The sequence below is a fragment of the Streptomyces sp. NPDC025273 genome (assembly GCF_040638585.1).
In the GTDB taxonomy this organism is placed as follows: domain Bacteria; phylum Actinomycetota; class Actinomycetes; order Streptomycetales; family Streptomycetaceae; genus Streptomyces; species Streptomyces cinereorectus.
The window spans coordinates 1-115,343 of record NZ_JBEZYP010000001.1 but is presented as its reverse complement, the minus strand read 5'-3'; the positions used below and the strand labels follow the sequence as shown (position 1 = coordinate 115,343).

The window sequence follows — 115,343 nt, the reverse complement described above, 5'->3', positions numbered from 1 at the left end:
CTCCAACACGGTGGCCGGCCTCAAGGCGATCGAACCGACGCTGGTCGAGGCGTCCCGGGGCATCGGCATGTCGGCCGTGGGAACACTCACCCGGGTCGAACTGCCCCTCGCCGTCCCGCTGATCCTGGCGGGTGTACGGACGGCCCTGGTGCTCAACGTGGGCACGGCGACTCTCGCCACCTTCGGCGGCGGCGGCGGCCTCGGCGACCTGATCACCTCGGGGATCCAGACGCAGCGCATGCCCGTGCTGGTGCTCGGATCCGTACTGACCGTGGTGCTGGCGCTGCTGGTGGACTGGCTGGCCTCGCTGGTCGAACTGTGGCTGACGCCGCGCGGACTGGAGGAAGCGTGAGGGTACGTACGGGCCTGGCACCGGCGGCCGCGCTCGCCCTCCTGCTCACCGGGTGCGGGCTGAAGAGCGGTTCGCCGCTGGTGGACGACGTGGTCCCGGGGTCGGTGGGGCAGGGGCAGCCGCTCCAGGGCGCCTCGCTGACCGTGACCTCGAAGAACTTCAGCGAGAACATCGTCCTCGGACACGTCATGGGCCTGATCTTCAAGGCGGCCGGCGCCGAGGTACTGGACCGGACGAACCTTCCCGGGTCCATCAGCGCACGTGAGGCGGTCGCCCAGGGGGAGGCCGACGCGCTGTACGACTACACGGGCACGGGGTGGATCACCTATCTGGGCCACGCCGAGCCGATCACCGACCCGCAGAAGCAGTGGAAGGCGGTCCGCGACGAGGACCTGGGCAACGGGGTGACCTGGCTGCCGCCGGCCACCCTCGACAACACGTACGCCCTGGCCGTCAGCAAGAAGAACAACGCCAAGTACCACCTGAAGACCCTCTCGGACGTGGCCGCGCTCGCGAAGAAGGACCCCGGGGCCGTGACGGTCTGCGTGGAGAACGAGTTCGCGTCGCGCGACGACGGGCTGCCGGGCATGCAGAAGAAGTACGGGCTGAAGCTTCCGTCCGCGAACATCAAGAAGATGGACGCCGGGATCATCTACACCCAGGTGTCGAAGTCCGACTCCTGCCTGTTGGGCGAGGTGTACACCACGGACGGCCGTATCAAGGCGATGGACCTGGACGTGATGGAGGACGACAAGCAGTTCTTCCCCAACTACAACGCGGCCCCCGTCCTCCACACGGCGACCCTGAGGAAGTACCCGGAGATCGCCGGACTGCTGGCCCCGGTCACCGAGAAGCTGACGACGCCGCTCGCGCAGGAGCTCAACTCGAAGGTGGACGTGGACGGGCAGGACCCGCACGAGGTGGCGAAGGACTGGCTGCTGGAGGAGGGGTTCATCAAGGAGGGCTGAGCGGGAGCGGGCGGGCTGAGCAGGCCGGGCGGGGGTGCGTTCGGGCGGGAGCGGGCGGCGGGACCGGGACTTCCAAAGAAGTCGTTGCAAAAAACATGTTGCAAAGCAGTCTTTGCAACTTTATGGTCGTGTCATGCCACCGAACGAGCCCGAAGACCGGCCCGCCCCGTCGTACGCCGACGACCCGAAGATCCACCACGTCGACACCCGCACCCTGCGCGGCCTCGCGCACCCGCTGCGCATCCGCCTGCTGAACGCCCTCCGGGAGTTCGGTCCCGCCACCGCCTCCGGTCTGGCCGACCGGCTCGGCGAGTCCAGCGGTGCCACCAGCTACCACCTGCGCCAGCTCGCCGCGTACGGCTTCGTCGAGGACGACCCGGAGCGTGGCAAGGGGCGCGAGCGGTGGTGGAAGGCCGTCCACACCGGCACGATCTTCGGGCGCACGGAGAACTTCCTGCAGCACCCGGACCCCGAGGTGCGCGGCGCCATCGGAGTCGTGCTCCATGAGGTGGCGACCACACACGCCCAGGAGCTGAACACCTGGCTCGGGACGATGCGCGAATGGCCCGAGGAGTGGCGACAGGCGTTCGACATGAGCGACTTCAAGCTGCGCCTCACCCCTGAACTCTCCATGGAGCTCGCGGAGAAGATGCAGGAGCTGGTGAACAGCTACCGGGGCCGCGTCCCCGAGGGCACCGAGGGGTCGGCCGTGGTCCGCACCCACCTGCACGTGTTCCCGCGTCCCACCGACTGAGGGGATCACCGTCATGCACAGCGATGTCCACCTTCTGCTCCACAACTGCCGCGCCGCCGAACTCCACCGCGAAGCGGCCGAGTCCACCCGCGTAAGCCCCGGACTGCGTCACCGGATGGGCTGGACGATGATCGAGCTGGGCCTCCGGCTGGCCCAGAGCACGCCACCACCGGCACGTGCCGCGCGAACGGCCTGACGTGGACGGGGGGAAGCCGGGTCGGGACCGTATCCCGCTCGCCGCCGTACTGGCGGCCAACTCGATATCCACTGCGGGTACTTCGCTCACGCTCATCGGCGTGCCCTGGTTCGTCCTCGACACCACGGGGAGCGCGGGCCGGGCCGGTGTCGTCGCCTTCTGCGCGACCCTGCCGATCGTCGTCGCCGCCCTGGTCGGCGGCCCCGTCATCGACCGGATCGGGCGGCGCAGGGTCGCGGTCGCCTCCGACGCGGTCTGCGGCGCGGCGATCGCCACCATCCCCCTGCTGCACCACGCGGGGGCGCTCGAATTCTGGATGCTGTGCGCCCTGATGGCGCTGAACGGCCTGGCGCACACGCCCGGCAACACGGCCCGCTACGTCCTCGTACCCGATCTCGCCGAACACGCGGGCACCACCCTCGCCCGCGCCGCCAGTCTCTTCGACGCGGTGTCACGCGGGGCCCGCATGGTGGGCGCCGCGCTGGCCGGAGTGCTGATCGCCGTCGTCGGGGCCGAGACCGTGCTCCTGCTGGACTCCGCCACGTTCGCGCTGTCCGCGCTGCTGGTCGCGACCGGTGTGCGAGGAGTCAGGGCGGCGGAGCCCCGCAAGGCCGCAGCCCCGGTCTCACCGCGCACGTACCGCGCCGAGCTCCGTGAGGGTTACGCCTACGTGCTGGGCGACCGGCTGCTGCTCGCCGTGGTCGTCATGGTGATGTTCATGAACGGCACGGACCAGGGGTGGAACGCCGTCCTGCTGCCCGTGCACGCCGAGGGACAGCTGGGCGGTCCCACCGACCTCGGCGTGCTCACGGCCCTGTTCGGCGCGGGCGGGCTGACCGGCGCACTGCTGTACGGGGCGGTGGGACACCGCTTCTCGCGGCGGACGGTGTTCACGGTGTGCGTGGTGCTGTGCGGGGCGCCACGGTTCGTGGTCGCCGCGCTGACCGGGACGACACTGCCGCTGGCGGTCACGATGGCGCTGGGCGGGGTCGCGGGCGGGATGCTCAACCCGATCCTGACGACGGTGACGTACGAGCGGGTCCCGGAGGAGTTGCGCAGCCGGGTGTCAGGGGCGCTCACCGCGGGCTGCGAGCTCGCCATGCCGGTGGGCGGCCTGGCCGCCGGCCTGCTGGTCGAGGGCATGGGCGTCTCGGGAGCATTGCTGGCGATGGGTGGGGTCTACTTCCTGGCGACGCTGAGCCCGCTGGTGTTCCCGGCGTGGCGCGGCATGGAGGGTCCGGAGCCTGAGGTCAGCAGCTCGGAACCTTGCCCCCCTGGTCCAGGGCCCGCAGCGAGGACACCGCGCTCCGCAGTGTCGTGACGGGGATCAGCCGCAGGCCTTCGGGCCGCTCCGCCTCCGCCTGCTTGCACTCTGCCTTCGGCACCAGGAAGACGGTCGCGCCGTCGCGCCGGGCGGCCTGCGTCTTCAGGGAGACCCCGCCGACGGCACCGACCGCGCCGCCGGCCTCGATCGTTCCCGTACCGGCGACGGTACGGCCACCGGTCAGACCGCCGCCGGAGCCGTCACCGGCCAGTTTGTCGATGATGCCCAGCGAGAAGAACAGCCCGGCGCTGGGGCCGCCGACATCGGCGAGATGCAGGGTGACGTCCACCGAACCGGGGTCCTTGTCCAGGTAGTTCAGGGCCGCGTCCACGGCGACGTTCTGCGACTTCTTCATGTCCTGGAGATTGCGCTGCTCGATCTCCTCCTCGGAGCCCCCGGTGGGGTAGACGGAGTCGCGCGGCATGACCGCGCGGTCCGTCCTGAACCAGCTGTCGACCACGTCCGCGACCCGGACGTCGGCCGCCGGTCCGGTCGCGATGATCGTCGTCATCAGCAGCTTGCCGTCCGTCGGGAGCGTCGGCGCCCCTTTGATCGTGATGACCGGCTTCCCCTGGTCGTCCCCGAGCACGTTCGCGGTCGTGCCGGGCTGCGCCAGGGTGAACGGCAGCGGCGCGAAGGCCGCCGTACCGAACAGTGCGAGGACGGGCAGCGCGCAGAGGGCGAGGACGCGGGGGCGCGTAGGACGAGTGAGCACCCGCCCAATCTATCCGCCGCCGTACGCCCCCGACGACTCCCCCGAGCTACGGGCCCAGGGCTCAGCGCAGCGCGTCCGCGACCTCCCGGGCCGCGTCGAGCACCCGGGGGCCGACCCGTTCCGGTACGGCGTCCGCGAGCATCACCACGCCCACGCTGCCCTCCACCCCGGACACCCCGACCAGCGGCGCCGCGGCCCCGCAGGCGCCGGCTTCGAGCTCGCCGTGGGTGAGGGTGTAACCAGGATGGTCGGCGACCGCCTTCTGCCGGGCGGTGAGGATCGCCCGGCCGGCGGCGCCCCTGTCCAGCGCGTGCCGGAAGCCCGCCCGGTAGGCCACGTGGTAGTCGGTCCAGGTCGGTTCGACGACGGCGACGGCGAGCGCGTCAGCGCCGTCGACCAGGGTGAGGTGGGCGGTGGCCCCTATGTCCTCGGCCAGCGCACGCAGTGCGGGCAGCGCCGCCTCCCTGACGAGCGGATGCACCTGGCGGCCCAGGCGCAGTACACCCAGGCCGACTCTGGCCCGGCCGCCGAGGTCGCGCCGGACGAGAGCGTGCTGTTCCAGAGTGGCGAGGAGCCGGTAGACCACGGTGCGGTTGACGCCGAGCTTGTTCGACAGCTCGGTGACGGTCAGGCCGTGATCGGTATCGGCGAGAAGCTTGAGGACACGCAGTCCCCTGTCGAGCGTCTGGGAAGTCTCTGCGGTCACGACGCCCTCTCCCTCTTTGGTGAGCGGGGCGGATCCCTCTCCGGAGTGCCGACGCCGGTCTGGACGGCGACGTACCGAGAGGCCGCCGACTGGCCATGGCACCGGCTGTGCACCGCGGCCACGCTGCCACGGTGCGTTCATGTTTCGGGGACATTAGCGAGCGAGTCCGCTCAGCGGAAGACCTCGTCCAGAATCCGGTCTCCCTCCGGAACGCGATGACATAACCGCCGGTCAGCGCAGAACCGTCCGGAACGCGAACATCTACGCGCGTTCTAGTCGCGTGACTCCGCCGCGACGCTGCGTACACCAGATGTGAACGGGTGTTAACTCACCGTAAATTAATTTGGCGCAAACTCCTGCCCGCGGGGCTCCCGCGCGCCCTCATGAGCGCTGCGCGCTCCGGGGCGGGACGACGACGACGGTGACGACGGGGACGACGGGGACGACGGAGCCCACGGGCTCGGGACGGCGAGGCCGCGGGAACGGCGGCGGGCCCGGTGCGGGAGTCGTGCTCCGCGGCACCAGGCCCGTGTCCGTGTCCGTGTCCGTGGTCACCTCACCGCATCCGGGTGGCCCACTCCTGCACCTTCTTGATCCGGTCCTGGATCTGCCCGGCTGTCGCCTCCGCGCTCGGCGGGCCGCCGCACACCCGCCGCAGCTCCGTGTGGATCACCCCGTGCGGCTTGCCGCTCTGGTGCGTGTACGCGGACACCATCGTGTTGAGCTGCTTGCGCAGCTCCAGCAGCTTCTTGTGTGTGACGACCGGCCGGTCCTCGGCCGCCTTCTCCAGGAGGTCGGCCTCCGCGGCCGGCTTCTGGCGGCTGTGCGCGATCTGCCGGGTCTGCCGCTTCTGGAGGAGCAGCTGCACCTGGTCGGGTTCGAGCAGCCCCGGAATGCCCAGGTAGTCCTGTTCCTCCGCGCTCCCCGGGTGCGCCTGCATGCCGAATTCGGCGCCGTCGTACAGCACCCGGTCGAAGACCGCGTCGGACTCCAGCGCCTCGAAGGGCAGCTGCTCCTCGGTCTCCTCGTCCTCCAGCTTCTCCGCGTCCGCGAGGAGCTGGTCCTCCTCGGCGAACGGGTTCTCCTCGTCGCTGCCCTTCTTCGGCTTGTCGAGCACGTGGTCGCGCTCGACCTCCATCTCGTTCGCGAAGTCGAGCAGCATCGGGATGGTCGGCAGGAACACGGACGCGGTCTCGCCGCGCCGCCTCGACCGCACGAAACGGCCGACGGCCTGGGCGAAGAAGAGCGGCGTCGAGATGGTCGTGGCGTACACCCCGACCGCGAGGCGCGGCACGTCGACGCCCTCCGACACCATCCGGACCGCGACCATCCACCGCGAGTCGTCCTGGCTGAACTGGTCGATCTTCTTCGACGCGGCCTTCTCGTCGGAGAGCACGACGGCGGGGCGGTCACCGGTGATCTTCTTCAGGATCTTGGCGTACTCGCGCGCCGACTCCTGGTCCGTCGCGATGACCAGACCGCCCGCGTCCGGAATGCCCTTGCGCACCTCGGTCAGCCGCTTGTCGGCGGCGGCCAGCACATTGGGGATCCAGTCGCCGGTGGGCGAGAGCGCGGTGCGCCAGGCCTGCCCGATGGCGTCCTTGGTCATCGGCTCGCCGAGCCGGGCGGCGATCTCGTCTCCGGCCTTGGTGCGCCAGCGCATGTTGCCGCTGTAGCTGAGGAAGATCACGGGGCGGACGACGCCGTCGGAGAGCGCGTTGCCGTAGCCGTACGTGTAGTCGGCCGAGGACCGCCGGATGCCGTCGTTGCCCTCCTCGTACGCCACGAACGGGATCGGGTTGGTATCGGACCGGAACGGCGTACCGGTGAGCGCGAGCCGCCGGGTCGCCGGGTCGAACGCCTCCTGGCAGGCCTCGCCCCACGACTTCGAGTCACCGGCGTGGTGGATCTCGTCGAGGATCACGAGGGTCTTGCGCTGCTCGCAGCGGTTGCGGTGCAGCATCGGACGCACACCGACACCGGCGTACGTGATCGCCACCCCGTGGTAGTCCTTGCTCACGGGACCGGCGCTGTACTCGGGGTCGAGCCTGATGCCTATGCGGGCCGCGGCCTCCGCCCACTGCTTCTTGAGGTGCTCGGTGGGCGCGACCACGGTGATCTGCTGCACGACATGGTGGTGCAGCAGCCATGAGGCGAGGGTCAGCGCGAAGGTGGTCTTCCCCGCGCCGGGCGTCGCGACCGCGAGGAAGTCGCGCGGCTGCTCCTGGATGTACTTCTCCATGGCGCCGTGCTGCCAGGCTCGCAGCTTCCCGGCCGTACCCCAGGGGGCGCGGCCGGGAAAGGCGGGTGAGAGGTGGTGGGAGGCGGTAGTAGTCACGGTCTCCGGTTCGGGGCACTCGGGTACGTGGGGCGCTGTCCGTACGGGCCGGGACGGACTCGTACGCGATACGACAACCGGGCCACCCTACCGGCGGGCGGGCCTCGAACACCCTGAACCGCTTCGCGGCCCCCACGATTGCGACAGCCGTCACACGGGGGCGGCCACCAGTCCACGCAGCCCCCGCGCAATGACTCCCACCTCGTACGCAGGTCACTTCAGCCGTTTCATGTTCGCGAGACGCAGGTTCATGGCCATACCGAAACGGCACCATCACATGGGGTCGGATTGGTGCCACTGAGCAGGCCGCACACGCGTCGCCACCCACGCCCCCACCAGGGCCACCAGCGCCATCGGCAGGAACACCGCCGTGAACGCCCCCGGGTGGGCCCCGGCGGCCCCGCTGCCCGCCGCCCCGTGCGCGGCCGCTCCCACCGTACCCCCGCCGAGCGCGGCGAACGCCGCACCGCCGCCGGTGAGCAGCAGCACGTTGGACAGCCCGTCCGAGATCTGGAGCGCGGCGGAATTGCCGCCCGCCTCCTCCGGGGCCGACAGCTTCAGCAGCAGCACGCTCGTCGAGGCGATCACCATGCCCATGCCGAAACAGCCGACGCCCCAGGCGGCGGCCAGCGTCCACACCGGCACCGACTCGATCAGCACGGCAGGCGCGACCGCTATCGCCAGGGCCACCAGCACCATGCCGGCCACCATCAGCGACTCCCGGTGCGCCTCCAGTCGGGGCCGGGCCAGGACGTACGAGCCGAGCGCCCAGGTGAGGCCCCCCACGGCGAGCGACAGACCGGCCATCGTCGGGGACAGTCCGCGCTGGGTCACCAGCATGAGCGGTACGAAGGACTCGGCGGCGATGAACGAGCCGGCGGAGATCCCGCGCAACAGGATCACCGCGGGCAGCCCCCGGGCCGCCCGCAGCGTCCCCCGGGGCAGCAGCCCGCGCACGGCGGGCACGAGCAGTGCGGCACCGGCGGCGGCCGGCAGCAGGGAGAGCCACCGCAGCTCCTGTCCGGCGAACTGCAGCAGCCCCGCGCCCAGCGAGATGCCCAGGGCCAGCCGGATACGCCGCTGGTCGAAGGGCTTCACGGCCGACTCCGCGTCCGTGGGCCCGGCCGCCATACGCCGGATCGCGGGCAGGGCGAGAGCGAGCGGCAGGAGGATGAGCACCGGGATGCCGACGAAGACCCAGCGCCACCCGAGGTGTTCGGTCACGGTCCCTGAGGCGAGCGGCCCAACGACGGACGGGACGACCCAGGCGGCGGAGAAGGCGGCCATGATCGCGGGCCTGATCCGCTCCGGATAGGCGCGCCCGATGACGACGTACAGCGCCACGATCACCAGCCCGCCGCCGATGCCCTGGACGGCCCGGCCCAGGATGAACATCCACATGCTGCCCGCCGTTCCGGACAGCAGCAGCCCGGCCCCGAAGGCCCCGATCCCGGTGGCGAGCGGCGCGAGCGGTCCGTGCCGGTCCGCCCACTGCCCGGAGAGCACCATGGCGAAGAGGCTGGTGGTGAAGTACGCGGAGAACGCGAACGCGTACAGCGGGATGCCGTGCAGCTCACGGGCGGCGACCGGCATCGCGGTACCGACGGCGGTCGCCTCGAAGGCGATCAGCAGCACGACGGAGACGATGCCGATGCTGAGTGCCCTGTGGGTGCGGCCCAGCACACCCTCGGGAGGGGTGGCGGCGATGTCTACGCGGGGGGCCGTGACCTCGGCGTCACGCGGTTCCAGGGCACTCATGGGCTCAAGAGTAAGGGCCGTAATGCCGGATGAGCCCTGTCGATGGGGGGACCCGGTATCGGTCCTTGGTCGTAGGCCCGGAGCCCGGACGTGAACGCCGTGTGGCAGTCGCGTTGCAGGCCGCCCGGCACCCTTGAGGGCCGTCGCACCGGGCCCGTACGGTCGACCGGAGAAGGAGGAACACCTGACCGTGTGCCCGAGAGGCTCAGGGGCTCGACTGCAACTCGAGTTACACCGGTTCGATTCCGGTCACGGTCTCCAGCAGAAGACAACGGCCACCCTCATGTCGCTAAGGGCTGTCCCGCAACTCCTGGCGGGCGCACGACGACAGCTACGGCACCTCGCCGCGTTGTCGGAACGCCCGAATACGTCCAGTATTCGGGCGTCCCCCCGCCTTGCGACGCACCGCATCTGACGCCGCGCGCTGATCCACCAGGAATTGCGGGACAGCCCTTAGGACCCCGAGTCTCGGGACCCGGGCGCCGGGGTCACCATCCGACCCCGCGGGGCACACTCCCGCCGAGCATCTGCTTCGGCGTGGGGGCGGCCGTTCCCGCGTGCGCCAGCGGCTACACGGGGTCCAACGAGGGCTGCGCTTCCAGTCCTCCGTCGTCCTCGCAGCCCAGTTCCTTCGCCATGGCCAGGGAGAATGAGTGGGCCACGGTCGCGTAGGCATCCTTCAGGGCCTCGGGGTCGCCCTCGGGTTCCGTGGGCATCCCTCCGCGCTCCACGCCGATCTCGATGTGGGCCGGTTCGGTGCCGGTAAGCTCACCGCTCCGGCAGCCGAACCGGAGGAACGAGCCGTCCGTCGCGGTCAGGGCCCGCTCCCCCATCTTCAGCACGGTGAACTTCGTGGCCGGGCCGCCGTCCACCGGGGCACTGCCCGACAGGTGCCAGTTGATCCTGAGCTCCTCGTCCAGCGCGTAGACGCGGCAGACCTCCCCATCTCCGGTGGACGAAGAGACGAACGCTTCACCGATTTTCTTTGCGGCATTCGAGACGGTGCCTTCCTCGCCCGACCCCTCGAACCGCGACGCCCCCGTGATCACCTCCAGCGATTTCGCCGCGTCGGCGGAGACCGCATCGCCGCCGCAGAGCTCTGCCCCTGCGACGGCCACAACGGGCTTCTTCGCGGGTTCGTCGTCCCCTCCCCCGCAGCCGGTGGTTCCGAGAACCAGGGAGCTCACCATGGTCGCGCCGAGGAATCCCCCGCGCACCCTGCGACTGACCACCATCTTCATCCTTCTGTGTCCTCGGCCGACCACCGGCCTCAGCCGGTCTCCGGGTCGTTGCCCTGCTGGTTCTCACGGTCGTTGCCCGTCGAGTAACCGACTCTCATGGATTCCTTGAGGTCCTGCCCGAACTCGCTGTCGGAGGCAATGCCGTTCTGTCGCATGAACTCCTCCATCGGGGACTCGGCCAGGCTCTCGCCCGAGGAGTAGACCTTGGTCTTCTCCTCCCGGGTGAGTTCCTCCACCTTCTCCTTGTGCTCGTCCACCGAGTTGTCGGAGATGTCACCGACCATCTGTCCGATGCCCTGCTCCAGAGCACCACTGGCGGTGTCGGTGGCCAGCGGGATGAGGACCGCGGCCGTCCCCACGGCCGCGGTCGCGGGCAGGAAGGCGACGCCCGCCGCCACACCAGCGGCAGCCCCGAACTCGATCCAGCCCGCCCGCTTGGCGACTGCCTTCTCGTAGTCCTCGTGGGTCTTGAGGTTCGTCGCCTCCACCTGGTCAGCCCTGGACTGGTCGAGCATGCCCTGAACCTCGGCGCCCACGTGCACGGTCGCCCTGGCAGCACCCTGGTCGATCTTCCCGTCGGATCCCACCTGCCCCTCCAGCACGCTTCGGCTGTACACCTGCTCCGCGGCCGACACGGTCGCGTAGGCGTCCGGGTGCTGGCCGAGTGTGCTGAGAAAGCCTCGGGCGATGCTGCGGCCGTTCCTGTCCTCCGTATCCGCGAAGTCGAGGTGCCCTTCCTGGCCCTTGCCGGGAGCGAACGGGCTGTTCGGGTCGTTCTTGTCCAGGGCCCAGTTGATGTCGTCGATGTAGCCGGCGCCCATGGTGCCCAGGCTGTCGGACATCGCCTCCTGCTCCTTGAGCAGGCCGGCGTCCGCCCCGTACTTCTCCATGACCTGCTGCATGACCGCCGCGTTGTCGGCGTCCCGCACGACGCTCGCGTCCGGGTGACCGGCCGGATAGCCCAGAGTCGCAGACTCCAGGGCGTGCCCCAAGGCGTCCGGCATCTGGTTGAGGGAGTTCTTGAGCTCGTCCTCGTCGAGGGAGTTGACGTCGGGGAAGGATTCCCACTTCTCGTTGCCGAAGAAGTCCAGGTAGTTGCCGATCGGCGTGTCGCCGTTCTTGCCCAGATCGGCCGTGGCGCCCTTGTTGACCGTTCCGTCCTCGTTGTACGCGGTCGGCGGGTCGTTGAAGAAGTGCTTCGCCGCGTCCGGGCTGTTGCCGAGCGCCTCCAGCATGGCGGTGGCCGGGTCGTATCCCGCGCCGTTGACGCCGGACGGGTTGAACGGGTTCTTGAACGGACTGTTCACCACCTTGTTCTCGGCGAACATGTACGGGTCCTTCTGGTGCAGCTGCGCCACGTGCTCGGCGATCGGGTTGAGGAACTTCGCGTCGTAGTTCCCGTACCGCATGATGCCGCCGAGCAGCTGGTAGCCGAACGGCCCGCCGTAGTCGTGCTTCGCCAGCGGGATGCGCTCCGTACCGAGTTTGCGCAGCTCCGGGCCCCACTCGGCGGTGAACGCCTTGTCCTGGGAGGCGGTGGCCAGGTTGAGGCCCAGGTTCTTCTGGAGCTCCTGGACGTCCTTGAGGCGCTCCTTGTCGGCCTTTCCGTACTGGTACGTGTCGGTCGAGAGCTGGCCGAAGAACGCGAGCGACTTCTCCGGGCCGAGCTTCTCGTAGAAGTTCTTGGAGAACTCGGGCGACTTGCTGTTGTCGTGGAGCAGTTCGTTGAGCGCCTGCAGTTCGGTGTGCGTGATGTCGCGGCCCTTGGCGGCCAGGGCGGCGGCCCGCGCGGCCTCCTCCTGGTCCATCTTCGTGTACTTCGGGGCGCTGAAGTCCTTGCCCTCGGTGACGTTGGCCTCGAGGGAGTTCTTGAAGGACACGTCGGTGTCGTTGCAGTTGTCGACGATGAGGTCGATCTTCTTCTGCCAGGCCTGGATGTTCTCTTTCTGCTGACGCACGAGATCGGGGTAGTCGGGGTCGTTGCGGCGCTGCTGCGGAGGAATGTCCTCCACGGGGTGCCTCGCCGTGACCTTGCCCTTGGCGTCCACGTGGATCCCGGCCGCGGGTCCTTCGTCGTCCCGGATGCCGATGAGGTCGTCCTTGGCCTTCTTGATGGCCGTGTGGGCTTCCTCGAGGATCTGCTTGACCCCCTTGGCCTCGGCGGAGGCGTCCTTGAACTCCTTGGCCGTCTTGCCTATGAACGCCTTGGTGACGACCGCGTTGACGCCCTCCCACTCGGCCTTGTCCGCCTTGACCTTCATGCCGTCGTTGGCGTCGTCGGCCAGCCGGTCCAGCTTCGTGACCATGTCCGCCCAGTCGTCGGCCGCGGTCTTCAGCTTCGCCACCGGGGCGTCGACGATGTCCTCGTACTCCAGCATTTCCGAATCCCCGCGATTACTTCAGATAGTCGTTGAGCTTGGAAACGGAGATCAGATCGCCACCGATCTGCACATCGTCCTTCGCGTGGGCCGACTTGGTGTAGTCGAGGTGGTTCGAAATCTGCGCGCAGGCGTCGAGAAGCGTCTTCATGTGCGTGTTCCAGCGGTCATGAACCTTGAGCAGCGCGGAGCCGCTGGAGAAGTTGCCGTTGGTCAGCGCGATCGCCGCGTCGAAGGTCGTGGGCCGGGCGTGGTCGCCGTCCTTGGACAGGCGGGTGCGCAGACCGTACGCGTCGTGCCCGATGGCTCCCAGGTTGTCCTGGTTGACCGCCAGATCGGGACTGCTGGGCGCACCATGACCGCCGTTGCCGTCGTCGACACCGTTGAGCCGCATATCGACCCGTTGCGTCGACTCCGCCCGAAGCGCCGCCCACTCTGCGTCGAACGTCACGAATTCCCCCGTACTCGATCCCGGATACCCGCCGAAGCCATCGACTTCGCCCTCAGTGACGCTCACGCTAGCGCTTCGGTTTCCGCCGATACAGGCCGGGAGGAAACGCGCTGCGGCCCCATCCGGATATAGCAGGATCAAGAGGTGGCCGCGCTGTCCCGGACGCATACACGGGGGCCCGCTCTTCACAGGACGGGCATCCGGGATGCCCTCGCAGCGCGCCGCACCCGGCTTAAGTAGGCTTCCCTGGCTGTGACATCGCTCGGGGGGCTCTTCATCCATGCAAAGACCGCGCCACACCTCCGTCCGGCAGATCGGCCCGTACCTCGTCGTCACCCGGCTCGACCCGAGCGGCCCCGGCACCCTGCCCGTCCCCGAGCGGCGCTACGTCGCCCGGAGCGCGGACGGTGAGCGCACGGTCCTGCTGAGCGTGCCGCTCGCCGACGCCGATCCGGTACGTTTCCTCGTCGAGGCGCGGGCCGCTCAGACACCGCTCGGCCCGTGGGCCGCCGCCGTCACCGAATGTTCCCCTCCCGGCTCGGCGGCCTGGTGCGCTCGCCCCTACGAGCCCGCCGTCCCGCTCCCCACCGCCCTGGCCGTCAACGGCGGGCCGCTGACCGAGGACGCACTCCGGGCGCTCGGTGCCTGCCTCGCGGAGACACTCGTCGCCGCACACACCGCGGGTGTGACCCACGCCGGGCTCTCCCCCGCAGCCGTGCTGCTCGCCGGGGACGGCCCCCGGCTCACCTGCTTCGGAGCGGCGCGGGCCGCCGCTCAGGACGGCACCTCGCGCTCGGGTCTCCCCGGCCTCGAACCCGGCAGCCTGGCCCCGGAGCAGGCCACCGGCGGGCGTCCGCGCCCTCCCGGTGACGTCTACGCGCTGGGTGCGGTCCTCGCGTACGCGGCCACCGGGCACACCGTTCCCGACCGTGACGAGCTTCCGCCCGTGCTCAGGTCGCTCGTGCCGGCCTGCCTGGCCCGCGACCCTGCCGCCCGTCCGCAGGCCGTCGATGTCCTGCACGCCCTGGCTCCTCCCTCCGCCGGCCTCTCCCGTACGCCGACGGTCATGGAGCCCGGGACCGCGCGGATTCCCCTCCCCGGACGCGTCATCGCGGCCATCGCCCGCCAGTCCGCGGCGATCCTCGCCGCCGACCTTCCTCTGCCCTCCGGGGGCTGAACGGTGCTCAAGCCCCTTCTCCACGACGACCCCCAGCACATCGCCGGCTACCGGCTGGTCGCCCGGCTCGGCAGCGGTGGCATGGGCACCGTCTATCTGGCCCGCTCGCCGGGCGGCCGTACGGTCGCCCTCAAGACGGTGCACGCGCGCATCGCCGCGGACACCACCTTCCGCACCCGCTTCCGCCTCGAGGTCGACGCGGCCCGGGTCATCGGTGGCGTACACGGCGCCCAGGTCTTCGACGCCGACCCGCTCGCCGAGATGCCGTGGCTGGCGACGGAGTACATCCTCGGCCCGCCCCTCGACGAAGCGGTCGCCGGCCACGGGCCGCTCCCCGAGACAGCGGTACGCGCCATGGGGGCGGCCCTGTGCGGGGCTCTCGGGCAGCTGCACCGCTCGGACGTGGTGCACCGCGACCTGAAGCCGTCCAACGTCATGCTCAGCGCGTACGGTCCGAAGATCATCGACTTCGGCATCGCCCGCGCCCTCGGTGACGCCCGCCTCACCCGTACGGGAACTGCGGCCGGCACCCCGGCGTACATGTCACCGGAGCAGGCGAGCGGACAGGACCAGACCCCGGCCGGTGACGTGTTCGCCCTCGCCGGCGTCCTCGTCTTCGCCGCCACCGGCCACGGCCCGTTCGGCGGCGGCCAGGCCGCCGACCTGCTCTACCGGGTGCGGTACGCGGACCCGGACCTCACCGGCGTACCGCCGGCCCTGGCCCCGGTCCTGGCCCGGTGCCTCGCCAAGGACCCGTCCTTGCGCCCGCGGACCACAGATCTGCTCGCCGAACTGCACGACGGCCACGGCGAGTTCGCCGACCACCTGCCGGCCGGCCTGCTCTCAGGAGACGCCCATTGGCATCGGCTCGTGGTTCGCCAAGGCCATCCGGAATGTGCTGGTCATCGGCGACTTCGGGGACCGTGTCACACTCCAAGCGCGCGACAGACGTTCGGGTAAGCACCTGTGGACACGGGAAATTCGGAACTGGATGGCGGAGACCACCGCCCCCGTCGCCAGCGGGGCCGAACTCGCAGACGACGGCACACACCTGTACATCGGGGCAAGTCTGATCCACGCGATACGCATCTCCGACGGAGCGGTCATATGGGAGTTCGGCAGTTTCCGCGATTTCGGCGACGAGGACCTGCAGAGCACCACGCACTACGGAGCGCCAGTGGTGCGCGGCGGGGTCGTCTATGCGGCTGAGGCCACCGGTTCCGTCGTCGCCGTCGACACCCGGCGGGGCGAACTGCTGTGGGAGGTGCCTGCGCCCAAGGACAACCTTCCCCGCCTGGCCTCGCCTCCCGTCCTGGGCCCGACCCACCTTTACTACGAAGGTGAAAGCGGGCTGGGAGCGATCGACCTACACACCCACGCATACGTACGAACGTTGAAGGCGTCGCTCCACCGCTTCACGGTCGACGCCGACAAGCGCCTGCTCATCGGCGTCGGCGAGGAAAGGATGGAGGCTCTGCGCATGGAATAGGGGAGCCGCCACCCCACTGTCCGATACACACCACTCAACCTTCGAGGGACCCCCATGAAACCGCTCGGCTCCGGAGACCCGCTCCGGCTCGGCCCCTACCGCCTCCTCGGTGTCCTCGGCGAGGGAGGAATGGGCAAGGTGTACCTCGGCCAGGACAACCTCGGCCGTTGCGCGGCGGTGAAATCTCTCCGCCCCGAGATGGCACACGACCAGAACCTCGCGCAGCGTTTCGTCCGCGAGGCCTGGACCGCGCGATCCGTCACCAGTGGCGGCATCGCCCGGGTGCTGGACGCGCAGACCGAGGGCGGGCGCCCCTGGATCGCCAGCGAGTTCCTGGTGGGGCCCACGCTGGAGGAGGCTGTCACCTCCCTCGGTCCGTTCGACGACACGATGGTGTGTGCCCTGGCCGCCGCCCTGGCCACCGCGTTGCAGGACATTCACGCCGCCGGTCTCGTACACCGCGACATCAAGCCCGCGAACATCGTGATGACCATGGACGGCCCCCGGGTCATCGACTTCGGCATCGCCCGGCCGGAGCACGGACTCACCCTGACCACCATGGGTGAGATCCCGGTGACTCCCGGGTACGGAGCACCCGAACAGGTCCTGGGCCACCGGGTGGGACCGGCTGCCGACGTCTTCTCCCTGGGAGCGGTGCTGGTCTACGCCGCGACCGGGCAGCGTGCGTTCAACGGGGAGCACGTCGCCGCGGTGCAGTACGAAGTGGTCCATGGGCAGGCACAGTTGCATCAGCTGGCCGAGCCTCTTCGCGCGCTGGTCGCTCCCTGTCTCGCCAAGGAGGCCGGACTGCGCCCGAGCCCCAGCCAGGTCGCAGGGGCCTTCGTACCACCGCATGCGATGACGGGCATCTGGCGACAGGGCCCACTGGCAGCCATGATCGGCCGGCACGGTGCCGACGTACGGCGCGTGGTTCCCGCAGCGGCCCCGACGACGCCTCCCGGTCAGGCCCGGCGCCGCTTCCTGACGGCACTCGCCGCGACAGGAGCCGCGCTCACCGTGGGAGGCGGCACCGCGGCATGGCAGTTCAAGGACGACTGAGCCGGACACGCCGCCGGTCGACCAGGAGCAGCGGAACCGCGACGGCGAGAGAGAGCAGACCTGCCGCGCACACGCTTACGGAGACAAGGAAGGCGGTGCTGCGGCCGTTGCCCGCGGCAGACGCGGCGGATACGCCCTCGTCATCCTGCGGAGCCGACGGCACGGTGTAGCCGGGCAGTGGGTAGGTGTCGGCCGGTCCGGGGTCGCCCGGGGTCTTCAACGCGATCCGGGGTCGGACGATCCCGTAGCCGATGTAGTCACTACGGACAGCCCCGCTGGTGGGGCCGCCGATGGTATTCAGCATGACTCGCAAGACCTGGTGAGAGGTCCAGTCCGGGTGGGCGGCCCAGATCAGAGCAGCCGACGCGGCGGCGACTGCGGTGGCAACCGTCGAACCGCTGCTCCTGCACAGCCCTGCCGCTTCCGCACAGGCACTGAGCACATCTTCGCCGGCAGCACTGAAATCGACCTGGTGCCCCACAGCCGCCTTCGGAAGGGCCGCAAGATCTTTGCCGACGGGTGAGACACCGACGACGCCCGGAGCCGTCGCGGGATGCCGCACCGGCCTTTCCAACTGGCTTTCGGAGTCACCGACAGAGGCGAACACCAACTTACCTTTGGCCAAGGCATAATCCACAGCCTCGTGGATCGATTTACTCTCCGTAATGACATTGACCGAGATGCTGATGATCTTCGCTTCGGAGTCTGCGGCGTACCGGATGGCCGGAGCGAGGTCCCTGTTCATCGCCACTGGCCGAAGGAGGGAGTCCGGCGCCTCGCTCCCGTTCGATACCTTCAGCGGAAGGATCTTCGCGCCGGGCGCCAGCCCGAACGCACTTTCTCTACCGTTGAGCCCTTTTCCCGTCCCGGCAATCACGGACGCGGCTACGGTACCTGATTCGTTTCGCTTACCCGGTGCCCCGTCGGTGAAATCCTTGCCACCACGCAGTCGCCCCGCCAGCTCGGGGACTTCGCGCACTCCGGTATCGATGAGGGCGACGGTCACACCTTCACCGGTACTGGTCCGCCACATCTCTTCGGCCCCCATCGCATCGAGATGCCACTGTTGCGACAGGACCGTATCCGCAGTCGCCGTGGTGGCCGAGGCCCCGACCAACAGCAGCGCCAGCCCGGCCGCGAAAGCCGCCCGCCGCCGGCCTATGGCGGACACACCTCTCCCAGGCATCGGAAGGAACGCGTTCACGTAGTGGGGCCATCCTGGTGCGGGGGGCCGCCGTACGGGGCATCGGGTCCGGGAGCGCCCGACGGGGGCGAATAGGGCGGGTACGGAGGCTGGGACTGCTGGTACGCATAGGGCGGCTGGTAGGACAGCGGTGCGGGAACGGCCGCGTTGCGGCGGCGGGAACGGATCACCACGAGAGCTACCGAGATACCGACGAGCGCAGCCACGCCGACGCCGACGCCGACCCAGAGAGCGGTGTTGCTGCTGTCGTCCGAGGCCGCTGCCGCGACCTCCGGCTCGTCGCTCTTCTCGGCAGCGCCGGTCGCCTTGGACGGCTCCGGGGACGCAGCGGCCGCGAGGTCGGGGAGCGGATATTCGGCAGCGGGTCCGGGGTCACCCGGAGTCTTCAGGGCGATGCGAGGGCGGACGATCCCGTAGCCGATGTAATCCGTACGCTCATCACCACTGATGGGGCCGCCGGCCGTGTTGAGCATGACGCGCAGGACCTGGTTGTTCGTCCAGTCAGGATGCTTGGACCAAATGAGGGCTGCGGACGCGGAGGCGATGGCGGTGGCATCACTGGTGCCGCTGCTCTTGCACAACTGGGTCCCACCGCTACATGCGTGAACCATGTCCACACCGGGGGCGGAAAGATCGACCTGTGGCCCGTATTGAGAGGACTTAGCTCGCTTCAGGTCCTTTCCTACCGACCCCACACCGACTACTCCAGGAGTTCCGGCCGGGTATTCGACCGCATTTTCCTCCTCGGCACTGTTTCCTGCGGCCGCAAATACGAGAGCCCCCTCATCCAGGGCGTATTTCACCGAATCCGTAAGCTGTTGCGATCCAGCATTATTACCGAGGGAAATATTAATAACCTTGGCGCCATTATCGACCGCGAAGCGAATGCCTACAGAGACATCTTCGTTGAAGTTCTTATCTCCCGTAGCTCCATTGACTTTGCCAAAATTGTCCCGTACGCGGACAGGTAGAATTTTAGCTGAGGGTGCGAGACCGAAAGCTCCATCACCACTCGCATCTCCCGTTCCCGCAATAAGTCCAGCAATCCCCGTTCCGTGATTCCTGTAATCCACGTGCTCATCCCCCGGGGAACCTTCCGCCAGGTCTTTCCCTTTGAGCACACGCCCCTGAAGATCAGGGTTGGTCGAATCGACACCTGAGTCGATAACAGCAATCGTTACTTCTTCGCCGGTGCTCGATTCCCACATCTGGTCAGCCCGCATTACATCCAAGTGCCACTGGCTCGACCGCACCGAATCCGCGTACACGGGACTGGCACCTACCAGCAGCAGGGCCGCTGCAATGGAAGTGACGGTTCCATGACGGGTGACCGCTGCACTGCTGGTACGCATCCGATTCCCTTTACTTATGTCTTGCAGCTCAGTCGATCACTGGCGGGACGACGCGCCGGCCGCCCTGTTGCCACGTTTCCTCGTCCTCGACGAGGTAGTCCGGCCGCTCCCCCTCATCACGGCGCGGGTCACGGGCTCGCTGGGGAGAGCCCGCTCCTCCTCGCCCGGCCTGGCCGGTCACACGACTGCCGTCGCCCGCTGCCGCACCCCGCACCAGTCCTGTGCCCCCAGGCGTGAACGGGCGGCCGGTCGTGCGCCCTGGCTGCTGTGGACGGCCACCCACCATGCCGCCAGTCTCACCCGCGAGTCGGCGACCACCGGTGATTCCGCTCTGGCCGCCTCCCCCGGCTCCGCCCATGCCACCGCCGTGCCCCATCGCTCCGCGACCTGCTTGGGTGCCGTCACCACCGATCACGGTGCCGCGAGGGAGACCGCCCACAGGGCGTCCCGGACTCTGGGTAACAGGGCGGCCACCGACGATTCCGCCGTCGCGGGTCGGTCGGCCGATCGGATTCGTTCCCAGGTTTCCAGCACCAGTGGACATCGGTGGCCGAGTAGTACCCGTTCGACCACCAGTGTTTGTCGACGGCTGCACCGGTCCGCCGCCGATACCGGGCTGCAGGACCATAGGCGTCGTCGGAAGTCCGGCGTCGGGCCTACCTGGTCCTGGCGCTACGGGAGGAACGACTGAAGGAATCGTCGAGGTCGCCGGCAACGTGTCAACTCCGGCGATCTCCATGTCCACCGGGCGCTGCACCACGCTACCGACCGGCGATGTCACGCTTGGAGGTCCAGAGATCGCTGCCACGGTGTCAGGCGACTCGAAACGGCTTCCAGACGCCGAAACGGCGCTTGATACGCCGCTGTCGACTCCCGTTGGCGAGCCCGTGCGTGAGAAGGAGCCGCTGGTGCCGCCCCGCTCGACCAGCGAATCGTCCGGCGCGATCACCTTCGGCGGCGGCGGAAACTCAGGCCTGTCCAGCCGACCGAAACCCGCCACCGATTGCTGGTACGTCTGGGAGAGCTTCGTCATCTCCGCAGCCGCAGCAAGCGCCTCCCTGTCCAGAGACGCACTCAGCTTCTGTGCCAACATCGACGCGTCCGGGTCGTTCGGGGCCGAAAGAGCAGCTTCAAGGTTGGCCTGATCACCCGCGTCAGGACGAGGCACTGCCGCTTTGGCCAGAGCGATCGCGTCCGCGGCATGGCTCAACTCCTCCGCGGCCCCCTTGCTGTAATCACTCAGCCGCTGGGTCTCGTTGGCCAGGTCCGCACTCCAGACACGGAACGAAAACGCGCCCTCGCCCTCCCAGGTCACCCACTGTGGACGGATCTTCAGTTCAGCGGCGATCTTCCCGATCTCCGCCCCAGCGTGCGCCAAGCGGTCTGCCACAGTCTGCACAGCCGTGCTGTTCGCCTGGTCGAGCCACGCGATCATCTGCTTGTGTGACATTCCTTCAAAAGCAGTCGAGGATGCCCCGGATGTCTCGGGTGCCTCAGCCATGTCGCTCCCCCGTCAGTACCAACGATCCCCACGTGAACCCCGTCACCTCACGCGCCCCCGATCTCCTCCGTCGACGAAGGCTCCGGAGTCTCGACCGGCTTCTCACTGCTCCCGTTGCCGCCCTCCGGCTGCGGGTCGTACTCGCCCTCGTAGTGCTCCTGCGCGCCCTCTCGGATCGCGAGCATGCGCTGACGGATGTCGTCGTCCAGGTTCTCGTAACCCTTGTGCGACGCGAGGACCGCGATGCTCATGCCCTCCATCGAGTCCGACAGCAGCTTCGAGAAGGTTTCGAGCTCCGTGACGACCTTCTTGTACGAGGAGAACAGCCCCGTGGCCTCAGCCCACCCAGGGTCGCCGAACTGGGTCTCTCCGATGAAGACTTCGTTCAGCTTCTTCGCGTCGGCCGGGGACGCCTTGAGGTCGTCCAGCAGTTCGTCGATACGGTTGCGGAACTTCGTGAACGACTCGAGCTCCGTGACCAGATCGCCCACGGCGTCCTGCGCCATGGCGACAATTCCGCCGAACGGCCATCCCAGAGCGGGCCCCGCTCCTGACCCTGCGTCGCTCGCCACAGCAACCTCCCCGTATGCAGCTGGCTATAGCTCTGGGCATCACTGTAGTCAGCACCGGTGACACCCCGCACCTCCGGGTTGCACGTGCAACGTGGATCACACCCGCCCGTGGACGCTCAGGACTTGGGCGTGGCCACCGCCGCCTGGGGCCGGATCGGGAGGCGGTTGACCGGGCGGCCCGTGGCCGCGCGGACCGCCGCGGCCACCGCCGCGGGGGATGTCACCACCGGGACCGCGGAGGCGGGTTTGGCGCCGAACGGGGCCACCACGTCGCGTTCCTCTATCAGTTTGACGATGCGAATGTCCGGGGCGTCGAGAGACGTAGGAAGTGCGTAGCCGGTGAGGTCCGGATGCCGGATCAGGCCCCGGGCCGTGCGGAGGTTCTCCGTGAGGGCCGCGCCGATGCCCAGGGTGACGCCCGCCTCGATGCGGGTCGCCAGCTGGGAGGGGTTGAGGACGCGGCCGACGTCCTGGGCGACCGCCATTTCGACCACCCGGATCGAGCCGAGCTCGACATCGACGTCGACCACCGCGCGGACCGCACAGAAGGCCAGGCCGACGAAAGCGTCTCCCTGGCCGGACTCGTCCAGGGGCTCGGTCGGGTGGGGGCGGCACTGGGCCGTGGCCCAGAGCTCCTTGCCGTCCATGGCCTCCGTGACCGTCGTGGACAGCACACCGTCGTACGAGGTGATCTTGCCGTCGGCGATCTGGAGGAGCTCCGTGGACATGCCGAACTGGTGGGCCAGCGGCTGGAGGAGCTGGGTGCGGACCATCTTGGCCGCGCGTTCCACCGCGCCGCCGGAGACCCAGGTGTGACGGCCGTGCGTCGCCGGGCCCGCGGGAGGCTGGTCGGTGTCCACCGCCGCCACGTGGACCTCTTCGATGCCCAGGATCTCCTGGACGATCTGACGGGCGAGGGTCGTGAAGCCCTGGCCGGTCTCCACGGCCGCGCAGATGACCGTGGCGACGCCGTCGTGGACCCGGACCGTGGCCGTGGAGACCTCGTCCGTGCCCTCGGCTCCGAGCATGTGGACCATGCCGAGCGCGTAGCCGACACCCCGGCGTACGGCTCCCGGCTCACCGGCGCCCTCCGGGCCTCCCGGCAGCAGCCAGTCGTCCTCGGGGGCGTCCTTGGGAAGCGTGGGGAGCGGGTGGTCACGGACCTCGCGGAGCAGCTCCGCGACCGGGGCGGGGCAGGTCACCGTCTGGCTCGTGGGGAGTATGTCGCCGGTGGAGAGGGCGTTGCGCAGGCGGATCTCGGCCGGGTCGATGCCCAGCTTCGCCGCCAGCTTGTCCATCTGGCCCTCGTAGGCAGCGCACACCTGCATCGCGCCCTCACCACGCACATGGCCGGAGGGCGGGTTGTTCGTACGGACCGCCCAGCCCTCGATGAAGGCGTGCGGGACGACGTACGGGCCGCAGGCGAAGGCCACCGCGGCGGCCAGGGACTCGGACGAGGAGTCGGCGTACGCGCCCGCGTCGAGGAGGATCTGGGCCTCGACCTTGACCAGCCTTCCCCCGGCGTCCGCGTGGTGGCGGTAGCGCAGCAGGGTCGGGTGGCGGTGGGCGTGGCCGAGGAAGGACTCCTCACGCGTGGCGACCAGTTTGACCGGGCAGCCGGTGCGCAGGGCGAGGAGGCCGAGCGGGATCTGGAAGCCGGGGTCCTCACGGTCGCCGGTCGCTCCCGGGACGCCCGTCACGACGACCTTGACCCGGTCGGGGTCCAGGCCGAAGCAGGCGGCGGCGAGGTCGCGGTCGGTGTGCGGGTCGGTGGACGCGGTGTAGAGCTCGACTCCGCCGTCGGGGCGGGGCACGGCGAGGCCGGCCTCGGCTCCGATCGGGGCGGGGTCCTGGCGGCCGATGCGGTACAGGCCCTCGACGATGACCTCGCCGACCGTGTCCGGGTCGCCGTAGCGCAGCGGGATGTGGCGGATGAGGTTGCCGTCGGGGTGGAGCGGTTCGGCCGCGAACGCCTTCTCCGGGTCGGTGACCGGTTCGAGGACCTCGTACTCGACGGCGATCGCGGCGGCTGCCAGCCGTGCGGTGTCGGGGTGGTCCGCGGCCACGGCCGCGAGGGCCTCGCCGTGGTGGCGCACCAGGTCGGAGGCGAAGACGGGCCGGTCGACGACGCTCCGGCCGTACGCGCCGTCCCCGGGGACGTCCTCGTGCGTGACGACCGCGCGCACGCCGGGCATCTCCAGGGCGGCCGACGTGTCGATCGACAGGACGCGCGCGTGCGGGTGCGGGGAACGCAGCATCGCGGCCCACAGCAGGCCTTCGGCCCAGAGGTCGGCCGCGTACGGGAACGTGCCCTCGGTCTTGGCGCGGGCGTCGGCCGGCGGGAGCGAGGCACCCAGGCCGAGCGAGGGCTGCTCCTGGTCCCGGCCCGCGCCCTCGGACTGCGGTGTGGTGCGGGTGGTGCTGGTCGCGGTGGCTGCGTCGCTGGTCACGCCGCCTCCTTGTCGTTCGCCCCGCTGCGGAAGCAGCTGTCGGTGGTGGTGTGGGTGACCGGTGATGCGGGAGGCGCGGTGTTCACCGGGGGTCTCCCTCATGCGCGTATGGCTGGACGCCACCCTCGCCGGGTGCCGCCTGGTGCGGGATGCGCGGTTCCTCGTCGTCCGCGTCGGCCGCTTCCCGGCCCTCGACGACCTCGCGCACGGCGTCGAGCACGCCCCGGTAGCCGGAGCAACGGCAGAGGTTGCCGCACAGGGCCTGGCGCGTCTCCAGCTCGCTGGGGGCGTGGTTGCCCTCCAGGAGGTCGTGGACGGTCATGGCCATACCGGGGATGCAGAAGCCGCACTGCACGGCTCCGCACCGGGCCAGGGCCCGCTGGACGTCGGACGGTTCGCCGTCCACCGCGAGGCCCTCGACCGTACGGACCTCGCTGCCCGCCGTGGTGGCCGCGGGAACCAGGCAGGAGGCCACGAGGCGGCCGTCGACCTGGACGTTGCAGGCTCCGCACTCGCCCTGCGAGCAGCCGTCCTTGGCCCCGGCCAGGCCCAGGCGCTCCCGGAGCACGTACAGGAGCGACTCGCCGATCCAGGAGTCGCTGACGGGGCGGTCCACACCGTTCACATGCAGGACGTACGAAGCGGCGGGGTGCTCGCTGGGCGCGGCCGGCACACCGACGGGGGCGGGATCCGGTCCGGGGGGCGCGGCCTGCTCCGGGGCGTCGGCGGGGGCCTCGGGCGCCGCAGCGGCCTCGGGCACGCCTTCGCCTTCGAGGTCGGCCGCCGGGGCGTCCGGCACGTCCTGAGCGCCCTCCAGCGGCTCGGGCGTACCCGGGGGCTCGGCGGACGCCTCCTCCCCGGGTGCCTCCACCACCGCGTCGGGCCCGGACGCCGGCCCGGGCACGAACTCCGACGAAGACTCGGGCTCGGGCACCGGCTCGGGCACGAACTCCGACGAAGACTCGGGCTCGGCCACCGGCCCGGCAACGAACTCCGACGAAGACTCGGGCGCCGGCTCGGAAACGAACTCCGACGAAGGCTCAGCCGAGAGCACCGGTCCGGCCGCCGCTTCGGGCAGCGGTTCCGGCGACGGCTCCGGGGCGGGCTCCTCCGGGAGTGCCTGGTCCTGGGCGGCCCACGGTGCCGGTGCGCCTCCCGGGAGCGTGGCCGGGGGCGTGTCCGCGTACCACTGGGACGCCAGGGCCGAGGCGGCGAACTCGCCGGACTCTTCCGGGAGTTCGCCGTTCGCCACCGGGATCGTCCACCGGCCGGTGTGCCCCACGGGCTCGGTGGAAGCGGGTGCGGGCGCGTGTGCCGTGCCGTCGGGGTCGGCGGTGGGCACGGACTCGGTGAAGTTCCACTGGGCCGTCGTCGACGACGTCTGCTCGTACTGGGACGTCGAGGGGTACGCCTCCGGGTACTGCTGCCGGTACGGCTCCTGCTGGTTCGGGTCGGGCCAGTGCACCGCGTCGGGCGCGGTCTCCGGGCCGGCCTGGGCGTCCCGCTCCTGCCGGTCCTGCGTCTGCACGACCCAGCTGCCCGTCGCCGCGGGGTCGAGCCCCGCCGCCGGGGTCAGCGGCAGGATCATCGGCGGCACGTAGCCGTGGCCGGGAGCGGCCAGCGGGTCGTTCATGAGGTTGGCGAGGTCCTCCGGGGGCAGGTGGACGAAGGCGGTCGCCTCGGCGTCGTACTCACCGCCCTGCGGAGTGGGCTGCCAGCCGCCGTACGGGTCGGGCTGCTCGGGGTTCTCTTCATTGCTCACGACAGTGCCCTCCCCAGCGCGCGTCGGGCGAGCGCGGCGACCGTGCGCCGCAGGTGGAGTACGGCGGGGGGCAGCGGTGGCGCCTCTCCCCCGTCGTCGGGTTCCTGGTCCGGGATGCAGGCCGCGGCGACGTACTCGCCGAAAGCGGCCAGCGCGTCGGGGGCCAGGCCCCGTTCGCCGTCCCAGTCGATCAGGGAGGCGATCCAGCGTTCCGCCTCCAGGGGCCGCAGCGGCATCGGGGCGATCGCGCCGACCGCGCAGCGCACACCGCGCCGGGCCGGGTCCAGGACGATCGCGACGGAGGCGGTGGCACGGCCGGGGCCGGTGCGGCCGGTCGCCTTGAGGAACACCTGGGGGGCGTGCAGCAGGGGGACGCGCACGAAGCCGATCAGCTCGGCGGGCTCCAGCATCTCGCGGCCCGCCAGGAGGTGCGAGACGGGGATCTCGCGGCGCGAGCCGCCGGGGCCCGCGATGACCAGCTCGGCCTCCAGGGCCGCCAGGACCGGCAGGGCGTCGCCGGTCGGGGCCGCGGTGGCGATGTTCCCGCCGAGCGTTCCGGCGTTACGAATCTGGGGCGGGCCCGCGGCGCGCGCGGAGGCGGCGAGTGCGGGGATGAGGGCGGCGAAGTCCGGCCGTCCCATGCGTGCGTGGGTGAGGCCGGCCCCGAGCAGGGCGTGGCCGTCCTGGTAGTGCCAGCCGCGCAGCTCGCTGATCCGGCTCAGCCCGACCAGTCCCGAGGGGCGCAGCAGGCCCTTGTTGACGGCTGCCATGAGGTCCGTGCCCCCGGCCACAGGAACGGCTGCGGGCATGGCGCCGAGAGCCGCCACGGCCTCGTCGAGCGAGGCCGGCAGCGTTACCGACTGCGTCGCCTGCGGTGCGTGCGTGGTCAACCCAGCTGCCCCTTCCCGGTGTCCCGGCAGTCCCGCCTGTCCGCCGTACGGTACGTGCTCACGGCCGGGACGTGGCAACTCTGGCACATCTTCCGGGCGGACCGGCGCGAGGGTCCACGAAGGACACATCTGCCCTTGACCAGGGGAAAAGTAACGTTTCGCACAGCTTCCGCCTGATGCGCGAATTGCCGCTCTTCAGCGCGTTGGTGCGACTTGTTCGGTTCTCGGGCGCCACGGTCCGGGACGTACGGACGCGGGCCGGGGGACGCTCACGAGCCGCTCAGGACTCACACGTGCGGGGGCGGTCCCTCGATCGGGCGACCCAGGACTCCTGGCCGCCGTTGCCACGGCAGCGGGCCGCCCGGCGGCCGGTAGGCGACCCCCAGGGCGTCGAGCCGGGCGTAGTGCGCGCCCATGCGGCGTTCGAAGTCGGTGAAGTCCCGCTCCCCGGGGGCCGGGAGCGCGGACCAGGCGACCTCGGCGAAGGCCGCGAGCCGGGGAAAGACCTGGTAGTCGACGCGGGCCCTGTTCTGCATGACCTCGGTCCAGACGTTGGCCTGGGTGCCGATGATGTGGCCGGCCGCCTCCTCGGAGAGCCCCGGGGGGACGGGTTCGAAGCGGTAGACGTCCTCCAGGGTGCGGACGAACCCGATGGGCATCGGCTCGTCGTGGCCGCCGTCCTGACGGTGGTCCAGGTACACCTGCTGTTCGGGGCACATCACGACGTCGTGCCCTGCCTCGGCGGCGGCGACGCCGCCCGCGTAACCCCGCCACGAGGACACCGCGGCGCCGTCGGGGAGGCCGCCCTCGAGGATCTCGTCCCAGCCGATGAGGCGGCGCCCCCGGGCGGTGAGCCAGTTGTCGAAGTGCCGGATGAACCAGGACTGGAGCGCGTCCTCGTCGGCCAGGCCGAGTTCGGCCATCCGGGCCTGCGCCGCCGGTGACTGCCTCCACTGGTCCTTGAGGCATTCGTCGCCACCGACATGGATGAACGGCGACGTGTCGGCGGGAAAGAGGTCGAGCACCTCCTCGAAGACCCCCTCGAAGAAGCGCAGGGTGGTGTCGGTGGGTGCGAGTACATTCGGGTTGATGCCCCAGGTGTCCCACACGGAGAGGGCGGAGGTGTCGACGACGTCGGTGTTGCCCAGCTCGGGATAGGCGCTGATCGCGGCCTGCGAGTGCCCCGGGATGTCGATTTCGGGGACGACCCGGATATGCCGCTCGGCCGCGTACGCGACGATTTCGCGGATGTCGTCCTGTGTGTAGAAACCGCCGTGCGGGGTCTCGTCCCACAGTTCGGAGGCGCGGTGGCCGTATTTGGTCCGTGCCCGCCAGGATCCGGTCTCCGTGAGCCGCGGGTGGCGCTTGATCTCGATGCGCCAGCCCTGGTCGTCGGTGACGTGGAAGTGGAAGACGTTCAGTTTGTGTGCGGCGAGGAGATCGAGGTAGCGCAGGACGTCGTCCTTGGGCATGAAGTGCCTCGCCACGTCGAGCATCAGGCCGCGCCAGGGGAAGCGGGGCCGGTCCTCGATCTCCGTGGAAGGAATGCCCTTCCACGTACCGGCGCCGACGGGTGCACGGCGGAACGCCTCGGGCCCCAGGAGCTGACGCAGCGTCTGCGCCCCCCAGAACACGCCGGCGGAGCTCCCGCCGGTGATCCGTACGCCGGATCCGGGCGCCACGGACAGCCGGTACCCCTCGGGCCGCAGGGTGGCGTCGATGCGCAGCTCGACGGTGTTCCCGGCCTCGCCCGACGGGGTGCCGGGGGCGAGCGGCAGGCCGAACGCGGCGCCGAGGGTGGTGCGCAGCCAGCGCTCCGTGCTTTCGGTGCCGGCGTGTGCCGTGAGGGTGGTGGACGGGCCCAGGAGGAATCCGTGCCCCCCATCCCCTTCGGCGCGTACGGGTGCCGGAATCAGGTCGTCCACGTCAGTCCTTCACCGCTCCGCCCAGTCCGGAGACCAGACGGCGCTGCACGAGTACGAAGAAGACCAGTACGGGCACGGTCATCACCGTCGAGGCCGCCATGATCCCTCCCCAGTCGTTCTCGTCCGGTTTGAAGAAGACCAGCAGCGCCATGGGCAGCGTCGACTGGGAGGTGTCACTGATGATGAACGACTTGGCGAAAAGGAAGTCGTTCCACGTCGAGATGAAGGAGAAGACGCTGGTCGCCACGAGCCCGGGAAAGACGAGCGGGAAGAGTATCTGCCACAGGAAGCGGGTGCGGCTCGCCCCGTCGATGTAGGCGGCCTCCTCCAGCGCTTCCGGGACGGCCTTGACGAATCCGCGCAGCATCCAGATCGCGAAAGGCAGCGAGAAGGCGAGGTGCGGCAGGATCAGCGAGCCCAGCGTGTTCAGCTGGCCGAAGTCACGCATGAGGAAGAACAGCGGAATGGTCAGCGCTTCGACCGGGACCATCTGTGCGACCAGGAACATGATCAGGAGAGTCGTACGGAACCTGAAGCGGAACCGGGTCACGGCGGTCGCCGCGAGGAAGGCGATCAGCGCGGACGCGATGACGACGGTGCCCGCGACGAGCAGGCTGTTGAGGAAGTAGCGGCCGAATTCCTGCTGTTCGAAAACCCGGCGGAACGAGTCGAGGGACGGATCCAGCGTCCAGGGCCGGGCCTCGGTGGACTGGATCTCACCCGCCGGCTTGAGCGCGGAGAGCACCATCCAGTACAGCGGGAAGGCGACCGCGGCGGCGATCACCAGGGCCGCCGCCTCCGCCGCCAGCCTCCCGGGCCGACGGATGCGCAGACGGGTCGTCGGCGTGCTCACAGTTCCTCCCCCTGGCGCCGCACCAGGCGCAGATAGACCAGCGTCACGGCCAGCAGGATCACCAGCATCACGACGCCGATGGCTGATCCGAGGCTGTACTGCGAGGATGCGAACGCCTTCTGGTATGCGTACACGTTGAGCACCAGGTTCTGGCCGGCGATGCCGCCGCCGTTGGTCATGACGTAGATCTGGGTGAAGACCTTGAAGTCCCAGATGATCGACTGGATGGTGACGACGATCAGGATCGGCCGCAGCATCGGCGCCATGACCGAGCGCCAGATACGCCACTGCGAGGCACCGTCCAGCGAGGCCGCCTCCAGCACCTCGGTGGGGATCGCCCGGATGCCCGCGTACACGGTCACCATCACGAACGGGAACGAGCACCAGAGCACTTCGAGGAGCACCAGGGCGAAGGCGCTGTAGCGCCCGTACGTCCAGGAGAAGTCGCCGAGGCCCAGCACCCTGTTGACCGGGCCGAAGTCCGGGTCGAAGAGGAACACCCAGACGGTCGAGCCGGTGACCGCCGGGGTCGCCCAGGCGCCCAGCGCGGCCATCATGAGCGCGAGCCGGGGCAGGGCCCGGACGCGGGTCAGCAGGACCGCCAGGACGCAGCCGGCGAACAGGGTGGCGAGCACGCAGGCCGTGGCGAAGAGCACGGTCGCGAGCAGCACCTGCCAGAACTGGCTGTCGCCGAAGAGGGTCGCGTAGTTGCCGAAGCCCTGGAAGGTGGTCGGTTCGCCGCCACTGACCTGGGCCTGGGTGTACTCCAGGAAGGAGATCAGGCCCAGTTGGTAGATCGGGTAGACGAGGAGCCCGCCGAGCAGGACCAGCGCGGGCAGCAGATACAGCCAGGGGGTCCAGCCGGAACGCCGCGCGGGGGATGCCGGGCGGCGCCGGGGCCGGCGGGCCGGCGAACCGCCCGCCCCGGCCGTGCCGGGGGCCTTGTGAGCCGTTGTGATCGCGGTCATCGTCAGCTCGCGTCGGCGAACGCCGCGTCCATCTTCTTCGCCGCGTCGTCCGAGGCGGCCGCCACGTCCTTACGGCCGCTGACGATCTCCTGGAACATCGTCGGCAGGACCAGCGAGGCGTCGATCTGGCCCCAGGCCGGGGAGGCGGGGACGAACTTGGCACCCGCGCCGAGCGTGTCGACGAACGGCCCGACGAACGGCTGCCGCTTCGCGACCGTGGCCCGTACGTCCGTGTAGGTCGGCAGGAAGCCCATCGCGTCGAACATCTTCGCCTGCGTCTTCTTGCCGGTCAGCGACTTCATCAGGTCGACCGCGAGGGTGCGGTGCGAACTGCTCTTGAGCACGCCGATGTTGTTGCCGCCCGCGAACGCCGGGGCGATCGAGCCCTCCTCGACGCCGGGCAGCGGCACGACCGCGTACTTGCCCTTCACGCTGCCGGCCTCCACGGCCGCGTGGCTGAAGTCGCCGCCGATCGCCATGGCCGCCTTGCCGGACGCGAAGGCGGTGACGGTCGCGTTGCCTCCCATGGCCGCGCACTTGGCGGCCGGGCAGTTGTCGTCGCCGAAGAGCGAGGTGTAGGCCTCGATGCCCTTGCGCGCCTTCCCGCTGTTGATGGCCGACTCGTAGCTCACGCCGGTCTCCTCGGCCAGCTCGCCGCCGTGCGCCCAGATGAAGGGCATCGCGCCGTAGGTGTACGCGCCCCCGACCGCGAGGCCGTACAGCTCCGGCTTCTCCCGGTGGACCTTCTTGGCGGTGGAGATCAGCTCGGCCTGCGACTTGGGGGGCTTGATGCCGAGGTCCTCGAAGACGTCGGTGCGGTAGTACAGCGCCCGTACGCCGACGAAGAGCGGCGCCCCGTACACCTGGCCGCCCACGGTCACGGACTGCTTGGCGGCCGGGTCGGTGTCCTCGGCCTCGTCCCAGGCCGCGAACTCCTCGCTCACGTCCGCGAGTCCGCCGTCCTTCACGTAACCGGCCGTGTCGGTGTTGCCGTACTCGATGAGGTCGGGGGCGCTCCCGGGGTCGTTGAAGGCCGCCTTGATGCGCTGGGCACGGGTGTCGACCGGTATGTACTCGACCTCGACCTTCGCCCCCTCGTGGGACTTCTCGAAGTCGGCGACGGCCGCGGCGACGACCTTCTCCTTGGGCTTGTTGCCGACTTCCTGGAAGAGCCATACGCGGAGCGTGCCGCTCTTCTCGTCCCCCTGGGCACTGGTGTCGGAGGTCTGCGGTGCACAGGCGGTGACCGTGAGGCCCGCCAGCACCAGCGCGGCGGCCGGGGCGGCAATTCGGGCTGAGAGCTTCATCCGGAACCCTTACCAATCAGTCGTTGCATTCTGTGCAACGCGCGTTTCGTTCTGCACAACTGGCAGGAGAGTAAGGGCGCACCAGCACCGGGACAAGTGGTCTCAACCACTCTGTGACCACCGGATGCAGCCCGTGCAACGCGTCGCACGTGCAGCACCTCACCGGCTCCGGGGAGCGCGCCGGGCGTCCGGGCACGCGAAAGGCCCCCGGGGCGCGCATCTCTGCGCGCCCCGGGGGCCGGAGCCCGAAGGCCTGGGGAGGGTGGGCGGGGACTACTTCTTGCCGCTGTCCTTGCCGCCCTTGCCCTTGTCCTTGTCGCCACCGGCGCCCATGGACTCGTAGATCTCCTTGCACATCGGACAGACCGGGTACTTCTTCGGGTCGCGCCCCGGGACCCAGACCTTGCCGCACAGGGCCACCACGGGAGTGCCCTCCAGGGCGCTCGCCATGATCTTGTCCTTCTGGACGTAATGGGCGTAGCGCTCGTGGTCGCCGTCGCCGTTCGACACCTGCGGCGTCGGCTCTACGAGGGTCCCCGTACCTGCCCCGCGCTCGGGCTCAAGAGTGCTCATAACTGCCAAGCGTACTGAAAACTCCGAGCATCAGTTCAGCGAAGGGTCGTCCGGATACGTCGCGATCATCGCCAGTTCGCTGCGCTGGCGCCGCAGAACGGCCCGCCAGAGGTTCTCCGGGCGCGGCGACGACACGTCGCCGGGCTCCGACTCCACCACGTACCAGGCACCGTCGGTCAGCTCGGTCTCCAGCTGGCCGGGCCCCCAGCCCGCGTATCCCGCGAAGATCCGCAGCGACCCGAGCGCCGCCGCCAGCAGCTCCGGCGGAGCCTCCAGGTCCACCAGACCGATCGCCCCGTGCACCCGGCGCCAGCCCAGCGGGCCCTCGTCCCCGGGGATCACGGCGACGCCCAGCGCGGAGTCGAGCGAGACCGGCCCGCCCTGGAAGACCACGTCCGGCTCACCGGTCAGGCTGGCCCAGGACGCGAGGATGTCACCGACGCCGACGGGGGTCGGGCGGTTCAGGACAACACCGAGCGAGCCCTCCTCGTCGTGGTCGAGGAGCAGCACCACCGCGCGGTCGAAGTTGGGGTCCGCCAGGGCGGGTGCGGCCACGAGCAGTCGCCCTGTGAGCGAGGACACCTCGGTCATGGCAGAAATGATCCCGCATCTTCGCCCTCCGCGGGGGTCAACCGGCCCGCCCGGTCCCGGCGGATGCCCGCACGCAGCTCAGGGCGCACGGGAGCCGCACAGGCGCACGGGGAGCGCATGCGTGCCGGCGCGTCGCACGGCCTTTCCGGCCGGTGACCCTCCGCAAGGAATGCCGAGCAGAACGTGTCGGTGCCGATCCAGGACGCTCGTCCACCCCCCTGTGCCTTACGGAACGGGGGTGGGTGGCCATTACCCTTTTCGATGGCCCCCTGCCCGACCACTCCGGAACGCGAGATACATGACCGGCACAGACGATGTCCTGCTTGTCCACGGCGGCACCCCGCTGGAGGGCGAGATCCGCGTCCGAGGCGCCAAGAACCTGGTGCCGAAGGCGATGGTCGCCGCGCTGCTCGGCAGCGGGCCCAGCCGGCTCCGCAACGTGCCCGACATCCGCGATGTGCGGGTGGTCCGGGGACTGCTGCAGCTGCACGGTGTAACCGTCCGCCCCGGTGACGAGCCGGGCGAACTCATCCTCGACCCGTCGCACGTCGAGAGCGCGAACGTCGCCGACATCGACGCCCACGCGGGCTCGTCGCGCATCCCGATCCTCTTCTGCGGCCCGCTGCTGCACCGTCTGGGCCACGCGTTCATCCCGGGGCTCGGCGGCTGCGACATCGGCGGACGGCCGATCGACTTCCACTTCGAGGTGCTGCGCCAGTTCGGCGCGACCATCGAGAAGCGGGCGGACGGCCAGTACCTGGAGGCCCCGCAGCGGCTGCGCGGCACCAAGATCCGGCTGCCCTACCCGTCGGTGGGCTCCACCGAGCAGGTGCTGCTGACCGCCGTCCTCGCCGAGGGCGTCACCGAGCTGTCCAACGCGGCGGTCGAGCCGGAGATCGAGGACCTCATCTGCGTACTGCAGAAGATGGGCGCGATCATCTCCATGGACACCGACCGGACGATCCGGATCACGGGTGTCGACCGGCTCGACGGTTACACCCACCGGGCGATCCCGGACCGCCTGGAGGCGGCTTCCTGGGCCTCGGCCGCGCTGGCGACCGAGGGCAACATCTATGTGCGCGGCGCCCAGCAGCGTTCGATGATGACGTTCCTCAACACCTTCCGCAGGGTCGGCGGCGCCTTCGAGATCGACGACGAGGGCATCCGCTTCTGGCACCCGGGCGGCGCGCTGAACGCCATCGCGCTGGAGACGGACGTCCACCCCGGCTTCCAGACCGACTGGCAGCAACCGCTCGTGGTGGCACTGACGCAGGCCGCCGGCCTGTCCATCGTCCACGAGACGGTGTACGAGTCCCGGCTCGGCTTCACGTCGGCGCTCAACCAGATGGGTGCACACATCCAGCTCTACCGCGAGTGCCTCGGGGGCTCCGACTGCCGTTTCGGGCAGCGGAACTTCCTGCACTCGGCGGTCGTCTCCGGGCCCACCAGGCTCCAGGGCGCGGACCTGGTGATCCCGGACCTGCGCGGCGGGTTCTCGTACCTGATCGCCGCGTTGGCGGCCCAGGGCACGTCCCGGGTGCACGGCATCGACCTGATCAACCGCGGCTACGAGAACTTCATGGACAAGCTCGAGAAGCTCGGCGCGAAGGTCGAACTGCCGGGCGGCTCACTCGTCTGACGCCGCGCCGGATGCGCGCTCCGGCGCACGCACAGTGCTGCCGCACACAGCATTGCGCACCACAGCCCGCCGCCCCGGTCCCCCGCAAGGGGACCGGGGCGGCGGGCTTCTTCATGGGCCCGCACGGGGCCTGGCCACCCGGAGGCCGTTCCACGGTCCCGGTCCGCCCCGATCGGCCCCGGTCGGCCCCACAAGCCCCGCAGATGGCCCGTACAGCCCCGTACGGGCCATAAGTGGACTCCAGGGGCTCCCCCGGGCGTCGCGGCGCCTCACAGCGCCTGCGCGGTGGGGGTGCGCGTGACCCCGGGTACGCCGAAGGGCGGCCGCCCCGGTCGGGACGGCCGCCCTTCTTGATGCCTTGGGGGCCTTACTTGCCCTTGGCGGCTTCCTTGAGCTTCGAGCCCGCGGAGACCTTCACGCTGTAGCCGGCCGGGATGTTGATCGGGTCGCCGGTCTGCGGGTTACGAGCGGTGCGAGCGGCACGGTGGGTGCGCTCGAAGGTCAGGAAGCCGGGGATGGTGACCTTCTCGTCGCCCTTGGCGACGATCTCGCCGACGGTCTCGGCGAGGGCGGCCAGAACGGCGTCGGCGTCCTTGCGGGTCACCTCGGCACGGTCGGCCAGGGCGGCCACCAGCTCACTGCGGTTCATGTTGTTACTCCCGTGTTCTTCTTGCCTGTGAGGCGTGAGATCGAAGCCGATGCTGCCAGGGCCCTCTGACAGCCCCCGGACCCGGGTCTGATGTCAGACCCTCGCGCCCGAATACGCATCCTGCCCCCACCTGCGGCGCTAACGCCAATCCGGATCCCCTGGACGTCGCACGAAAAGCACCACCATTTCGCCCGTGGTGACGTTCCGTCGACTTCTTGCAGCGGTCCGCAGCGGATGCCGGGCCTGTGGGGCTCGCTGCCCGCCCACCCTAAAGGGGCGTTTGGGACGCCGCGACCCGCGACGCGCCGTACGGGGCGCCCGGACGTGAGGTAGGGCACCGTCCGCGGGAGCCGTGGCCGGCCCCCGCGGGCGGCGTGTGTTTACGCGGGGCCGGGCGTGGCCTCAAAGACCCCGGCCGCCTTCGCGGCCTCGCGGACCGCCCCTGCGACGGCTCCGGCGACCTTGTCGTTGAACACCGACGGGATGATGTAGTTCGCGTTCACCTCGTCCTCGGCGACGACGTCGGCGAGGGCGCGGGCCGCGGCGAGCATCATGTCCGTGTTGACCGTGCGGGACTGAGCGTCCAGCAGACCGCGGAAGACGCCCGGGAAGACCAGTACGTTGTTGATCTGGTTCGGGAAGTCGGAGCGCCCGGTGGCGACAACTGCCGCCGTCTCGCGGGCGATCGCCGGGTCGACCTCGGGGTCCGGGTTCGCGAGCGCGAACACGATCGCACCGTCGGCCATCGCGGCGACGTCGTCGCCGTTCAGGACGTTGGGGGCGGAGACACCGATGAAGACGTCGGCGCCGACGACGGCCTCCTTGAGGGTGCCGGTGACTCCCTCGGGGTTGGTGTTGTCGGCGATCCAGCGCAGGGGCGAGTCGGGGTCGGCGGAGACCAGGTCCTCGCGGCCCGCGTGCACCACGCCATGGATGTCCGCCACCACCGCGTGCTTGACGCCCGCGTCGATGAGCAGCTTCAGGATGGCCGTGCCGGCCGCTCCGGCGCCGGACATGACGACCCGTACGTCACCGATGGCCTTGCCCACCACGCGCAGGGCGTTGGTGAGGGCGGCCAGGACGACGATCGCGGTGCCGTGCTGGTCGTCGTGGAATACGGGGATGTCCAGGGCCTCGCGCAGCCGCGCCTCGATCTCGAAGCAGCGGGGGGCGGAGATGTCCTCCAGGTTGATGCCCGCGAAGCCGGGGGCGATCGCCTTGACGATCTCCACGATCGCGTCGGTGTCCTGGGTGTCCAGGCAGATCGGCCACGCGTCGATACCGGCGAAGCGCTTGAACAGGGCCGCCTTGCCCTCCATCACGGGGAGCGCCGCCATCGGCCCGATGTTGCCGAGGCCGAGCACCGCGGAGCCGTCCGTCACGACCGCGACGGAGTTGCGCTTGATGGTGAGGCGGCGGGCGTCCTCGGGGTTCTCGGCGATCGCCATGCAGACCCGGGCCACACCCGGGGTGTAGATCATCGAGAGGTCGTCACGGTTGCGGATGGGGTGCTTCGACGCCATCTCGATCTTGCCACCGAGGTGCATCAGGAACGTACGGTCGGAGACCTTGCCGAGGACGACGCCCTCGATGTCGCGCAGGCCTTCGACGATCTCGTCCGCGTGCGAGGTCGAGGACGCCGCGATGGTGACGTCGATCCGCAGCTTCTCGTGACCGGAGGCGGTCACGTCGAGGCCGGTGACCGAACCGCCGGAGGACTCCACGGCCGTGGTCAGCTGGGAGACCGCTGTGCCGCTCGCGGGCACCTCCAGCCTGACCGTCATCGAGTACGAGACGCTGGGCGCCGTTGCCATGGCCGAGTCCTTCGCTTTCCTTAGCTTCATTACTGCGCACGCAGCGGGGGCATCGCCCCGCACGTGCGTTCCGATCGTCGCACCTACCGACCGGTAGCCGGTAATGACTGCCACGTTTCGGAATACGTTTTCCACTAAGCGAGAACTCACCCGTCCGGCGGAGCCTCCTCGCCGGCCTGCGGCCCCGCCCCGAACACGAACAGACCCGCGCCACCGGTAGGTGACGCGGGTCTGTCTTCTTCACTTGGTGGCACCGGCCCGCCATGCTCGCCTCGCGGCAAGTGGTCGCTCGAAGCGACGAAGGTTGGGCCCGGGGGCTTGGATCGAACCGGTGCCGACACCAGGCTAACAAACACCCCGCAGAAGTGATTCCTGTGCGACGGGTTGACTCGAAAAAAGGAACCGCCCGCCTGCGGCGACCCCTCCTCCTCAGTCCCTCAGCAGGTCCGGCACGCCGTCCTCGTCCGGCATGTCACGCTCCCCCGACACCACGGTCAGCTGTTGCGTCGCTCGGGTGAGGGCCACGTACAGCACCCGCAGCCCCGCCGGTGACTCGTCCGCGATCTCCGCGGGCGAGACGACCACCGTGGCGTCGTACTCCAGCCCCTTCGCCTCCAGGCTTCCCAGCGCCACCACGCGCTCGCCCAGCTCCGCCAGCCAGGCGCGGGCCTCGGCGCGGCGGTTCATCGCGACGACCACGCCCACGGTGCCGTCCACCTCGGCGAGCAGTCTGCGGGCCTCCTCGCGGACGACCGCCGCGAGATCCCCGTCCCGTACGGTCTCGAAGCGCGGCTTCACGCCCGTGGAACGGACCGCCGCCGGCGACTCCATCCCGGGCATGGCGAGGGCCAGCACCTTCGCCGCGAGCTCGGCGATCTCCGCCGGGTTGCGGTAGTTCACCGTGAGGGTGAACCGGCGTCTCGGCCGGTTGCCGAGCGCCTCGTCACGGGCGGCGGCCGCCTCGTCCGGGTCGGACCAGGAGGACTGCGCCGCGTCGCCCACGATCGTCCAGGTGGCGTGCCGCCCGCGGCGGCCGACCATGCGCCACTGCATGGGCGTCAGGTCCTGCGCCTCGTCGACGATGACGTGGGCGTACTCGGTGCGCTCCGCCGCCAGCCGTTCGGCCCGCTCCCACTGGGTCTCCTCGCGCTGCGGCATCAGCTCGTCGAGACCGGTGAGCTGGTCCAGCGGATCGAGCTCGCGCTTCCTCTTCGGGCGGTGGGGGGTGCCCAGGAGCGTCTGCAGCTCGTCCAGGAGGGCCACGTCGTGGACGGAGAGCGAGCCCTTGCCGTCCTCGTCCAGCCGCTTCAGCGAACGGGCCAGACGGCGCACCTCGCCCTGGTTGAGGATCCGGCGCGCCCACCGGCCCAGCCGTCGCTCGTCACTCATGGTGGCCAGCACCTTGCGAGGGGTGAGTTCCGGCCACCAGGCGTTCAGGAAGGTGAGGAACGGGGTCTCGGTGGAGACGTCCTCGTCGAACGAGGAACGGAGCTCCGCGGCCAGCTCGGGGTCCGTGTAGCGGCCCCGGCCCGACGACTTGCTCCACAGGGCGTCCAGGAGCAGTTTGCGGGCGCGCGGGCGCAACAGGTTGACGGGCGCGGTGCCGCCGAGGACGTTGTGCCGGATGCGGCGGAGCTCGTCCGCGTTCAGCTCGACGCGGGCGCCGAAGGCGACCACCCTCAGCCGGGTGGGGGTGCCCTGCTCTCCCGGGGCCTCCGCCTCGCCGAACGCCAGCTGCCCGTCCTGGGCGGCGGGCCGGGGCGCGGAGTGCTCCAGGGCCCCGCGGGCCGCCTTGCGCAGCACGTGCAGCATCCGGGAGGAACCCTTGATCCGGGCCACGGCGGGCTCGTCGTACGTGGTCGCCCCCTCGACGCCCGCCGCCTCGTCGGACAGCGAGCCGACGGCCCTGATCGCGACCTGGCCCTCCTCGCCGAGCGAGGGCAGCACCCCTTCGGTGTACGCGACCAGCAGCGGGGTCGGCGAGACGACGAGGATGCCGCCCGCGTACCGGCGCCGGTCCTGGTAGAGCAGGTACGCGGCCCGGTGCAGGGCCACCGCCGTCTTGCCGGTGCCGGGCCCGCCCGAGACCTCCGTGACGGAGGCGGCGGGGGCCCGGATCACCAGGTCCTGCTCGGCCTGGATGGACGAGACGATGTCCCGCATCGTGTGGCTGCGGGCCTGGCCCAGCGCCGCCATCAGGGCACCGTCGCCGATGACCGGCAGCTTGTCGCCGCCCAGGTAGGCGGTCAGCTCCGGGCGCATCAGGTCGTCCTCGACCCCGAGGACCCGGCGGCCCTTGGAGCGGATGACCCGCCGGCGCACGACCCTGCCCGGGTCCTTCGGCGTCGACCGGTAGAACGGCGCGGCGGCCGGAGCGCGCCAGTCGATCACCAGGGGCGCGTAGTCGGAGTCCAGCACTCCTATGCGGCCGATGTGGAGCGTCTCCGCGATGTCGGCGGCGCTGTCCTCCCGTACGGCGTCGTCGGCGGGCTCGACGGAGGTGAAGGCGCCGTCCGGGCCGCGTTCGCCGTCCTTGCCGAGCAGCAGGTCGATCCGGCCGAAGAGGAAGTCCTCGAACTCGCTGTTCAGCCGGTTGAGGTGGACACCGGCGCGGAAGACCTGGGCGTCGCGCTCGGCGAGCGCCCCCGGCGTGCCGACCTGGCCCCGTTTACTGGCGTCGTGCATGAGAAATTCCGCCTCGTGGATCTTCTCTTCGAGGCGGTGGTAGACCCGGTCCAGATGTTCTTGCTCGACACCGATTTCCCGGTCCCGCAACGAATCGACAGCGGCATCCTGCGCGGCCACCGAGGCCCCCTTCTGACGTGCATTGGGCAGCCGTCAACCGTACGCGAAAGGGGGCCCCGCGCGCACCTGCCGCCCCGATGACGTTTAGGCGTCGATCTCCACCGGCCGCTCGCCCGCGAGGGTGCGGACCTCGTAGCGGTCGATGCCCTCGCGCGCCGTCGCCGCGCCGCCGCGCACGTGCCGACGGGGCCTGGGCACTCGCGTGCGCGGAGCCCCCGATCCCGCATCCCCAGGCCGGCACGGACCGGGAGGTGACGGTCTCCTCCTGGTCCGTCCTGGAGACGGCGACCAGGTAAGCAGGGCGGCGCCGGCCGCCCGTTCCGGGCGCCGTAACGTATCCGCATGGATCACGGAACAGTCACTCTGACGGCCGGGCCGCTGCTGCTGCGCCCCTGGCGTCCGGACGACATCCCCGCGCTCCTCGCGGCGTACGACGACCCGGCGATGCGGCACTGGCTGCGCACCCAGGTGTCCGACGCCGCGGACGCGGAGCGGTGGATCGAGGTCCAGCGGGAGGGCTGGGCGTCCGGCAGCCGGCTCAGCTTCGCCGTGACGGACACGGCGCGGGAGGGCGAACTCGTTGGCAACCTCGCCCTGAAGCGCCCCGTAGCCGGTGCGGAGAGCGCCGAGGCGGGCTACTGGACCTCGGCGGCGGCCCGCGGCCGGGGCGTGGCGTCGCGGGCGCTCGGGGCGCTCACCGACTGGGCGTTCACCGCGTTCGCAGGGGAGGGGCTGCGGCGGCTGGAGCTGCTCCACCAGGTGGACAACGAGGCGTCCTGCCGGGTCGCGGAGAAGTCCGGCTTCGCGCTCGCCGAGGTCGTCCCCGCGCTGCCCCCGCAGTATCCGCTGGACGGCCACCGGCACGTCCGGCACGCACCCCCCGCACCGCGGGGAACGCTCAGCGCCCCGGCGGGCCGTCGTGCAGGATCCGCTGGAACATCCGGTGGTCCTGCCACGCGCCGTTGATGTGGAGGTACCGCGGCGCCGTGCCGATGTGCTCGAACCCGGCCTTCGCCAGCACCCGTTGCGAGGCCGTGTTGTCCACGACCGTCCCGGCCTCGACGCGGTGCAGTCCGAGCACGTCCCGCGCCGCCTCGCAGACCCGGCCTACGGCGGCGGTCGCCAGCCCCCGGCCCGCCCGGTCGACGTCGACCCAGTAGCCGAGCCGGGCGTTGCGGAACGGCCCCCGCTCGATCGAGGCGAGCGTCATCGCGCCCACCACCCGGTCCTCCTCGTCGGCCAGCACCCAGGGCATGGCCCGCCCGGCGTCCCGGTCGGCGAGCAGCCCCGCCAGGCGCCGGGCCTGGCCCTGCGGGGTGTAGAAGGCCTCGGGCCGCACGGGCTCCCAGCGGCGCATGTACGCGCGGCTGCGGGTCAGGGCCTCGGCGAAGGACTCGGCGTCGCCGAGCGTCGCGGGCCTCAGCCGGACGCCGGCGGCCAGCGGGTGGACGTCATCGATCATCCCCGCACGGTACCGACCCGTCAGGCGTCAGCGTACTTGGTGTCCGCCGACGGGTCCAGGGCCAGCCGGTAGCCACGCTTGACGACCGTCTGGATCAGCCTCGGCACGCCCAGGGCCGTACGGAGCCGGGCCATCGCCGTCTCCACCGCGTGCTCGTCCGTTCCACTGCCGGGCAGGGCCCGCAGCAGGTCGGCGCGCGAGACCACCCAGCCCGGTCTGCGGGCCAGCGTGTGCAGCAGGGCCATTCCGGCAGGCGGCACGGGACGCAGGGCGCCGTCGACCAGCACGGCGTGACCGCGGATCTCGACCAGGTGTCCGGCGACCGGGAGCGTACGGGCACGGGCCGGCAGCTGGGCGCAGAGCAGCTGGACGAGCGGGCCGAGCCGGAAGCGCTCCGGCTGGACGGTGTCGATGCCCCGGGCCTGCAGAGGCAGGGCTGTGACCGGGCCGACGCAAGCCGTCACGACATCGTGGCGCAGGGCGGACAGCACCTCCGGGAGGAGTCCGCGGGCCTGGGCACGGTTCAGGTACGAGGCGGCGGCCGGGGCGCTGGTGAAGGTCACGGCGTCCAGGCCGCGGGCGACCGTGACGTCCAGCATCCGGTCGAGGGGTGCGATGTCCTCGGGCGGCATCCACCGGTACACCGGGACGCCGACGACCTCGGCGCCGGCCTCCCGCAGCGACTCGACGAAGCCGGGCAGCGGTTCACCGTGCAGCTGGAGGGCGATCCGGCGGCCGGCGACTCCCTCGCCCAGCAGCCGGTCCAGGACTTCGGCCATCGATTCGGACCCGGGCGACCAGGCCTCGGTGAGCCCGGCGGCCCGGATGGAGCCCTTGACCTTGGGGCCGCGGGCGAGAAGCTCGACGCCCCGCAGCAGGTCGAGGAGCTGGTCCCCGATGCCCCAGCCGTCGGCCGCCTCCACCCAGCCCCTGAAGCCGATGGCGGTGGTGGCGATCACGATGTCGGGGACGTCGTCGATCAGTTCCTTGGTGGCGGCCAGGAGTTCGCTGTCGTCCGCGAGCGGAACGATCCGCAACGCGGGTGCGTGCAGCACCGCGGCGCCCCTGCGCCTCAGGAGCGTCCCGAGCTCCTCCGCGCGACGGGCCGCGGTCACCCCGACCGTGAAGCCCGCGAGGGGCCCGTGCTGTGCGTCGTCGTGCATGGCGTGATACCCGGCTCTCGTCCCGCTGCTGCTCGATGGTGCGGAGGTCCGAGCCTGCCAACCCCGCGTGACAGACTCGGTTCACTCACATTTCCCCCCCGTTACGGCGCATGACGCCCGATGGCCACCCTCACACCTCGGCATAGCTGAGCCGGGGCTTCGCCGACACCGCCGCGGTCCGGCGAAGGTATACCGCCCACGTGAGGGTGAAGCAGACGGCGTAGAAGGCCAGGAAGGACCAGAAGGCGGCCGTCCCGGTGCCCGAGGTCGCGAACGACTGACGGAAGGCGAGGTTGATCGCGAGGCCTCCGAGTGCCCCGATCGCCCCGATGAGGCCCATGGCCGCACCGGACAGCCGTCGCCCGTACGCCGCGGCCTCCTCGCCACGCAGGCCCTTGCTGATCGCCTGGGCGTGGAAGATGCCCGGGATCATCTTGAACGTCGAGCCGTTGCCGAGCCCCGTCAGCACGAACAGCGCGATGAATCCGATGAGGAAGACACCGAGCGACTCGATGCCGGAGGCGTATACGACGACACCGGTCGCGCCGGCCATCGCCGCGAAGTTCCACAGGGTGATCCGGGCGCCGCCGTACCGGTCGGCGAGCCAGCCGCCCGCGGGCCTGATCAGGGAGCCGAGCAGCGGGCCGATGAAGGTGAGCGACGCGGCCTGCAGCGGGGTCCGGCCGAACTGGGTCTGCAGGACGAGGCCGAAGGCGAAGCTGTAGCCGATGAACGAGCCGAAGGTGCCGATGTAGAGCACCGACATGATCCAGGTGTGCGGATCGCGTACGGCCTGGAGGGCGGCCCCGGTGTCGTTCTGGACGGGCCGGAGGTTGTCCATCCGGAAGGCGGCGCAGAGTGCGGCGACGATGATCAGCGGTACGTAGACGCCGAGCACGATCCGCGGGTACGCGGCGCCGGCCGTGCCGATCACCAGCAGGCCGACGAGTTGGACGACCGGCACCCCGATGTTGCCGCCTCCCGCGTTGAGCCCGAGCGCCCAGCCCTTCTTGCGCAGCGGGAAGAACGCGTTGATGTTCGTCATCGAGGAGGCGAAGTTGCCGCCGCCGATGCCGGTGAGCGCGGCGACGACGAGGAAGGTGGTGTACGAGGTCCCGGGCTCCATCACCACGAAGGCGGCGATGGTCGGCGCCAGCAGCGTCAGCGCGCTGACCACCGTCCAGTTGCGCCCGCCGAACAACGCGACCGCGAAGGTGTACGGCACCCGGACGAGGGCCCCGACCAGGGTGGCCGTGGAGATCAGGAAGAACTTCCCGGCCGGGTCGATCCCGTACTCCGGGCCCATGAACAGGACCATCACGGACCACAGGGACCAGATCGAAAATCCGATGTGCTCCGAGAGCACGGAGAACCACAGGTTCCGCCGGGCGACCCGCTCGCCCGTCTCGCGCCAGAAGGTCTCGTCCTCCGGCTCCCACTGCTCGATCCAACGACCGGCCATCACGCGCCTCCACAGGGGTCGGGGTGTTGTGCCGCCGACGCTAGGGAACGCGCGTTTCGGTGCGGTGCCGCGAGGTGACCGGTGCGCAACCTTGCTCTCACTCGGCCGCCGGGGGTGCGGTGAGCCCGGGCCCGCCGCGCCCCCGGAAGGCTCAGGCCCGACTGCGGCGCCGGTCCGCCCCGTCCGGCCACAGGCGCGGGCGGCGCCTGGCCGCGACGTCCTCGACCCAGCCGAACGCCAGGATGGCCAGCCCGATCAGCGGCCAGATCGTGATCAGGACGAGCCCGTCGTACGACTTCTCGATGTACGAGCCGAACGCGTCGCCGAACCACGGGATCGCCCACAGCCCGTCGACGAGCTGGGCGGCCGCCATCAGCAGCAGGTTGTGCCAGAGGTAGATCGTCACGGCCCGGTTGTTGGCCAGCGTGATCAGGCCGTCCCATCCGGCGAGCTTGCCGGGGAGGGTCTGCCAGGACGGGGCGTAGATCAGCAGGATCGCGCAGAAGCCGAGGGACCAGGTGGCCTGGGCGAGCGGGATCTCGTCCAGGTTCCAGCCCTCCTCGGTGAGGTGGCCGGACGCCCACCACAGGCCGAAGCCCATGACGATCGCGGCGCAGGACACCGCGAGATAGCGCGGGATCTCCTTCAGCAGCCCGTCGTTGTGGGCGAAGCCCAGGATCCAGCAGGAGCCGAACACCGCGAAGTCGACGAGTCCGTCGCCGAACATCCCGGGCACGGTCACCAGACCCGTGCCGATCACGGCCGTGAGGCCGATCGGCGCGAGCAGCGTCACCCACGGCACCCTGCGGAACGCCCTGAGCAGCAGGGGCGAGGCGAGCACGAACCAGAGGTAGGCCCGGATGTACCAGAGCGGTCCCGCCGCCTGGTCCGCCCAGGACACCTCCAGCCACCCGCCGGGCGAGCCGCTCTCCTCGGGGTACGGAGGGGAGCCGAGGGGGAAGAGGTAGCAGCCGATCTTGACGAACCACCACAGCCCCTCCTCCCGCACGGGCTTCCAGCTCAGCGCGAACATCACGGGCACGACGAGGAGGGAGAACGCCCACATGGGAGGGAGCAGCCTGCGCACCCGGCTGCGGATGACGCTGCCCGCGGGGCGGGCCAGCGAGCGGGCCATCAGCGAACCGGCCAGGGCGAACATCACGCCCATGGACGGGAACAGGACGGTCAGCCAGGCCCAGCCGAAGAGGTGGAAGAACACGACCCGGACGAGGGCGACGGCCCGGAGGAGGTCGAGGTAGCGGTCCCGTCCCGGCCGGGCGGGGAGTACGGGGGACGCGGCAGCCTCCTGGTCCGTGGAGGCAGGGGATCCGCCCGCTGCCGGGGCCGCGGGGCGGACGACGGCGTCCGGGGTGGTGCGGGTCTGCGCGGGGAACGCCCCGGCGTGCGCCGGGTACGCGCTGTCCCTCGCCGGGTACGGGCTGCCGCGGCCCGGAGCGGAGTCCTGCCGCGCCGGGTACGGCCCGCGCGGTGCCGGGTACGGCCCGTCCTCCGGCATCCAGGTGCCGCCCCGCGGCGGCCGGGCACCGTCGTGGCCGTCCTGTCCGGGCTGGTTCGGGTAGGTCATGCGACCGGCCTCCGGTCCTTCTCCGCGTCCCTGCGGCGGCTGGGTGCCCCACCGGGCGCTTCCACCACTCCTGTACGGCGCAGCTTCTGCCAGCGCAGCCGGCCGCCGGTGAGAGCGGTGATCCAGGACTGGAGCAGCACGACGTACATCAGCTGCCGGTAGAGGATCTGCTGGAGCGGCAGGGAGATCAGATGGGTCATGCGTTCCCCGTCGAGCCGGAACGCGTACGCGGCGCAGACCGCCTGCACCAGCAGGACGCCGAACCAGGCGGCGACCGTCTTGCCCGTCGGGCCGAAGACCAGTCCGTACAGCAGGAAGACGTCGATGAGCGGGGCCAGCAGCGGGGCGACCACCATGAACAGCGAGACGAACGGCAGTCCCACCCGTCCGAAGCGGCCCGAGGGCCCCCGCTCGACGACCGCGCGGCGGTGCTTCCAGATGGCCTGCATCGTGCCGTACGACCACCGGTAGCGCTGCGACCACAGCTGCTGCACGGACTCCGGGGCCTCGGTCCAGGCCCGGGCGTTCTCCGCGTAGACGACGCGCCAGCCGTCGCGGTGCAGCCCCATGGTGACATCGGTGTCCTCGGCGAGGGTGTCCTCGCTCATGCCGCCGATCCGGTCCAGTGCGTCGCGGCGGAAGGCGCCCACCGCACCGGGGATGGTGGGCATGCAGCCCAGGAGGTCGTACATCCTGCGGTCGAGGTTGAAGCCCATCACGTACTCGATGTGCTGCCAGGCGCCGATCAGCGAGTCGCGGTTGCCGACCTTGGCGTTGCCCGCGACCGCCCCGACCCGGGGGTCCGCGAAGGGCTGGACGAGCTCGCGCACGGTGGAGGGTTCGAACACCGTGTCGCCGTCCATCATCACGACGATGTCGTGACGGGCGTTCGCGATGCCGTTGTTCAGCGCTGCGGGCTTGCCCGCGTTGCGCTGACGCACGACTCGGACGTTCGGTATCCACATCGCGTCGACGAGGTCGGCCGTGCCGTCGGTCGAGCCGTCGTCGATGACGATGACCTCGATCGGATAGTCGCTGGCCACCAGCGACCGCACGGTGGCCTCGATGCACTCGCGCTCGTTGTACGCGGGGACGAGGACCGTCACCGGGCGGGTGAACGGCTCGCCCCAGCTGAAGTCCTTGCGGCGGACCTTCCTGGCGTGCAGGAAGGAGAGCAGCAGCATCAGCCCGAAGCGGACGAGCACCAGAGCGCCGATGACCGCGAGACCGACCACCAGCACACCGGTGATCCGCTCGGAGATGTCCACGGCGAAGACGAACGCCTTGCCCTTCCAGAGCGCGAACCCGGTGACAGGGGTGTGCGCGCTGGGGGCGCCGAGGGCGGCCGTGAGGTGGGTGAACTCGTATCCCCGCTCCTGCATCTGCGGGAGGAACTCCCCCAGGGCGGCCACGGTCTGGGACCGGTCGCCGCCGGAGTCGTGCATCAGGATGACGGCGCCCTTGCCGCCCTTGGGCGTGGCCCGCTCGATGATGGCGCGGACGCCGGGACGCTTCCAGTCCTCGCTGTCGGTGTTGTTCACGACGGTGAGGTAGCCGCGGCTGCCTATGTGCTGTGTCACCGGCCAGGACTTGTTGTCCATGGCGTCGGAGAACGAGGAGTAGGGCGGGCGGAAGAGGGACGTACGGATCCCGGCCGCGCCCGCCAGCACCAGCTGGTTCTGGGAGAGCTCCCAGTCGATGCGGCTGGTGGACTGGAACGAGAGGTCGGGGTGGTTGAACGTGTGCAGCCCGATCTCGTGGCCCTCGTCGACCATGCGCTTCACGAGGTCCGGGTAGCGCGAGGCCATGGTGCCGGTGACGAAGAAGACGCCGTGCGCGTCGTACTTCCGGAGCTCGTCCAGGACCCGCGGGGTCCAGACCGGGTCCGGGCCGTCGTCGAAGGTCAGGACGATCCTGCGGTCGGGTATCCGGAGTGTCTTGGCAGGCTCACCGGACGTACGGGCGTCTATGACCGGCCCGCCCTCGAGGACGTCGGCGGGCACCTGTGTGGTGGGAGCCGGTGCCTGGACGCGGTGGTCGGCAAGGATTTCGCTGTGCACGTATCCGCGCAGCATCAGCATGGCGAGCAGGGCGACGAGAAGGAGTGACGGGAGCAGATAGCGCATCGGGAGTCTGCGCCGGGCGGTCCGCTTCTTCCTGTGGTTGTGCCTGCCCCGCGGGACGGGGGTTGTCATCTAGGGGGTGCCTTCTTCTTCCACCGGCGGATCCGAGGGGTCCAGGGACGGGGGCGGACTTACCACGACGGGGCCGCCGGTGTCGTCCGACGGCGAGGGGCTGTCGGCCGGTGACGCGGGCTCCGAGGTGCCGGGAGCGGGCTCCGAGACGCCGTCGCCCCTGGGGGGTGCCGCGGAGGCGGAGGCGGAGGCCGCCGTGCCGGGCGGGGCCGGGACGGCGGTGGACACGGTGGCGGACGGGCTCGCGGAGCCGTCGGCGGCCGGGGCCGGGACGGAGGCGGCGGGTGTGGCCCCGGGGCTCCCGGACACCTCACCGGCGTCGGCGGGGTCGGGCCGCACCTCGATGTCGCCGGCCTGTTTCCCCTCGTGCCCGGAGAGGGGCAGCCAGGGTGCGCTGGAGCTCCCGCCGAGCACGGCGACCACCAGCGTCACCGCGTAGACGGCGCAGATGGAGGCGAGCACCCAGCCCAGACGCCGGTACGTCTTGCTGCGGCGACCGCTCTCGTCGACGAAGACCGGGCCGTCGGAGGGGTCCACAGGGCCGGGCTCCACGGGCAGTTCGGCCAGCTGCCGACCGAGTCCGTCCAGTTGGACCGTGACGTCGTTCGCCTCGTGCGTGTGTCCGGTACGGGTACCTTCGTGCCAATTTTCCACAGGTGTTCGCACATCCCCCACTCAATGAAGCAGCTGCGCGGGAATGACTGGATTCATGCCGTCCGACAGGGCCCCCACCCCGTCACCACACCACATAGCCCCGTGCACCCGGAACCTCGAATGTAGCGCACGCCGGTGGCTGTCAGAGCCCCCCGGCACGTCCCACTCATGAACGGTGACACATGAGTGACGCATCGATTTCGGGCAGCCATGATCCAGATGGCCGTTGCATCCACCCCTCCGCCGCAGCTAGTTCGGCCGCCGCGGCACGCAACGCGGCCAGACCGGGGTGATCCGGCCCGGTCCGCCAGACCATCAGCAGCGGGGACAACGGAACCGGCCGCACCAAGGGGCGGACCACCGTACCGGGAAGCGGAACGAAGTCCACGACGGCCAGGACCGGGTTCCCGGACTTCGCCATCACCCGTTGAAATTCGGCCACGCCGACCGCCAGGGGAGCGGGTGGGGCCAGCACGATGCCCCACTCGGCGAACAACTGTGCGGCAAGATCCGTCCACTCCCGTGTGCGCGCATTGCCTGCCCCCGCGTAGACGGTTTCCCCGGCCAGATCGGCCAGGGCGACGACTTCGCGCCCGGCGAGTGGATGATCACGCGGCAGCAGGACGGCCATCGGCTCGTACCGCACGGGCTGTACCGAGAGCCGGGCGAGCACGCCGGGGTCGAGGCCGGCGGCCCGCCCGAAGGAGACGTCGAGGCGCCCGGCGAGCACCTCACCGGCCGCCCAGGTCAGTCCGCTCTCGAAACGTGCCATCAGCTCGCACTCCGGTGCGAGCTCGCGTGCCCTGGCCAGCACCCGGGCCGCGGCCATCCCGTCGGTGTTGACGTCGACGAGCAGCGGGCGTGCGGCGGGGTCGGTGAAGGCGGCGGCCAGCTCGGCATGCGCGGCGAGCACCTGCCGGGCGTACGGGAGGAGTCGTTCCCCGTCCGGGGTGAGCGACACCTGGCGGGTGGTGCGGAGGAAGAGTTCCCTGCCGAGCTCGCGCTCCAGTCGGCGGACGTCCCGGCTCAGCGCCTGCTGCGCGACGTAGAGCCGGGCGGCGGCACGGGTGAAGTGCAGTTCCTCGGCCACGGCCGTGAAGGCGCGCAGGAGCCGGGGATCGATGTCGGGGGAGGAAGACACCCGCCGAATTTACAACAGAACCGCGTGAATCGGTACGTCACAGGTGTTGGACGGTGCGGACCCCTCCCCCGAGGCTTGCTCCGTGCCCTACGAACCCGCTCTCGTCCCCGCCCCGGCCCCCGACGGACCGCCCGCGGGCAACCCGTACCGCAGGCTGCTGGCCACTCCCGGGGCGCGCGCCTTCACCGCGGGCAATCTCCTCGCCCGGCTGCCCATGGGGATGTTCAGCGTCAGTGCCGTCATCATGATCGCCGACGCGCACGGTTCCTACGCCCTCGCCGGGGCCGTCACCGCCACCGGCCTCGCCGCGACCGCCGTGGTCGCCCCCTGGACGGCCCGTCTCGTCGACCGGTACGGCCAGGCCCGGATCGCCGTACCCGCCACCGCGATCGCCGTGCTCGGCTCGCTGGTCCTGCTGCTCTGCGTGCACTACGGGGCGCCGGTCTGGACGCTCTTCGCCGCGTACGCCGCCACGGCCACCACCCCGAACACCGGCGGCCTGTCCCGGGCCCGCTGGGCCCATCTGCACCGGGGCGATCCAGCGGCCCTGCACATAGCGAACTCCTTCGAGCAGGCCGTCGACGAGCTCTGCTTCATGCTCGGCCCGGTGCTCGCCGCCACCCTGTGCGGCGCGCTGTTCCCCGAGGCCGGCACCCTCACCGGCGCGATCTTCCTGATGACCGGCGTCCTGGTCTTCGCCGCGCAACGGGCGACCGAGCCCCCGGTGGCGCCCCGCACCCGCACGGCCTCCCCCCTGCGGATCCCCGGCATGCCCGCCCTGCTCGCCGTCTTCCTCGCGACGGGCGCGGTGTTCGGAGCCATGGAGGTCGTCTCGATCGCCCACGCCGGGGGTGCGATCCTCGCCCTGCAGGCGGGTGGATCCTGCGTGGCCGGGCTGCTGTACGGGTCTCTGCGCCCGGCCGCGGACGTCCGGCGCCGGCTGCTGCTCTGCCTGATGGGGATGACCGCTCTGATGTCCCTGCCCCTGATCGCCGCGGCCACGACCGGTTCCCTGCTCGCCCTGGCGGGCTGCCTGCTGCTGGCGGGTGCGGCCACGGCGCCCACCATGGTCACCGGCATGACGCTGGTGCAGCGCCTCACCCCGCGGGCACGGCTCAACGAGGGCATGACGCTCGCGGTCACCGCACTGCTGGGCGGAATAGCCGCGGGCACGGCGACCGGAGGCTGGCTGGTGGAGCACTCCGGGACGGTGACCGGCTATGCGGCCCCGATGTGCGCGGCCGCCCTCGCCCTGGTCGTGGCGGCGGCGGGTACGCGCGGTGCCTGACTCCGCAACCGCGCCTGGAGCAGGAAAAACGAGGACCCCGCTGCCAGGGGCAACGGGGTCCTCGTTCACATGGGAATTGTGGAGATGGCGGGAATCGAACCCGCGTCCAACGGTGCGGAACCAGGGCTTCTCCGAGTGCAGTTCGCTACGCTTTTCTCGGCCCCGGAGGTCACGCGAACAAGCCTCCGACAGGCCCAGTCACTGTTTGATTTCCTTCAGGGCCCCGTGACCGGGCTCAGAAGTTTAGATCCCTGAATGATGCCAGGATCCGGGTCGGGATCACCCCCGGGCTGACACTCCGCAGAGTCTTCGCTTAGCTGCTAATTAGGCAGCGAGGGCGAAGGCGGAGGAATCGCGCTTGGAATTGGCGATTATTGGTTGCGACATATGGTTAACGAGATCATTGCCGCTTCCTCGACTCGCTTCCCCTGCTTCGACATCCGCTGTCGAAACCGATCATCCCCATGTTGATTTTTCAATGCGCGCACCTTCTGTGAGGTGCACGGCCCATCGTACGTGACCAACGCACCCCGGTGCCACTGTATTCCGGCGGCTCCGGGGCGGGGCCCGTGCTAGGCGCTCCGCTGACGCCGGCGGGCCGCCGAGATCGCGCGGTTCGTCTCCCGCGTGTCCTGCTTCTCGCGGAGCGTCTGCCGCTTGTCGAACTCCTTCTTGCCCTTGGCGAGCGCGATCTCGACCTTGACCCGACCGTCCTTGAAGTACAGGGCGAGGGGCACGATGGTGTGGCCCGTCTCCTGGGACTTCGACTCCAGCTTGTCGATCTCGGCCCGGTGCAGGAGCAGCTTGCGCTTGCGCTTGGCGGCGTGGTTGGTCCACGTGCCCTGCACGTACTCCGGGACGTGGATGTTGTGCAGCCACGCCTCGTGGTTGTCGATCTGGACGAAGCCGTCGACCAGCGACGCCCGGCCCATCCGCAGCGACTTGACCTCCGTACCCATGAGCACGAGGCCGCACTCGTAGGTGTCGAGGACGTGGTAGTCGTGCCGCGCCTTCTTGTTCTGCGCAATCATCTTGCGCCCGGTGTCTTTTTCCTTGGCCATAGTGCGGTCATTTTCGCACTACGACCCACCCCCGAGGCCACTCAATACCGTCTCGGCCCGCTGCTGGGCCTCCTGACCCGCCCCGACGTCCGGTGTGATGCCGGTTCCCTCGACGCTGCGGCCCGCCGGAGTGCGGTAGTGCCCGACGGTCAGCTCCGCCACCGAGCCGCCCGGGAGCTTGCTGGGCATCTGCACGGAACCCTTGCCGAAGGTGCGCGATCCGACGGTGACGGCCCTCCCCCGGTCCTGCAGCGCGCCGGTCAGCAGCTCGGCGGCACTCATCGTGCCGCCGTCCACCAGGACGACCACGGGACGATCGGTGTCGCCGCCGGGATCGGCGTAGAGGGCCCGCTGGTCGCCGTGCACGTCGTAGGTGGCGACCAGGCCGCCGTCCAGGAAGGCGGAGGAGGCGGTGACGGCCTCGGTGACGAGGCCGCCCGCGTTGGCCCGGAGGTCCAGGAGGATGCCGGCGCCCCCGGGAGCGGCGTCCACGGCATCACGGACCGCGGCGCCCGCCCCCTTGGTGAAGGCGGCGACCTTGATCAGCACGGTGGAGGAGGGGGCGTCGCCCAGCCGCCGGACGGTGACCGCCTCGGTGCTGAGCCGGGCCCGCCGCAGGGTCACGGTCCACGTGTGGCCGCCCCGCCGGAGCCCGAGGACGACGGCGGTCCCCTCGGCCGCTCCCGTGCGGTCGCCCCGCAGCAGCGCGACCACTTCGGCGACGGGGCGCCCGCCGACCGGGCGGCCGTCGACCGAGCGCAGCAGATCACCCCGGCGCACACCGGCCCGGTCCGCGGGACCGCCGGCCTGGACGTGGGTCACGGTGATCACTCCGCGGGCGGACCGGCGCGCGGAGACGCCCACCCCCGTGTACGAGCCGTCGAGTGCCTGCTCGAACTCCTCGTACTCCCGCTCGTCGTAGACCGCGCCCCAGCGATCCCCGCTGCGGCTGACGACCTCCTCGGCGGCGGCCGTACCGGACTTCCCGTCGGCCTCGGCGTCGGCCACGGCGTCCGCGATCTCCGCACCGTCCACGGAACCGACGGTGGAGGAGACGGAACGGGTCCTTATCTCCGCGCTCGTGTCGTCCTCGCGGGGCAGCGAGCCGGTGGCCGCGGCGGCGGCCAGCACGCTCGCGAAGACCAATGTCAGGGCCGCCCCGCGGTAGACACCGCGGGGCCCCCAGAGGTGCGTGAGGCCCGGCATGGCGACGAGTCTAGGACAACGCCCCGACGGCACACGGCTCGTTGGCCGGACGCCGCGCGGGGCGCTCGTCACACCTTCAGGTACTTGCGCAATGCGAAGAGGGCGGCAACAGCGGGCATCAGCAACCCGATCGCGAGAACCAGCGGAAGCTTGGTGAACACCGCTTCCCAGCCGATGAAGTCGATCAGGTTCAGCTTCTCCTGGAGCTCGAGACCGCCGTCGATGAGGAAGTACCGGCCCGCCAGCAGGATCACGCAGGCGAGCACGCCGCCGATCAGGCCGGCGAACGCGGCCTCCATGATGAACGGCATCTGGATGTAGAAGCCGGAAGCCCCCACCAGCCGCATGATGCCCGTCTCCCGTCTCCGGCTGAACGCCGAGACGCGGACGGTGTTCACGATGAGCATCAGCGCAATGACCAGCATCAGCGCCATCAGGAAGATCGCGGCCACGTTCATGCCGTTCATCAGCCCGAAGAGGTTGTCCAGGATGCTCCGCTGGTCCTGGACGGACTGCACCCCGTCACGGCCCGCGAAGGCCGTCGCGACGACCTTGTACTTCTGCGGGTCGTGCAGCTTGACCCGGAACGACTCCTGCATCTGGTCCGGCGTGATGTTGCCGGCCATCGGCGAGTCGCCGAACTGCTCCTGGTAGTGCTTGTACGCCTCGTCGACCGTCTCGAAGGCGACGGTGTCGACGGCGTCCATCTTCTTGAGATCGCCCTCGATCTCCTTCTTCTGCTGCGCGGTGACAGCACCCTTGGCGCACTTGGGCACGTCCTTGGCGTCGTTCTTGTTGCAGAGGAAGATCGAGACGTTGACCTTGTCGTACCAGTAGGTCTTCATCGAGCTGACCTGCTCGCGCATCAACAGCGCACCGCCGAACAGGGCGAGCGAGAGGGCGACGGAGACCACGACCGCGAAGGTCATCGTGAGGTTGCGACGAAGACCGACGCCGATCTCCGACAGGACGAACTGGGCGCGCATGGCGTCCTTTCAGTACTCGATGCTCGTGCAGATGCTCAGTGCTGGTAGCCGTAGACGCCGCGCGCCTGGTCACGCACGAGACGGCCCTGCTCGAGCTCGATGACGCGCTTGCGCATCTGGTCGACGATGTTCTGGTCGTGGGTCGCCATGATCACGGTGGTGCCGGTCCGGTTGATCCGGTCCAGCAGCTTCATGATGCCCACGGAGGTCTGCGGGTCGAGGTTGCCGGTCGGCTCGTCCGCGATCAGCAGCATGGGACGGTTGACGAACGCACGGGCGATCGCGACGCGTTGCTGCTCACCACCGGAGAGCTCACCGGGCATGCGGTCCTCCTTGCCACCGAGACCGACGAGGTCGAGCACCTGCGGAACGGCCTTGCGGATCTCACCGCGCGGCTTGCCGATGACCTCCTGCGCGAAGGCCACGTTCTCGGCGACGGTCTTGTTGGGCAGGAGCCGGAAGTCCTGGAAGACCGTGCCCAGCTGGCGGCGCATCTGCGGCACCTTCCAGTTGGACAGCCGCGCGAGGTCCTTGCCGAGCACATGGACCATGCCCTGGCTGGCGCGCTCCTCGCGGAGGATGAGCCGCATGAAGGTGGACTTGCCGGAGCCGGAAGAGCCCACCAGGAAGACGAACTCGCCCTTCTCGATGTCGAGTGAGACGTCCCGGAGAGCTGGACGGCTCTGCTTCGGGTAGGTCTTGGAGACGTTGTCGAATCGGATCACGGATGCACCACGGTCGGCCGGGAGTAGGTGTGCGTGACCATACGCGAACCCGGCTGACGCGTGCAGTCGGCGTCCTATGATGAGGGATTTGTGACGGAACGCGACGGGGAACGAAACGGGGCGTGCCGGACCTCGTCCGGCGGGCCGCGCCGAAATCGGCCCGAGCTGGCACAGTGGGAGGGGGAACGGTTGCGTTTCCCGGAGCGTTGTGCGAGAGGACGCGTGATGCGGCTCCGCCGCGCGGGAGGAGGAAAGCGCATGACCTATGACCGACTGGTGTGCGCGAACTGCGCGGCGCCCGTGAACGAGGGCCGCTGCCGCGTCTGCCGGGCGAGCCGGGAGCGGATGCAGGACCAGGGACCGTTCGCGGGACTCAATCCGGCGATGCTGATAGCACTGATGGTGATCCTGGTGGCAGCTCTGGCGCTGCTGGCGCACCAGGCTGTCTGACCGGGGCGACGCGCACCGCCCGATGCGGCTGAGACGTGCGTGTACGGGCCGCTGGAGCGGTTCCGGTACATGGAAGGGCCCGGGAGGCCATCACGGCCTCCCGGGCCCTTCTTCGTGCGTGTACGGCCTTTAGGCGACCGTACGACCGCCGCCGACCAGACGCGGCAGCATGCGGAAGCCGATGCCACCGGCGATCATCGTCGCGGCGCCGACCAGCAGGAACGTCGTCTCGGCCGCGCCGGTCTCGGCGAGCTCGTCCTTGCCCTCACCCTGCTCGACCGGCTGGTTGCCGACGCTGTCGGTGTCGGTGTTGTCGGCGCACGCGGCACCGTCGAGGTCGACGGTGCAGGTGCCGGCGCCGGCACCGTCGGTGTCACCGGTCGCGGAACCGGTGGTCCCGGCGTCACCACCGGTCACTCCGCCGTTGCCCGTGGTGCCTCCGTTGCCGGTGGTCCCACCGTCGGTCGTCGTCCCACCGTTGCCGGAGGTGCCGCCGTTGCCGGAGGTGCCACCGTCCGCACCGCCGTCGGTGCCACCATCGGCACCGCCATCAACGCCGCCGTCAGTGCCGCCATCAACGCCACCATCGGTGCCACCGTCAACGCCACCATCGGCACCGCCGTCAACGCCACCATCGGTGCCACCGTCAACGCCACCATCGGTGCCACCGTCAACGCCACCATCGGCACCGCCGTCAACGCCACCATCGGCACCGCCGTCAACGCCACCATCGGTGCCGCCATCGGCACCGCCGTCAACGCCACCATCGGTGCCGCCATCAACGCCACCATCGGCACCGCCGTCAACGCCACCATCGGCACCGCCGTCTGCACCGCCGTCTGTACCACCATCGGTGCCGCCGTCTGCACCACCATCGGCGCCACCGCCGTCGGTGCCCGCGTCGACTCCGCCGAGGAGGCCGCCATCGGTCTCCTCGCCGGTCTTCACCTGGGCGCTGACGCCGGTCTCGTCGCCGTCCACGCCGATACCGAGGCCGACGGCCTGAGCGGCACCCGCGACGGTGAGCGAGGCACCCGCGGCGATAACCGCGCCGGCGGCTATCCGCGCGACGCGGATTCGCGTCTTCTTCGTCATCTGTTGCTACCCCCAGTAGCTGATCTCGTCAGAGGAGCAGCCGTATGCGGTCCACGGCCCTGCGGGGTCACACTCTCTGCAGGGCCACGCCGTACCGTGGTCATCCCGCCCGCCCCCGAGCACACCTGTCCCAGACATACGCACGCTGCTCAAGCACCCTGTCCAGAGTTAAGGACTACGTCAAGGCCGTTCCAGGGCATACGCGTTGCTATGGGGGTTCTTGACGGCTATTCGGAACCACGACTGTGACGCATTCAGCACACGGTCCCCCAACTCCGCCGTGCGCGGGGCCAAGCGAACGGGCCCGGGCAGGATTCCCTGCCCGGGCCCGACAGCCGTGGACGTACGGCTACTTCTCGCTCTGCTTGCGCCAGCGGATACCGGCCTCGATGAAGCCGTCGATCTCGCCGTTGAAAACCGCTTCCGGGTTGCCCATCTCGAAGTCCGTACGCAGGTCCTTGACCATCTGGTACGGGTGCAGGACGTACGAACGCATCTGGTTGCCCCAGGAGTTGCCGCCGTCGCCCTTGAGCGCGTTCATCTTCGCCTGCTCCTCCTGGCGGCGGCGCTCGAGGAGCTTCGCCTGGAGGACGTTCATCGCGGACGCCTTGTTCTGGATCTGCGAGCGCTCGTTCTGGCAGGAGACGACGATGCCGGTGGGCAGGTGGGTCAGGCGCACCGCGGAGTCCGTGGTGTTGACGCCCTGGCCGCCGGGGCCCGAGGAGCGGTACACGTCGACGCGGAGCTCGGACTCGTCGATCTCGACGTGGTCCGTCTGCTCGACCACGGGCAGCACCTCGACACCCGCGAAGGACGTCTGGCGGCGGCCCTGGTTGTCGAACGGCGAGATCCGGACGAGCCGGTGGGTGCCCTGCTCGACGGAGAGCGTGCCGTACGCGTACGGCACCTCGACCGTGAAGGTGGTCGACTTGATGCCGGCCTCTTCGGCGTACGCCGTCTCGTAGACCTCGGTCTTGTAGTTGTGCCGCTCGGCCCAGCGGAGGTACATGCGCTGGAGCTTCTCGGCGAAGTCCGCGGCGTCGACGCCGCCGGCCTCGGCGCGGATGGTGACCAGGGCCTCGCGCGCGTCGTACTCGCCGGAGAGGAGCGTGCGGACCTCCATCTCGTCCAGCGCCTTCCGGACGGACTCGAGCTCGGTCTCCGCCTCCGCGAGCGCGTCGGCGTCGCCCTCGTCCTCGGCGAGCTCGAAGAGGACCTCGAGGTCGTCGATGCGGCCGCGCAGGGTCTCGGTCTTGCGGACCTCGGCCTGGAGGTGCGAAAGCTTGCTGGTGATCTTCTGGGCCGCCTCCGGGTCGTCCCAGAGGGACGGCGCCGCCGCCTGCTCCTCGAGCGCGGCGATGTCGACCCTCAGCGCATCCAGGTCAAGGACGGCCTCGATCGACCCCATGGTCGAGGAGAGGGACTTCAGCTCTTCGGAAATATCGACGACTGCCACGGGTCCAGCGTAACGGCTGGACGAGTGAACCTGTCCCTCCCCCGGATCGGGGCCGTCCCCCGGGGCGCTCAGGGGGCCGTCGGCGCCGAGTTCTTCGTGTCCTGGGGGGTGGCACCCGCGTCGTCGCCGCTCGTCGCGAGCCAGCCGCCCACCCCTATGGCCGCGCACAGGAGCACCGCCGCCGCACCGAGCGTGATCCGGCGCTTGCGGACGGCCGCGGACTTGTTGCGGGCGGAGCCGGGCCGCGGACGCCCCGGCGCGCGCGGGGCCCGTGCGGTGCCCAGGGGGCCGCCGGCCAGTTCGTCGGGGGCCGGGACGCGCATGCTCGTGTGGGTGTCCCGGTTGGAGTCCGGGGAGGAGCCCGGGACCAGCGGGACCGCGCCGCGCCGGCGAGGTTCCTCCGGAGCCGGGGTGTACTGCTGCTCGTCGTACGTCTGCGGTTCGGCCTCGGTGTCCGGCTCGTCGACGTCGAGCGGGGGTATCCCGGACAGGAGCGGGAGCAGCTCGCGCAGGCGGGTCGCGAGCTCGGAGGCGCGGAGCCGGGAGGCCGGAGCCTTGGCCAGGCACTGGACCAGGAGCTGCCAGAGCTCCTCGGGGATGCCGGGGAGCGGGACGACCGTCTCGGTCACATGGCGGCGCAGCACGGCGCCCGGGTGGCCGCCGCCGAACGGCGTGAAACCCGCGAGGAGCTCGTACAGCACCGTCGCGAGGGCGTAGATGTCCACGGCGGCGCGCGGCGGGAGGCCCTCGACGATCTCGGGGGCCAGGTAGTCCGGAGTGCCGATGATCTTGGTGGTCCGGGTGCGGCGCGGGGTGTCGATCAGCTTGGCGACGCCGAAGTCGGTGAGCAGGGCCGGGTGCGAACCGCCGGGCCCCAGGGGGCCCTCCATGTCGAGCAGGATGTTCTCCGGCTTGACGTCGCGGTGGACCACTCCGGCGCGGTGCGCGGCGGCCAGGCCGTCGGCGACGTCGGCGATGATCGCCACGGCCGCCTCGGGCGCGAGGCGGCGTTCCCGGTCGAGCCGGGTGCGCAGATCGGTACCCCGTACGAGATCCATGACGAGCGCCAGGTCCGTGCCGTCCACCACGAGGTCGCGGACGGCGACGACATGCGGATGGTCGAGCCCGAGCAGGGCGGTGCGCTCCTGCACGAAGCGGCCCACGAGCTCCTGGTCGGACGCGAGGTCCTCGCGGAGCAGCTTGATGGCGACGGGGCCCTCGGGCCCCTCGCCGAGCCACACCGTGCCGGCGCTGCCGCGCCCCAGGATCTGGTGGGCGGTGTACCGGCTGCCGATATTCCGTGCCAAGACTGCTCCCTCAGCGGCTGGCGTTGACCCCCCGGTCGACAAAGCTACGCGGCGATCGGGGTGTTGCGTGCCCTGGACGGCGCCAACCTGCACTTCCGCGGGCGATCCGGGCCCGCGGAAGTCGACAAAGGCACGGAGTGGGTGGCGCTACTGGCCGGTCGAGTCGGTGGGACCGCTGCCGCCGAGGTCCTCGAACCACCGCGTGACCTCGGAGATCCCGTCCCCTATGGCCTCCCAGTACCCCTTGCCCTGCGCGACCCAGTCCTGGAGCGGTGTCAGTTCCCAGATCAGCCAGCTGGCGACGACCAGCAGCAGCACCGTGAACAGGCACCCCTTGAGGCAGCCGAGGCCCGGGATGCGCATCGGGTTGGAGCTGCGCTGCCGGGGCGGGCGCGGGGCCGGCTGCTGGGGTGCCGGCTGCTGCGGGGGCGCGTACTGCTGGGGCTGGGGCTGGTGTTGCGGCTGGTGCTGCTGCGGCTGGTACCGCTGGGGTTGCTGCGGCGGGTACTGCTGGGCGCGCTGAGGCTGCGGGTGCTGAGGCTGCGGGCGCTGCTGCTGCCGCTGCGGGGGCTGTGGGGCCTGCTGGGGCGGCTGCTGGCGCTGCGGACGGCGGCGCAGCGGGTCCTGGCTCGGGTCGAGGTACTGGACCTGCGTCTGCTCGTTGCGGTCACGGGCCGCCTGGAGCTGGGACTGCCAGGGGTGCGGATCGTCGGGCCGAGGCGGGCCGTCGGGGTGCGGAGGCACGGGCGGCATGACCGAGGTCGGGTCGGCGTGGCCGCCCGGGGTCTGCTGCATCACGCTGGTCGCGGCCGACGGGTCGTAGGAACCGGCGTTGCTCGGCAGCACCTGCGTCAGGTCGGCCGCACCAGGGGTCTCCGGTACGGGGGCGGGCGCCGGGTCCGGTGCGAGCAGGGCGCCCACGCCCTCGGCCGCGGCGATCTGCGCCGAGTTCGCGTGCACCCCGATGCCCGCGCCGACGGTACGCAGCGCACGGGCCAGGTTCACGGCGCTGGGTCGTTCGTCCGGATCCTTGCGCAGGCAGCGCTCTATGACCGTCCACAGCGGTTCGGGGACGGTGGTGGGGCGCCGGGGCTCCTCGCTGAGATGCCGGTGCAGGACTTCCAGGGCGGTGCCCCCGGCGAACGGCGGGCGGCCCGTGACCAGCTCGTACAGCAGGATGCCCGCGCCGTAGATGTCCACGGCCGAGGTCTGCGGACGGCCCTCGGCGGACTCGGGCGCCACATAGGCGGGCGTGCCGACGAACTCATGGGTCCGGGTCAGCCCCGGGGAGTCCGCGAGGCGCGCGATGCCGAAGTCGGTGAGCATCGGGTGCATCTCGCCGTTGCGCTCGTCGAGCAGCACGTTGGCGGGCTTCAGGTCGCGGTGCACGACGCCGTCGGCGTGGCTGGCCGCGAGCGCGTCCGCGATCTGGGCGGCCAGCAGCGCGGCGGCGACCGGGGTGAGCGCGCCGTTCTCGCGGAGGTAGCGGTGCAGGTCGGGACCGTCGACGAGGTCCATCACGAGGGCGAGGAGATCGCCCTCGACCACGAGGTCCCGGGTGCGCACGATGTTCGCGTGGGTGAGCCGCAGAAGCACGGAGCGCTCGCGCAGGAACCGCATCACGACATCCGCGTCGTTGGCGAGCTCCTCCTTGAGCACCTTGATCGCAACGGTCTCGCCGGGCTGCCCGGCGACGGACGCCTCGGCGCCCGCGGTCTCCCGCTGGCGGGCTCGCCAGACGGTGCCCGTGGCGCCGCGTCCGAGCGGCTCCTCGAGCAGGTACTTGCTGCCTACCGGCCGCACGTCATGCGCTCCCTGCTGATCGTTGTGCTCGCGGTCCCCCCGGCCCGCCCGGATGTTCCGGCCCACTCTAGTGCCGCCGAACGGGGCGCCGGCCGGTTGTCCACAGGTCGTGTTGCCCCTGCGCCGTGCCGCCCCGTCCGGGGGAAGACGCTCACACCGAAGGGTTGGTTGCCGAACGAGTGTGCAGCACTCCCCGTTCAGGACCAAGCAGGCACTTTTGCGCCCACAGTCGGCCATTCAAGATCACTAAGCGGTCACCCCCGGGCGTGTTGTCAGTGGCAGGTGCGAGGATGCCTCCAGCACGGAACTCCGAGGTGGGAACCTCACGCTCCGTGACGACCTGTACCGGACGACGCGTCCGTGCCGGGTGGGGGGGATCACAGGGCATTTCCCCTGCCGGGCGCCCCGCGCAGAAGGGACCGCTGACGGCGATGCAGATCCGGCTGACCGTCCTCGCGCCGCGCAGCGGCCAGACCCCGGCGCGCACCTGCGACGTGCTCGTCACCGCTCCCGCGGGGACGGCTCTCGCGGCCGTCGCCTCGAGTCTGGCCGCGGCGGTGACGGGCCCGGAGAACTCCCTGGGCGGCGGTGCCGCGGTGCTGTACGCCGGGCGCGACCGCCTCGACCCGCAGCGCTGCTCCCTGGGCGAGCCGCCCCTGGTGGACGGCGCGGTGCTCTCGCTCCAGCTGCCCGGCGAGAACGAGGCGGCGGACGACGCCGTTCCGGCACGGCTGCACGTGATCGCGGGCCCCGATGCCGGCGGGGTCCATCTGCTGCACGGCGGGCAGATCCGCATCGGCCGCTCCGCCGAGGCGGACGTCCCGCTCGACGACCCGGACGTGTCCCGGCTGCACTGCGCGGTGACGGTCTCCGAGGACGGCCGGGTGTCGGTCGCCGACCTGGGCTCCACCAACGGCACCTCGCTGGACGGTACGGAGATCGGCCACCGCCCGGTCCGGCTCGCCCCGGGCGCCCTGCTCCGCCTGGGCGAGTCGACGCTCCGGCTGACGGCGGGCATCCGTACACCCGCACTCACGACGGCACCCGACGGCGAGGGCCATCTGCGGGTGGCCCGGGCGGACGCCGGAAGCATCCCCGGAGCCGACCCGCACGGGGACGCGGACGGGGACGCGGAGCGACCCGGCGGCGGGAGCCGGGCCGGCGCGAGGCACAGCCATGCCTTCGGCCAGGATCCCGACGGACACGACGCCCACGGCGGGCACGACCCGTACGAGAGCGATCCCGCCGGGCAGGGCGAGCACCGCGGCGGACCGGACGGACCCCGGCCGCGGGCCGCCGCGCCGCGGGGTCTCACCGACGGCGAGACCCCGCGGCGCGGTGGCATAGGCGCCTGGGCCCGGCGCCTGGCGGGTGGCAGGGGCGAGCCGGAGCCGGCGGGAGAGACAGGCACCGACACCGCACCCGCCTTCTCCTCACCCTCCCTCCCGGCCCCTTCGCCCTCCGCCCCCGCGGAGACCTGGCCGGATCCCGCCACCGTGCTCCTCACCGCGCTCGGCCCCGGTCCCCGGCTGTGGGAGCGCGACACCACGCACCCCGAGGCCCTCGTCGTCCGGCTGGGCACGACGGAGCGGGCCGACCTGTCCGCCGTTCCGGTCACCGTGGGGCTGCGGGAGGCCGGTTCGCTCGGGCTCGCCGGGCCCCGGGTACGGCTGGCCGGACTGGCCCGCTCGACGGTGGCGCAGCTCGCCGCGCTGCACTCCCCGTTCGGCCTGGAGATCGTGCTGATCAGCACGGACCGGGCCCGGACCACGGAGGAGCGGCGGCGCGAGTGGTCCTGGCTCGGGTGGCTGCCGCATCTGCGGCCCCTGCACGGCCAGGACTGCAGGCTGCTCCTGGCGTACGACCGGGAGCAGGCGGACGCCCGTGCGGCGGAGCTGGTGCGGCGCTTGGAGGAGGGGCCGCTGGGCCCCGGCTGGGCGAGCGCCGACCGGGCCTCGGTGACCGAGGCCACCCGCGCCCACGCGGGACCCCGCACGGTCGTGATCGTGGACGGTGACCCCGGTTCCGCGGCCCTGCGCGAGACCACGGCTGCCCTGGCCGGCGCGGGAGGGGCTGCCGGGATCCATCTCATCTGCCTGGCCGAGACCCCGGCCGCCTCGCCCACGTCACCGGTCGCCGCCACCTACGACACGGCGTGCCGGGCCTCGATCGCCTTCCGTGAGTGCGGGGCGGTCGCCATGCTGAGCGGCGATGTGGCCACCGCGCTGCGGCTCATGCGTACGGCGGGCGGCCGGACGGCCGGGCACGGCACCGTCGCCACGGTGGACGCGGTGTCGGCGGCCTGGGCCGAGCGGTTCGCGCGCGCCCTCGCCCCGCTGCGCGACGAGGGCTCCGCCGCCCTGCCCGGCAGACCCGTGGCGGCGGCCCTGCCCCCGTCCGCCCGGCTGCTGGACGAGCTGGGCCTGGCCAGGGCCACGCCGGCCTCACTGATGGCCCGCTGGGCGTCCACGGCGGAGGACCAGCCGGGGGCGACGGTACGCACGGCGGCCCCGGCCGGCGGGGACCCGGACACGACGGGTTCCGGCCGCACCCTGAGCACCGGCCCCCGGGTGGGCCAGCAGCGAGAGGCCCCCGCATCAGGACCCACGCCGTTGCGGAACAGCGGACCCACCAGCTCGGGTCCGGGCCGCTCCCCCTACGCCCCGGCAGCCGCGGTCCCCGCCCAGCGGCGCGAGACGCAGACCGCCGCACCCGCGAGCCGGGGTTACGCGGGGCGCCCGGTGATCGTGCTCGGCGCCGGTCCCCACGGCCCTCTGTCCGTCGATCTGGCCGACGAGGGACCGCATCTGCTGATCGAAGGGCCGGCGGGCAGCGGCCGTACGGAGCTGCTGCGGGCCGTCGCCGCCTCGCTGGCCTCCGCCGCCCGGCCCGACCGGCTCGGCATCCTGCTGATCGACGGCGCCGGCCGTGAGCACGGGGAGCGCGGCGAAGGGCTGCGGCCCTGCACGGAGCTTCCGCACGTCTTCACGCACCTGGTCGCCTCCGAGCCCGCACGGATGCGGGAGTTCGCCCAGGCGCTCGGTGCTGAGCTGAAGCGCCGCGCGGAGCTGCTCGGACGGCTGGACTTCGTCGAATGGCACGCGCGGTACGAGGAATCACGGACGCTCACCGGAAGGCGCCCCTCCGGCGCCGCCGAACAGCGCGGCGACCTCGAGTCACCCGCCGGCGGCACCCTGCGGCTGCGCCCCGCAGCCGCCCGGCCCATGGACCCGGGTCCCTCACCACTGCCCCGGCTCGTCGTCCTGGCCGACGATTTCGACGCCCTGGTCGCTCCCGCTCTCGGCAGCCCGGGCCGCCCGTCCGCCGGATCCGTCGTACGCGTGCTGGAGGCCGTGGCCAGGGACGGCGGACGGCTCGGCGTCCATCTGGTCGCCACCTCCGCCCGCCCGGACCGCACCGAGGACACGGAGCTGGCGCGCGGGGCCCGGCTGCGCATCGTGCTCGACCCGCCCGTCGTGCCGCCGTCCCCGGACGAGGCGGCACCGGGCCGCGGCCGGCTGGGGCATCCGGACGGCCGGGTGACGCCGTTCCAGGGCGGCCGGGTCACCGGCCGCATCCCGCGCACGGCGACGCTGCGCCCCACCGTCGTCCCTCTGGAGTGGGAGCGGATGGGCGATCCGCCGGCCCGCCGACAGGTCCGCGAACTGGGCAACGGGCCTACCGATCTGGCCCTGTTGGCCAGCGCCCTGGAGCGGGCGGCCCGTTCGGTGAACGCGGAGCGGCTTCCCCCGCTGGCCTCTTGCATCCCGTGAATTCCGCTCCGTTTCAGAGGCATTGACGCGACGTCACGAGCCCATCACGATCTCTATGCCTGGGGTGATACCGCTATTGCGGCACCCGTGGACCCGGCGTAGGACTGTGCGCAAGGACGAGATGTGAACGCACCATGTGACACGCGACCGGCATCGCACGGTCCCACCGTGGGTGACGGTCCTTGCACAAGCGCACAGGAGAGACGGGGCAGGGATGAGCACAACCCTTCGCATGCGTAGAGCCGCACTGGTGTTCGCCGCGATCGGAGCACTGGCCCTCACCGGCTGCGGTGACGGCGACAGTGGCAAGGACAAGGCGGACAAGGACTCCGGCTCGGGCAAGGACAGCCCGTCGAGCGTGGTTCTGCCGAAACTGGACGGTGAGAAGGTCTCGGTCGCCGCTGTCTGGACGGGTCCCGAGCAGGCCAACTTCACCAAGGTCCTCGACGAGTTCGAGAAGCGCACGGGGGCCACGGTCACCTTCGTCCCGGCGCAGGACCCGATCGTCAACTTCCTCGGTACGAAGATAGCGGGCGGCCAGCCCCCGGACGTCGCGATGATCCCGCAGGTCGGCGCGATCCAGCAGGCCGTGGCCAAGAAGTGGGCCAAGCCGGTCGGCGACGAGGCCAAGGCCCAGCTCAGCAAGAACTACGCGCAGGTCTGGCAGGACCTCGGCGCGGTGGACGGCACCCAGTACGGCGTGTACTTCAAGGCCGCCAACAAGTCCCTGATCTGGTACAACGCCCAGGCGTTCGAGAACGCGGGCGCGAGCGAGCCGAAGACCTGGAAGGACTTCATCGCCACGGCCGAGACGGTCTCCGCCTCCGGTGTCACCCCGGTCTCGGTCGGCGGCGCGGACGGCTGGACGCTCACCGACTGGTTCGAGAACATCTACCTCTCCCAGGCCGGCCCGGAGAAGTACGACCAGCTGGCCAAGCACGAGATCAAGTGGACCGACCCGTCCGTGAAGGACGCCCTCACCACCCTCGCCGAGCTGTTCGGCAAGCCGGAGCTCATCGCGGGCGGCGCCGACGGCGCGCTGCAGACCGAGTTCCCGGCCTCCGTCACCCAGACGTTCACCGGGGGTGACCAGCCCAAGGGCGCCATGGTGTTCGAGGGTGACTTCGTCTCCATCAACATCGCGCAGACCAAGGCGAAGATCGGTACGGACGCCAAGGTGTTCCCGTTCCCGGCGGTCGGCGCGGACTCCCCCGTGGTGACGGGCGGCGACGCGGCCGTGGCGCTCAAGGACAGCAAGGGCGCCCAGGCGCTGCTGACCTGGCTCGCCTCGACCGACGCGGCGCAGATCTGGGCCGAGGAGGGCGGGTTCATCTCGCCCAACAAGTCGCTGGACGCCGCCGCGTACCCGAACGACGTGCAGCGCACGATGGCCGAGGCCCTGATCGCGGCCGGTGACGACGTCCGGTTCGACATGTCCGACCAGGCCCCGCAGTCGTTCGGCGGGACGCCCGGGAAGGGTGAGTGGAAGACCCTCCAGGACTTCCTCAAGAACCCGAAGGACATCGCGGGGGCCCAGGCGAAGCTGGAGTCCGACGCGGCTGCGGCGTACAAGAGCTGACGGGATGACCACAGCGACAACGGGGGGCGCCGGCCCGGTGCCCCCCGCCGACCGACGTCCTGACGAGGCAAGGCGCGTACGCACGCCCAGGAGCGTGACCGGCACCCGGAGGGTCCTCGCGGCGGCGTTCCTGCTGCCGGCCCTGGTGCTGCTCGGCGCACTCGTCGTGTATCCGATCGTGTACTCCGTCTACCGGTCCTTCTTCGACCAGGCGGGTACCGGCTTCGCGGGCCTCGACAACTACAAGGCGCTGTTCACGGACGACACCATCCGTACGGCGGTCAAGAACAACGCGATCTGGGTCGTGCTCGCGCCGACGGTCGCCACCGCGCTGGGGCTGATCTTCGCGGTGCTGACCGAACGCATCCGGTGGGGCACGGCCTTCAAGCTGATCGTCTTCATGCCGATGGCGATCTCCATGCTGGCCGCGGGCATCATCTTCCGGCTGGTGTACGACCAGGCTCCGGAGCGCGGGGTCGCCAACGCCGTGGCGGTGGGCGTGCACGACACCTTCGCCGCGTCCTCGGGCTTCCCGAAGGCGCATCCGCTGCCGGTCCATCCGCTGAAGGCGGGCGGCGGCGGTTCCTTCGTCACGAAGGAACCGGTGCGGGCCGGTGAAGCGGTGCAGCTGCCGCTGGTGGGTGTGGCGCCCGCGAAGATGCCGGACGACGCCCGGCCGGCGAAGGCGGCCACGGCGGCGGCCGACGGGAAGATCACCGGCACCGCGTGGCTGGACTTCACCAAGGGGGGAGGCGGCAAGCCCAACGTCGTCGACCCCAAGGAGCTCGGCCTCAAGGGCATCACGGTCGAGGCGGTCAGGGACGGCAAGGTCGTCGCCTCGGCCACGGCGGGTGCGGACGGCGTGTTCACCCTGCCCGCGTCGGCCGACGGCGCGCAGATCAGGCTCCCGGCGGACAACTTCCGGGAGCCGTACAACGGCGTCGACTGGCTCGGTCCGTCCCTGGTGACACCCGGGATCATCGGCAGCTACGTGTGGATGTGGGCGGGCTTCGCCATGGTGCTGATCGCGGCGGGTCTGGCGGGCCTGCCGCGCGAACTCCTCGAAGCGGCCCGGGTGGACGGTGCGAACGAGTGGCAGGTGTTCCGCCGGATCACCGTCCCGATGCTCGCGCCGGTCCTGGCGGTGGTGCTGGTCACCCTGATGATCAACGTTCTGAAGGTCTTCGACCTGGTCTTCATCATCGCGCCGGGCTCCTCCCAGGACGACGCGAACGTCCTGGCACTCCAGCTGTACCGGTCCTCGTTCGGCACGGACGCGGACCTGGGGGTCGGCAGCGCCATCGCCGTACTCCTGCTGCTGCTGGTGATCCCGGTGATGCTGTTCAACATCCGCAGGATGCGGAAGGAGGGACGCCGATGACGACGACCCAGCCAGTGAAAGCGGACCGGGCCGCGGATGCCGTCCCCGAACCGGTGAAGACCCCGCGGCCCCTCGGCGCGCGGATCGCCGCCCGTGCGGGCGGCGGGATCATGCGGGTCTTCCTCATCCTGGTCGGCCTGTTCTGGCTGATGCCGACCATCGGGCTGCTGCTCTCCTCGCTGCGCGGGGCGGAGGACATCGCGGCGTCGGGCTGGTGGAAGATCTTCACCGCCCCGTCCGAGCTCACCTTCGACAACTACCAGCGGCTGCTGGACAATTCGACGATCACCGATTCACTCTTCAGCACGGTCCTGATCACCGTGCCGGCCACCTTCCTGGTGGTGGTGATCGGCTCGCTCGCCGGATACGCCTTCGCCTGGATGGAGTTCCCGGGGCGCGACTGGTGGTTCCTGGTGGTCGTGGGGCTGCTGGTGGTCCCCGTGCAGGTCGCCCTGATCCCGGTCTCCGAGCTCTTCGGCACGATCGGGATCTTCGAGACGACCTTCGGCGTGATCATGTTCCACACGGCGTTCGGCCTGCCGTTCGCCATCTTCCTCCTGCGGAACTTCTTCGCCGAGATCCCGCGCGAACTCCTGGAGGCCGCGCGGCTGGACGGGGCGGGTGAGATCCGGCTGTTCACCCGGGTCGTGATGCCGCTCGGCGGCCCCGCGATCGCCTCGCTCGGGATCTTCCAGTTCCTCTGGGTGTGGAACGACATGCTGGTCGCGCTGATCTTCGCGGATTCCGAGTCCCCTCCGATCACCGTGGCGCTGCAGCAGCAGGTCCGCCAGTTCGGCAACAACATCGACGTGCTGGCGCCCGGCGCCTTCGTGTCGATGGTGATTCCGCTGGCGGTGTTCTTCGCCTTCCAGCGGCAGTTCGTCTCCGGTGTGATGGCGGGCGCCGTCAAGTAACGCGCTCCGCACAGCACGTACGTTCGTCAACACCAGGGCGGCCCGGTCACTCGTGACCGGGCCGCCCTACCTCGTTGTTCCCCCGAATGCCACATCCGGCGTAACCATGTCACTCCATCGGCCGTTTGCGGGCCACCTGCCCGCCCGCGAGCGACCCCTGGATGTGTTGTGCCCCGGTTCAGTGTCATCGTGCCCGCGTACCGGGTCCAGGCGTATCTGCACGCGTGTCTCGACTCCGTGCTGAACCAGTCCTTCAAGGACTACGAGATCATCGTGGTCGACGACTGTTCACCGGACGCCTGCGGCCCGATCGCCGACGAGTACGCCGCCCGTGACCCCCGGGTCAGCGCCGTTCACCTCCCGCACAACTCCGGCCTCGGCCCCGCCCGGAACGCCGGGATGGCCAGGGCGAGCGGGGACTACCTGCTCTTCCTGGACGGCGACGACACGTTCACCCCCGAGGCGCTGCAGACCATCGCCGACCGCCTGGAGACGACCGGCGGACCGGACGTCCTGGTCTACGACTACGCCCGTACGTACTGGTCGGGCGAGAGTGAACGCAACACCTTCGCCCACCACCTCGCGGAGACCGGCCCCGTCTCCTTCCGGCTGGCGGAACGGCCCGAGCTCCTCAAGGTCCTGATGGTCGTCTGGAACAAGGCCTATCGCCGCGAGTTCATCGAGGCCGAGGGCTTCGCCTTCCCGCCCGGCTACTACGAGGACACCCCCTGGACCTACCCGGTGCTGATGGCCGCCGGATCGATCGCCGTCCTGGACGCGGTCTGCGTGGGCTACCGCCAGCGGCGCCGGGGCAACATCCTCTCCACCACCACCCGCAGGCACTTCGACGTCTTCGACCAGTACGACCGGGTCTTCGCGTTCATCGACGCACGGCCCGAGCTGGCCCTGTGGAGACCGGTGATGTTCCGCCGGATGCTCGACCACTTCTCGACGCTGTTCACCTCCCCCGCGCGGCTGCCGCGCGGCAGCCGGGCCCCGTTCTTCCGCCGGGCCCGCGCCCACCGCCGCCGCTACCGCACCCCGGGCGCCCCCGTACCGGGCCGCGCTCGGCTGCGGCACGCGCTGTTCCGGCTGGGCGCCCACCGCACGTACCGCGCCCTGTGGGCGGCGCAGCAGCTGCGCGGCCGGCTGCGCCGTTGCTCCGCGACGCTGCGCCGCACGGTGCGGGGCGCGGTCCTCCAGCTGCACTACCGCACGCAGCTGCGGCTGCCCGTACGGCCCGGGGAGGCCGTGTTCGCCGCCTACTGGCACCGCGGCTACACGTGCAGTCCAGCGGCCCTGGAGGCGGCGGCCCGCGCACTCGTCCCCGGGCTCCGCACGTCCTGGATCTGCCGCCCCGAGGACGCGCACACCGTCCCGGCGGCCACCCGGGTGCTGCACCCGGGGACGTTCGCGTACTGGACGGCCCTGGCCCGCTCCAAGTACCTCGTGAACAACGTCAACTTCGATCGCAGACTGGTGAAGAGACAGGGTCAGGTGCTGCTGCAGACCCATCACGGGACGCCCCTGAAGACCATGGGGACCGACCTCGTGCACCGTCCGGTGGCGGCCGGTTCCATGGACTTCGAGCAGCTGCTCCGCAACATCGACAAGTGGGACTTCTCGCTCTCCGCCAACCAGCACTCCACCCTCGTGTGGGAGCGCACCTACCCCTCCGGCTACACGACGCTGGAGTACGGCAGTCCGCGCAACGACGTCTTCCACCGCACGGACCCCGCCGGGATCGCACGGCTGCGCGAACACCTGGCCGTCCCGGCCGACAGCATCGCCCTGCTGTACGCACCGACCCACCGGGACTACCGGCGCGCCCAGCACCACTCCCTGGACCTGGAACGGCTCGTCCGCGTCCTGGGCCCGCGCTTCGTGGTCCTGGCCCGCTCGCACTACCTGGACGAGGCGGCCCGGACCACGGCCGGGCGCGCCCCGCATCCGCGGATCATCGACGTCAGTGCCCATCCGTCCGTCGAGGAACTCTGCCTCGCCTCGGACGCACTGGTCACGGACTACTCGTCGCTGATGTTCGACTACGTCAACCTGGACCGGCCGGTCGTCCTCCATCTGGAGGACAGCCAGGCGTACGAGGCGGCGCGCGGCACGTACTTCGATCTGGAGGCCTTCCCGCCCGGGGCGGTGGCACACGACCAGGACGAGCTGCACGAGATCTTCACCACGGACCACTGGCGCGGCCCCCGGTCCGCGCAGCGGCGGGCGGCTTTCCGGGCCCGGTTCTGTCCGTACGACGACGGCCACGCGGCGGAACGCGTGGTGCGCCGGGTCTTCATGGACGACACCTCCGGGCTGCCGCTGCCCGTACCGCTCACGAGCCGGGGCCCCACCGGGGTGCCCCGGCAGGTGCCGGTGCGGGAGTACACCAACGGGTGAAGCCCGCGGGGTGCGGGACGAGGTCCCGCACCCCGGGGCTCAGCGTTCGAGGAACGCGAACAGCTCCTCCCAGCGGCGCACGATCTCAGCCTCCGAGAACCGCTGGACGTTGGTCCTGGCCCGGTCACCCATCGCGTCCCGCAGCCGGGGGTCGCCGGTGAGCCGAAGCAGCCGGTCGGCGAGCGCGCCGATGTCCCCGGCGGGCGCGAGCAGCCCGTCCTCACCGTCGCGCACGATCTCGCGCACTCCGGGCGCGCAGTCGAAGGCCGCACACGGCACCCCGCTGGCCATCGCCTCCAGCAGCGCGAGCGGGAAGCCCTCGCCGCGCGAGGACTGGACGAAGACGGAGGAGGCCGCGAGCGCACCCGGGACGTCGTCCGTGGGCCCCCGCCAGCCGACCGATCCGTCCAGCCCCAGGGCGGTGCACCGGCCCCTGAGGCTCTGCTCGTCCTCCCCCGCCCCGTACACGTCCAGACGCCAGTCGGGGCGCTGCGGGGCCACCAGCGCCCAGGCGTCCAGGAGCATGTCGATGCCCTTCTGGTCGGTGAGCCTGCCGATGCTCGCCACCGACTTCTCGCACCGGGGGGAAGGCACGTCGGGCAGTGCGGCCAGCGCGTTCGGCATGAAGCCGACGTTGTTCATCCCGTCGCCCGCCCAGATGTCGGCGTCCTCCTCGGTGAGGACGAGCCAGCGGTCGAGCCCCGCGTAGTGCCTCTTGATCCAGCGGTAGCGGTGGCTCGCCCGGGAGTAGTCGTAGGACTCGTGGCTCATCCCGATGACCCGCAGACCGGTGGTGTCCGCCTCCGTGACCCACTCCATCGCCCAGACCTGGCTGACGATCACCACACCCCCGGGCCGTGCGGTGCGGAAGATCTCCGAGAGCCGGTCGACGGCACGGCGTTTGTCCGCGACGCGCGCCGCCTCGGTCCGCCGGGCCGTGATCCGGAAGCGGTCCCGCAGCCCCCTGGGGGTCCAGGGGGTCGGCGGATGGGCCGGGTACAGCGCGGTGACGGGGTAGCCGGCCGGGTCGGGCAGGGCCATCTTCAGCTCGGCCGCGTGGATGCCGACGGTGTGCACACGGTGGCCCCGCTGCTGGAACAGCTGGGCCGTCCGGTGCATCCAGCCGGTCACCCCGCCGAGTTCGTCGGTGCTGTTGGAGACGATGAAGACGTCACGGCTGGTCATCCTCGGACCTCCCCGGCACCGGTGTCCCGGGCCCGGGACAGATACCGGGCGAACACGGTGTCCACGACCGCCCGTGCCGCGTCCCCCCGGTCGTAGCCGCCGAACTCCCGCGCGAAACCGCCGCGTCGTTCCTGGAAGCCCGTGTCCACGGCCTTCAGCCGGGCCAGCACGTCGAACAGTTCCTCCTCGGTGGCGACCACCGGCCCGGGCGCCTTCTCCCGCAGGTCGAAGTAGCTGCCCCGCTCGGCGGCGTACGCGTCGAGATCCGGGGCGAACAGGACGATCGGGCGGTCCAGGAGCGCGTAGTCGAACATGATCGACGAGTAGTCGGTGACCAGGACGTCGGCGAGCGCGAGCAGTTCGCTGACGTCGTGGTGACGCGAGACGTCCACGACCGTCCCCGGCGGGCAGACGGGCAGACTCGCCGCCTCCAGGTAGTGCGCCCGCACCAGCAGCGTGTACGCGTCGCCGAAGCGCTCCGCGAAACGTGCCGCGTCCAGCAGGAGCCGTCGCCGCTTGTGCTTCCCCGGCCCGCCGCGGAACGTCGGCGCGTACAGCACGGTCTTCCGGTGGTCCGGCAGCCCGAGCTCCGCCGCGAGCGCCGGGCGCGGCAGCCGCCCCTCGGCCTCGTCCCGGGCACGGGCCGCGAGAAGGGCGTCGTTGCGCGGATAACCGGTGCGCAGCAGGATCCGCCCGGGAAGCCGGTAGGCGCGGGCGAGGGTGCGCACGTCGTGCTCGGAGCGGACGAGGAAGTGGTCGAAGCGGTGCACGGCCTGCTGGAGCCGCTCGCGCTGCGGCGCGTTCTGCATACGCACCCGGCTCTCGTCGAAGCCCATGCGTTTGTACGCCGAACCGTGCCAGGTCTGCAGGTAGGTGGTGCCGGACGGTTTGTCCAGGTGCTGCGGGAAGCCCTGGTTGTCGACCCAGAACTCGGCCCGGGCGAGCGCCCACAGATAGCGCCAGGACCAGCGGCGTACGAGGCGGGCGCCGTCGGCCGGGAAGCCCTCCGCGGCGCCGTCGTACGACCAGACGCAGCGCAGGGGAAGACCCCTTCCGCGCACCTCCTCGTAGACGGCCCGGGGACTGTCGCCGTAGCAGGTGCCCATGTGGCTCTCGAAGACCACGGACCCCTTGCGGACGGGCAGCCGGAGGAACCAGGAGCGGTAGACCGAGACCTTGAACCCGCGCGCGTGCAGTCGGTCGCGGCGCCTGCGCAGACTCCGCAGCAGGAGTTTGACCCGGCGCGCGGGCCGGAAGTGGGTGGCGTAGTGGACCAGGCGCCCGGCCGTGCGGGCGGGGCGGCGGTGCGCTTCGAGGCGCAGCGCGAGATGGTCCTTGAGCGTGACGTAGGGCTGCCAGGTGTCCCCCGCCGCCGGGCCGAGCCTGGGCAGGGCGGGAAAGCGGTCCGCCGGGCCGACGAGGTCACGGGCGGCGAAGAGGTCGCTGACCGCACGGGTCCGGCCGTCCTCCACCACCATCCGGACGTCCCACACGGTGTCGCGGACGCCGAGGGGGCGCAGGGCCCGGGTGAGATCCGCGCGGGTGCGCCAGCCGATCCCGGTGGCGTCCCGCCGCAGCTCGTCGACGGGCACGCGGAAGGTGCGGGAGCCGTCCCGTACGCGGAATTCCAGACGGGCCGTCGGCGACGGTCCGGGGCCGGTGTGCCCGGGCAGCACGAGGTGGCCCTCCAGCAGGACCCGGCCGCCGTCGGCCTCGCATCGGGTGAGCCTGTTCATCAGCCGCAGCTCGCCGAACGTGCGGTGCTGGTGGCCCAGTTCGGTGACGTCCAGCGCGGGACCGGCCTCCCCGCCCGGCCAGTACACCCGCCCGTCGTCCGTCACGGTGAGCGGCGCGGCCACGGTGCCCCGCCTGCGCAGCGCGTACGCCGCCGCGAGTACGCCCTCCGCGTCGCCCCGCTCCAGCAGCCGCACCCCGACGCGTTCAACGGGCGGCAGGGCGAGCAGGACCGGCTCCGGCACACACTCCGGGAGCACCCGGGCGGCCGTCGCGGCGATCCGGTCCCGCTCGGCGGCGGGCAGCAGGGGGAAGGTGCCCACCAGCGGCACGACGTGGTCGAGCAGGAAGGCGGCGTGCCGCTCCTCGCGCAGCCCGGCCTCACCCCGCGCCCCCAGGAGGTGGCCCACCCTGCGGTGCGCCTCGACGAGTCCGGCGAGGTCCCGTCCGTCCTCGGGGACGGCACGCCCGGAGACGATCCGGCGGCGCACGAGCGCGATCCGGCCCACCGCCACGGCGGCCTCCGGGCCGAACAGGATCTCGCTGCGGGTGAGGTCCTCCCCGTAGCGCAGGGCGTGCCGCTCCCGTGCCTCGCGGCGCAGGCAGAAGCCGGTCACCAGCGCGTCGTGCACGGCCAGCCCGGGGGCGTCGGCAAGCCGGTCGACGGCCCGGGAGCGGCCGAACAGCTGCTGCTGCCAGGGGGGTTCCTGCTCCTTCCCCCCGTCCCCGGTGAGCAGGCTCCAGCGCCCGGCGACGAGGTCGGCACCGGTGCGCGCACCGGCCTCCCAGAGGTTGCGGCAGGCATGCTGCTGGAGGCGCTCGCCGTCGTCGAGCACGAGGACGTACGTGCCCCGGGCCGCGTCGAGGCCCGTGTTGCGGAGGGCCGCGACGCGGTCCGCGCGGGCATCGGCGTCGAGGAGGCGGACACGGTCCGGGGAGCACCCGGCGAGTGAGGCGGCTGCCGTACGGAGGGCTGCGCCGCCGTCCGCCGGCAGGACGACGAGGGCCTCGACGGCCCGCAGCGTCTGGTCGAGCACGGACTCCACGGAGGCCCGCAGGGCCGCTTCCCCTCCCGGGGCCGCGGTGACGACACAGCTGAAGTCGGGGGTGCTCACGCCTGCACCCCCCTCAGCATGCGGTCCACGACCCGTGCCGCCGCCGTCCCGTCGTCGAGGTCGCAGAACGACTCCCGGAAGCGGGCGTACGCCTCCCGGTGGGCGGCGGCCGTGGACTCCGGGTGGCGCAGGGCCTCGACGACCCCGGCCGAGGTGGGGACCAGCGGGCCGGGCGCCCGGTTCTCGAAGTCGAAGCAGAAGCCGCGCAGGGTGTCGCGGTAGTGCTCCAGGTCGTAGGTGTGGAAGACCATCGGCCGGCCCGTCTGCGCGAAGTCGAACATCAGGGACGAGTAGTCCGTGACCAGCACATCGCTGATCAGCATCAGCTCGGCCACGTCCGGGTAGCGCGACACGTCACGGACGAAGTCGCTCTCCGGGACGCTCCCGCCGACCAGGTAGTGGCGGCGCACCAGCAGGACGTGGTCGTCACCGAGAGCCCTCCGCGCCTGTTCGAGGTCCAGTCGGAGGTCGAGCCCGTACCGGCCGCTCTGCTTGGGGCGGTCCTCGCGCCAGGTGGGGGCGTACAGGACGACACGCCTGCCCTCGGGCACGCCGAGCGACTCCCGTACGGCGGCGGCGACCTTCGCCCGGTCCGGGGCGTGCAGCAGGTCGTTGCGCGGGGAGCCGCACTCCATGACCTCGCCGGTGTGTCCGAAGGCGCGGCGCAGGACGGGTGTGGAGAAGCTGTTCGGCGACACGAGCACGCTCCACTGGGCGGCGCGCAGCGGCATGGACGCCATGTACGCGCTGTCCGCGCACGGGCTGCCCGCCAGGTCGCGCCCGATGCGCTTGAGCGGGGTGCCGTGCCAGGTCTGGACGACGAACTGGCCGTCGGCCCGCTCGAACCACTCGGGCAGCTGGGTGTTGGTGACGATCCAGCGGCTGCGGGCCAGGGCCTCGTACCACTCGGCACTGTGCAGGGCCACCGCACGGACCCCCGCGGGCACGGCGGCCTGCTGGTCGCGCACCACCCACAGGTGCTCGACGCCGGTGGCGCGGCGGGCCAGTTCCTCGTGGACGGCGCGGGGCGAGTCCGAGTACTGGCGTCCGTCGAAGCTGGAGTACAGCACGGCCTCGCGCGGCTCACCGCCGCGCGCGGCGGCGTACCCGGCGCGCAGCCGGCGCTGCCCGTACGCTCCCCGGTCCCGCACCGGCAGGGCGCTGCCGGACTCCAGACAGAGCCGGTCGTGGAAGCGCCGCTCCAGCGTGAAGCGGCGACCGCCGGACTCCTGGCCCAGCGGCAGCCCGGCGTGGAGCTGGTGCACCACGCGCAGCGGGAGGTAGCGCTCCGGGTCCCGCTCCCCCCGTTCCCGGAGGAAGAGGTACCAGCGGCCCTCGGCGAGCGGGAGGGTGCCCCCGATACCGTCCACCGCCCCGGGAACGAGCCGCGTACGGAACCCGTCTCCCGTCCGCTCCACGACGAAGGCGGTCTCCTCCTGGTGGCCGCCGTGCCGCAGGACGAGTTCGAGCGGCCTTCCGGGGGCGGCCGGACAGCTGCCTTCGAGGACGAGGCCGTCTCCGTCCGGCCACGACACGCGTCCTACGACGGGCTGCACGGTCCGGTCGGTCAACACCAGGTCGCCGGAGGGGTTGGCCGCGGCGTACACCTCGCGACCCCCGGCCAGCGGATAGCGCCCGGCATCGGTCTCCGGGCGTGCCGCCACCGTCAGCCGGCCCTCCCCGCCGACCAGTTGGACCCCCCAGTCGCCGTCGGAGCGACGGAACGCGTCGAGCGGCACCTCGGCGACGACCGTGCGCCCGTCCGTCTCACCGCTGACCACCAGCGGGAACTCCCGGGTCTCCTTCGTGCGCCACTCCTGGATCCGCAGGGCCGTCGGTTCGCTCCCGTCCAGGACCCGCACCGCGATCCGTACCCCGCTCCCGGCCTCCGTCGCCCGGTGACCGGCGAGCACGGCGTCGATCCGCTCCACGCGCAGTTCCAGCTTGTTGCCGCAGAGCACCGGGACGATCCGGGTGCGCTCGTCGACGTACCGCACGGCGGGCGCCGCCGGATTGCCCAGCAGCCGCATGGGGCCCCGGCGCGGGCGTCCCGCACCGAGGACGACGGATTCCAGCTTCCAGACCCTCCGGGCGCCCCGGCCCGTTCCCTTCGCGGCGAGCCGGCCCGGGTCGAGGACGGTCTCGAAGCCTGAGCGCTCGTAGCGGTGCAGCGAGCGGCCCGATCCGGCCGCCGCCTCGTCCGTCACCGTCGTGCGCGTCCGGAGCGGCATCAGCCGCCTGCCCGACCGCAGCCAGCCGGTCCCGGCGGACCGGCCCGGGGCGTTGCGGACGTACGCGTACCCCTTGAGGTGCAGCCTCCCGTCCCGCCACACCGCCTCGGTGAGGTGCGCGTGCACGGGGAGGTCCGTGGCGGACAGGGCGGCGACCCGGCGCGGGAGGGGGTCCTCGACACCCGGGTACTGGGCCCGGGGCCGGAGCAGACCCCGGACGTGGAAGGTGTCACGGTCGGTGGACTCGTGGGCGAGGAGGGCCAGCAGCTCGCGCATCCTGCGTTCCCGGACGAGCTGCCACTTGACGCGCAGATGCAGCGGCAGCGCGCCGAGGACGGCCGGGCCGACCGTGTCGGCGAAGGCGTTGGCATGGGTGAGGAAGGCCTCGCGGAACTCCGCGTCGCCGTCCGGGAGCGCCTCCATGAACAGCCACAGGTCGCCGGAGAGCACGTGCGCGTCGTAGTGCCCGCGGGCCTCCGTCATGCCCCGTTCCGCGAGGAACCGGCTGACGGTGCTGACCGCCGTGACCCGGTCGCGGATGCCCCGGGCCACCGCGCGCCGGGTGGTGATCGAACCGTCCCGGTCCCGCCAGTGGTAGACGGGCTCCTCGACGACGTCGACGCCGTCGGCCAGGAAGTGCGCGGGCAGGACGACGGCGATGTCCTCGTACAGGACGCCGGTCGGGAAGGCGAAGGAGTGGAGGTCCCAGAAGGTCCTGCGGAACACCTTGTTGCACGCGATGCGGTCGCCGAGCAGGAGCCGGTCCCGGGTGACGTGGGTGGCCCGCCGGGCCTTCTCCATCGGCCTGCGGAACATCGGAGACTGTTCGAGTGCCCCGTTCGCCCGCAGCCTGAGCACGTTGCCGGTCGCGAAGTCCGAGCCGGACGCGTCGAGTTCGCCGAGCATCCGGGCGTACGCGCCGGGCGGGACGACGTCGTCGCTGTCGACGAACGCGAGGAACTCCCCTTCCGGGTGCGCCTGCGCGGCCCCGGCGTTGCGTGCGGCGCCGAGCCCCGCGTTCTCCTGCCGGATGAGCCGGAAGCGCGGGTCCTTCCGGGAGAAGTCCAGGGCCACGTCCGCGCTGTGGTCCGTCGATCCGTCGTCGACCATGACGACTTCGAGGTCGGCCATGGTCTGCTCGGCGAGCGAGTCCAGGCAGGCTCCGAGGTACTCCTCGACGTTGTAGAGCGGGACGACGACGGTGAGGCGGGGTGCCATGCGCTGCGCACGATCCTTCCGGGCGGACGACATCGGTCAACTGGTCTGCTGCTTGACGAACGAGCCCCGTGCCGGGGAGGCAACGGGGCTCGCGACGAACACGGTCGGGCGACGGCTTCAGGGTTTGACCGCGATACGGCCCTCATCCATGCGCAGGAGCAGCAAGCGCTCGCCGGTCTCCTCCAGGAACTCGTCCACGGCCTGGCGGGATCCCTGCCAGTAACCGTAGTCGTCGATCAGGAGCACACCGCCGCTGACCAGGCGCGGGTAGAGGTGCCGCAGCTCGTGCCTCGTCGAGGCGTACCAGTCGGTGTCGAGCCGCAGGATCGAGATCCGGTCCGGGGCCTGCTCCGGAACGGTGTCCTCGACCTTGCCCCGCACGTAGTGGATGCGGTCCTTCGGGTACGGCACGTCCTCGAATCCGGCCTGTACGTCCTCCAGCGAGGCCACGGCCCAGATCGGCCGGTCCTTGCCCTGGGCGTCCAGCAGTTCCCGGGCCGGCCTGCCGTCGCGGCGCAGGTCCTCGGCGGTGGGCGGGGTCATGCCCTCGTACGTGTCGAAGAGGTACAGGTCGCGCCCGGTCTCGTCGAGCGACAGCAGCGTCTTCGCGCAGGCCTGCATGGAACCGCCGCGCCAGACGCCGCACTCCACGACGGCGCCCGGGATGTCGTGCTCGACGATGTGCCGGGTGGCGAGGACCAGGGCGTTGAGCCGCTCGGGGGAGGTCATCGTGTACGGCTTGACCGCACGGATGATGTCTGTCGCCTCGTCGTCGTAGTCGGCCGGGAACTGCGGGCCGGTCTTCGGCGCGGGCTTCTTCGCGGCGGCCGGCTTCTCCGGCGGTGTCTGCGCCGGATCCGTCGCGACGGGCTTCGTCACCGCGGGTGTCGTCTCCGCGGGCTTCTTCGCTCCGGGGTGCGGGGCGGTGCGGGGAGCCGGCACGGTCGTGCGCCTGAGCTGATACCCGGTGAGTTGCTGAAGGACGCCGTTGACGGCGTTGCGCCAAGCCATGGGGCCGGAGAGTACGCGCGCTTTGCGACTCATGTCACCTTTCGTCAACCTGCCGTTGATGCGGTCGCCGGGGTCTCCGGCCGTCCGCACCGCTCCCGGCCCTCCAGCGGGCGCGGCAGCGGCACCCGGTCCACTCCGCCGACCCGGTTGGCCCACCACACCGCCGTCTCGCGCACGGCGAACGCGGCCACCTCGCCCTTCAGCCGGGCAACCGGCCGGGAAGGGCGCCCCGGCCTGCGGAAGACACCGACGGAGTCGCCCCAGTAGGCGGCCTTCGCGTCGATGGACGGGTAGTCGTGCCAGATGCCCTTCGTGGGCGGGAAGTCCGTGTACGCCTCGCAGAGTTCGAGGCGGGAGTGGGCGGCCATCGCACGGAAACCGTCGGGGTAGTAGCGCCAGCAGTCCTGCGCGTCATGAGCGTGCCCGCGCGACGGAGCGGTGATGAAGGCGTAGCCGCCGGGCTTCAGCACCCGGGCGATCTCCAGCATCGACACCCAGAAGAAGGGAATGTGCTCGAACGCCTGCCCGGAGAGGACGACATCGGCACTGCCCGACCTGGCGGGAATCCGGTAGGGCCGGGTCATCACGGCGTCGACGTTGGGACCGTCGAGCACATCGACCCCGAAGTAGTCGACCTCGTGGCCCGCCAGCAGTGCCCTGTGCGTACGGGTCTGCTTGCCGGAGATCCGCGAGCCGAGGTCCACGACCCGGTACCCGCGGGACGTGGGCAGATACTCCCGGACGCAGAGTTCCATCTGCTCGTAGGCGGACCGGTGCATGGTTACTCCCGAGGTTGCGGTGTGCGCGCACTGCTGAACACAACGAAGGCGCGGTACGGAAGGGTCGCCCCGTACGGGTGACGCGGAGATTCAGCCCGGCCTCACGGGGAAGATCCGCCGCACCACGCGTTCCGCCGCGTGCCCGTCGTCGTACGGACAGAACCTGCTGCGGAACGCGGCGCGCAGCACGGCCGCCTCCGGCGAGCGCCACGCCCCGGTCCGCAGCAGTTCCCGCAGTTCGTCCTCCGTGGTGGCGACGGCTCCGGGGGTGTCTCCGGGGCGTCCGGAGAGCAGGTCGACGTACGTGCCGCGCGCGGCCCGGTAGGCGGCCCAGTCCGGTGCGTAGGTGATGATCGGGCGGTCCAGGCAGGCGTAGTCGAACATCAGGGACGAGTAGTCGGTGATCAACGCGTCGGAGGCCAGGCAGAGTTCTTCGACGCCCGGGTGTCCTGTGACGTCGACGACCCGGTCCCCCGCGGCCGTCCCGGCCGAGCGCCCGTAGAAGTAGTGGGCCCGCACGAGCACCACGTACTGCTCGCCGAGCTCGCGGGCGAGGCGTTCCAGGTCGAGGCGGGGGACGAAGCCCCGGCGGTAGTCGCGGTGGGTCGGCGCGTACAGCAGCACGGTCCGGCCCGGGGCGATGCCGAGCTCGGCCCGGATCTTCGCGGTCCGCTCCGGGCTGCCGGTGAACAGGACGTCGTTGCGCGGATAGCCGAACGGCAGGTGCTCGTACGAGGACGGGTAGGTCCGGTCCCAGATCTCGGTGGTGTGCGGGTTGGCCGAGAGGCTGAAGTCCCACTGGTCGGTGTGGGCGACGATCCGCTCGAAGCTGACACCGTTGGTGAGGGCGGGGTACGGGCGCTGGTCGAGGCCCATGGTCTTCAGCGGGGTCCCGTGGTGGGTCTGCAGGTAGATCTGGCCGGGGCGCTTGGTGAACCCGCCGGGAAAGCTGGAGTTGTTGACCAGGTACGTGGCGGTGGCCATGGTCCGCCAGTAGGCGCGGGAGCCCTCGATCACGTACGGCACCCCCGGCGGCATCCGGTCGCGGTGGCGGGAGGAGACGACCCAGACACCGCGGATGTGCGGGGCGAGTTCGCGGGCCTTGGCGTAGACGGCGGCCGGATTGCAGGCGACGCCGCGGTTCCAGTACGACCCGTAGACGGCGAGGCGGGGGTCCAGCGGACGGTGCAGGTCGGCGTGGTAGACGGCCCGCATCACGCGGGCGCGCAGGGTCTTCTTTCCGGCGCGCAGGGCGCTCCGCGCCCGGGTACGCCCGGCGCGTACTGCTTCCCGGGTGCGGTGTGCGGCGTAGCGGCCGGGGAGCCCGGCGGCTCGGAAGAAGGCCGCGCGGTCGCCCGGGGCGATCCGGCCCGGGTCGTCGAGCACGGCCCGCAGGTGTGCGGTGCGGGCGGCCTGGACGCGCGGGTCGCCCCCGGTCTCGGCGATCAGGTGTGCGTACGCGTCGATGACGGCGAAGTGGGCGCGGCCGGGTGTCGTGGCGAAGGTGCCGGCGCGGCGCAGACGGTGGCGTACGCAGACCCGGTCGAGCGCGGCGAGGGTGCCGGCGTCGGAGGCGAGGAGGACAGCGCGGTGTACGGGCACGACGTGGTCGTACGGGCCCTCGGTGAAGCGGAGTCCGTGGGCGGTCCAGAAGGCACGGCGGAAGAGCTGGTTCCGGGCCGCGGGCAGCGTGTCCCCCGGTCGTGTCCCGTCCCACCAGTCGACGCGTTCGTGGCCGAGGCGCAGCACGTCCGGAGCGTCCGCCGCCACCCGGGCGGCGATCTCCGCCAGCGCGCCGGGCAGCAGGAGGTCGTCCCCGTCGAGGAAGAGCAGGTACGTCCCGCGCGCCTCGGCGGCCCCGGCGTTGCGGGCCGCGCCGAGGTGCCGGGCGCCCCCCGCCTCCCCGGCCCCCGGCGAACCACCGGGGGCCTCCGGGCTGAGCACGCGCACCCGGGGATCGCGCTCGGCGAACTCCCGCGCGATGCCCAGGCCGCCGTCCGGCGGGCCCGTGTCGACGGCGATCAGCTCCCAGTCCCGGACCGACTGGTCGATCACGGACTCCAGCGCCGCCCTCAGGTACCCCTGAACGCGGTGGACGGGCACGACAACACTGAGGAACATGGCAGCCGAGCGTAGTGCGGACCATGCGCCCCGCCCCTGCTTCCCTCACCCGTTCGGGTCACTACCGTGACCCGGGACGCTCACCCGGGTTGAGCCGTACATGAAGCCACTCCTCAGCGTCGTCGTCCCCGTGCACAACGTCGAGGAGTATCTGGAGGAGTGCCTCGTCTCACTGGCAGGCCAGTCCCTGGAGGCTGTCGAGGTGATCCTCGTCGACGACGGCTCCACGGACGGCAGCTGCCGGATCGCGGAGGACTTCGCGGCCCGGGACGGCCGCTTCCGCTGTGTCCACCAGCCCAACGCGGGCCTGAGCGCGGCACGCAACACGGGCGTCGCCCACACCACTGCCGGCGTCCCGTACCTCGCGTTCGCGGACAGCGACGACGTCGTCGTCCACGACGCGTACGCACGGATGCTGGCCTCCCTGGAGTCGACCGGCTCGGACCTGGTGACGGGCAACGTGTGGCGGCTGACCGGGCAGGGCCGGCAGCAGGCCTGGCAGTACCGCTGGCTGACCGCGGACCGCCTGCGTACCCACATCACCCGGGACGACCGGCTGCTGGCCGACCGGGTCGCCTGGAACAAGGTGTTCCGGCGGGCGTTCTGGGACCGGCACGGGTTCGTCTTCCCGGTGGGCAGGCTCTACGAGGACGCGCCCGTGATGATCCCGGCGCACCATCTGGCCGGATCGGTGGACGTCCTGAGCGAGCACGTCTACCACTGGCGGGTGCGCGAGGGTTCGATCACCCGCAGGCGCACGGACGTGCGGGGCGTACGGGACCGGATCGCGGCCTGTGAACAGGTCAGCGCGTTCCTGGCGGACCGCGATCCGCGACAGCGGCGGCGCTACGACACCTCCTGTCTGCGCGACGACTTCGTGTACTTCCTGGAAGGGCTGCCGCTGGGCGGGCCCGCCTACCGCTCGGCGTTCATGACGGGCGCGGGCGCCTTCCTCGACCGGGCGGGCGGCACCGTGCTGGACGGGCTGCCCGCCGAGGCGCGCATCAGGTGGCAGCTGGTACGGGAGCGCAGGCTGGACGAGCTGCTGGCCGTCCTCGCGTTCGAACGGGCCAACGGGGCGGGCACGTTCGCGGTCGAAGGGCTGCCCGGGCGGCGGCGGGCGGTGCATCCGGGGGTGGCGGGCGTCGGTACGCGGCTCGGCCGGGGTGATCTGCCGGCCGTGGCACGGCTGGCGGAGGCGTCGTGGGGCGAGGACGGGAAGCTGCGGCTGCGCGGATACGCGTACGTCCGCAACCTCCCCGCCGGCGCGGCCTGTCACGCACTGAAGGCGGGGCTGGTGCGGGAGGCGGGGGGCCGGCGGCTGAGGCCCGTGCCGGTGCGCACGCTCCGGATGCCCGGGGCGACCGCCGACTCGGGTCAGGAGCTGCACTGCTACGACTACGCGGGCTTCGAGATGGTCCTCGATCCGGAGCGCATCGGTCGGGGCACCTGGCTGGTGGGTGTGGTGGTGGCCGGGCACGGCGTCGTACGGCGGGCGGCCCTGCGCGCGGTGGAGGCGGCAGCCGCCCAGCCGCTCGTCCACGACCTGGGCGGGGGGCGGCGCGCGGTGCTCGGCTACCGGGACGGACGGCTCGGGCTGACCGTGGCACAGCTGCCCGCCCTGGTCCTCGCGCACGACGGCGGACACGACTCCCTGGAACTGTCCGGCCGCCTGTACGGGGCTTCCCGGCCGACGGCGCTGGCGCTGACCCGTGACGGGGCGGCGGAGCTCACCTGCCCCGTGCGGTACGGGGAGGGCGGGCGCTTCACCGTCCGCATCCCCCTCGCGGAGCTCGCGGAACCCGTGGAACCCGCGGAACCCGCCGTCCGCGCCGGGAGGGCCGCTCCGGTGCGGGGGGCCCGCTGGCGGGCCGCCCTCGTCACCGACGGCGAACGCGTCCCGCTGGCCGCCGCCCCGGACCTGCCGCCGCCGGCCCTCGCGGACGCGGAGGGCCACCTCGTGCTGGAGGTGACCGGCAGCCCGTTCGTGGACGTCCTCGGGGAAGCACCGGACGGCGGGCCGCGCGTCGAGGGATCGCCGTACGCCCCGGGCGGTCTCGTCCTGCGGCACAGCACCCTGGACGAGACCCTGACCGTTCCCGTGGAGCCGGCCGTGGCGGGCCCCGCCGACCGCAGCGGGAGCCGGTTCGCCGCGCGGCTGCCGCGCCCGCCGCGCGAGGGTGACTGGGAGGTGTACCTGGACGGCCGGCCCGTACGGGTGGCGGCGGCCCTGGCCGAGCGGCTGCCGGTGCGCTCCGTCGCCGGGGTCCGTGTCGAGCGCCGTCACGGCGACCGGCTGACCGTGCGCGCGGAGCCCGCGCTCGGCGACGGCGAACGGGGCGCGTACCGCCAGGGCCTCCTGCGTACGGCGCACTACCCGGCGCAGCGTCGGCTCCCGCTCCGGGACGTCGTCCTCTACGCGGGCGGGCACACGGGCGGTGATGCCCCGCGCGCCGTGCACGCCGAGCTCGTGCGCCGGAGCACGGAGGTCGAACACCTGTGGGTCACCGACGGGTCGGCAGGCGCCGCCGCGCGGGTCCCGCCCGCCGCCGTCCCCGTCGTGGCGCACAGCAGCGCCTGGTACGAGGCGCTGGCGCGGGCCCGCCGCATCGTCACGGCGGGCCAGCTGCCCGCGTGGTTCGAGCGGCGCCCGGACCAGACGGTCGTGCAGACCTGGCTCGGCGCCCCGCTCGGCCGGTTCGGCCTGGACCTCACCGGCACCCTGTACGCCGACCACCAGTACCTCGCCTCGCTGCCGCACCGCTCCGCCCAGTGGTCGGTCCTGGTCTCCCCCAGCGCCTTCGCCACCCCGCACCTGCGCCGTGCGCTGGCCTACGGCGGTGAGGTCCTTCAGGCGGGCTCACCCGCGGGCGACCTGCTGTGCGCGCCCGGCCGGGACAAGGCGGCCGAGCGGGTACGCCGACGGCTGGGCATCCCGGACGGCCACCGCGTGGTGCTCTACGCCCCGACGTACCGCGACCAGCTGGCCCACGCGCCGGGCAGCGTGCCCGGCGGCCCGCGCCGGCTGTACCGCTGGGAGCCGGCCCTGGACCTGCCCGCGCTGGTGCGGTCGCTCGACGACCGCACCACGGTGCTGGTCCGCAGGCATCCGCGGGTCACGGGCACCGTGCCGGCCGGCCCCGCCCTGCGGGACGTCTCCGCGCACCCGGTCACCGCCGAGCTGCTGCTGATCGCGGATGTGCTGGTCACCGACTACACGGGCCTGGTGTTCGACTTCGCGCACACCGGCCGGCCCATGCTCTTCCACACTCCCGACCTGGAGCACTACCGGGACACCGCGCGTGGTTTCTGCCTGGACTTCGAGACCCGCGCACCCGGCCCCCTGCTCGTCAGCACGGAGGAGGTGGCCGGGGCCCTGCGGTCCGTCCCGGATCCGGCCGCCCCGCACACGGAGGCGTACGCCGCGTTCCGGCGGGACCTGTGCGGCCCCGGCGACGGCGGTGCCGCGGCGCGGGTCGCGGACCGGCTGCTCAGCGACCGCGCCTGAGGGCGGCGACGGCCGACTCCGCGAGATCGTCCAGATACCCCTCGGGCAGGTCGCCGCGGACCACGACGAGGCGCCAGTAGAGGGGGCCGACGATCAGGTCCAGCGCCCGGTCCGGGTCGCTGCCCTCGGGGAGTTCGCCGCGGGCCACCGCCGCCCGGACGACCACGGCGGCCACTCCCTGCTGCTGGTCGAGCAGAGCGGCCTTGATGGCGCCGGAGATCTCGGGGCTGCGTGCCGCCTCGACCAGCAGGTCCGGGATCACCTGCGAGGCGACGGGGTGGCGCAGGGCGTACGCGGCCAGTTCGAGCACGGCGCGCACGTCGCCGTACAGCGAGCCGGTCGCCGGTGCCGGCAAGCCCTGGGCGGCGACGGCCGCGACCAGGTCCAGGACCAGGTGGAGCTTGGACTTCCAGCGGCGGTAGACGGCGGTCTTGCCCACGCCCGCGCGCCGGGCGATGCCCTCGATCGACATCCGCGCGAACCCCACCGCGGCCAGCTCCTCGAAGACGGCCCCGCGAATCGCCTCGGTCACGTCCTCGCGGAGCACCGCGGCACCTGCCGGGGTGCGGCGCCCGGTTCGCCGTTCGGTGGTCATGGCCCGAATGATAGACCGTAACGACGAAACGGTTGCGTTGCGACGTGGATGCGTCCTACTGTCAGCGTTGCGACGATACGGTGCCGTCCCCTCGGTCCGATTCCGCGCGCCCCGTTCCTTCTGCCCCCGTCGAAAGCGATCGTGGTGAGCCAGACAGCAGCACCGCCGGCCCCGGTGGACCCCGCCTCCCGCGCCCTTCTCCCCGTGTACGAACCGGGCGAGCTGGCCGCTCTCGCCGCCCGGCACGGCCTGACCGTCAGCGGGGCCCGCCCCACGCTCGGGCAGTACGTGCGGCAGCTCTGGGGGCGCAGGCACTTCATCACGGCGTTCGCCACCGCCAAGCTGACCGCGCAGTACAGCCAGGCGAAGCTGGGCCAGATCTGGCAGATCATGACCCCGCTGCTGAACGCGACGGTCTACTACTTCATCTTCGGCGTCCTGATGAACACCAAGCACGGAGTCCCCGACTACGTGCCCTTCCTCGTCACCGGCGTCTTCATCTGGACCTTCACCGCGAGCTCGATCACGGCCGGGACCCGGGCCATCAGCGGCAACACCGGACTCGTGCGCGCCCTGCACTTCCCCCGCGCGTCCCTGCCGATCGCCCTGGCCCTCCAGCAGCTCCAGCAGCTGATGTTCTCGCTGGGCGCGCTCTTCGTGATCCTGCTCGTCTTCGGCCAGTACCCACGGCCGTCCTGGCTGCTGGCGGTCCCGGCACTCGCCCTGCAGGCCCTGTTCAACACCGGGGTCTCCATGGTCATGGCCAGGCTGGCCGCGAAGACCCCCGACATCGCCCAGCTGATGCCGTTCGTGCTGCGGACGTGGATGTACGCCTCGGGGGTGATGTGGAGCCTGGACACCCTGCTCACGGGCGACCGGGTCCCGCACTGGGTCCTGCTGGCGCTGGAGTGCAATCCGGCCGCCGTCTACATCGACCTGATGCGGTACGCGCTGATCGACAGCTTCACCGGGGCGCAGCTGCCCCCGCACGTATGGGCCGTCGCGACGGGCTGGGCGCTCGTCTGCGGCATCGGCGGCTTCGTGTACTTCTGGAAGGCCGAGGAGCGGTACGGACGTGGCTGACACCCCCGACACGCGTGTGCCCACCGTCGTCGTCGACGACGTGCACATCACCTACACGGTCAACGGCGCCCGCACCGGAAGGGGCAGCGCCACCTCCGCCCTGAACCGGATCGTGTCGCGCGGGCAGCCGCGTGGCGCACGCCAGGTGCACGCCGTGAAGGGCGTCAGCTTCGCCGCGTACAAGGGCGAGGCCATCGGCCTGATCGGCTCCAACGGATCCGGGAAGTCGACACTCCTCAAGGCGATCGCGGGCCTGCTGCCCCCGTCGAAGGGCCGGGTGCACACCCAGGGCCAGCCGTCGCTCCTCGGGGTGAACGCCGCCCTGATGAGCGACCTGACCGGGGAGCGCAACGTCGTACTCGGCGGTCTGGCCATGGGCATGACCCGTGAACAGATCCACGAGCGCTACCAGGGCATCGTCGACTTCTCCGGCATCAACGAGAAGGGCGACTTCATCACCCTGCCGATGCGTACGTACTCCTCCGGCATGGGGGCCCGGCTGCGCTTCTCCATCGCGGCGGCCAAGAGCCACGACGTCCTGCTGATCGACGAGGCGCTGTCCACGGGCGACGCGAAGTTCCAGCGGCGCAGCAAGGACCGGATCATGGAGCTCCGCAAGGAGGCCGGCACGGTCTTCCTGGTCAGCCACAGCAACCGGTCGATCACCGAGACCTGCGACCGGGCCCTGTGGCTGGAGGCGGGCACGCTGCGGATGGACGGCCCGGCCAAGGAGGTCGTGGCCGCGTACGAGAAGTTCACCACGCCCGCGAAAGCCCGGAAATGACGCGGCCGCCGGGCGGGCCGATGAAGGCCCGTCCGGCGGCCGCAGCCGGTCGCGGCGGCGTCAGCCGCTCCCGGTCACGCGTGCGTACGCAGCAACGTCCGCATGGTCCGCATGGCCACCGACAGGTTCGCCAGGTCGAAGGCCTCCGAGCTCTGGATCTCCTCCAGGGTGGAGCGCGACCGCGTCAGGATCGCCGCGTTCTTCTCCTCCCAGGCCGTGAACCGCTGCTCGGGCGTGGACGTCCCGTTGCCGACGGCCAGCACGTCCGCGGTCAGCGCGGCGTGTGCCGCGTACAGGTCCTCGCGGATGGACGCGCGGGCCATGGACTGCCAGCGGTCGGCCCGCGGCAGCTCGATGATCCGGTCCCTCAGCTGGGTGATGCCCAGCCGGTTGCCGAGGTCGTAGTAGACCTCCGCGACGGACAGGGCGTCCTTGCCCGTCCGGTCCGCGATCGCCACGATGTCCAGCGCCGGGAAGGCCGAGGAGAATCCGGCCACCCGCGCCGCCAGCTCCTCGGGCACACCCACCGAGGTGAGCTCGTCGAGGATCGACCGGTACCACTCGAGGTCGGCGCCCATGAGCAGCTTGGGCAGCTCGTTCCGCACCTGCTCGACACCGTCCTGGAAGAACTCGACGGTCTGCGCGATCTCGACCGGCTGCGGCCGGTTGCCGAGCAGCCAGCGCGCGCCGCGCTCCACGAGACGGCGCGAGTGCAGCCGGATCCGGGTCTGCACGTCGGCGGCCACCTGGTTGTCGAGCGCCTCGACGGCGTCCCACACCTCGGAGAGGCCGAAGATCTCACGGGCGGCGAACTGCGCCCGCACGATCTCCTCCAGCGAGGCCCCCGTCTCTTCCCGCAGCCGGTGCAGGAAGGTCGAACCGCCGGTGTTCACCGTGTCGTTGACCAGCACCGTCGTGATGATCTCGCGGCGCAGCGCGTGCCCGTCGACCGCCTCGGGGAAGCGCTCGCGGAGCTGCTTCGGGAAGTAGGCGTGCACCAGCTTCTGCAGATGCGCGTCGTCCGGCAGGCTGGTGGAGATCAGCTCGTCGGCCGCCGTGATCTTGGTGTACGCGATCAGCACGGCCAGCTCGGGCTGGCTCAGCCCCTTGCCGTGGTTCAGCAGTTCGCGGATCTGCCGGTCGTTCGGCAGGAACTCCAGCGCCCGGTCCAGGTGCCCGTCGCGGCCGAGCCTGCGCATGAAGCGCTGGTGTGCGTGGAGCAGCGAAGGGGCCTGGGTGCAGGCATTGGCCAGCGCGACGTTCTGCGCGTAGTTGTTGCGCAGCACGAGCTGTCCGACCTCGTCGGTCATCTCGGCGAGCACCTTGTTGCGCTGCTTGACGGTCATGTCGCCGTCGCGGACGAGTCCGTTGAGCAGGATCTTGATGTTCACCTCGTGGTCCGAGGTGTCCACGCCGGCGCTGTTGTCGATCGCGTCGGTGTTGATCCGGCCGCCCGCGCGGGCGAACTCGATGCGGCCGAGCTGGGTGGCCCCGAGGTTGCCGCCCTCGCCGACGACCCGGGCCCGCAGGTCCTCGCCGTTGACGCGGATCGCGTCGTTCGCCTTGTCGCCCACGTCGGCGTTCGACTCGGCGGACGACTTGATGTAGGTGCCGATGCCGCCGTTCCACAGGAGGTCGACCGACGCCTTGAGGATGTTCTGCATCAGCTCGGCGGGCGTCATCTTGGTGACCTTGGACTCGATGCCGAGCGCCTCACGGATGTGCGCGTTGATCGGGATCGACTTGGCGGTACGCGGGTGGATCCCGCCGCCCGCGGAGAGCAGGTCCTTGTTGTAGTCGGCCCAGGAACTGCGCGGCAGGTCGAACAGCCGGCGCCGCTCCGCGTACGAGGTGGCGGCGTCCGGGTCCGGGTCGATGATGATGTGCCGGTGGTCGAAGGCCGCGACCAGCCGGATGTGCTCGGAGAGCAGCATGCCGTTCCCGAACACGTCACCTGACATGTCGCCGACGCCGACGACGGTGAAGTCCTCGGTCTGCGTGTCGTGGCCCAGCTCGCGGAAGTGCCGCTTGACGGACTCCCAGGCGCCGCGGGCGGTGATGCCCATGCCCTTGTGGTCGTAACCCGCGGAACCGCCGGAGGCGAAGGCGTCACCGAGCCAGAAGCCGTACGCGACGGCGACGTCGTTGGCGATGTCGGAGAACTTCGCGGTGCCCTTGTCGGCGGCGACGACGAGGTAGGTGTCGTCCTCGTCGTGGCGCACGACGTCGGCGGGCGGCACGACCTCGCCCATCACCATGTTGTCGGTGATGTCGAGCAGCGCCGAGATGAACGTCCGGTAGGAGGCGATGCCCTCCGCCATCCAGGCGTCACGGTCGACGGCCGGGTCCGGGAGCTGCTTGGCGACGAACCCGCCCTTGGCGCCGACCGGCACGATCACGGTGTTCTTGACCATCTGCGCCTTGACCAGGCCGAGGATCTCCGTACGGAAGTCCTCCCGCCGGTCCGACCAGCGCAGACCACCGCGGGCGACCTTGCCGAAGCGCAGGTGGACACCCTCGACACGCGGCGAGTACACCCAGATCTCGAACGCCGGGCGGGGCGCGGGGAGATCCGGGATGGCCTGCGGGTCGAACTTCATCGACACGTAGCCGTGCGGCTCGCCGTCGTCGGCCAGCTGGAAGAAGTTGGTCCGCAGCGTGGCCTTGATGACGGTGAGGAAGGACCGCAGGATCCTGTCCTCGTCGAGCGAGGCGACCTGGTCCAGAGCCCCGTCCAGCTCCTCCAGCAGCCCGTCGGTCAGCTCCGTGCCGGCCTTCTGCCGGCTCGGCGACATCCGGGCCTCGAAGAGGGAGATCAGCAGCCGGGTGGTGTGGACGTTGTTACGGAGGGTGTCCTCCATGTAGTCCTGGCTGAAGGTCGAACCCGCCTGGCGCAGGTACTTCGCGTAGGCGCGCAGCACCACCGCCTGGCGCCAGTCGAGACCGGCGCCCAGCACGAGGGAGTTGAAGCCGTCGTTCTCCGCCTCGCCGGTCCAGACCGCGGCGAACGCCTCCTGGAATCGCTCCCGGGCGCCGTCGGCGAGGTAGTCGCCGTTGCTCGTGGCCTTCGGCATGCGCAGCCCGAAGTCGTAGATCCAGGCGTGCGTACGGTCGGCGCAGCGCAGCTCGTACGGGCGTTCGTCGACGACCTCGACGCCGAGCCGCTGGAGGGCGGGCAGGACGGCGGAGAGGGAGACCTGCTCACCGGTCCGGTAGATCTTGAAGCGACGCTCGCCGGGGCCCGCGCCCACGGGCTCGTACAGGCTGAGGGCGAAGTCCTTCTTCTCGCTCTTGAGCGCTTCGAGGTGGACCAGGTCGGCCACGGCGGCGCGCGGCGAGTGGTCGGCCTTGTAGCCCTCCGGGAAGGAGTGCCCGTAACGGCGCATCAGCTCGGCGGCGCGCTCCTCGCCCAGCTCGGCGTTGAGCGCCTCCTGGAAGCCGTCGGACCAGGACCGGGCGGCCTCGACGAGGCGGGCCTCGATGCGGTCCGCGTCCGCGTCGGTGAGGTGCGGCAGCTCGGTGCCCGGCGCGACCCGGATGACGAAGTGCAGCCGGGAGAGGATCGACTCCGTGTTCCAGGCGGTGAAGTCGACGTTGGTGCCGCCCAGTTCCTCCTTGAGGATGTCGATCAGCCGGAGCCGCACACCGGTGGTGTAGCGGTCGCGCGGGAGGTAGACGAGGGCGGAGTAGTAGCGCCCGTACTCGTCCTGGCGCAGGTACAGCCGCAGCCGGCGGCGCTCCTGGAGGTACAGCACGGAGGTGACGATGGAGCGCAGCTGGTCGACGGGCGTCTGGAAGAGCTCGTCGCGCGGGTACGTCTCCAGGATCTGCAGCAGGTCGCGGCCGTCGTGGCTGTGCGGTGTGAAGCCCGCGCCCTCCAGCACCTCGGCGACCTTGCGCCGCACGACGGGGACCCGGCGTACGGACTCGGTGTACGCGGCGGAGGAGAACAGACCGAGGAAGCGCCGCTCACCGATGACGTTGCCGTCGGCGTCGAACTTCTTCACCCCGACGTAGTCGAGGTAGCTGGGACGGTGCACCGTCGCCCTGCTGTTCGCCTTCGTCAGGACGAGCAGCTTGTGCTCACGCGCCTTGGCGCGGGCATCGGCAGGCAGCCGGTCGAAGGACGGGCTCACCGGGTGGGCCTCGTCCTCGCTGTGCCGCGGGTCGGAGCGCAGGATGCCGAGTCCGGTGCCGGGGACGGCCGTCAGCGCGTCGTTCTTCCGGAGCTCGTACTCGCGGTAGCCGAGGAAGGTGAAGTGGTCGGAGGCGAGCCAGCGCAGCAGCTCGCGGGCCTCCTCGACCTCGTCGTCGCCGAGGTCGTCGAGCGGCTCGGCGGGAAGGTCGTCCGCGATCCGCAGGGCGGCGTCGCGCATCTTGTCCCAGTCCTCGACGGTCTCCCGTACGTCGGACAGGACACGGAGCAGATCTGCGGTGATCTGCTTCAGGTCCGCGCGGTCGGTCTCCCGGTCGATCTCGACGTGGATCCACGACTCGACCAGGGCGTCGTGCGGCAGCTCCGCCCAGCCCTCCTTGCGGCCCTTGGCCCGCTTCGTCCCGTTGCCCCGGACCCGGTCGTCGGCGAGGACCTCGACCAGCTTGCCGGTGACGTCGCGGCGGACGATGACCTGAGGGTGGATCACGAGATGGATGCCGCGGCCCTGCCGGGACAGCTCGTTGGTCACCGAGTCGACCAGGAACGGCATGTCGTCGGTGACGACCTCGACGACGGAGTGGCTGCTCGTCCAGCCGTTCTCCTCGACGGTCGGGGTGTGCACCCGGACGTTCGCGGTGCCCTGCGGGCGGTTCTCGGCCAGCCGGTAGTGGGAGGAAGCCGCACCGAGGAGATCGTCCGGGTCCCGGCCGGTGACGTCCTCCGGAGCGGTGTGCAGGTAGTAGCGCTGGAGGTAGGCGAGCAGCGTGTCCCGGCCCGCACGCTCACCCCGGTCCGCCCCGGTGCCGCTCTCGTCACCGGCTCCGGCGAGGTGCAAGCGGGTACCTCCCGGGCCACCGACACCACCGCCCGGACCGTTGTCGGCTACCCGGGCCGCCCGTGCGAGCAGCTCGGCTTTGGCTTCGTCCAGCTTGGTCTGCATGTCCTCTGGCTCCTGTCGCGCGCCGTTGCGTGACGTAGGTGTAAAAGACGACGTACCGCCACGACACGGGGTTTCCGGTCTCGGTCGACGCTATGCCGCCAAGGGAGATACCCGGGACCATAGTGGCCGTTTCAGGCGGACGGCCCGGGATACGGAGATCGCGGATCGCCCGGGTGCTGTGGCACTCCGGGCGCAGGCCGGGGGCTTCGCTGCCCCCGAGGCGTATCGCGCTGATCACGGGACCAGGCTATCCCTCCTGCACCCACTGCCGTCATGTGCCGCATAAGTACAAAAGAAGACCGCGAACTTTGACGCTTCGGACATCGCACGGGACCGATTCAGCGCGTATTCGCCGTCCGGATCAACGCATCCCGTCCGGCCCGGCCCCCGTCCGCGTCAGCGTGTCATCCACTCCGCCAGCGCTACGGCCTCCGCCAGGGTGTCCACCACGGGCACCCCCGCCGCCTCCAGGCTCACGCGACTGTGCGAACCGCCGGTGAAGAGCACCGCGCGCGCCCCGACATGCGCGGCGGCGACGGCGTCGTCCACGGCGTCCCCGATGACCACCGCGCGTTCCGGGGCTATCCCCTCCAGCGCCACGAAGTGCCGCTCCATGTGCTGCGCCTTGCTGCCGCCGCTCGGGCCGGTGCGCCCGTCCACACGTACGAAATGACGCTCGATCCCGTAGCCGCGCACCACGGGGACCAGGTGCTCGTGGCCGTACATGCTGAGCAGCGACTGGCTGTGGCCCGCCCGCCCCCACTGCGCCAGCAACTCCTCGACGCCCTGCGTCAGCCCGCAGGCGGCCCGCTGCTCGGTGTAGTGGCGGTGGAAGATGCCGTCCATCCGCTCCCACTCGGCGTCGGTGGGCAGCCGGCCGAGGAGCCGCTCGTAGAACCTGGGTATCGGGACGCAGTACATCTCGCGGTACTGCTTCATGGTGATCGGCGCCAGACCGACCTCCGCGAACGCGGCGTTCGTCGCCCCGACGATCGCGTGGATGTCGTCGAGCAGTGTGCCGTTCCAGTCCCAGACCAGATGCGCGCGGTGCTTCCCCGGTGTCGCCATAGGGAGAAAATACTCGCCGGGTACGACACTCAGCCGATCAGACCGGGGATCTCCTGGATCCCGAACCACAGCAGCTCGTGGTCCTCCGCACCGTCCACGGTGAACTGCGCGTCGTCGTCCCCGAGATCGGCGGCTCCGAGCGCCGCGGCGGCGGCAGCGACGTCCTTCTCGGCGTCATCGGCGTCCACGTGTACGGCGGCGGCCTCCGACAGCGCCACGGCGTCCGCGATCCGCACCTCACCGAGCGACGAGGCGTCCAGGACGTGGTCCGGATCGGCGACCGCCGCCCCGTCCGGTACGTCGAGGGCGACGACGACCCGGCGCCGGGCCTCGTCCGGGTCCGCCGCGATCATCCGCAGCGAGGCGGAGGCGGACCGGTTGAGGGCCGCGTACTCCAGCTCCTCGATGTCGTCGGAGACGTACCACTCGCGCAGTCCGGGCGTCACCGCGTACGCGGTCAGCGGCCCGGGGCCCAGCTCGCCCGCCCGGTGTGCCGCGGCAAGACCGGAGAGGGTCAGGGGGACGTACACACGCATGGCTGACCGCTTTCGTAGTCGATGACGCCCTCAGGATACGTGGGGCGTCCCCCATCGGGGTTCACGAACCACCCCCCGCCGTCCACCCTGCGACGCCCGTCACCCCCGTCGGTCCCCTTGCCGCGCACGGCCCGCCACCCGGATAGGTGATCCCGCAGGACGCCCACCGGTGCCCGTCCGCCGCTTGCGGGGCCACCGGCCGTCCCGTAGAAGGTCCCCAGCAAGAAGTTACCGCCCGGTACTTTGCCCGGGCTCCGCACAGCAGCCACGGGGGCTATGAACATGAGCACCGACAGGACGAGGCCGGCCGGACGACGCGACCGGAGCAGGCCGGGCACCGTACCGCCGCAGCGGACACCCCAGCGGCCCCGGCGGCCGCTGCGCCCGCACCAGTGGTTCGCGGAACGCCTGCTCGCCGTCCTCAGCGGCCAGCGCCCGGTGCACTGGATGCTCGGCCACACCATCGGTGAGGCCTACGACCAGCTGGCCGAGCTCGCCCCGAACGCCCCGCTCGGGGCGGGCTGCAGGCGTCCGGTCGTACGGGCCTGCCACGGCACCCAGCCGGCCACCGGGGTGGTGGAGGCGTTCGCCAGCATCGCGACGGGCGAGCAGGTCCGGGCGATGGCGTTCCGCCTGGAGCAGGGCCCCGACCTCCGCTGGCGCTGCGCCGCGGTGGACCTGGGCGGCGAACGCCTGCCGGCCGTGAGGTGACCGCCCGCCGGCACCCGGGAACGGGGCCTGTCCGGGGCTGAGGACACGGCGGAGCCCCCCACAGGCACCCGGCCGCACCATGACGCCTCCTACGGGCGCAGGAGGCCTCACGGGCCCCGCGAGGCCTCCTGCGTGCCCTGGCAGGCGCATGAAACGGCCTGGGCCGGAACACCCTGCGGTGTTCCGGCCCAGGCCGGCAGCGGCTCGCGTCACTTCTTGCGGCGACGCCCGCCGCCACCGCTCTTCTGCGCCTTGCGGCGCTCCGCACGCGTCATCCCGTCGCCCTCGGACCGCGCGGCGTCACCGTCACCGTTGGCGAAGTCGCCCTCGACGATGCCGCCCTCCCCGTCCACCGTGGGCGCGGAGAAGTGCAGCCGGTCCGGACGCTGCGGCGCGTCCAGGCCCTTGGCCCGGATCTCCGGGCGCCCGGGGGCGGCAGCCGCGGGGGCGTCCTGCTTCGCCGGCGAGGTCCGCTCCGCCGAATCCTGCACCGGAACCTCCTCGACCTGCTGCTCGACCTGGACCTCCAGGTTGAACAGGTAGCCGACGGACTCCTCCTTGATGCCCTCCATCATGGCGTTGAACATGTCGAAGCCCTCGCGCTGGTACTCGACCAGCGGGTCCTTCTGCGCCATGGCCCGGAGGCCGATGCCCTCCTGGAGGTAGTCCATCTCGTAGAGGTGCTCGCGCCACTTGCGGTCCAGGACGGACAGCACCACACGCCGCTCCAGCTCACGCATGATGTCCGAGCCGAGCGTCTTCTCGCGCTCCTCGTACTGCTCGTGGATGTCGTCCTTGACCGACTCGGCGATGAAGTCGGCGGTCACCCCGGCCAGATCACCCGCGGCGTCCTCGAGCTCGGCGACCGTGACCTTCACCGGGTAGAGCTGCTTGAAGGCGCCCCACAGACGGTCCAGGTCCCACTCCTCGGCGAAGCCCTCCGCCGTCTCCTGGCGGATGTAGTCGTCGATCGTGTCGTCCATGAAGTGCCGGATCTGGTCCTGCAGATCCTCGCCCTCCAGGACGCGCCGGCGCTCGCCGTAGATGACCTCGCGCTGCCGGTTGAGCACCTCGTCGTACTTCAGGACGTTCTTACGCGTCTCGAAGTTCTGCTGCTCCACCTGCGACTGCGCGGACGCGATCGCGCGGGTCACCATCTTGTTCTCGATCGGCACGTCGTCGGGAACGTTCGCCATCGACATGACGCGCTCCACCATCTGCGCCTTGAACAGGCGCATCAGGTCGTCGCCCAGCGACAGGTAGAACCGGGACTCGCCCGGGTCGCCCTGACGGCCGGAACGACCGCGGAGCTGGTTGTCGATGCGCCGCGACTCGTGGCGCTCCGTGCCCAGCACGTACAGCCCACCGAGCTCCTTGACCTCCTCGAACTCCGCCTTCACGGCCTGCTCGGCCTTCTCCAGCGCGGCGGGCAGGGCGGCCGCCCACTCCTCGACGTGCTCCACCGGGTCCAGGCCGCGCTGGCGCAGCTCCGCCTCGGCGAGGTCGTCCGGGTTGCCGCCGAGCTTGATGTCCGTGCCTCGTCCGGCCATGTTCGTGGCGACCGTGACCGCGCCCTTGCGCCCGGCCTGGGCGACGATCGTCGCCTCACGGTCGTGCTGCTTGGCGTTGAGGACCTCGTGCTGGACACCGCGCTTGGAGAGCTGCTGCGAGAGGTACTCGGACTTCTCGACGGAGGTCGTGCCGACCAGGATCGGCTGGCCCTTCTCGTGCTTCTCCGCGATGTCGTCGACGACGGCGGCGAACTTCGCCACCTCGGTGCGGTAGATCAGGTCCGACTGGTCGGCGCGGACCATCGGCCGGTTCGTCGGGATGGGCACGACACCGAGCTTGTAGATCTGGTGGAACTCCGCGGCCTCGGTCATCGCCGTACCGGTCATGCCGGAGAGCTTGCCGTACAGGCGGAAGAAGTTCTGCAGGGTGATCGTGGCGAGCGTCTGGTTCTCGTCCTTGATGTCCACCCCCTCCTTCGCCTCGATGGCCTGGTGCATGCCCTCGTTGTAACGGCGGCCGGCGAGAATGCGGCCGGTGTGCTCGTCGACGATCATGACTTCGCCGTCGATGACGACGTAGTCCTTGTCCTTCTTGAAGAGTTCCTTGGCCTTGATCGCGTTGTTGAGGTAACCGACGAGCGGCGTGTTCACCGACTCGTAGAGGTTGTCGATCCCGAGCCAGTCCTCCACCTTCGCGACACCGGGCTCGTGGATGGCCACGGTCCGCTTCTTCTCGTCGACCTCGTAGTCGCCGGTCTCCTCGATGCCCTTCAGCGGGTTGCCCGCCTCACCCCTGGTGAGACGCGTGACCAGCTTGGCGAAGTCGCCGTACCACTTGGTGGCCTGGTCCGCCGGACCGGAGATGATCAGTGGCGTACGGGCCTCGTCGACGAGGATCGAGTCGACCTCGTCCACGATGGCGAAGTTGTGGCCGCGCTGGACGAGCTCGTCCTTCGACCACGCCATGTTGTCGCGGAGGTAGTCGAACCCGAACTCGTTGTTCGTGCCGTACGTGATGTCGCAGGCGTACTGCTCGCGGCGCTGCGCCGGCGTCATGTTGGCGATGATGCAGCCGACCTCGAGGCCGAGGAACTTGTGCACCCGGCCCATCAGCTCGGAGTCACGCTCGGCCAGGTAGTCGTTGACCGTGATCAGGTGCACGCCCTTGCCGGAGAGCGCGTTGAGGTACGCCGGCAGGGTGCCGACGAGGGTCTTGCCCTCACCGGTCTTCATCTCGGCCACGTAGCCGAGGTGGAGGGCCGCGCCACCCATCATCTGTACGTCGTAGTGGCGCTGTCCGAGCACGCGCTTGGCGGCCTCACGGACGGTCGCGAATGCTTCGGGAAGCAGGTCGTCCAGGCTCTCGCCGTCCGCGTACCGTTCCTTGTACTCGTCGGTGAGCGCCCGCAGCTCGGCGTCGGAGAGGTTGACGAAGTCCTCTTCGATGGAGCTGACCTGGTCCGCGATGCGGTGCAGTTTGCGCAGGATCTTGCCTTCGCCTGCACGCATGAGCTTGTTGAAGACGGACACTGAGGCTGGTCTCCTTGCCGGTCGGGCCTGGCACTGGGTCGTGTTATGGACTCTGGCACGGGCACGGCAGGTGGGCCCCACCGCAACGGCCATCGTAAGCGAGGACCCCGCCGCGCCGGGAGGGCTGCTGCCGCGTTGCCCTCGCCGCACCCTCCACGACAACGGCCGGAGCGTACGGAAGGTGCCGGGAAGCCCCAAAAGTGCTCGCATCCCGCGCACCGGATCACCAGAATCCCCGCATGGAGCCGATCACTCTCACCACCGAGCGCCTGCTCCTGCGCCCCTTCGGGCCGCAGGACGCCGACGAGACGTATCTCGCCTGCCAGGATCCCGACATCCAGCGCTGGACGGTCATTCCCTCCCCGTACACCCGTGCCGATGCCGAGCTCTGGACGGAGCAGCTGTCCCCCGCGGGCTGGCAGGAGGACACGATGTACAACTTCGCGGTGGTACCGCGGGAGGGCGGGACACTCGTCGGGGCGCTCGGCGTCAACCGCCACGGCCTGCCCGGGACGTACGAGGTGGGCTTCTGGACGGCGAAGGAGCACCGCGGCCGCGGATTCACGACGGAGGCGGTACGCGGAGCGGCCCACTGGGCGTTCACCGCACTCGCCGCGGACCGCCTGGAGTGGCGGGCCGAGATCGGCAACGCCCCGTCCCGTGCGGTCGCCCTGCGTGCGGGCTTCCGCATGGAGGGCGAGCAGCGGTCCGCCCTGCTCAACAAGGGGATACGGCGCGACACCTGGACCGGGGCGCTGATCCCGGCCGATCTGGGCCTGCCCGGCACGCACCCGTATCTGCCTGCCCCCGGTGTCAGTGGCACCCTCTAGGGTTCGCTGCATGACGTCTGTGCCGCCGCCCGTCCTGGAAATCTCCGCCGACCGAGCCCGCCGGATCGCCCTGCGTGCGCAGGGTTTCCTGGGCGCTCCGGACCGCCGGGGCGGGGTGCCGGGGGTGCTGCGTCATCTCGGGGCCGTGCAGCTCGACACGATCTCGGTCCTGGCCAGGTCGCACGAGCTCGTTCCGTACGCGCGCCTCGGTGCCGTGGGGCGCCGCACGGTGGACGAGGCGTACTGGTCGGGTGGCCGCTCGTTCGAGTACTGGTCGCATGCCGCGTGCATCCTGCCGGTCGAGGAGTGGCCGCACTTCGCGTTCCGCCGCCGCGCCTACCGCAACCGTCCGCAGTGGAACCACGATCTGCCCCACGGGGCGTACGACACGGTGATCAGACAGCTGCGTACGGAAGGCCCGCTGACGGCGACGGAGCTCGGCGGCGCGAAGAACGGCGGCGAGTGGTGGGACTGGTCGGCCTCCAAGGTCGCCGTCGAGCGGGCCCTGATGTACGGCGAGGTGGTGTGCACCGAGCGGCGGGGCTGGAAGCGCGTCTACGACCTGGCCGAGCGCGCGATCCCGGACGCCGTGCTGCACGACGACCTGGACGACACGGAGTGCCATCGGCGGCTTGTGGCCCTGGCCGGCCGGTCGCTGGGCGTCGGGACCCGGGCGGACATCGCGGACTACCACCGGCTCAAAGGTGAGCAGTTCGACGCCGTGGTGGCGGACTCCGGCCTGGTTCCGGTGTCGGTGCGGGGCTGGGCCAAGCCGGCCTGGGCGGACCCGGAGGCACTGGCCTCGGAGCCGCGCGGACGGCACCGTACGACGCTGCTGTCACCGTTCGACTCCCTGATCTGGGAGCGGGCGCGCACGGAGCGGATCTTCGGCTTCGTCCACCGCCTGGAGGCGTACGTACCCCGGCCCAGGCGGGTCCATGGCTACTTCGCGATGCCTCTGCTGGCGGGCGGCAGGCTGCAGGGGCGGGTGGACCCGGCCAGGGACGGCACCACGCTGGTGGCCCGCCAGGTCTCCCTGGAGGGACCGAAGTCGGTGACGCCGATGGCCGAGGCACTGGTGGAGGCGGCGTCCTGGGTCGGCTGCACCCAGGTCCGCCTGGAGCGCGTCGACGCCCCGGAACTGCGCGATGCCCTCCTGGCCGAGATCACCCGCGTCCTCGCGTAGGCACCGCGTACGCGTCCTCGCGCAGGCGCCGCGCGCCGGGCACCTCGGTGCGCTCGGGTCGTTCCGTCCCGCCGGGCGGTCCGATCCCGCACCGGCGTCATCTGATCTCGAGGATCTTCTCCCGCATGGCGTACACCACCGCTTCCATCCGGGAGTGCAACTGCAGCTTCTCCAGAATATTGCGGACGTGGTTCTTCACCGTGTTCTCGGAGATGAACAGTTCCTTGGCGATATCACGGTTGTTCATGCCCGTGGCGACGAGCTTGAGGACTTCGAGCTCCCGCTCGGTGAGCCTCGGCGCGGGAACGAGCCGGCGCTCGTCGGTGCGCTGGATCATCGACTTGAACTCGGTGAGGAGTTTGGACGCCATCGACGGACTGATCTGGGACTGGCCGTCCGCCACCGCGCGAATGGCCGTGGCCACCTCGTCGGTGGAGATCTCCTTGAGGAGGTACCCGGTGGCACCCGCCTTGATCGCCTCGTAGAGGTCGGCTTCCTCGTCGCTGATCGTCAACATGATGATCTTCGCGCTCGGTGCCACCTCCTTGATGGAGGTGCATGCCTCGATGCCGCCGCGCTTGGGCATCCGCACGTCCATCAGCACGATGTCGGGCAGCAGGTCCGCCGCCTTGTCGACCGCCTCCGCCCCGTCCCCCGCCTCTCCGACGACCTGGATGTCCTCCTCGTGCGCGAGGACGATCTCCAGGCCTCTGCGGAAGAGCGCGTGGTCGTCGACCACGAGGACCCGGATGGGTTCCTCGCGGGAACCGCCGTCGTCCGCATTGGAGTCCGTACCGGTCGCGCCGTCGGCAGCGTTCGTCCTGCGCACGGGCCCGTAGGTGTCCGCCATCGTTCCTCCCCCTGAAGGCCACGGCCTGAGGTCACAGACCGTCCGCCAACGGCAGTTCACAGAGCACCGATTGGCTTGGGCCGCCATGATTTCATGCCCCGGCGCCGGAGCGGTGATCCCGCGGCCGCACACGGGTGCCCCTGGGGGCGCACAAGCGCTTCCAGGGGCACCGCGTACGGACCATGGCTGTGGATGTCAGCCGCCGAGCGCACCGCCCGCTCCGCCCGCCCCGTCGGAGGCCAGCGGGTCGGTCCTCAGGTGAATGACACCGTAGTCGTAGGCGTGCCGCCGGTAGACGACACTGGGCTCCTTGGTCTCGGAGTCGACGAACAGGTAGAAGTCGTGCCCGACCAGCTCCATCTCGTAGAGCGCCTGGTCGAGCGTCATCGGTGCTGCGACGTGTGTCTTCTCGCGCACCACGAGCGGTCCCTCGCCCTGTACCTCGAGCGAACCGATCCTGGTGGTGGGTACAGCCGACGGCGTCTCCTCGGGGACGAGCTCCCCGTCGCCGTTGAACGAAGCGGCACCCGGCACCACCTCGGCCACCTCGGAAGCGGACAGACGGCCGTTGCCACGGCGGCTGTAGCGCTTGTCGTGCTCCTTGCGCAGCCGTGCGTCCAGCTTGTCGGTGGCCAGGTCCAGCGCTGCGTACGGGTCGCCTGCCGCCGCTTCCGCCCGGATGACCGGCCCACGGGAGCGGAGCGTGATCTCCACCCGTGCCGCACGGTCGGCCTGACGGGGATTCGGCTCCTTGGACACCTCGACGTCAAGGCTGATCACCTTGCCGTCGAACTTCTGGATCTTGTCCAGCTTCAGCTTTTCGGCCACGTGCTTACGGAACCGCTCGGGTACCTCGGTCTTGCGGCCCTTGACGACGATGTCCACGCAGAACTCCGTTCCCGGATCGCTCCGCATCAGTGGCGGAGCATCTCCCTTTTGCACCAGGCTCCGGTGATCGCCGGAGCCGCGGACTAGGTGACTTCCACCTCCTCCCCCACCGGCAGGGTCTGCGCCCCACCGACTTCCACGCTTCTGGCCTGTCGGTGAGTTACCTGCCCGAAACCTGGTGGTGCATTCATCGAGGTTCGGCATTCACCGTTCCTCACAACCGAACATAGCCTGCCCACCACCGTGTCGGCACCCGCTACTCGCGCGTACCTCCGATCAGGTCCCTTTAGCCACCCACTACCTGCAGCGATGGAAGTTTTCGGTCAGTTCCGGTTTATTTCGAAAGCGGACGGAGAAGCTGCGATTACCGAGGCCCGGAGAGCCGCTGCGCCACCGGTTCCGGCATGTCCCGCCGCGCCCACCGCGCGGGCCGCCTCGGCCAGCGAGGCCCCGGTCGTCAGCAGGTCGTCCACGAGCACCACCCGGCCCTGGTCGAGCAGCCTGCGGCCACCGGCCGCCACCGCCAGCGCACCCGCAAGGTTCACCTGCCGCTCCCGTGCCCCCAGCCCGGCCTGATCAGCCACCGGGCGCCGCTGCCGCAGCACCGGGAGCACCCTGGCCTCCATCCCGCCGCGGCGCAGCTCGGCCGCGGCGGCCAGCGCGATCCTGCGGGCGGGATCGTGACCCCGCGCGGCCGTGGCACGCCGCGCCGAGGGCACGGGCACCAGCAGCAGCGGCCCCGCACCGCCCCCTTGCCCCGCACCGGCCCTTACGGCACCCGCCAGCGCTCCTCCCAGGGCTCCGGCAAGCCCGAGTGCCCCTCGCTCCTTGTGGGCCAGCAGCACCGCACGTACCGCGTTCTCGTACGGGGCGGCGGCATGGACCACCGGCAGCCCGGCCGGCTCGGGCGCGGGCCTCACCCGCTGCGGCACTCCGGCCAGCGCGGCGGCACACTCCTCGCACAGCTCGGTGCGCGGCCTGCCGCAGCCACCGCAGGCCGCCGGCAGGACCAGGCCGTTGATCTCCCGCCACCATCCCCGCACAGCCCCACTGTGCCCGGGACGCGGGCACCGGACCACCCCTGTGGACAACCTGCGGACGCAGCCCCGGACCGGAACTCCAGGCCCTGCCCACGGCCCGGCTCAGCCCGGGTAGACCAGCGACGAACCCTCCTTGAGGACCGTCTGCCAGTTGTCGCCCGGGGACAGCTTCACTATCCCGTCGGTCTGGGTGTCCGCCATCAGCGGCAACTGCTCGTCGTCCGCCGCGGCGACCGCGGTCACCTGGTTGACCCCGGGCAGGACGCCGGAGGGCGAGGTAAACCCGTCCGCCTGGACGTAGCGCACCTGCTGCACACCGCCCTCCTCCTTTCCGACCACGACGAGACGGCTGCGGCCGGACCAGGAGAAGGCGGTCACTTCGGCCAGCTGGGGCGCGGCCTGGCGCAGGTCCTCCACGGAGACCGTCTCGGTATCCCCCGAGCCATGGCGCTCGACCCTGCCGATCTTGAGCGTCGTGTGCCCGTCCTTCGACACCCGCAGCGCGATCCGCACCCCGTCGGCCGACATGCGCAGCGCCTCGATCCGCCCGCCCTCGAGGTCCGGCACCGCGACCTCCTGCGGTTCGCCGTCGCCGTCCACCAGGCGCAGCAGCCTGGGACCGGAGGGATCGCGGTCGGCGACCCAGAGATCGCCCCGGCCGTCCCAGCTAGGGGCGGACAGCCGGTCCTCGGCCCTCGTGGCGCCACTGGTCACGACGGGGGCACCCGGCTCGCTCTCCGAGGCCAGGGAGGACACGTAGAGGTGCTGCTGGTCCACCGAGACCGCCGCGGCCTGGAGTTCGTCCCGGGCGACGCCGACGGCGCTCATGGCCACCGGGCCCGTGCCGAGCGGGCCGATCACCGGCTCCGGGTCGCTGCTGCCCTTGCTCGGGCCCGGGATCCGCTGCACATGGCCCTTGTCGTCGACGAAGTACTGGCTGTCCGGGGCGTCGGAACCGCTGTCCGAAGCGAACTCCTCGGCCTCGTCCTCCCTGAGCGAGCACAGCGGGCCCCGCCCGCCCTGCAGCTCCACCTGGCCCACCCGGGCCGACGTCAGGTCCCGCAGCGTGAAGAACACCTGGGCGGCCATCATCCGGCAGGCGCCCGGCGCGACCTTGTCGGCCTTCTTGTTGAGCGGCACCTTCAGGACGTTCTGGTCGTCCGGGGCCAGCGACGTGACGCCGCTCCTCAGTGCCGTACCTGCCGGGAAACGGGAGTCGACCACCGGCCGCAACCAGTTCGAAGGCCCTTCCAGAAGCGTCCGCACCGTCTGCGTGGACGTGTCCATCCGGGTGACCGGATCCGTGCGGTTGCGCACGTAGACGGGGTCCGCGACCAGCGCGGGCTCGTCGTCCGGCCGCCCGGCGGCGAAGTAGTACTTGTTCACGGACCGGTAGAGGCGCTTGAAGTCGGACTGCCCGAGCACCAGGCCGTCCGGCACGATGTCGATGCGCCACTCCTGCTTGCCGTCCGCCCCCTTCACCCTCACCAGATGCAGCGACTGGGAGTACTCCGTCGGCGCGAGCGGCCGATAGGAACTCTCCGCGTCGACCGCCGCGACCTGGTCGCCCGTCAGGGTGTACGTGGTCTCCGTCGTCCCGCGCTCCTTGTCGTGGAACGTCGGTCCGTTGCGGCTGGGCGCCTTCGCGAGCACCGTGGTGCCCTCGCTCGGCTTCCACGTACGGGCCGCTTCCACGGTCAGGTACTTGCGGGTCGTCCCGAAATCGGGGTCGTCGCTCGTCATCGACTCCAGGAAGCCGTCGACGACCTCGATGGGCGCGGCGCCTTCCCTCGGCGGCACGGCGTACACCTGCACCTGGGAATCACCCGGCTGCGACGCGTCGACCGCCTTGACGTCCCCGGTGACCGGCATAGCCCCGCACCCGGCGAGGACCACGATGGCACAGCCGAGCAGCACGGACACCCGTACCGCCCGTCCGCGGCTCCGGCGGCGGTCAGTGTCCACGTGTCGTGTCCCCCTGCTCCGAATCCTGCGTATCCGGTCCGGCGTCCCCACCCGGCCGCTCCCCGGCGGGACGCGACACCACGCGTGCACCGTTGCCCGGCAGGGCCGCCGGGTGGACGGACGCCGGAGCCGTGCGCGATGCCGCCGGGCCGCCCGCCTGCGCGGGCAGCTGCGACCGTGCCGCGGCACCGGTCTGGCTCGGTACGGACATCAGCCGGTGGTCGGCTGCCGCCGGGGCGGCCTCGGCCCGCTCACGGTTCTCCCGGTTGCGCCGCGAGTCCTCCGGCTCCAGAGGTATCGGCGAACCGCGCAGCGGCTCGTCCGCCGTGCGCGGAAGGGTCAGCCGGAACTGCGAACCGCCACCGGGTTCGCCCCAGGCCTGCAGCCAGCCTCCGTGCAGCCGGGCGTCCTCGACGGCGATCGACAGTCCGAGTCCGGTGCCGCCGGTGGTGCGGGCACGGGCCGGGTCGGCCCGCCAGAAGCGGTTGAAGACCCGGGTCGCCTCGCCGGGCTTCAACCCGACGCCGTAGTCCCGGACCGCCACCGCCACCGCACCCTGGGCGACGCCCATCCGCACGACGACGTCGCGGCCCTCGCCGTGCTCGACGGCGTTGACGACCAGATTGCGCAGGACCCGTTCGACACGGCGCGCATCCGCTTCCGCGATCACGGGCTGTTCGTCACCGACGACCCGGATCCGGCTGCCCTTGTGCTTCGCCAGAGGCTCCGCGCCGCCGATCACCCGCCGCACGACCGTGCGCAGGTCTATCGGCTCGGCCTCCAGCGCCGCGGCGCCGGCGTCGAACCTGCTGATCTCCAGCAGGTCGGACAGGAGCGACTCGAAGCGGTCGAGCTGGTCGCCCAGCAACTCGGCGGAGCGGGCGGTCACGGGGTCGAAGTCCACCCGCGCCTCGTGGATGACGTCGGCGGCCATCCGCACGGTCGTCAGCGGGGTCCTCAGCTCGTGGCTCACGTCCGAGACGAAGCGACGCTGCATCCGGGAGAGTTCCTCCAACTGCTGGATCTTCAGCTGCAGGTTCTGGGCCATCTTGTTGAAGGCTTCACCGAGGCGGGCGATGTCGTCCTCACCGGTGACCTTCATCCGTTCCTGGAGCCGGCCGGCGGAGAGCCGCTCCGCGATCCCGGCCGCCATGCGTACGGGTGTGACGACCTGGCGTACCACGAACCAGGCGATGGCCCCGAGCAGCACGACCACGAACACACCCGCCGTGGCCAGCGTCGTCGTGACCAGGGTCAGCGACTTCTCCTCCTGGGAGAGGGGGAAGAGGTAGTAGAGCTCGTACGGATTGTGGTCGATGTCGTAGAGCCTCTTGCCCACGACGAGCCCGGGCTTCGCTTCCTTGCCGTTCGAGTACCGGATCAGGGAGTACGTCTGGAAGGCGCCCGGCCCCTCGTCCACCGCGTCCCGCAGGCTCTGCGGGATGCTGGACGCCTCCACCCGGCCCGAACCGCGTGGTGCACGGCTGGTGGCACCCTGCTCGACGGAGTCGGCGCTGAGCGCCACCACGTCGAAGGCGTTCGTCCCACCACTGGCGAGCTGATCGACGAGCTCGGTACGCCAGGACGTATTGGCCGTCATACCGTCGGCGCCCTCCTCGCCCTGGTCACCGGGGGTGAGCGGCGCGTTCGCGTTCACCTGGGCAGCCGCGAAACCTCCGGCCGCCTGCGTCTGAGCCGCCTTGCCCTTCGCGTCGAGCAGGCCGTTGCGGACCTGCCCGATCACGACGAAGCCCAGCAGCAGCACCACGGCGATCGACATGAGCAGGGTGCCCGCGACGACGCGCAACTGCAGATTGCGCCGCCACAGCCGCACGGCGGGCAGCAGCGGACGCCTGATCCACCGCATCAGCAGCCGCGGGACGGGACCACCGGGCGCCCGGTCGTGGAACAACCGGCCGCCCTTCAGGACCCGGTCGAATCCGGAGGACCTCCGTGCCGGACCGGCAGCCCGCTCCGTACGGACTCCCGGCCCCCCGGGTTTCGGAGCAGCGCTGCCCAGGGTCATGTCAGCTCGGTCCGGCCTTGTAACCGACACCGCGGACGGTGACGACGATCTCCGGCCGCTCCGGGTCCTTCTCGACCTTGGAGCGAAGCCGCTGCACATGCACGTTCACCAGACGGGTGTCGGCGGCGTGGCGATATCCCCACACCTGCTCGAGCAGCACCTCACGGGTGAAGACCTGCCACGGCTTGCGCGCGAGAGCGACCAGCAGGTCGAACTCCAGCGGCGTCAGGGCGATGGACTGCCCCTCCCGCTTCACCGAGTGACCGGCCACGTCGATGACCAGGTCCCCGATCGCCAGCTGCTCCGGCGCCGGCTCCTCGGACCTCCGCAGACGTGCCCTGATCCGGGCGACCAACTCCTTCGGTTTGAACGGCTTCACGATGTAGTCGTCGGCCCCCGACTCCAGGCCCACCACCACATCGACCGTGTCGCTCTTGGCAGTGAGCATGACGATCGGCACACCCGACTCGGCCCTGATCAGCCTGCAGACCTCGATGCCGTCCCGTCCGGGCAGCATGAGGTCCAGCAGCACCAGGTCCGGCTTGGCCTCACGAAATGCAGCCAGTGCCTTGTCGCCGTCCGCTACGAACGACGGCTCGAAACCTTCTCCACGCAACACAATGCCGAGCATCTCGGCCAGTGCGGTGTCGTCGTCGACGACAAGGACGCGTCCCTTCATAAACGACATCATCCCATTAGCTAATCGTTACCTGCGATGACCTGGCACACAGCTCTGCCAGTCCGACCCCCGTGACCGGGGAAATGATGCCCTCCTCCGTGACGATCGCCGTGACCAGTTCGGGCGGCGTGATGTCGAATGCGGGGTTGTACGCCTGGGCTCCCCAAGGAGCCGTGGCCGGCCGGAACCCGTCGTCTCCGGCCGGAACGATCCGTGTCGATGTGATCTCCGTCACTTCTCGCGCGGAGCGCTGCTCGACAACGATGGATGTGCCGTCCGCGGTCTCCAGATCGATCGTCGTGGTCGGCGCCACGACGACGAACGGAACATGGTGGTATTTCGCGAGCACCGCCAACGGATAACTCCCCACCTTGTTGGCCACCGAGCCGTCCGCGGCAATGCGGTCCGCCCCGATGAGTACGGCATCCACCTCCCCTGCGGCAAACAGCGAACCCGCCGCGTTGTCCGTGAGCAAGCTGTACGGCATACCGTGCCGTGCCGCTTCGTACGCCGTCAGCCGGGCACCCTGGAGCAGCGGACGGGTCTCGTCCACCCACAGCCGCCTCAGCGCGCCCTCCCGGTGCGCGCCCAGAGCCACCGCGAAAGCGGTGCCCTCACCGCCGGACACGAGCGCCCCGGTGTTGCAGTGGGTCAGCAGCCGGTGCGCACCCCCCGGCAGCAGCTCCGCCAGGAGCTCCAGACCGTACTGCGCCATGCGCCCGCTGGCCTCCGCGTCCTCCCGGTGCAGGGCCCTGGCCTCGGCAAGGGCCGCCGCGGAGGCCGCCTCCGGGCCGGCCCCCTTCAGGACAGCCGCCCCGTGGGCCCGCGCCACACGCCGCGCCCCGTACCCGAGATTCACCGCGGTGGGCCGCGCCCGCTCCAGCAGTTCAGCCGCCTGCGCCACGTCGTCACCGCGAGCAGCGGCCAGAGCCACCCCGTACCCCCCGGCGATGCCCAGCAGAGGCGCACCGCGCACCGCCAGCGACCGGATCGCCCGGACCAGCGCGGGCACATCGGCACACACCAGCTCGACCTCCTCCGAGGGCAGACGAGTCTGGTCGAGGAGCACCACCGCGGGACCTTCCGGTGGCTCGTCCCAGCGGAGTACGGAGAGGGCCGGGGGCTCGAAGCCCACCGGCGATTGCGCGTCCTGATCAACCATCTGCCCAGTCTGCCCGCTGAGCCGCCCGCACATGAAGGCGACAGGGAGATACAGCGCCCGGCCCGCACCGGAGCATCGCGTGGCACGATGGCTGGCAACCTGCCGCCCCGATGAGCGGACAGGACCGTGAAGGAGCGACAATGAACGACTCTCCGGGCTGGGCTTCGCCCGGATCCGCCCCCTCCGACGGCCAGGAGACCGGCATCCCCAGGCCCTCCCCGCCAGGCGACGGCGGCGGCCCCCCCGGGCAATGGTCCCCCGCACAGCCGCCTCCGGGGCAGTGGTCCCCACCGAGCGCTCCCGGGAACGGCCCCGGCGCACCCCCGCCCGCCCCCGGCTGGGGTGGCATGCCCCAAGACCCCGGATGGGGCCGGCCGCCCATGGCGGCGAAGCCCGGGGTCATCCCGCTCCGCCCGCTGGGCGTCGGCGAGATCCTCGACGGAGCCGTGTCCACGATGCGCGCCCACTGGCGCCCGGTGCTCGGGATCAGCCTCACCGTCTCCGTGGTCACCGAGATCCTGGTCATCCTCCTTCAGCGCTACCTCCTTCCGGACGCGGCATCGGTCGACCCGAACGCCGTCGGCACCGAGGCCCTCCGCCAGGCCACCGACTCGGCGCGGTCGGAACTGATCGCCACCGCCCCGGCGACGCTCCTCGCGATGATCGCCACGCTCTTCACCACCTCGGTCCTCACCGTGGTGATCAGCCGCTCCGTGCTGGGGCGGAGCGTGACTCTCTCCGAAGCGTGGGCCGAGGCCCGCCCCCGGATCGTCCCCCTCCTCGGGCTGACACTCCTGCTGAGTCTGATGAGCGTGGCGATCATGGCAGTGGGTCTGCTGCCCGGCCTGCTCCTGGGTGGCGGCCCCGGGCTGGCACTGCTCTTCCCCGGCCTCATCGGCGCCTGCGTCCTCGTCCTGTGGCTGATGATCCGCTTCACGCTCGCCGCACCGGCGCTGATGCTGGAACGCCAGTCCGTCCTCACCTCGCTGCGTCGGTCCGCGAAGCTGGTCAAGGGCAACTGGTGGCGGACATTCGGCATCCTGGCGCTCACCTACCTGCTGGTCCTCGTCGTGACCTTGATCATCGCCATCCCGTTCGGCATCATCGCCGTCATGGCCGACAGCAACGGTCTGAGCGAGTTCCTCAACAGCAGCTCGCCCGACTTCGGCTGGCCGTTCCTCATCATCATGGGCATCGGCGAAGTGATCGTCTCGACGCTCACCTACCCCTTCACCGCGGGAGTGATGGCCCTGCTCTACGTCGACCAGCGCATCCGCCGCGAGGCACTCGACCTCGACCTCGCCAGGGCCGCCGGCGTGCCCGGCTACGACACCCCCGGGAACTGATGCCGTGACGGGGGCGGGGGGCACCACAGCAGCAAGACGGCTCATCCGGGCGGGCGACGACATACCCGTGGACGTCCCACGCGTCCCCGCCCGTGAAGCGGCAGAGAACGAACTGTCCGATCCGAAGTACCACGAACACGATCCGAACCTTCTCCAGCGCGGCCTCGACCGCCTCTGGGAGTGGGTCGGCGACCTCCTCGACAGTGCGGCCGGGTCGGCGCCCGGCGGCCCGCTCGGGGTCGTCGTACTCGCCCTGGCCGCCCTCGGCCTGGGCGCCGCCCTCTGGTGGCGGCTCGGCACCCCGCAGCGCACCGTGCGTGCGGCGGAGACCCTCTTCGGGACGACCATCCGCAGCGCCGCCGCGCACCGCGCCGCAGCCGAGGCCCACGCCGACTCCCACCGCTGGAGCGAAGCCGTCCAGGAACGCATGCGCGCCGTCGTGCGCTCCCTGGAGGACCGCGCGGTACTCGACCCGCGTCCGGGCCGCACCGCGGACGAGGCAGCCGCCGAAGCCGGCCGGCTCCTGCCCGCGCACGCCACCCGGCTCCGTAATGCCGCCCGGACATTCGACGACGTCACATACGGAGGCCGCACCGCCGACGAGGCGGCGTACCTCAGCCTGCGGGCACTCGATCTGGACCTCGAAGCCGCCAAGCCCCTGCTCACGACAGGCACGATCCGAGGGGCAGCAGGATGACCAGGACCACAACCGCTCCCACCGGCGCATCCACCACCTCCACGTCCCACACCCCGCGCCAGATCTGGCAGCGCGTGCAAGGACTGCTGCTCGCCGTCCTCATCCTCGTCGTCGCCGCTGTCGCCCTGGCCGCCGTCAACTCCGGTGGACAGCACGGCCGCCTCGATCCCCGCTCCGCCGACCCCTACGGCAGCCGAGCTGTCGCCGAACTCCTCACGGACCGCGGCGTCTCCGTGGAGGTCGTCACCACCCTCGACGAGGCCGCCGGCGCTGCAGGACCCGACACCACCCTTCTCGTCGCCGGACCCAACGTCCTCACCACCTACCAGCGGCAGCGTCTCCGTGCGGCCACCGAGAGCTCCGCCGGCCGCACGGTCCTTCTCGCCCCCGGCGGGCCGGCCGTGGCCCTGCTGGCTCCGGGAGCAAGCGCGAAGCAGTCCGTACCGGTGACCGCCCGCCCCGCACGCTGCGATCTTCCCGCCGCGCACACTGCAGGAACAGCCGACACGGGCGGCATCCGCTACACCACGGACGTACGCGGAGCGACCGCCTGCTACCCCCATGACGACCTCCCGTCCCTCCTCGTCCTCCCCGGCCACCGGACCGGCGACGAAACCGGCGACACCGTCCTGCTCGGCTCCCCCGACATCCTGTACAACGACCGTCTCGACCAGCAGGGCAACGCCTCTCTCGCCCTGCAACTCCTCGGCTCCCGACCGCATCTCGCCTGGTACCTCCCCTCGCTCACCGATCCCTCCGCCGCCGAAGGCACCCCGGCCGGGGGAAGCGGAGACGACGACGGTGGCGAAGGCGCCGAAGGCGAGGCCGGGTTCATCGATCTCATCCCCTCCGGCTGGCTCTGGGGCACGCTCCAGCTCACCCTCGCCGCCGTTCTCGCCGCCATCTGGCGCGCACGCCGCCTGGGCCCCCTGGTAACCGAACGCCTTCCCGTGGCCATCCGTGCCTCCGAATCCACCGAAGGCCGAGCCCGCCTCTACCGCAAGGTCAAGGCCCGTGACCGCGCCGCCGCCACGCTGCGCTCCGCCACACGCGTCCGCATCGCGCCACTTCTCGGAGTGTCCCCCCGTGATGCACAGTCCCCCGAGGTCCTCCTCCCTGCCGTCTCCGCACGCTTCACCGCCCCGGACGGCGATCTCACCACCCTGCTCTTCGGCCCGGCTCCGGCCGATGACGCCGCGCTCGTTCTTCTGACCACCCAACTCGACTCCCTCGAAAGAGAGGTACGCACTTCATGAGCGCCCCGACACCGGAGCCCGCCGAGGCTGTCGCGACCGCAGGGGCCCCAACGGCCCCCGTGATCACCGACAGTTCCCGTGCATCCCTGGAAGCTCTGCGTTCAGAGATCGCCAAGGCGGTGGTCGGACAGGACCCGGCTGTCACCGGACTCGTCGTCGCGCTGCTCTGCCGGGGCCACGTCCTGCTCGAAGGTGTCCCCGGAGTCGCCAAGACCCTCCTGGTCCGCGCCCTTGCAGCCTCACTCGAACTGGACACCAAGCGCGTCCAGTTCACCCCCGACCTGATGCCGAGCGACGTGACCGGTTCACTCGTCTACGACGCACGCACCGCCGAGTTCTCCTTCCAGCCCGGGCCGGTGTTCACCAACCTCCTGATCGCCGACGAGATCAACCGCACCCCTCCCAAGACGCAGTCCTCCCTGCTGGAAGCGATGGAGGAACGACAGGTCACCGTCGACGGAATTCCCCGTGCACTGCCTGACCCCTTCCTGGTCGCAGCCACCCAGAACCCGATCGAGTACGAGGGCACCTACCCGCTCCCCGAGGCCCAGTTGGACCGCTTCCTCCTCAAGCTGACGGTGCCTCTGCCGACGCGCGAAGACGAGATCAATGTCCTCACACGCCATGCGGACGGGTTCAACCCGCGTGACCTCAACGCGGCAGGCATACGCCCCGTGGCCGGCCCCGCCGACCTGGAAGCCGCACGTGCGGCCGTCGCCAAGACCGCGGTCTCCCCCGAGATCACCGCCTATGTCGTCGATATCTGCCGTGCCACGCGCGAATCCCCCTCGCTCACCCTCGGCGCCTCCCCCCGAGGTGCCACCGCACTGCTTTCCACCGCACGTGCGTGGGCTTGGCTCACCGGCCGGGACTACGTCACCCCGGACGATGTGAAAGCCCTCGCACTCCCCACGCTCCGTCATCGCCTCCAGCTGCGGCCGGAAGCCGAGATGGACGGAGTCACCGCCGACGCCGTCATCACGGCGGTCCTCGCCCACGTCCCCGTCCCCCGATGAGGCGATGACCATGGCCCTCACCGGAAGAACTGCACTGCTGGCCGCCCTGGGATCACTCCCTGTAGGCATCCTGGCCCCGAGCTGGACCGGTTTGCTCGCTGTCAACGTCCCGCTCTCACTGGCAATTCTGTGTGACTACGCCCTGGCAGCGCCAGTGCGCACGCTGCAGTTCACCCGATCCGGTGACACATCCGTTCGACTCGGTGACACCGCAGAAGTGCAACTCACCGTAACCAACCCTTCGCGTCGTCGCCTCCGGGCCCACCTGCGGGATGCATGGCCCCCCAGCAGCTGGACCACGGAAGCCGAGGTGAACGCGTCCCGGCACACGTTCACCGTGCCGGCCGGTGAACGCCGCCGCCTCACCACGTTTCTCCGTCCGGCCCGGCGTGGTGACCGCAGGGCCGAGCGCGTCACCGTCCGTTCCTTCGGGCCGCTGGGTCTCGCCGCCCGCCAGGGAAACCACCACGTGGCCTGGACGGTCCGGGTGCTGCCTCCCTTCACGAGCCGCAAACATCTGCCCTCGCGGCTGGCCAGACTCCGTGAACTCGACGGACGCACGAGCGTGCTCACCCGCGGCGAGGGCACGGAGTTCGACAGCCTGCGTGCCTATGTTCCGGGGGACGACACCCGCTCCATCGACTGGCGGGCCACCGCACGCCAGTCCGCGGTGGCCGTCCGCACCTGGCGCCCCGAGCGGGACCGTCACATCCTCGTCGTCCTGGACACGGGCCGCACGTCGGCCGGCCGGGTTGGCGACGTGCCACGTCTCGACGCGTCCATGGACGCGACCTTGCTCCTCACCGCTCTCGCCACGCGCGCGGGCGACCGTGTGAACCTCCTCGCCTACGACCGGAGGGTCCGGGCACAGGTGCAGGGCAGGGCAGCCGCAGGCGACGTCCTGTCGACGATCGTCGGCTCCCTGGCCCCACTGGAACCCGAGCTCGTGGAGACCGACGCACGGGGTCTCAGCACGGCGGCACTGGCGAGTGCTCCTCGCCGTTCACTGATCGTCCTGTTCACAGGGCTGGATGCCGCTCCCATCGAGGAGGGGCTGCTCCCGGTACTTCCTCAGCTCACCCAGCGCCATACGGTGCTGGTGGCCGCGGTCGCGGACCCGCACGTCGAGACGATGACGCGTACGAGGGGCACCGTGGACGCGGTGTATGACGCCGCAGCCGGCACCCAGACCCAGGTGCAGCGCCGCCGTACGGCGGATCAGCTCCGCCGTCATGGCGTCGTGGTCGTCGATGCGACTCCGCACGACCTCGCGCCTGCCGTGGCTGACGCCTACCTTGCGCTGAAGGCGGCAGGCCGGCTCTAGGTCGGTCCCGGTCGGTCGCCGATTGCCTGTTCCGGTGCGGATGGGGCGAGTGTGGGCGGAGCGGTGCGGACTGGGCTGGCCCTTGATGAGATCTACCGGGTGGCATTGCGGTCGAGGCCCATAAAGGATCCTCGCCTATCGCTCCGGATCGGGAGCACTCTGGTGGCCGTCTGGGGTCCCGTGGAACCGCACGTGCGAACAGGCACCCGGACGGCCATCCACGACGGCGCCACAGCACCGGGTGCGGGCAATGATCCTGGCCCACGCCACCCGATCAGTGAGCCCGCGATCGGTCGTGCGGCCCTGAAAAACACCCTGAACGCAGAAAAGCCCCGTGCCACAAAGGCACGGGGCTTCCCCGGAAAAATTGTTCGGCGGCGTCCTACTCTCCCACAGGGTCCCCCCTGCAGTA

84 protein-coding genes, 1 tRNA gene, 1 other RNA gene and 1 pseudogene (1 of these 87 running past the window's edge) are annotated in these 115,343 nt (G+C 71.0%); 30 read left to right on the top strand and 57 right to left on the bottom strand.

Annotation, left to right across the window (positions count from 1 at the left end):
* From AB0F38_RS00435 to AB0F38_RS00415, 5 genes are all read left to right on the top strand, one after another.
* Positions 1-352, top strand: the final stretch of a protein-coding gene (locus tag AB0F38_RS00435; protein WP_361884655.1) for an ABC transporter permease. It extends 503 nt beyond the left edge of the window; the window shows 352 of its 855 coding nt (coding positions 504-855); its start codon lies off the left edge, out of view; it ends in the stop codon at positions 350-352.
* On the top strand, positions 349-1,320 hold the full coding sequence (locus tag AB0F38_RS00430; protein WP_361884654.1) for a glycine betaine ABC transporter substrate-binding protein: 972 nt from the start codon (positions 349-351) through the stop codon (positions 1,318-1,320). Before AB0F38_RS00435 ends, AB0F38_RS00430 begins: the two co-directional genes overlap by 4 nt.
* 133 nt (positions 1,321-1,453) lie before the next feature.
* Positions 1,454-2,074: a winged helix-turn-helix domain-containing protein gene (locus AB0F38_RS00425; protein ID WP_361884653.1), complete on the top strand. Its 621-nt coding sequence runs from the start codon at positions 1,454-1,456 to the stop codon at positions 2,072-2,074.
* Between the two features lie 13 nt (positions 2,075-2,087).
* The gene (locus AB0F38_RS00420) at positions 2,088-2,270 is read left to right on the top strand and encodes a hypothetical protein (protein WP_361884652.1); all 183 of its coding nucleotides are present in this window, start codon (positions 2,088-2,090) and stop codon (positions 2,268-2,270) included.
* A gap of 1 nt (position 2,271) precedes the next feature.
* A complete protein-coding gene (locus AB0F38_RS00415; protein WP_361886683.1) occupies positions 2,272-3,591 on the top strand; it encodes an MFS transporter in 1,320 nt (439 codons plus the stop codon).
* On the opposite strand, the gene AB0F38_RS00410 is transcribed toward AB0F38_RS00415, so the two are convergent.
* From AB0F38_RS00410 to AB0F38_RS00395, 4 genes are all read right to left on the bottom strand, one after another.
* A complete protein-coding gene (locus AB0F38_RS00410) occupies positions 3,521-4,309 on the bottom strand; it encodes a S16 family serine protease (protein ID WP_361884651.1) in 789 nt (262 codons plus the stop codon). The genes AB0F38_RS00415 and AB0F38_RS00410 overlap by 71 nt on opposite strands.
* A gap of 61 nt (positions 4,310-4,370) precedes the next feature.
* On the bottom strand, positions 4,371-5,015 hold the full coding sequence (locus tag AB0F38_RS00405; protein ID WP_361884650.1) for a helix-turn-helix domain-containing protein: 645 nt from the start codon (positions 5,013-5,015) through the stop codon (positions 4,371-4,373).
* A 556-nt stretch (positions 5,016-5,571) separates the two neighbouring features.
* A complete protein-coding gene (locus AB0F38_RS00400) occupies positions 5,572-7,353 on the bottom strand; it encodes a DEAD/DEAH box helicase (protein ID WP_361884649.1) in 1,782 nt (593 codons plus the stop codon).
* A 273-nt stretch (positions 7,354-7,626) separates the two neighbouring features.
* A complete protein-coding gene (locus AB0F38_RS00395) occupies positions 7,627-9,111 on the bottom strand; it encodes an MFS transporter (RefSeq protein WP_361884648.1) in 1,485 nt (494 codons plus the stop codon).
* Positions 9,112-9,297: 186 nt separating this feature from the next.
* On the opposite strand from AB0F38_RS00395, the gene AB0F38_RS00390 reads away from it, so the two are divergent.
* Positions 9,298-9,372 (top strand) — tRNA-Cys (locus AB0F38_RS00390).
* Between the two features lie 308 nt (positions 9,373-9,680).
* Here AB0F38_RS00390 and AB0F38_RS00385 read toward each other — a convergent pair.
* From AB0F38_RS00385 to AB0F38_RS00375, 3 genes are read right to left on the bottom strand one after another with little or no spacing between them, the layout of a single operon-like run.
* Positions 9,681-10,352 (bottom strand): hypothetical protein, encoded by a 672-nt coding sequence (locus AB0F38_RS00385; protein ID WP_361884647.1) that lies wholly within the window; start codon positions 10,350-10,352, stop codon positions 9,681-9,683.
* A gap of 29 nt (positions 10,353-10,381) precedes the next feature.
* Entirely contained in the window at positions 10,382-12,730 is a 2,349-nt protein-coding gene (locus AB0F38_RS00380) for a hypothetical protein (protein WP_361884646.1), read from the bottom strand.
* A 16-nt stretch (positions 12,731-12,746) separates the two neighbouring features.
* Positions 12,747-13,181: a hypothetical protein gene (locus AB0F38_RS00375; protein WP_361884645.1), complete on the bottom strand. Its 435-nt coding sequence runs from the start codon at positions 13,179-13,181 to the stop codon at positions 12,747-12,749.
* 280 nt (positions 13,182-13,461) lie between these two features.
* On the opposite strand from AB0F38_RS00375, the gene AB0F38_RS00370 reads away from it, so the two are divergent.
* From AB0F38_RS00370 to AB0F38_RS00355, 4 genes and pseudogenes are all read left to right on the top strand, one after another.
* Positions 13,462-14,358, top strand: a complete 897-nt coding sequence (locus AB0F38_RS00370; RefSeq protein WP_361884644.1) for a serine/threonine protein kinase — start codon at positions 13,462-13,464, stop codon at positions 14,356-14,358.
* 3 nt (positions 14,359-14,361) lie between these two features.
* Complete coding sequence (locus AB0F38_RS00365; RefSeq protein ID WP_361884643.1) at positions 14,362-15,318, top strand: serine/threonine-protein kinase; 957 nt, start codon at positions 14,362-14,364, stop codon at positions 15,316-15,318.
* On the top strand, positions 15,254-15,847 hold the full coding sequence (locus AB0F38_RS00360; protein WP_361884642.1) for a PQQ-binding-like beta-propeller repeat protein: 594 nt from the start codon (positions 15,254-15,256) through the stop codon (positions 15,845-15,847). Before AB0F38_RS00365 ends, AB0F38_RS00360 begins: the two co-directional genes overlap by 65 nt.
* A gap of 54 nt (positions 15,848-15,901) precedes the next feature.
* Positions 15,902-16,888 (top strand): annotated as a pseudogene (locus AB0F38_RS00355) (serine/threonine-protein kinase); the annotation flags it as partial.
* 4 nt (positions 16,889-16,892) lie between these two features.
* Here AB0F38_RS00355 and AB0F38_RS00350 read toward each other — a convergent pair.
* The 13 genes from AB0F38_RS00350 to AB0F38_RS00290 form a co-directional block, all read right to left on the bottom strand.
* On the bottom strand, positions 16,893-18,077 hold the full coding sequence (locus tag AB0F38_RS00350; protein ID WP_361884641.1) for a S8 family serine peptidase: 1,185 nt from the start codon (positions 18,075-18,077) through the stop codon (positions 16,893-16,895).
* Between the two features lie 29 nt (positions 18,078-18,106).
* Entirely contained in the window at positions 18,107-19,462 is a 1,356-nt protein-coding gene (gene mycP / locus AB0F38_RS00345; protein ID WP_361884640.1) for a type VII secretion-associated serine protease mycosin, read from the bottom strand.
* Positions 19,463-19,490: 28 nt separating this feature from the next.
* On the bottom strand, positions 19,491-20,963 hold the full coding sequence (locus tag AB0F38_RS00340) for a hypothetical protein (RefSeq protein WP_361884639.1): 1,473 nt from the start codon (positions 20,961-20,963) through the stop codon (positions 19,491-19,493).
* A gap of 47 nt (positions 20,964-21,010) precedes the next feature.
* Positions 21,011-21,469, bottom strand: coding sequence for a hypothetical protein (locus AB0F38_RS00335; protein WP_361884638.1), 459 nt, complete (start codon positions 21,467-21,469; stop codon positions 21,011-21,013).
* Between the two features lie 182 nt (positions 21,470-21,651).
* The gene (locus AB0F38_RS00330; protein WP_361884637.1) at positions 21,652-23,985 is read right to left on the bottom strand and encodes a molybdopterin cofactor-binding domain-containing protein; all 2,334 of its coding nucleotides are present in this window, start codon (positions 23,983-23,985) and stop codon (positions 21,652-21,654) included.
* A gap of 82 nt (positions 23,986-24,067) precedes the next feature.
* Positions 24,068-25,747, bottom strand: coding sequence for a 2Fe-2S iron-sulfur cluster-binding protein (locus AB0F38_RS00325; RefSeq protein WP_361884636.1), 1,680 nt, complete (start codon positions 25,745-25,747; stop codon positions 24,068-24,070).
* Positions 25,744-26,637, bottom strand: coding sequence for an FAD binding domain-containing protein (locus AB0F38_RS00320; RefSeq protein ID WP_361884635.1), 894 nt, complete (start codon positions 26,635-26,637; stop codon positions 25,744-25,746). Before AB0F38_RS00320 ends, AB0F38_RS00325 begins: the two co-directional genes overlap by 4 nt.
* Positions 26,638-26,924: 287 nt before the next feature.
* Positions 26,925-28,562 (bottom strand): beta-N-acetylhexosaminidase, encoded by a 1,638-nt coding sequence (locus AB0F38_RS00315; protein ID WP_361884634.1) that lies wholly within the window; start codon positions 28,560-28,562, stop codon positions 26,925-26,927.
* Between the two features lies 1 nt (position 28,563).
* The gene (locus AB0F38_RS00310) at positions 28,564-29,415 is read right to left on the bottom strand and encodes a carbohydrate ABC transporter permease (RefSeq protein WP_361884633.1); all 852 of its coding nucleotides are present in this window, start codon (positions 29,413-29,415) and stop codon (positions 28,564-28,566) included.
* On the bottom strand, positions 29,412-30,383 hold the full coding sequence (locus AB0F38_RS00305) for a sugar ABC transporter permease (RefSeq protein WP_361884632.1): 972 nt from the start codon (positions 30,381-30,383) through the stop codon (positions 29,412-29,414). Before AB0F38_RS00305 ends, AB0F38_RS00310 begins: the two co-directional genes overlap by 4 nt.
* Before the next feature lie 2 nt (positions 30,384-30,385).
* Positions 30,386-31,690 carry an extracellular solute-binding protein gene (locus tag AB0F38_RS00300; protein WP_361884631.1) on the bottom strand — a complete coding sequence of 435 codons (1,305 nt, stop codon included), beginning with the start codon at positions 31,688-31,690 and terminating at the stop codon, positions 30,386-30,388.
* Between the two features lie 273 nt (positions 31,691-31,963).
* Positions 31,964-32,263, bottom strand: a complete 300-nt coding sequence (locus tag AB0F38_RS00295) for a DUF3039 domain-containing protein (RefSeq protein ID WP_014155978.1) — start codon at positions 32,261-32,263, stop codon at positions 31,964-31,966.
* A gap of 30 nt (positions 32,264-32,293) precedes the next feature.
* On the bottom strand, positions 32,294-32,854 hold the full coding sequence (locus AB0F38_RS00290) for a YqgE/AlgH family protein (protein ID WP_361884630.1): 561 nt from the start codon (positions 32,852-32,854) through the stop codon (positions 32,294-32,296).
* A 298-nt stretch (positions 32,855-33,152) separates the two neighbouring features.
* Between AB0F38_RS00290 and murA the strand changes: the two genes are divergently transcribed.
* Positions 33,153-34,493 carry a UDP-N-acetylglucosamine 1-carboxyvinyltransferase gene (gene murA, locus AB0F38_RS00285; protein WP_361884629.1) on the top strand — a complete coding sequence of 447 codons (1,341 nt, stop codon included), beginning with the start codon at positions 33,153-33,155 and terminating at the stop codon, positions 34,491-34,493.
* A 367-nt stretch (positions 34,494-34,860) separates the two neighbouring features.
* Here the strand turns inward: murA and AB0F38_RS00280 are convergent, their stop codons facing one another.
* The 3 genes from AB0F38_RS00280 to AB0F38_RS00270 all read right to left on the bottom strand — a co-directional run bounded on the left by AB0F38_RS00280 (position 34,861) and on the right by AB0F38_RS00270 (position 39,761).
* A complete protein-coding gene (locus AB0F38_RS00280; protein ID WP_003968811.1) occupies positions 34,861-35,142 on the bottom strand; it encodes an HU family DNA-binding protein in 282 nt (93 codons plus the stop codon).
* Positions 35,143-35,522: 380 nt separating this feature from the next.
* Positions 35,523-36,956 (bottom strand): NAD-dependent malic enzyme, encoded by a 1,434-nt coding sequence (locus AB0F38_RS00275; RefSeq protein ID WP_361884628.1) that lies wholly within the window; start codon positions 36,954-36,956, stop codon positions 35,523-35,525.
* Positions 36,957-37,385: 429 nt separating this feature from the next.
* Positions 37,386-39,761 carry a UvrD-helicase domain-containing protein gene (locus AB0F38_RS00270; protein WP_361884627.1) on the bottom strand — a complete coding sequence of 792 codons (2,376 nt, stop codon included), beginning with the start codon at positions 39,759-39,761 and terminating at the stop codon, positions 37,386-37,388.
* A 342-nt stretch (positions 39,762-40,103) separates the two neighbouring features.
* Here AB0F38_RS00270 and AB0F38_RS00265 point away from each other — a divergent pair, with 342 nt between their 5' ends.
* Positions 40,104-40,727: a GNAT family N-acetyltransferase gene (locus AB0F38_RS00265; RefSeq protein WP_361884626.1), complete on the top strand. Its 624-nt coding sequence runs from the start codon at positions 40,104-40,106 to the stop codon at positions 40,725-40,727.
* On the opposite strand, the gene AB0F38_RS00260 is transcribed toward AB0F38_RS00265, so the two are convergent.
* The 7 genes from AB0F38_RS00260 to AB0F38_RS00230 form a co-directional block, all read right to left on the bottom strand.
* Positions 40,660-41,223, bottom strand: coding sequence for a GNAT family protein (locus tag AB0F38_RS00260; RefSeq protein ID WP_361884625.1), 564 nt, complete (start codon positions 41,221-41,223; stop codon positions 40,660-40,662). The genes AB0F38_RS00265 and AB0F38_RS00260 overlap by 68 nt on opposite strands.
* 20 nt (positions 41,224-41,243) lie before the next feature.
* Entirely contained in the window at positions 41,244-42,386 is a 1,143-nt protein-coding gene (locus tag AB0F38_RS00255) for a uroporphyrinogen-III synthase (RefSeq protein WP_361884624.1), read from the bottom strand.
* Positions 42,387-42,516: 130 nt separating this feature from the next.
* Positions 42,517-43,848 (bottom strand): nitrate/nitrite transporter, encoded by a 1,332-nt coding sequence (locus AB0F38_RS00250; RefSeq protein ID WP_361884623.1) that lies wholly within the window; start codon positions 43,846-43,848, stop codon positions 42,517-42,519.
* Between the two features lie 151 nt (positions 43,849-43,999).
* The gene (locus tag AB0F38_RS00245) at positions 44,000-45,433 is read right to left on the bottom strand and encodes an acyltransferase (protein WP_361884622.1); all 1,434 of its coding nucleotides are present in this window, start codon (positions 45,431-45,433) and stop codon (positions 44,000-44,002) included.
* A complete protein-coding gene (locus tag AB0F38_RS00240; protein WP_361886680.1) occupies positions 45,430-47,559 on the bottom strand; it encodes a glycosyltransferase in 2,130 nt (709 codons plus the stop codon). The genes AB0F38_RS00245 and AB0F38_RS00240 overlap by 4 nt, the downstream gene beginning before the upstream one ends.
* Positions 47,560-47,628: 69 nt before the next feature.
* Positions 47,629-48,282, bottom strand: coding sequence for a hypothetical protein (locus AB0F38_RS00235; protein WP_361884621.1), 654 nt, complete (start codon positions 48,280-48,282; stop codon positions 47,629-47,631).
* Positions 48,283-48,448: 166 nt separating this feature from the next.
* A complete protein-coding gene (locus AB0F38_RS00230) occupies positions 48,449-49,423 on the bottom strand; it encodes a LysR family transcriptional regulator (RefSeq protein ID WP_361884620.1) in 975 nt (324 codons plus the stop codon).
* An 82-nt stretch (positions 49,424-49,505) separates the two neighbouring features.
* Between AB0F38_RS00230 and AB0F38_RS00225 the strand changes: the two genes are divergently transcribed.
* Positions 49,506-50,711 carry an MFS transporter gene (locus AB0F38_RS00225; RefSeq protein WP_361884619.1) on the top strand — a complete coding sequence of 402 codons (1,206 nt, stop codon included), beginning with the start codon at positions 49,506-49,508 and terminating at the stop codon, positions 50,709-50,711.
* 76 nt (positions 50,712-50,787) lie between these two features.
* Here the strand turns inward: AB0F38_RS00225 and ssrA are convergent.
* From ssrA to ftsE, 5 genes are all read right to left on the bottom strand, one after another.
* Positions 50,788-51,175: a transfer-messenger RNA gene (gene ssrA, locus AB0F38_RS00220) on the bottom strand.
* 108 nt (positions 51,176-51,283) lie between these two features.
* The gene (gene smpB, locus AB0F38_RS00215; RefSeq protein WP_361884618.1) at positions 51,284-51,772 is read right to left on the bottom strand and encodes an SsrA-binding protein SmpB; all 489 of its coding nucleotides are present in this window, start codon (positions 51,770-51,772) and stop codon (positions 51,284-51,286) included.
* Between the two features lie 18 nt (positions 51,773-51,790).
* A complete protein-coding gene (locus AB0F38_RS00210) occupies positions 51,791-52,978 on the bottom strand; it encodes a S41 family peptidase (RefSeq protein WP_361884617.1) in 1,188 nt (395 codons plus the stop codon).
* Between the two features lie 68 nt (positions 52,979-53,046).
* On the bottom strand, positions 53,047-53,964 hold the full coding sequence (gene ftsX, locus AB0F38_RS00205) for a permease-like cell division protein FtsX (protein WP_361884616.1): 918 nt from the start codon (positions 53,962-53,964) through the stop codon (positions 53,047-53,049).
* A gap of 35 nt (positions 53,965-53,999) precedes the next feature.
* On the bottom strand, positions 54,000-54,689 hold the full coding sequence (gene ftsE / locus AB0F38_RS00200) for a cell division ATP-binding protein FtsE (protein WP_014046319.1): 690 nt from the start codon (positions 54,687-54,689) through the stop codon (positions 54,000-54,002).
* 258 nt (positions 54,690-54,947) lie between these two features.
* Here ftsE and AB0F38_RS00195 point away from each other — a divergent pair, with 258 nt between their 5' ends.
* Positions 54,948-55,139, top strand: a complete 192-nt coding sequence (locus tag AB0F38_RS00195; protein ID WP_033299438.1) for a hypothetical protein — start codon at positions 54,948-54,950, stop codon at positions 55,137-55,139.
* Between the two features lie 129 nt (positions 55,140-55,268).
* On the opposite strand, the gene AB0F38_RS00190 is transcribed toward AB0F38_RS00195, so the two are convergent.
* The 4 genes from AB0F38_RS00190 to AB0F38_RS00175 form a co-directional block, all read right to left on the bottom strand.
* Positions 55,269-56,234 (bottom strand): hypothetical protein, encoded by a 966-nt coding sequence (locus AB0F38_RS00190; protein ID WP_361884615.1) that lies wholly within the window; start codon positions 56,232-56,234, stop codon positions 55,269-55,271.
* A gap of 349 nt (positions 56,235-56,583) precedes the next feature.
* Complete coding sequence (prfB, locus tag AB0F38_RS00185) at positions 56,584-57,690, bottom strand: peptide chain release factor 2 (protein WP_361884614.1); 1,107 nt, start codon at positions 57,688-57,690, stop codon at positions 56,584-56,586.
* 68 nt (positions 57,691-57,758) lie between these two features.
* Entirely contained in the window at positions 57,759-58,997 is a 1,239-nt protein-coding gene (locus tag AB0F38_RS00180) for a serine/threonine-protein kinase (RefSeq protein WP_361884613.1), read from the bottom strand.
* A gap of 147 nt (positions 58,998-59,144) precedes the next feature.
* A complete protein-coding gene (locus AB0F38_RS00175) occupies positions 59,145-60,800 on the bottom strand; it encodes a serine/threonine-protein kinase (RefSeq protein ID WP_361884612.1) in 1,656 nt (551 codons plus the stop codon).
* A 431-nt stretch (positions 60,801-61,231) separates the two neighbouring features.
* Here AB0F38_RS00175 and AB0F38_RS00170 point away from each other — a divergent pair, with 431 nt between their 5' ends.
* From AB0F38_RS00170 to AB0F38_RS00150, 5 genes are all read left to right on the top strand, one after another.
* Complete coding sequence (locus tag AB0F38_RS00170) at positions 61,232-64,573, top strand: FHA domain-containing protein (protein WP_361884611.1); 3,342 nt, start codon at positions 61,232-61,234, stop codon at positions 64,571-64,573.
* 214 nt (positions 64,574-64,787) lie between these two features.
* Positions 64,788-66,152 (top strand): ABC transporter substrate-binding protein, encoded by a 1,365-nt coding sequence (locus tag AB0F38_RS00165; protein WP_361884610.1) that lies wholly within the window; start codon positions 64,788-64,790, stop codon positions 66,150-66,152.
* Positions 66,153-66,156: 4 nt separating this feature from the next.
* Positions 66,157-67,533, top strand: a complete 1,377-nt coding sequence (locus AB0F38_RS00160; RefSeq protein ID WP_361884609.1) for a sugar ABC transporter permease — start codon at positions 66,157-66,159, stop codon at positions 67,531-67,533.
* Positions 67,530-68,447: a carbohydrate ABC transporter permease gene (locus AB0F38_RS00155; protein ID WP_361884608.1), complete on the top strand. Its 918-nt coding sequence runs from the start codon at positions 67,530-67,532 to the stop codon at positions 68,445-68,447. Before AB0F38_RS00160 ends, AB0F38_RS00155 begins: the two co-directional genes overlap by 4 nt.
* Positions 68,448-68,615: 168 nt before the next feature.
* Complete coding sequence (locus tag AB0F38_RS00150; RefSeq protein ID WP_361884607.1) at positions 68,616-70,850, top strand: bifunctional glycosyltransferase family 2 protein/CDP-glycerol:glycerophosphate glycerophosphotransferase; 2,235 nt, start codon at positions 68,616-68,618, stop codon at positions 70,848-70,850.
* Positions 70,851-70,889: 39 nt separating this feature from the next.
* On the opposite strand, the gene AB0F38_RS00145 is transcribed toward AB0F38_RS00150, so the two are convergent.
* The 6 genes from AB0F38_RS00145 to AB0F38_RS00120 form a co-directional block, all read right to left on the bottom strand.
* Positions 70,890-72,035 carry a glycosyltransferase gene (locus AB0F38_RS00145; protein ID WP_361884606.1) on the bottom strand — a complete coding sequence of 382 codons (1,146 nt, stop codon included), beginning with the start codon at positions 72,033-72,035 and terminating at the stop codon, positions 70,890-70,892.
* The gene (locus tag AB0F38_RS00140) at positions 72,032-74,884 is read right to left on the bottom strand and encodes a CDP-glycerol glycerophosphotransferase family protein (RefSeq protein ID WP_361884605.1); all 2,853 of its coding nucleotides are present in this window, start codon (positions 74,882-74,884) and stop codon (positions 72,032-72,034) included. The genes AB0F38_RS00145 and AB0F38_RS00140 overlap by 4 nt, the downstream gene beginning before the upstream one ends.
* On the bottom strand, positions 74,881-78,333 hold the full coding sequence (locus tag AB0F38_RS00135; protein ID WP_361884604.1) for a CDP-glycerol glycerophosphotransferase family protein: 3,453 nt from the start codon (positions 78,331-78,333) through the stop codon (positions 74,881-74,883). Before AB0F38_RS00135 ends, AB0F38_RS00140 begins: the two co-directional genes overlap by 4 nt.
* A 117-nt stretch (positions 78,334-78,450) precedes the next feature.
* Positions 78,451-79,377 (bottom strand): TylF/MycF/NovP-related O-methyltransferase, encoded by a 927-nt coding sequence (locus AB0F38_RS00130; RefSeq protein WP_361884603.1) that lies wholly within the window; start codon positions 79,375-79,377, stop codon positions 78,451-78,453.
* Positions 79,378-79,388: 11 nt separating this feature from the next.
* The gene (locus AB0F38_RS00125; protein WP_361884602.1) at positions 79,389-80,123 is read right to left on the bottom strand and encodes a methyltransferase domain-containing protein; all 735 of its coding nucleotides are present in this window, start codon (positions 80,121-80,123) and stop codon (positions 79,389-79,391) included.
* Positions 80,124-80,213: 90 nt separating this feature from the next.
* Positions 80,214-82,244, bottom strand: coding sequence for a CDP-glycerol glycerophosphotransferase family protein (locus tag AB0F38_RS00120; RefSeq protein WP_361884601.1), 2,031 nt, complete (start codon positions 82,242-82,244; stop codon positions 80,214-80,216).
* A 100-nt stretch (positions 82,245-82,344) separates the two neighbouring features.
* Here AB0F38_RS00120 and AB0F38_RS00115 point away from each other — a divergent pair, with 100 nt between their 5' ends.
* A complete protein-coding gene (locus tag AB0F38_RS00115) occupies positions 82,345-85,752 on the top strand; it encodes a CDP-glycerol glycerophosphotransferase family protein (protein WP_361884600.1) in 3,408 nt (1,135 codons plus the stop codon).
* On the opposite strand, the gene AB0F38_RS00110 is transcribed toward AB0F38_RS00115, so the two are convergent.
* Positions 85,736-86,347 carry a TetR/AcrR family transcriptional regulator gene (locus AB0F38_RS00110; protein WP_361884599.1) on the bottom strand — a complete coding sequence of 204 codons (612 nt, stop codon included), beginning with the start codon at positions 86,345-86,347 and terminating at the stop codon, positions 85,736-85,738. The two genes, AB0F38_RS00115 and AB0F38_RS00110, sit on opposite strands and share 17 nt — an antisense overlap.
* A gap of 141 nt (positions 86,348-86,488) precedes the next feature.
* On the opposite strand from AB0F38_RS00110, the gene AB0F38_RS00105 reads away from it, so the two are divergent.
* The gene (locus tag AB0F38_RS00105) at positions 86,489-87,430 is read left to right on the top strand and encodes an ABC transporter permease (protein ID WP_361884598.1); all 942 of its coding nucleotides are present in this window, start codon (positions 86,489-86,491) and stop codon (positions 87,428-87,430) included.
* The gene (locus AB0F38_RS00100) at positions 87,423-88,214 is read left to right on the top strand and encodes an ABC transporter ATP-binding protein (RefSeq protein ID WP_361884597.1); all 792 of its coding nucleotides are present in this window, start codon (positions 87,423-87,425) and stop codon (positions 88,212-88,214) included. Before AB0F38_RS00105 ends, AB0F38_RS00100 begins: the two co-directional genes overlap by 8 nt.
* 74 nt (positions 88,215-88,288) lie before the next feature.
* On the opposite strand, the gene AB0F38_RS00095 is transcribed toward AB0F38_RS00100, so the two are convergent.
* The 3 genes from AB0F38_RS00095 to AB0F38_RS00085 all read right to left on the bottom strand — a co-directional run bounded on the left by AB0F38_RS00095 (position 88,289) and on the right by AB0F38_RS00085 (position 94,914).
* Entirely contained in the window at positions 88,289-93,310 is a 5,022-nt protein-coding gene (locus tag AB0F38_RS00095) for an NAD-glutamate dehydrogenase (RefSeq protein ID WP_361884596.1), read from the bottom strand.
* A 396-nt stretch (positions 93,311-93,706) separates the two neighbouring features.
* Positions 93,707-94,378, bottom strand: a complete 672-nt coding sequence (locus AB0F38_RS00090) for an HAD family hydrolase (RefSeq protein ID WP_361884595.1) — start codon at positions 94,376-94,378, stop codon at positions 93,707-93,709.
* A gap of 29 nt (positions 94,379-94,407) precedes the next feature.
* Complete coding sequence (locus tag AB0F38_RS00085) at positions 94,408-94,914, bottom strand: hypothetical protein (protein WP_361884594.1); 507 nt, start codon at positions 94,912-94,914, stop codon at positions 94,408-94,410.
* A 282-nt stretch (positions 94,915-95,196) separates the two neighbouring features.
* Between AB0F38_RS00085 and AB0F38_RS00080 the strand changes: the two genes are divergently transcribed.
* Positions 95,197-95,625 (top strand): Rv3235 family protein, encoded by a 429-nt coding sequence (locus AB0F38_RS00080; protein ID WP_361884593.1) that lies wholly within the window; start codon positions 95,197-95,199, stop codon positions 95,623-95,625.
* Positions 95,626-95,834: 209 nt separating this feature from the next.
* On the opposite strand, the gene secA is transcribed toward AB0F38_RS00080, so the two are convergent.
* Positions 95,835-98,666 carry a preprotein translocase subunit SecA gene (secA, locus tag AB0F38_RS00075; RefSeq protein WP_361884592.1) on the bottom strand — a complete coding sequence of 944 codons (2,832 nt, stop codon included), beginning with the start codon at positions 98,664-98,666 and terminating at the stop codon, positions 95,835-95,837.
* 239 nt (positions 98,667-98,905) lie between these two features.
* On the opposite strand from secA, the gene AB0F38_RS00070 reads away from it, so the two are divergent.
* Positions 98,906-99,496, top strand: a complete 591-nt coding sequence (locus tag AB0F38_RS00070; RefSeq protein WP_361884591.1) for a GNAT family N-acetyltransferase — start codon at positions 98,906-98,908, stop codon at positions 99,494-99,496.
* A gap of 10 nt (positions 99,497-99,506) precedes the next feature.
* A complete protein-coding gene (locus tag AB0F38_RS00065) occupies positions 99,507-100,682 on the top strand; it encodes a crosslink repair DNA glycosylase YcaQ family protein (RefSeq protein ID WP_361884590.1) in 1,176 nt (391 codons plus the stop codon).
* Between the two features lie 97 nt (positions 100,683-100,779).
* Here AB0F38_RS00065 and AB0F38_RS00060 read toward each other — a convergent pair whose 3' ends face one another.
* From AB0F38_RS00060 to mtnA, 7 genes are all read right to left on the bottom strand, one after another.
* The gene (locus AB0F38_RS00060) at positions 100,780-101,532 is read right to left on the bottom strand and encodes a response regulator transcription factor (RefSeq protein ID WP_361884589.1); all 753 of its coding nucleotides are present in this window, start codon (positions 101,530-101,532) and stop codon (positions 100,780-100,782) included.
* A gap of 195 nt (positions 101,533-101,727) precedes the next feature.
* Positions 101,728-102,417 (bottom strand): ribosome-associated translation inhibitor RaiA, encoded by a 690-nt coding sequence (gene raiA / locus AB0F38_RS00055; protein ID WP_361886677.1) that lies wholly within the window; start codon positions 102,415-102,417, stop codon positions 101,728-101,730.
* A 326-nt stretch (positions 102,418-102,743) separates the two neighbouring features.
* A complete protein-coding gene (locus AB0F38_RS00050; RefSeq protein WP_361884588.1) occupies positions 102,744-103,463 on the bottom strand; it encodes a ComF family protein in 720 nt (239 codons plus the stop codon).
* A 99-nt stretch (positions 103,464-103,562) separates the two neighbouring features.
* A complete protein-coding gene (locus tag AB0F38_RS00045) occupies positions 103,563-105,425 on the bottom strand; it encodes an LpqB family beta-propeller domain-containing protein (protein WP_361884587.1) in 1,863 nt (620 codons plus the stop codon).
* Entirely contained in the window at positions 105,415-107,451 is a 2,037-nt protein-coding gene (gene mtrB / locus AB0F38_RS00040) for an MtrAB system histidine kinase MtrB (RefSeq protein ID WP_361884586.1), read from the bottom strand. Before mtrB ends, AB0F38_RS00045 begins: the two co-directional genes overlap by 11 nt.
* Position 107,452: 1 nt before the next feature.
* Positions 107,453-108,142 (bottom strand): two-component system response regulator MtrA, encoded by a 690-nt coding sequence (gene mtrA, locus AB0F38_RS00035; RefSeq protein ID WP_187281934.1) that lies wholly within the window; start codon positions 108,140-108,142, stop codon positions 107,453-107,455.
* A 4-nt stretch (positions 108,143-108,146) separates the two neighbouring features.
* Positions 108,147-109,292, bottom strand: a complete 1,146-nt coding sequence (gene mtnA / locus AB0F38_RS00030) for an S-methyl-5-thioribose-1-phosphate isomerase (RefSeq protein ID WP_361884585.1) — start codon at positions 109,290-109,292, stop codon at positions 108,147-108,149.
* Positions 109,293-109,432: 140 nt separating this feature from the next.
* On the opposite strand from mtnA, the gene AB0F38_RS00025 reads away from it, so the two are divergent.
* From AB0F38_RS00025 to AB0F38_RS00005, 5 genes are read left to right on the top strand one after another with little or no spacing between them, the layout of a single operon-like run.
* Positions 109,433-110,638 (top strand): glycerophosphoryl diester phosphodiesterase membrane domain-containing protein, encoded by a 1,206-nt coding sequence (locus AB0F38_RS00025; protein WP_361884584.1) that lies wholly within the window; start codon positions 109,433-109,435, stop codon positions 110,636-110,638.
* A 4-nt stretch (positions 110,639-110,642) separates the two neighbouring features.
* Entirely contained in the window at positions 110,643-111,335 is a 693-nt protein-coding gene (locus AB0F38_RS00020) for a DUF4129 domain-containing protein (protein WP_361884583.1), read from the top strand.
* Positions 111,332-112,591 (top strand): DUF4350 domain-containing protein, encoded by a 1,260-nt coding sequence (locus AB0F38_RS00015; RefSeq protein ID WP_361884582.1) that lies wholly within the window; start codon positions 111,332-111,334, stop codon positions 112,589-112,591. Before AB0F38_RS00020 ends, AB0F38_RS00015 begins: the two co-directional genes overlap by 4 nt.
* Positions 112,588-113,607, top strand: a complete 1,020-nt coding sequence (locus AB0F38_RS00010; protein ID WP_361884581.1) for a MoxR family ATPase — start codon at positions 112,588-112,590, stop codon at positions 113,605-113,607. The genes AB0F38_RS00015 and AB0F38_RS00010 overlap by 4 nt, the downstream gene beginning before the upstream one ends.
* A 10-nt stretch (positions 113,608-113,617) precedes the next feature.
* Positions 113,618-114,931: a DUF58 domain-containing protein gene (locus tag AB0F38_RS00005; RefSeq protein ID WP_361884580.1), complete on the top strand. Its 1,314-nt coding sequence runs from the start codon at positions 113,618-113,620 to the stop codon at positions 114,929-114,931.
* Positions 114,932-115,343: the final 412 nt, after the last annotated feature.

Excerpts from the sequence above, each read along its gene's own strand:
- AB0F38_RS00425 (WP_361884653.1), top strand. The coding sequence starts at position 1,454 with ATGCCACCGAACGAGCCCGAAGACCGGCCCGCCCCGTCGTACGCCGAC.
- AB0F38_RS00420 (WP_361884652.1), top strand. The coding sequence starts at position 2,088 with ATGCACAGCGATGTCCACCTTCTGCTCCACAACTGCCGCGCCGCCGAA.
- AB0F38_RS00395 (WP_361884648.1), bottom strand. The coding sequence starts at position 9,111 with ATGAGTGCCCTGGAACCGCGTGACGCCGAGGTCACGGCCCCCCGCGTA.
- AB0F38_RS00385 (WP_361884647.1), bottom strand. The coding sequence starts at position 10,352 with ATGAAGATGGTGGTCAGTCGCAGGGTGCGCGGGGGATTCCTCGGCGCG.
- AB0F38_RS00380 (WP_361884646.1), bottom strand. The coding sequence starts at position 12,730 with ATGCTGGAGTACGAGGACATCGTCGACGCCCCGGTGGCGAAGCTGAAG.
- AB0F38_RS00370 (WP_361884644.1), top strand. The coding sequence starts at position 13,462 with ATGCAAAGACCGCGCCACACCTCCGTCCGGCAGATCGGCCCGTACCTC.
- mycP (WP_361884640.1), bottom strand. The coding sequence starts at position 19,462 with ATGCGTACCAGCAGTGCAGCGGTCACCCGTCATGGAACCGTCACTTCC.
- AB0F38_RS00340 (WP_361884639.1), bottom strand. The coding sequence starts at position 20,963 with ATGGCTGAGGCACCCGAGACATCCGGGGCATCCTCGACTGCTTTTGAA.
- AB0F38_RS00335 (WP_361884638.1), bottom strand. The coding sequence starts at position 21,469 with ATGGCGCAGGACGCCGTGGGCGATCTGGTCACGGAGCTCGAGTCGTTC.
- AB0F38_RS00305 (WP_361884632.1), bottom strand. The coding sequence starts at position 30,383 with ATGACCGCGATCACAACGGCTCACAAGGCCCCCGGCACGGCCGGGGCG.
- AB0F38_RS00300 (WP_361884631.1), bottom strand. The coding sequence starts at position 31,690 with ATGAAGCTCTCAGCCCGAATTGCCGCCCCGGCCGCCGCGCTGGTGCTG.
- AB0F38_RS00295 (WP_014155978.1), bottom strand. The coding sequence starts at position 32,263 with ATGAGCACTCTTGAGCCCGAGCGCGGGGCAGGTACGGGGACCCTCGTA.
- AB0F38_RS00290 (WP_361884630.1), bottom strand. The coding sequence starts at position 32,854 with ATGACCGAGGTGTCCTCGCTCACAGGGCGACTGCTCGTGGCCGCACCC.
- murA (WP_361884629.1), top strand. The coding sequence starts at position 33,153 with ATGACCGGCACAGACGATGTCCTGCTTGTCCACGGCGGCACCCCGCTG.
- AB0F38_RS00280 (WP_003968811.1), bottom strand. The coding sequence starts at position 35,142 with ATGAACCGCAGTGAGCTGGTGGCCGCCCTGGCCGACCGTGCCGAGGTG.
- AB0F38_RS00275 (WP_361884628.1), bottom strand. The coding sequence starts at position 36,956 with ATGGCAACGGCGCCCAGCGTCTCGTACTCGATGACGGTCAGGCTGGAG.
- AB0F38_RS00265 (WP_361884626.1), top strand. The coding sequence starts at position 40,104 with ATGGATCACGGAACAGTCACTCTGACGGCCGGGCCGCTGCTGCTGCGC.
- AB0F38_RS00260 (WP_361884625.1), bottom strand. The coding sequence starts at position 41,223 with ATGATCGATGACGTCCACCCGCTGGCCGCCGGCGTCCGGCTGAGGCCC.
- AB0F38_RS00255 (WP_361884624.1), bottom strand. The coding sequence starts at position 42,386 with ATGCACGACGACGCACAGCACGGGCCCCTCGCGGGCTTCACGGTCGGG.
- AB0F38_RS00250 (WP_361884623.1), bottom strand. The coding sequence starts at position 43,848 with ATGGCCGGTCGTTGGATCGAGCAGTGGGAGCCGGAGGACGAGACCTTC.
- AB0F38_RS00245 (WP_361884622.1), bottom strand. The coding sequence starts at position 45,433 with ATGACCTACCCGAACCAGCCCGGACAGGACGGCCACGACGGTGCCCGG.
- AB0F38_RS00240 (WP_361886680.1), bottom strand. The coding sequence starts at position 47,559 with ATGCGCTATCTGCTCCCGTCACTCCTTCTCGTCGCCCTGCTCGCCATG.
- smpB (WP_361884618.1), bottom strand. The coding sequence starts at position 51,772 with ATGGCCAAGGAAAAAGACACCGGGCGCAAGATGATTGCGCAGAACAAG.
- AB0F38_RS00210 (WP_361884617.1), bottom strand. The coding sequence starts at position 52,978 with ATGCCGGGCCTCACGCACCTCTGGGGGCCCCGCGGTGTCTACCGCGGG.
- ftsX (WP_361884616.1), bottom strand. The coding sequence starts at position 53,964 with ATGCGCGCCCAGTTCGTCCTGTCGGAGATCGGCGTCGGTCTTCGTCGC.
- AB0F38_RS00195 (WP_033299438.1), top strand. The coding sequence starts at position 54,948 with ATGACCTATGACCGACTGGTGTGCGCGAACTGCGCGGCGCCCGTGAAC.
- AB0F38_RS00190 (WP_361884615.1), bottom strand. The coding sequence starts at position 56,234 with ATGACGAAGAAGACGCGAATCCGCGTCGCGCGGATAGCCGCCGGCGCG.
- AB0F38_RS00170 (WP_361884611.1), top strand. The coding sequence starts at position 61,232 with ATGCAGATCCGGCTGACCGTCCTCGCGCCGCGCAGCGGCCAGACCCCG.
- AB0F38_RS00165 (WP_361884610.1), top strand. The coding sequence starts at position 64,788 with ATGAGCACAACCCTTCGCATGCGTAGAGCCGCACTGGTGTTCGCCGCG.
- AB0F38_RS00160 (WP_361884609.1), top strand. The coding sequence starts at position 66,157 with ATGACCACAGCGACAACGGGGGGCGCCGGCCCGGTGCCCCCCGCCGAC.
- AB0F38_RS00155 (WP_361884608.1), top strand. The coding sequence starts at position 67,530 with ATGACGACGACCCAGCCAGTGAAAGCGGACCGGGCCGCGGATGCCGTC.
- AB0F38_RS00145 (WP_361884606.1), bottom strand. The coding sequence starts at position 72,035 with ATGACCAGCCGTGACGTCTTCATCGTCTCCAACAGCACCGACGAACTC.
- AB0F38_RS00135 (WP_361884604.1), bottom strand. The coding sequence starts at position 78,333 with ATGGCACCCCGCCTCACCGTCGTCGTCCCGCTCTACAACGTCGAGGAG.
- AB0F38_RS00130 (WP_361884603.1), bottom strand. The coding sequence starts at position 79,377 with ATGAGTCGCAAAGCGCGCGTACTCTCCGGCCCCATGGCTTGGCGCAAC.
- AB0F38_RS00125 (WP_361884602.1), bottom strand. The coding sequence starts at position 80,123 with ATGCACCGGTCCGCCTACGAGCAGATGGAACTCTGCGTCCGGGAGTAT.
- AB0F38_RS00120 (WP_361884601.1), bottom strand. The coding sequence starts at position 82,244 with ATGTTCCTCAGTGTTGTCGTGCCCGTCCACCGCGTTCAGGGGTACCTG.
- AB0F38_RS00115 (WP_361884600.1), top strand. The coding sequence starts at position 82,345 with ATGAAGCCACTCCTCAGCGTCGTCGTCCCCGTGCACAACGTCGAGGAG.
- AB0F38_RS00110 (WP_361884599.1), bottom strand. The coding sequence starts at position 86,347 with ATGACCACCGAACGGCGAACCGGGCGCCGCACCCCGGCAGGTGCCGCG.
- AB0F38_RS00095 (WP_361884596.1), bottom strand. The coding sequence starts at position 93,310 with ATGCAGACCAAGCTGGACGAAGCCAAAGCCGAGCTGCTCGCACGGGCG.
- AB0F38_RS00090 (WP_361884595.1), bottom strand. The coding sequence starts at position 94,378 with ATGGCGACACCGGGGAAGCACCGCGCGCATCTGGTCTGGGACTGGAAC.
- AB0F38_RS00085 (WP_361884594.1), bottom strand. The coding sequence starts at position 94,914 with ATGCGTGTGTACGTCCCCCTGACCCTCTCCGGTCTTGCCGCGGCACAC.
- AB0F38_RS00080 (WP_361884593.1), top strand. The coding sequence starts at position 95,197 with ATGAGCACCGACAGGACGAGGCCGGCCGGACGACGCGACCGGAGCAGG.
- AB0F38_RS00070 (WP_361884591.1), top strand. The coding sequence starts at position 98,906 with ATGGAGCCGATCACTCTCACCACCGAGCGCCTGCTCCTGCGCCCCTTC.
- AB0F38_RS00065 (WP_361884590.1), top strand. The coding sequence starts at position 99,507 with ATGACGTCTGTGCCGCCGCCCGTCCTGGAAATCTCCGCCGACCGAGCC.
- AB0F38_RS00060 (WP_361884589.1), bottom strand. The coding sequence starts at position 101,532 with ATGGCGGACACCTACGGGCCCGTGCGCAGGACGAACGCTGCCGACGGC.
- mtrB (WP_361884586.1), bottom strand. The coding sequence starts at position 107,451 with ATGACCCTGGGCAGCGCTGCTCCGAAACCCGGGGGGCCGGGAGTCCGT.
- mtrA (WP_187281934.1), bottom strand. The coding sequence starts at position 108,142 with ATGATGTCGTTTATGAAGGGACGCGTCCTTGTCGTCGACGACGACACC.
- mtnA (WP_361884585.1), bottom strand. The coding sequence starts at position 109,292 with ATGGTTGATCAGGACGCGCAATCGCCGGTGGGCTTCGAGCCCCCGGCC.
- AB0F38_RS00025 (WP_361884584.1), top strand. The coding sequence starts at position 109,433 with ATGAACGACTCTCCGGGCTGGGCTTCGCCCGGATCCGCCCCCTCCGAC.
- AB0F38_RS00015 (WP_361884582.1), top strand. The coding sequence starts at position 111,332 with ATGACCAGGACCACAACCGCTCCCACCGGCGCATCCACCACCTCCACG.
- AB0F38_RS00010 (WP_361884581.1), top strand. The coding sequence starts at position 112,588 with ATGAGCGCCCCGACACCGGAGCCCGCCGAGGCTGTCGCGACCGCAGGG.
- AB0F38_RS00005 (WP_361884580.1), top strand. The coding sequence starts at position 113,618 with ATGGCCCTCACCGGAAGAACTGCACTGCTGGCCGCCCTGGGATCACTC.